106 protein-coding genes (2 of these 106 cut by a window edge) are annotated in these 114840 nt (G+C 70.5%); 57 read left to right on the forward strand and 49 right to left on the reverse strand.

Annotated elements, in window-relative coordinates; genetic code table 11:
• A protein-coding gene (locus NZH93_RS24725) for a neutral zinc metallopeptidase (RefSeq protein WP_259625569.1) crosses the window boundary here: on the reverse strand, window positions 1–1094 show its 5' portion. 343 nt of this gene lie to the left of the window's left edge; only the first 1094 of its 1437 coding nucleotides appear in the window; it begins with the start codon at window positions 1092–1094; its stop codon lies beyond the left edge, outside the window.
• 93 nt (window positions 1095–1187) lie between these two features.
• Complete coding sequence (locus NZH93_RS24730) at window positions 1188–2576, reverse strand: neutral zinc metallopeptidase (RefSeq protein ID WP_259625570.1); 1389 nt, start codon at window positions 2574–2576, stop codon at window positions 1188–1190.
• 86 nt (window positions 2577–2662) lie between these two features.
• Between NZH93_RS24730 and NZH93_RS24735 the strand changes: the two genes are divergently transcribed.
• Window positions 2663–3133: a GNAT family N-acetyltransferase gene (locus NZH93_RS24735; RefSeq protein WP_259625571.1), complete on the forward strand. Its 471-nt coding sequence runs from the start codon at window positions 2663–2665 to the stop codon at window positions 3131–3133.
• A 46-nt stretch (window positions 3134–3179) separates the two neighbouring features.
• Here the strand turns inward: NZH93_RS24735 and cas6e are convergent, their stop codons facing one another.
• Window positions 3180–3830, reverse strand: a complete 651-nt coding sequence (gene cas6e, locus NZH93_RS24740) for a type I-E CRISPR-associated protein Cas6/Cse3/CasE (RefSeq protein WP_259625572.1) — start codon at window positions 3828–3830, stop codon at window positions 3180–3182.
• Between the two features lie 399 nt (window positions 3831–4229).
• On the opposite strand from cas6e, the gene NZH93_RS24745 reads away from it, so the two are divergent.
• Window positions 4230–4598, forward strand: a complete 369-nt coding sequence (locus NZH93_RS24745; protein WP_259625573.1) for a hypothetical protein — start codon at window positions 4230–4232, stop codon at window positions 4596–4598.
• Between the two features lie 792 nt (window positions 4599–5390).
• Here the strand turns inward: NZH93_RS24745 and glgB are convergent.
• The 4 genes from glgB to NZH93_RS24765 form a co-directional block, all read right to left on the reverse strand.
• Window positions 5391–7604: a 1,4-alpha-glucan branching protein GlgB gene (glgB, locus tag NZH93_RS24750; protein WP_259625574.1), complete on the reverse strand. Its 2214-nt coding sequence runs from the start codon at window positions 7602–7604 to the stop codon at window positions 5391–5393.
• 7 nt (window positions 7605–7611) lie between these two features.
• Window positions 7612–8943 carry a maltokinase N-terminal cap-like domain-containing protein gene (locus NZH93_RS24755; protein WP_259625575.1) on the reverse strand — a complete coding sequence of 444 codons (1332 nt, stop codon included), beginning with the start codon at window positions 8941–8943 and terminating at the stop codon, window positions 7612–7614.
• A gap of 5 nt (window positions 8944–8948) precedes the next feature.
• Entirely contained in the window at window positions 8949–10757 is a 1809-nt protein-coding gene (gene treS, locus NZH93_RS24760; RefSeq protein ID WP_259625576.1) for a maltose alpha-D-glucosyltransferase, read from the reverse strand.
• A gap of 89 nt (window positions 10758–10846) precedes the next feature.
• A complete protein-coding gene (locus NZH93_RS24765) occupies window positions 10847–12823 on the reverse strand; it encodes a maltotransferase domain-containing protein (protein ID WP_259625577.1) in 1977 nt (658 codons plus the stop codon).
• Between the two features lie 645 nt (window positions 12824–13468).
• Here NZH93_RS24765 and glgP point away from each other — a divergent pair.
• Complete coding sequence (gene glgP, locus NZH93_RS24770; protein ID WP_259625578.1) at window positions 13469–16039, forward strand: alpha-glucan family phosphorylase; 2571 nt, start codon at window positions 13469–13471, stop codon at window positions 16037–16039.
• Window positions 16040–16333: 294 nt separating this feature from the next.
• Window positions 16334–16936, forward strand: a complete 603-nt coding sequence (locus NZH93_RS24775; RefSeq protein WP_259625579.1) for a hypothetical protein — start codon at window positions 16334–16336, stop codon at window positions 16934–16936.
• Window positions 16937–17003: 67 nt separating this feature from the next.
• Here NZH93_RS24775 and NZH93_RS24780 read toward each other — a convergent pair whose 3' ends face one another.
• From NZH93_RS24780 to glgX, 4 genes are all read right to left on the reverse strand, one after another.
• A complete protein-coding gene (locus NZH93_RS24780) occupies window positions 17004–18113 on the reverse strand; it encodes a hypothetical protein (protein WP_259625580.1) in 1110 nt (369 codons plus the stop codon).
• An 11-nt stretch (window positions 18114–18124) separates the two neighbouring features.
• A complete protein-coding gene (locus NZH93_RS24785; RefSeq protein WP_259625581.1) occupies window positions 18125–18520 on the reverse strand; it encodes a rhodanese-like domain-containing protein in 396 nt (131 codons plus the stop codon).
• Entirely contained in the window at window positions 18517–19095 is a 579-nt protein-coding gene (locus NZH93_RS24790) for a cysteine dioxygenase (RefSeq protein ID WP_259625582.1), read from the reverse strand. Before NZH93_RS24790 ends, NZH93_RS24785 begins: the two co-directional genes overlap by 4 nt.
• Window positions 19096–20389: 1294 nt before the next feature.
• Window positions 20390–22498 carry a glycogen debranching protein GlgX gene (gene glgX, locus NZH93_RS24800; protein WP_259625583.1) on the reverse strand — a complete coding sequence of 703 codons (2109 nt, stop codon included), beginning with the start codon at window positions 22496–22498 and terminating at the stop codon, window positions 20390–20392.
• A 217-nt stretch (window positions 22499–22715) separates the two neighbouring features.
• Between glgX and NZH93_RS24805 the strand changes: the two genes are divergently transcribed.
• The 5 genes from NZH93_RS24805 to NZH93_RS24825 are packed head-to-tail and all read left to right on the forward strand — an operon-like array spanning window position 22716 to window position 27232.
• Window positions 22716–23486: an ABC transporter ATP-binding protein gene (locus NZH93_RS24805; RefSeq protein WP_259625733.1), complete on the forward strand. Its 771-nt coding sequence runs from the start codon at window positions 22716–22718 to the stop codon at window positions 23484–23486.
• A 3-nt stretch (window positions 23487–23489) separates the two neighbouring features.
• Window positions 23490–24290 (forward strand): SAM-dependent methyltransferase, encoded by an 801-nt coding sequence (locus NZH93_RS24810; RefSeq protein ID WP_259625584.1) that lies wholly within the window; start codon window positions 23490–23492, stop codon window positions 24288–24290.
• Window positions 24291–24348: 58 nt separating this feature from the next.
• Complete coding sequence (locus NZH93_RS24815; protein ID WP_259625585.1) at window positions 24349–25128, forward strand: enoyl-CoA hydratase/isomerase family protein; 780 nt, start codon at window positions 24349–24351, stop codon at window positions 25126–25128.
• Between the two features lie 34 nt (window positions 25129–25162).
• Window positions 25163–26071, forward strand: coding sequence for a class I SAM-dependent methyltransferase (locus tag NZH93_RS24820; RefSeq protein WP_259625586.1), 909 nt, complete (start codon window positions 25163–25165; stop codon window positions 26069–26071).
• Window positions 26072–27232: a THUMP-like domain-containing protein gene (locus NZH93_RS24825; RefSeq protein ID WP_259625587.1), complete on the forward strand. Its 1161-nt coding sequence runs from the start codon at window positions 26072–26074 to the stop codon at window positions 27230–27232.
• Here the strand turns inward: NZH93_RS24825 and NZH93_RS24830 are convergent.
• The 3 genes from NZH93_RS24830 to aroB are packed head-to-tail and all read right to left on the reverse strand — an operon-like array spanning window position 27229 to window position 31324.
• Entirely contained in the window at window positions 27229–28302 is a 1074-nt protein-coding gene (locus NZH93_RS24830; RefSeq protein WP_259625588.1) for a sugar phosphate nucleotidyltransferase, read from the reverse strand. The genes NZH93_RS24825 and NZH93_RS24830 overlap by 4 nt on opposite strands.
• Window positions 28302–30179: a TIM barrel protein gene (locus NZH93_RS24835; RefSeq protein ID WP_259625589.1), complete on the reverse strand. Its 1878-nt coding sequence runs from the start codon at window positions 30177–30179 to the stop codon at window positions 28302–28304. Before NZH93_RS24835 ends, NZH93_RS24830 begins: the two co-directional genes overlap by 1 nt.
• Window positions 30176–31324 carry a 3-dehydroquinate synthase gene (aroB, locus tag NZH93_RS24840; protein WP_259625590.1) on the reverse strand — a complete coding sequence of 383 codons (1149 nt, stop codon included), beginning with the start codon at window positions 31322–31324 and terminating at the stop codon, window positions 30176–30178. Before aroB ends, NZH93_RS24835 begins: the two co-directional genes overlap by 4 nt.
• A gap of 120 nt (window positions 31325–31444) precedes the next feature.
• On the opposite strand from aroB, the gene NZH93_RS50795 reads away from it, so the two are divergent.
• The 6 genes from NZH93_RS50795 (at window position 31445) to NZH93_RS24870 (ending at window position 37809) form a co-directional block, all read left to right on the forward strand.
• A complete protein-coding gene (locus NZH93_RS50795; RefSeq protein WP_259625591.1) occupies window positions 31445–32620 on the forward strand; it encodes an MFS transporter in 1176 nt (391 codons plus the stop codon).
• Window positions 32617–33510, forward strand: coding sequence for an SDR family oxidoreductase (locus NZH93_RS24850; RefSeq protein WP_259625592.1), 894 nt, complete (start codon window positions 32617–32619; stop codon window positions 33508–33510). The genes NZH93_RS50795 and NZH93_RS24850 overlap by 4 nt, the downstream gene beginning before the upstream one ends.
• The gene (locus tag NZH93_RS24855) at window positions 33507–34931 is read left to right on the forward strand and encodes a trehalose-6-phosphate synthase (RefSeq protein WP_259625593.1); all 1425 of its coding nucleotides are present in this window, start codon (window positions 33507–33509) and stop codon (window positions 34929–34931) included. The genes NZH93_RS24850 and NZH93_RS24855 overlap by 4 nt, the downstream gene beginning before the upstream one ends.
• The gene (locus tag NZH93_RS24860) at window positions 34931–36220 is read left to right on the forward strand and encodes an aspartate aminotransferase family protein (RefSeq protein WP_259625594.1); all 1290 of its coding nucleotides are present in this window, start codon (window positions 34931–34933) and stop codon (window positions 36218–36220) included. The genes NZH93_RS24855 and NZH93_RS24860 overlap by 1 nt, the downstream gene beginning before the upstream one ends.
• Entirely contained in the window at window positions 36196–37170 is a 975-nt protein-coding gene (locus NZH93_RS24865) for an alcohol dehydrogenase catalytic domain-containing protein (RefSeq protein WP_259625595.1), read from the forward strand. The genes NZH93_RS24860 and NZH93_RS24865 overlap by 25 nt, the downstream gene beginning before the upstream one ends.
• A gap of 72 nt (window positions 37171–37242) precedes the next feature.
• Window positions 37243–37809, forward strand: coding sequence for a TetR/AcrR family transcriptional regulator (locus NZH93_RS24870; RefSeq protein WP_259625596.1), 567 nt, complete (start codon window positions 37243–37245; stop codon window positions 37807–37809).
• Here NZH93_RS24870 and NZH93_RS24875 read toward each other — a convergent pair.
• The 4 genes from NZH93_RS24875 to NZH93_RS24890 form a co-directional block, all read right to left on the reverse strand.
• The gene (locus NZH93_RS24875) at window positions 37806–38762 is read right to left on the reverse strand and encodes a prenyltransferase/squalene oxidase repeat-containing protein (protein ID WP_259625597.1); all 957 of its coding nucleotides are present in this window, start codon (window positions 38760–38762) and stop codon (window positions 37806–37808) included. The genes NZH93_RS24870 and NZH93_RS24875 overlap by 4 nt on opposite strands.
• 11 nt (window positions 38763–38773) lie before the next feature.
• The gene (locus NZH93_RS24880) at window positions 38774–39400 is read right to left on the reverse strand and encodes an HAD family hydrolase (protein ID WP_259625598.1); all 627 of its coding nucleotides are present in this window, start codon (window positions 39398–39400) and stop codon (window positions 38774–38776) included.
• A 102-nt stretch (window positions 39401–39502) separates the two neighbouring features.
• Window positions 39503–42793: a GH92 family glycosyl hydrolase gene (locus NZH93_RS24885; RefSeq protein WP_259625599.1), complete on the reverse strand. Its 3291-nt coding sequence runs from the start codon at window positions 42791–42793 to the stop codon at window positions 39503–39505.
• A 58-nt stretch (window positions 42794–42851) separates the two neighbouring features.
• Window positions 42852–43820, reverse strand: coding sequence for a pyridoxal-phosphate dependent enzyme (locus NZH93_RS24890; RefSeq protein ID WP_259625600.1), 969 nt, complete (start codon window positions 43818–43820; stop codon window positions 42852–42854).
• A 284-nt stretch (window positions 43821–44104) separates the two neighbouring features.
• Between NZH93_RS24890 and NZH93_RS24895 the strand changes: the two genes are divergently transcribed.
• A complete protein-coding gene (locus NZH93_RS24895; protein ID WP_259625601.1) occupies window positions 44105–44848 on the forward strand; it encodes an acyltransferase in 744 nt (247 codons plus the stop codon).
• Between the two features lie 228 nt (window positions 44849–45076).
• On the opposite strand, the gene NZH93_RS24900 is transcribed toward NZH93_RS24895, so the two are convergent.
• The 8 genes from NZH93_RS24900 to NZH93_RS24935 all read right to left on the reverse strand — a co-directional run bounded on the left by NZH93_RS24900 (window position 45077) and on the right by NZH93_RS24935 (window position 54134).
• Window positions 45077–46159 carry an ABC transporter ATP-binding protein gene (locus NZH93_RS24900; RefSeq protein ID WP_259625602.1) on the reverse strand — a complete coding sequence of 361 codons (1083 nt, stop codon included), beginning with the start codon at window positions 46157–46159 and terminating at the stop codon, window positions 45077–45079.
• A 4-nt stretch (window positions 46160–46163) separates the two neighbouring features.
• Complete coding sequence (locus NZH93_RS24905; protein ID WP_259625603.1) at window positions 46164–47888, reverse strand: ABC transporter permease; 1725 nt, start codon at window positions 47886–47888, stop codon at window positions 46164–46166.
• 13 nt (window positions 47889–47901) lie between these two features.
• Window positions 47902–48933, reverse strand: a complete 1032-nt coding sequence (locus NZH93_RS24910) for an ABC transporter substrate-binding protein (protein WP_259625604.1) — start codon at window positions 48931–48933, stop codon at window positions 47902–47904.
• 117 nt (window positions 48934–49050) lie between these two features.
• Window positions 49051–49746 (reverse strand): response regulator, encoded by a 696-nt coding sequence (locus tag NZH93_RS24915; protein ID WP_259625605.1) that lies wholly within the window; start codon window positions 49744–49746, stop codon window positions 49051–49053.
• Window positions 49743–50618, reverse strand: coding sequence for a sensor histidine kinase (locus NZH93_RS24920; protein ID WP_259625606.1), 876 nt, complete (start codon window positions 50616–50618; stop codon window positions 49743–49745). The genes NZH93_RS24915 and NZH93_RS24920 overlap by 4 nt, the downstream gene beginning before the upstream one ends.
• A gap of 38 nt (window positions 50619–50656) precedes the next feature.
• Complete coding sequence (locus NZH93_RS24925) at window positions 50657–51907, reverse strand: glycosyltransferase family 4 protein (RefSeq protein WP_259625607.1); 1251 nt, start codon at window positions 51905–51907, stop codon at window positions 50657–50659.
• Window positions 51895–53391 carry a 1,4-alpha-glucan branching protein domain-containing protein gene (locus tag NZH93_RS24930; RefSeq protein ID WP_259625608.1) on the reverse strand — a complete coding sequence of 499 codons (1497 nt, stop codon included), beginning with the start codon at window positions 53389–53391 and terminating at the stop codon, window positions 51895–51897. Before NZH93_RS24930 ends, NZH93_RS24925 begins: the two co-directional genes overlap by 13 nt.
• Window positions 53388–54134 carry a class I SAM-dependent methyltransferase gene (locus tag NZH93_RS24935; protein WP_259625609.1) on the reverse strand — a complete coding sequence of 249 codons (747 nt, stop codon included), beginning with the start codon at window positions 54132–54134 and terminating at the stop codon, window positions 53388–53390. Before NZH93_RS24935 ends, NZH93_RS24930 begins: the two co-directional genes overlap by 4 nt.
• 337 nt (window positions 54135–54471) lie before the next feature.
• Here NZH93_RS24935 and NZH93_RS24940 point away from each other — a divergent pair, with 337 nt between their 5' ends.
• Genes NZH93_RS24940 through NZH93_RS24950 form a run of 3 tightly spaced genes read left to right on the forward strand, consistent with a single transcriptional unit; the run spans window position 54472 to window position 56891 of the window.
• Complete coding sequence (locus NZH93_RS24940) at window positions 54472–55446, forward strand: coiled-coil domain-containing protein (RefSeq protein WP_259625610.1); 975 nt, start codon at window positions 54472–54474, stop codon at window positions 55444–55446.
• 17 nt (window positions 55447–55463) lie between these two features.
• Window positions 55464–56039, forward strand: a complete 576-nt coding sequence (locus NZH93_RS24945; RefSeq protein WP_259625611.1) for an OmpA family protein — start codon at window positions 55464–55466, stop codon at window positions 56037–56039.
• Window positions 56040–56048: 9 nt separating this feature from the next.
• A complete protein-coding gene (locus NZH93_RS24950) occupies window positions 56049–56891 on the forward strand; it encodes a hypothetical protein (RefSeq protein ID WP_259625612.1) in 843 nt (280 codons plus the stop codon).
• Window positions 56892–56906: 15 nt separating this feature from the next.
• Here NZH93_RS24950 and NZH93_RS24955 read toward each other — a convergent pair whose 3' ends face one another.
• Window positions 56907–57050, reverse strand: coding sequence for a hypothetical protein (locus NZH93_RS24955; RefSeq protein ID WP_259625613.1), 144 nt, complete (start codon window positions 57048–57050; stop codon window positions 56907–56909).
• 82 nt (window positions 57051–57132) lie between these two features.
• Window positions 57133–57975, reverse strand: coding sequence for a DegV family protein (locus NZH93_RS24960; protein WP_259625614.1), 843 nt, complete (start codon window positions 57973–57975; stop codon window positions 57133–57135).
• A 275-nt stretch (window positions 57976–58250) separates the two neighbouring features.
• On the opposite strand from NZH93_RS24960, the gene NZH93_RS24965 reads away from it, so the two are divergent.
• Together NZH93_RS24965 and NZH93_RS24970 are read left to right on the forward strand one after the other, a co-directional pair.
• Window positions 58251–59033, forward strand: coding sequence for an electron transfer flavoprotein subunit beta/FixA family protein (locus tag NZH93_RS24965; RefSeq protein WP_259625615.1), 783 nt, complete (start codon window positions 58251–58253; stop codon window positions 59031–59033).
• A gap of 14 nt (window positions 59034–59047) precedes the next feature.
• A complete protein-coding gene (locus tag NZH93_RS24970; RefSeq protein ID WP_259625616.1) occupies window positions 59048–60004 on the forward strand; it encodes an electron transfer flavoprotein subunit alpha/FixB family protein in 957 nt (318 codons plus the stop codon).
• A gap of 276 nt (window positions 60005–60280) precedes the next feature.
• Here NZH93_RS24970 and NZH93_RS50800 read toward each other — a convergent pair whose 3' ends face one another.
• Window positions 60281–61690, reverse strand: a complete 1410-nt coding sequence (locus tag NZH93_RS50800; RefSeq protein ID WP_259625617.1) for an SNIPE associated domain-containing protein — start codon at window positions 61688–61690, stop codon at window positions 60281–60283.
• Window positions 61691–61866: 176 nt separating this feature from the next.
• On the opposite strand from NZH93_RS50800, the gene NZH93_RS24980 reads away from it, so the two are divergent.
• The 6 genes from NZH93_RS24980 (at window position 61867) to NZH93_RS25005 (ending at window position 67721) form a co-directional block, all read left to right on the forward strand.
• Window positions 61867–62631: a GNAT family N-acetyltransferase gene (locus NZH93_RS24980; RefSeq protein ID WP_259625618.1), complete on the forward strand. Its 765-nt coding sequence runs from the start codon at window positions 61867–61869 to the stop codon at window positions 62629–62631.
• The gene (locus NZH93_RS24985) at window positions 62628–63482 is read left to right on the forward strand and encodes a lysophospholipid acyltransferase family protein (protein ID WP_259625619.1); all 855 of its coding nucleotides are present in this window, start codon (window positions 62628–62630) and stop codon (window positions 63480–63482) included. The genes NZH93_RS24980 and NZH93_RS24985 overlap by 4 nt, the downstream gene beginning before the upstream one ends.
• A gap of 4 nt (window positions 63483–63486) precedes the next feature.
• The gene (locus NZH93_RS24990) at window positions 63487–64851 is read left to right on the forward strand and encodes an MFS transporter (protein ID WP_259625620.1); all 1365 of its coding nucleotides are present in this window, start codon (window positions 63487–63489) and stop codon (window positions 64849–64851) included.
• Between the two features lie 21 nt (window positions 64852–64872).
• Window positions 64873–66075, forward strand: a complete 1203-nt coding sequence (locus NZH93_RS24995) for a cysteine desulfurase family protein (protein ID WP_259625621.1) — start codon at window positions 64873–64875, stop codon at window positions 66073–66075.
• 4 nt (window positions 66076–66079) lie between these two features.
• Complete coding sequence (mnmA, locus tag NZH93_RS25000; RefSeq protein ID WP_259625622.1) at window positions 66080–67168, forward strand: tRNA 2-thiouridine(34) synthase MnmA; 1089 nt, start codon at window positions 66080–66082, stop codon at window positions 67166–67168.
• A 127-nt stretch (window positions 67169–67295) separates the two neighbouring features.
• Window positions 67296–67721, forward strand: coding sequence for a DUF3052 domain-containing protein (locus NZH93_RS25005; RefSeq protein WP_259625623.1), 426 nt, complete (start codon window positions 67296–67298; stop codon window positions 67719–67721).
• Window positions 67722–67730: 9 nt separating this feature from the next.
• On the opposite strand, the gene NZH93_RS25010 is transcribed toward NZH93_RS25005, so the two are convergent.
• The 4 genes from NZH93_RS25010 to NZH93_RS25025 form a co-directional block, all read right to left on the reverse strand.
• The gene (locus tag NZH93_RS25010) at window positions 67731–68438 is read right to left on the reverse strand and encodes a hypothetical protein (protein WP_259625624.1); all 708 of its coding nucleotides are present in this window, start codon (window positions 68436–68438) and stop codon (window positions 67731–67733) included.
• A 93-nt stretch (window positions 68439–68531) separates the two neighbouring features.
• Entirely contained in the window at window positions 68532–68846 is a 315-nt protein-coding gene (locus NZH93_RS25015; protein WP_259625625.1) for a TfoX/Sxy family protein, read from the reverse strand.
• 23 nt (window positions 68847–68869) lie between these two features.
• Window positions 68870–69745, reverse strand: a complete 876-nt coding sequence (locus NZH93_RS25020; RefSeq protein WP_259625626.1) for a serine/threonine dehydratase — start codon at window positions 69743–69745, stop codon at window positions 68870–68872.
• The gene (locus NZH93_RS25025) at window positions 69742–70263 is read right to left on the reverse strand and encodes a DUF6584 family protein (RefSeq protein ID WP_308214237.1); all 522 of its coding nucleotides are present in this window, start codon (window positions 70261–70263) and stop codon (window positions 69742–69744) included. Before NZH93_RS25025 ends, NZH93_RS25020 begins: the two co-directional genes overlap by 4 nt.
• Before the next feature lie 55 nt (window positions 70264–70318).
• Between NZH93_RS25025 and NZH93_RS25030 the strand changes: the two genes are divergently transcribed.
• Window positions 70319–71518: a hypothetical protein gene (locus NZH93_RS25030; protein WP_259625628.1), complete on the forward strand. Its 1200-nt coding sequence runs from the start codon at window positions 70319–70321 to the stop codon at window positions 71516–71518.
• A 63-nt stretch (window positions 71519–71581) separates the two neighbouring features.
• Window positions 71582–71977 (forward strand): hypothetical protein, encoded by a 396-nt coding sequence (locus NZH93_RS25035; RefSeq protein ID WP_259625629.1) that lies wholly within the window; start codon window positions 71582–71584, stop codon window positions 71975–71977.
• On the opposite strand, the gene NZH93_RS25040 is transcribed toward NZH93_RS25035, so the two are convergent.
• The 3 genes from NZH93_RS25040 to paaI all read right to left on the reverse strand — a co-directional run bounded on the left by NZH93_RS25040 (window position 71922) and on the right by paaI (window position 73382).
• Window positions 71922–72092: a DUF397 domain-containing protein gene (locus NZH93_RS25040; protein ID WP_259625630.1), complete on the reverse strand. Its 171-nt coding sequence runs from the start codon at window positions 72090–72092 to the stop codon at window positions 71922–71924. The two genes, NZH93_RS25035 and NZH93_RS25040, sit on opposite strands and share 56 nt — an antisense overlap.
• A 12-nt stretch (window positions 72093–72104) precedes the next feature.
• Window positions 72105–72962, reverse strand: coding sequence for a helix-turn-helix domain-containing protein (locus NZH93_RS25045; protein WP_259625631.1), 858 nt, complete (start codon window positions 72960–72962; stop codon window positions 72105–72107).
• Window positions 72963–73025: 63 nt separating this feature from the next.
• Window positions 73026–73382, reverse strand: coding sequence for a hydroxyphenylacetyl-CoA thioesterase PaaI (gene paaI / locus NZH93_RS25050; RefSeq protein WP_259625632.1), 357 nt, complete (start codon window positions 73380–73382; stop codon window positions 73026–73028).
• A 208-nt stretch (window positions 73383–73590) separates the two neighbouring features.
• On the opposite strand from paaI, the gene NZH93_RS25055 reads away from it, so the two are divergent.
• From NZH93_RS25055 to NZH93_RS25070, 4 genes are all read left to right on the forward strand, one after another.
• The gene (locus NZH93_RS25055; RefSeq protein ID WP_259625633.1) at window positions 73591–74595 is read left to right on the forward strand and encodes an aldo/keto reductase; all 1005 of its coding nucleotides are present in this window, start codon (window positions 73591–73593) and stop codon (window positions 74593–74595) included.
• Between the two features lie 40 nt (window positions 74596–74635).
• On the forward strand, window positions 74636–75541 hold the full coding sequence (locus NZH93_RS25060) for an aminoglycoside phosphotransferase family protein (protein ID WP_259625634.1): 906 nt from the start codon (window positions 74636–74638) through the stop codon (window positions 75539–75541).
• Window positions 75538–76563 carry a uroporphyrinogen decarboxylase/cobalamine-independent methonine synthase family protein gene (locus NZH93_RS25065; protein WP_259625635.1) on the forward strand — a complete coding sequence of 342 codons (1026 nt, stop codon included), beginning with the start codon at window positions 75538–75540 and terminating at the stop codon, window positions 76561–76563. The genes NZH93_RS25060 and NZH93_RS25065 overlap by 4 nt, the downstream gene beginning before the upstream one ends.
• 89 nt (window positions 76564–76652) lie before the next feature.
• On the forward strand, window positions 76653–78512 hold the full coding sequence (locus NZH93_RS25070) for a glycoside hydrolase family 9 protein (RefSeq protein ID WP_259625636.1): 1860 nt from the start codon (window positions 76653–76655) through the stop codon (window positions 78510–78512).
• Between the two features lie 48 nt (window positions 78513–78560).
• Here the strand turns inward: NZH93_RS25070 and NZH93_RS25075 are convergent, their stop codons facing one another.
• From NZH93_RS25075 to NZH93_RS25085, 3 genes are all read right to left on the reverse strand, one after another.
• Window positions 78561–78959: a DUF5980 family protein gene (locus NZH93_RS25075; RefSeq protein WP_259625637.1), complete on the reverse strand. Its 399-nt coding sequence runs from the start codon at window positions 78957–78959 to the stop codon at window positions 78561–78563.
• Window positions 78960–79157: 198 nt separating this feature from the next.
• On the reverse strand, window positions 79158–79661 hold the full coding sequence (locus NZH93_RS25080; protein WP_259625638.1) for a GNAT family N-acetyltransferase: 504 nt from the start codon (window positions 79659–79661) through the stop codon (window positions 79158–79160).
• A gap of 46 nt (window positions 79662–79707) precedes the next feature.
• A complete protein-coding gene (locus NZH93_RS25085) occupies window positions 79708–80640 on the reverse strand; it encodes a LysR family transcriptional regulator (protein ID WP_259625639.1) in 933 nt (310 codons plus the stop codon).
• A gap of 72 nt (window positions 80641–80712) precedes the next feature.
• Here NZH93_RS25085 and NZH93_RS25090 point away from each other — a divergent pair, with 72 nt between their 5' ends.
• The 7 genes from NZH93_RS25090 to NZH93_RS25120 all read left to right on the forward strand — a co-directional run bounded on the left by NZH93_RS25090 (window position 80713) and on the right by NZH93_RS25120 (window position 88430).
• A complete protein-coding gene (locus NZH93_RS25090) occupies window positions 80713–81342 on the forward strand; it encodes a succinate dehydrogenase cytochrome b subunit (RefSeq protein WP_259625640.1) in 630 nt (209 codons plus the stop codon).
• Window positions 81342–83225: a fumarate reductase/succinate dehydrogenase flavoprotein subunit gene (locus NZH93_RS25095; protein WP_259625641.1), complete on the forward strand. Its 1884-nt coding sequence runs from the start codon at window positions 81342–81344 to the stop codon at window positions 83223–83225. The genes NZH93_RS25090 and NZH93_RS25095 overlap by 1 nt, the downstream gene beginning before the upstream one ends.
• On the forward strand, window positions 83222–83956 hold the full coding sequence (locus NZH93_RS25100) for a succinate dehydrogenase/fumarate reductase iron-sulfur subunit (RefSeq protein ID WP_259625642.1): 735 nt from the start codon (window positions 83222–83224) through the stop codon (window positions 83954–83956). The genes NZH93_RS25095 and NZH93_RS25100 overlap by 4 nt, the downstream gene beginning before the upstream one ends.
• 25 nt (window positions 83957–83981) lie before the next feature.
• Window positions 83982–84650 (forward strand): hypothetical protein, encoded by a 669-nt coding sequence (locus NZH93_RS25105; RefSeq protein ID WP_259625643.1) that lies wholly within the window; start codon window positions 83982–83984, stop codon window positions 84648–84650.
• Between the two features lie 36 nt (window positions 84651–84686).
• A complete protein-coding gene (gene ligA, locus NZH93_RS25110; RefSeq protein WP_259625644.1) occupies window positions 84687–86828 on the forward strand; it encodes an NAD-dependent DNA ligase LigA in 2142 nt (713 codons plus the stop codon).
• Window positions 86821–87315, forward strand: a complete 495-nt coding sequence (locus NZH93_RS25115) for a GNAT family N-acetyltransferase (protein WP_259625645.1) — start codon at window positions 86821–86823, stop codon at window positions 87313–87315. Before ligA ends, NZH93_RS25115 begins: the two co-directional genes overlap by 8 nt.
• A 317-nt stretch (window positions 87316–87632) precedes the next feature.
• Window positions 87633–88430 carry a hypothetical protein gene (locus NZH93_RS25120; RefSeq protein WP_259625646.1) on the forward strand — a complete coding sequence of 266 codons (798 nt, stop codon included), beginning with the start codon at window positions 87633–87635 and terminating at the stop codon, window positions 88428–88430.
• Here NZH93_RS25120 and NZH93_RS25125 read toward each other — a convergent pair.
• Together NZH93_RS25125 and NZH93_RS25130 are read right to left on the reverse strand one after the other, a co-directional pair.
• Window positions 88374–88829 (reverse strand): SWIM zinc finger family protein, encoded by a 456-nt coding sequence (locus NZH93_RS25125; RefSeq protein WP_259625647.1) that lies wholly within the window; start codon window positions 88827–88829, stop codon window positions 88374–88376. The genes NZH93_RS25120 and NZH93_RS25125 overlap by 57 nt on opposite strands.
• Window positions 88830–88930: 101 nt before the next feature.
• Complete coding sequence (locus NZH93_RS25130; RefSeq protein ID WP_259625648.1) at window positions 88931–89155, reverse strand: hypothetical protein; 225 nt, start codon at window positions 89153–89155, stop codon at window positions 88931–88933.
• A 132-nt stretch (window positions 89156–89287) separates the two neighbouring features.
• On the opposite strand from NZH93_RS25130, the gene NZH93_RS25135 reads away from it, so the two are divergent.
• A complete protein-coding gene (locus NZH93_RS25135) occupies window positions 89288–90016 on the forward strand; it encodes a 3-keto-5-aminohexanoate cleavage protein (RefSeq protein ID WP_259625649.1) in 729 nt (242 codons plus the stop codon).
• A 241-nt stretch (window positions 90017–90257) separates the two neighbouring features.
• On the opposite strand, the gene NZH93_RS25140 is transcribed toward NZH93_RS25135, so the two are convergent.
• Both NZH93_RS25140 and NZH93_RS25145 read right to left on the reverse strand, forming a co-directional pair.
• Window positions 90258–91124 carry a MerR family transcriptional regulator gene (locus NZH93_RS25140; RefSeq protein ID WP_259625650.1) on the reverse strand — a complete coding sequence of 289 codons (867 nt, stop codon included), beginning with the start codon at window positions 91122–91124 and terminating at the stop codon, window positions 90258–90260.
• 43 nt (window positions 91125–91167) lie between these two features.
• Window positions 91168–91821 carry an ACT domain-containing protein gene (locus NZH93_RS25145; protein WP_259625734.1) on the reverse strand — a complete coding sequence of 218 codons (654 nt, stop codon included), beginning with the start codon at window positions 91819–91821 and terminating at the stop codon, window positions 91168–91170.
• Between the two features lie 261 nt (window positions 91822–92082).
• Here NZH93_RS25145 and gatC point away from each other — a divergent pair, with 261 nt between their 5' ends.
• The 8 genes from gatC (at window position 92083) to NZH93_RS25185 (ending at window position 100474) form a co-directional block, all read left to right on the forward strand.
• A complete protein-coding gene (gene gatC / locus NZH93_RS25150) occupies window positions 92083–92382 on the forward strand; it encodes an Asp-tRNA(Asn)/Glu-tRNA(Gln) amidotransferase subunit GatC (RefSeq protein ID WP_106188149.1) in 300 nt (99 codons plus the stop codon).
• Complete coding sequence (gatA, locus tag NZH93_RS25155; protein WP_259625651.1) at window positions 92379–93890, forward strand: Asp-tRNA(Asn)/Glu-tRNA(Gln) amidotransferase subunit GatA; 1512 nt, start codon at window positions 92379–92381, stop codon at window positions 93888–93890. The genes gatC and gatA overlap by 4 nt, the downstream gene beginning before the upstream one ends.
• A gap of 2 nt (window positions 93891–93892) precedes the next feature.
• Complete coding sequence (locus NZH93_RS25160; RefSeq protein WP_259625652.1) at window positions 93893–94084, forward strand: hypothetical protein; 192 nt, start codon at window positions 93893–93895, stop codon at window positions 94082–94084.
• Window positions 94081–95583: an Asp-tRNA(Asn)/Glu-tRNA(Gln) amidotransferase subunit GatB gene (gatB, locus tag NZH93_RS25165; RefSeq protein WP_259625653.1), complete on the forward strand. Its 1503-nt coding sequence runs from the start codon at window positions 94081–94083 to the stop codon at window positions 95581–95583. Before NZH93_RS25160 ends, gatB begins: the two co-directional genes overlap by 4 nt.
• A gap of 297 nt (window positions 95584–95880) precedes the next feature.
• The gene (locus NZH93_RS25170) at window positions 95881–96096 is read left to right on the forward strand and encodes a hypothetical protein (protein ID WP_259625654.1); all 216 of its coding nucleotides are present in this window, start codon (window positions 95881–95883) and stop codon (window positions 96094–96096) included.
• Window positions 96097–96187: 91 nt separating this feature from the next.
• Entirely contained in the window at window positions 96188–98839 is a 2652-nt protein-coding gene (locus NZH93_RS50805; protein WP_372506791.1) for a CHAT domain-containing protein, read from the forward strand.
• Between the two features lie 55 nt (window positions 98840–98894).
• Entirely contained in the window at window positions 98895–99872 is a 978-nt protein-coding gene (locus tag NZH93_RS25180; protein WP_259625656.1) for an aldo/keto reductase, read from the forward strand.
• Between the two features lie 23 nt (window positions 99873–99895).
• Window positions 99896–100474: a TetR/AcrR family transcriptional regulator gene (locus NZH93_RS25185; RefSeq protein ID WP_259625657.1), complete on the forward strand. Its 579-nt coding sequence runs from the start codon at window positions 99896–99898 to the stop codon at window positions 100472–100474.
• On the opposite strand, the gene NZH93_RS25190 is transcribed toward NZH93_RS25185, so the two are convergent.
• Window positions 100471–101664, reverse strand: coding sequence for a PQQ-dependent sugar dehydrogenase (locus NZH93_RS25190; RefSeq protein WP_259625658.1), 1194 nt, complete (start codon window positions 101662–101664; stop codon window positions 100471–100473). The two genes, NZH93_RS25185 and NZH93_RS25190, sit on opposite strands and share 4 nt — an antisense overlap.
• 11 nt (window positions 101665–101675) lie before the next feature.
• Window positions 101676–102608 (reverse strand): alpha/beta fold hydrolase, encoded by a 933-nt coding sequence (locus tag NZH93_RS25195; protein WP_259625659.1) that lies wholly within the window; start codon window positions 102606–102608, stop codon window positions 101676–101678.
• Window positions 102609–102676: 68 nt separating this feature from the next.
• Between NZH93_RS25195 and NZH93_RS25200 the strand changes: the two genes are divergently transcribed.
• Both NZH93_RS25200 and NZH93_RS25205 read left to right on the forward strand, forming a co-directional pair.
• Entirely contained in the window at window positions 102677–103579 is a 903-nt protein-coding gene (locus NZH93_RS25200) for a 2-hydroxyacid dehydrogenase (protein WP_259625735.1), read from the forward strand.
• Window positions 103580–103662: 83 nt separating this feature from the next.
• Window positions 103663–104367 carry a DoxX family protein gene (locus tag NZH93_RS25205; protein ID WP_259625660.1) on the forward strand — a complete coding sequence of 235 codons (705 nt, stop codon included), beginning with the start codon at window positions 103663–103665 and terminating at the stop codon, window positions 104365–104367.
• Window positions 104368–104410: 43 nt separating this feature from the next.
• On the opposite strand, the gene ilvD is transcribed toward NZH93_RS25205, so the two are convergent.
• The 3 genes from ilvD to NZH93_RS25220 form a co-directional block, all read right to left on the reverse strand.
• Window positions 104411–106255: a dihydroxy-acid dehydratase gene (gene ilvD / locus NZH93_RS25210; RefSeq protein WP_259625661.1), complete on the reverse strand. Its 1845-nt coding sequence runs from the start codon at window positions 106253–106255 to the stop codon at window positions 104411–104413.
• Window positions 106256–106329: 74 nt separating this feature from the next.
• Complete coding sequence (locus NZH93_RS25215) at window positions 106330–106770, reverse strand: vitamin K epoxide reductase family protein (RefSeq protein WP_259625662.1); 441 nt, start codon at window positions 106768–106770, stop codon at window positions 106330–106332.
• 122 nt (window positions 106771–106892) lie between these two features.
• Window positions 106893–107447 carry a PH domain-containing protein gene (locus tag NZH93_RS25220; protein ID WP_259625663.1) on the reverse strand — a complete coding sequence of 185 codons (555 nt, stop codon included), beginning with the start codon at window positions 107445–107447 and terminating at the stop codon, window positions 106893–106895.
• 240 nt (window positions 107448–107687) lie between these two features.
• Between NZH93_RS25220 and NZH93_RS25225 the strand changes: the two genes are divergently transcribed.
• From NZH93_RS25225 to NZH93_RS25240, 4 genes are all read left to right on the forward strand, one after another.
• Window positions 107688–109520 (forward strand): acetolactate synthase large subunit, encoded by a 1833-nt coding sequence (locus NZH93_RS25225; RefSeq protein WP_259625664.1) that lies wholly within the window; start codon window positions 107688–107690, stop codon window positions 109518–109520.
• A complete protein-coding gene (gene ilvN, locus NZH93_RS25230; protein ID WP_106188137.1) occupies window positions 109520–110026 on the forward strand; it encodes an acetolactate synthase small subunit in 507 nt (168 codons plus the stop codon). The genes NZH93_RS25225 and ilvN overlap by 1 nt, the downstream gene beginning before the upstream one ends.
• A gap of 42 nt (window positions 110027–110068) precedes the next feature.
• The gene (ilvC, locus tag NZH93_RS25235; RefSeq protein ID WP_259625665.1) at window positions 110069–111082 is read left to right on the forward strand and encodes a ketol-acid reductoisomerase; all 1014 of its coding nucleotides are present in this window, start codon (window positions 110069–110071) and stop codon (window positions 111080–111082) included.
• A 66-nt stretch (window positions 111083–111148) separates the two neighbouring features.
• The gene (locus NZH93_RS25240) at window positions 111149–111418 is read left to right on the forward strand and encodes a DUF397 domain-containing protein (protein WP_259625666.1); all 270 of its coding nucleotides are present in this window, start codon (window positions 111149–111151) and stop codon (window positions 111416–111418) included.
• A gap of 27 nt (window positions 111419–111445) precedes the next feature.
• Here NZH93_RS25240 and NZH93_RS25245 read toward each other — a convergent pair whose 3' ends face one another.
• Window positions 111446–112039, reverse strand: a complete 594-nt coding sequence (locus NZH93_RS25245; protein WP_259625667.1) for a TetR/AcrR family transcriptional regulator — start codon at window positions 112037–112039, stop codon at window positions 111446–111448.
• A gap of 115 nt (window positions 112040–112154) precedes the next feature.
• Between NZH93_RS25245 and NZH93_RS25250 the strand changes: the two genes are divergently transcribed.
• Both NZH93_RS25250 and serA read left to right on the forward strand, forming a co-directional pair.
• Complete coding sequence (locus tag NZH93_RS25250; RefSeq protein WP_259625668.1) at window positions 112155–112532, forward strand: DUF4267 domain-containing protein; 378 nt, start codon at window positions 112155–112157, stop codon at window positions 112530–112532.
• A 1180-nt stretch (window positions 112533–113712) separates the two neighbouring features.
• Window positions 113713–114840, forward strand: the 5' portion of a protein-coding gene (serA, locus tag NZH93_RS25255) for a phosphoglycerate dehydrogenase (RefSeq protein ID WP_259625669.1). 468 nt of this gene lie beyond the right edge of the window; only the first 1128 of its 1596 coding nucleotides appear in the window; the start codon lies at window positions 113713–113715; its stop codon lies beyond the right edge, outside the window.

Here is a 114840-nt window from a genome sequence, read left to right on the forward strand (position 1 = left end):
TGGCCCCTCTTCGGCACAGCCCCGATCTTCGTCAGCTCCTCCAGGTTGAGCGACACCTGGTTGGTGCTGGGGCAGTAGGCGGCAGGTGACGTCGTCTTCGCGTCGGGGCAGGAGTCCGCGCCCTCCTTGAACGCGGGCGGCGCGGCCCCGGTCTGCTTGTACGCGTCCCGCAGGCTGCTCTCCAGCACGTCGAGGTTCTTCCGCTCGGCGACGGCGATCTGCCCCTTGTCCTGGTCGTCCGGGCTGAACGTCTGCTGGGTGATCCGCTCCTTGATCTCCGCCTCGTCGATCCGGGCGCACCGGGCCGGATCGGCCGAGAACCCGAACTGGAACGCCGCCACGCGGTCGAACGCGCTCCCGTGCGCGCCCTGCTTCTCCGCGCTCGTCCCGGCCGCGTCGCGGATGAAGAACATGGTCGCCAGCACCTGGTTCAGGCCCGGTCCGGTCGAGAGCCGGAAGTGCTCGGACTTGCCCTCGGCGATCCAGCGGAAGAAGTTCCCCGCGTAGCAGTCGGCCTGCTGCTCCTTGATGATCGTCGCCGTGCCCTGGGTGATGCCGCTCTCCGCGCCCAGCTTGTACTGCACCGCGTGCCCCGTCTCGTGCGCCAAGACGGTCACCACCGACATGGGGCCGAACGAGTCGTTGAGCATCGGCAGGAGGTCGCCGCGGTCCCACGCGATGCTGTCGTCCAGCGAGCAGTAGAACGCGTTGGCGACGCCCGCGGTGCTGGTGCGGCAGATCTGGACGCCCTCGCCGGTCGAGTCGTAGGAGACGAGGCGCTTCACCGGCTCGAACGGCTTGCCCTTGAAGTTCGCGGGCATCGCCTCGGTCCAGTACTTCTCGACGTCGGCGAGCGCGTTCAGCGCCAGCCGGTCCATCTCGCCGCCGTCACCGTTCTCCACGGGGAGGGTCGCGTCCGGCACACCGGGGATCGGGCCGCTCTCGCCGGTGGTGATGTCGAGGCCCGCGACCTTCGAGACGTCGGGGTGTTCGGCCTTCGGCGTGCCGCTGAGGGTGTTCGCGCAGCCCCCGAGCAGCCCCGCCACCGACACCGTCGCGACGAGCGCCGCACCTCGCCAAGCCCGCCGCGCCATCCCAGGGTCCCCATTCCGGTCCGCGTTCCGCCTGCTTCCGCGCACCCTACTTGGTCCATCCGAGTGAGATGCCGTGCCCGAAGTGTGAGCTGATCAGCGGATGCCGCAGGCCTTGTCGCCGTCGAACACGCCCGCGCGGAACACCTCGACCCGCTTGAACCCCGGCTCCAGGCCCGAACGGCCCTTCGCGTCGCGGGTCGGGAAGTTCGCCGCCAGCAGCACCTGGACGGCCTCGTCCATGTCGCCGGGGGAGAGCCCGAAACCCTCCTTGCGGTCCAGGACGACGCCCGTGTACGCGCCCGCCATGCACAGCGCGTTGCTGCCCGCGGCGGCCCCGTCGGTCTGCTTCCCGGCCTGCGCCAGCGCGGACAGCCCGTACCGGCTGGCCATCAGCAGACCGGTCGCGTAGTCGCCGATCTGCTCGTGCAGCTTTCGCAGGTCGCCCTCGACGTCGATCTCGACGGCCTTGTCGTCCTTGCAGAACGCCACCGGGCCCTGGTCGCCGGAGCAGTCCGGCTCCTGCCCGACCTTCGTCGACTTGGGCGGCACCCACGTCTTGCCGATCGACGTGAGCACACCCTGGTAGTAGGCGCTCAGGTCCGGCGTCAACTGGACGATCATGTCGTCGAACGGCAGGTTCCCGCCGCGGTCGCGGTCGGCGACGTTGGTGAACGTCGACTGCGTGAACACCCGGTTCTGCACGGTCATCGCGCCGCAGAACTTCGCGTCCTTCTGGAACCCGTCCTGGAACGCCGACACGCGGTCGAACGCGTTGCCGTGCGCCTGCTGGTCGGTCGGCGACGTCCCGACCGGGTCGCGGAACGTGATCAGCGCGCCGAGCGCGGAGTCCAGCGCGTCCTGCCCGATGTCCAGCGACTTCGACTTCCCGTCGGCGACCCACTTCGTGAACGACCCGGCGAAGCAGTCCGCCATCGCCTCGGTGAGGATCGTCGGGAACTTGCCGGGGTTGGCGCGCTCGGACTCGGGCGTGATGCCCATCCGCTTCTGCACCGCGTGGCCCATCTCGTGCGCCAGCACGATCACCACGGCCGCGTCGCCGAACTTGTCCTGGAGCACCGGCAGCAGCGCGGCGCGGTCGTACGCGACCGCGTCCGCCGACGGGCAGTAGAACGCGTTGCCCTCGACGTCCGACGCCTTCTCCGTACACGGCGGCGGCTTCGCCGACGCGTCCGCGGTGTCGACGGAAAAGATGCCGCCGCTCAACGGCGTCCACGGCTTGCCGAACGTGGCGGGGAACGCCTCGTCCCAGAACCGGTCGATGTCGGCCAGGGCCGTCCCGGCGAGCTGGTCGATCTGCCCGCCGTCGCTGCCCCGGATGACGCCGGTCGACGTCGTGTCGCGTTCCACGACCCGTGCCGCCTTGGGCTGGCCGCTGACCGCGACCGTGCACCCGCTGCCGACCGTCGCGACCGCCGTCACCAGCGCCGCGAGCCGGACCAGCCGTCCTGATCGGTGTCGCATCAGCCCATTGTGCCCGGCGAAACGACCGGACGGTGTCAAAGTGCTGATAGCGCGACGACCGCCACGTCCGCTTGTACCCTCCGCACATGCCGTGGCTGCCCGCTGACTTCACCCACCCGACCACCGTCCCGGTCGCGGAGGACCGCCACCTCCGCCCCATCAGGGCGACGGACGTCGACCTGGACTACCCACTGGTCATGGGCGCGCGGGAGCGGCTCTGGGCCGTCTACGGCGAGGCGTGGGGCTGGCCCCCGGCGACCATGACGCACGAGGAGGACCGCGTCGACCTCGCCCGCCACGAGCGCGAGGCGAACGAGCACAAGTCGTTCAACTACGCCTTGTTCAACACCGACGAGACGGAACTCTTCGGCTGCGTCTACGTCGACCCGCCGCAGAAGCAGGGCGGCGACGCCGAGATCTCCTGGTGGACGGTCGACGACACCGACCTGGACACCTTCGTCCCGACCTGGATCGCGAAGGCCTGGCCCTTCACCAACCCCTGCCACGTCGGCCGCGACCTGACGTGGACCGAGTGGATCGCGCTACCGGACCGCTAGACCGCTCGGTGCGCCGAGAACCGGGGATGTGGAAGGACTTCCGGACTCATGCGTCCGCCACCGGCTCCAGACTGATCAGTCCACACCCGTAGGCCTTCGCCCGCCCGATCCCCCCGACGACCGCCGACGTGAACGCCTCGGGATCCGTCACCACCAGGTGCCCGTCGAACCGCACGGCCTCAACGGTGATCTTCGTGGCCGCGTTCTTGCGCCCGACCAGCGTGGGGATGGGTGAGGGGGCCACATCAGGCTCCTCACCGGCCGACGGGATCACGAACCCGTGCTGCTTCCCCTTGCGCACCAACCACTCCACCTGCCGCTCGGGCTCCCGGTGCACCAACCGCTTCCGCGACCGGGCTTCACACCACGTCGGGTTGGCCACGATCCGAAACGCCAACCGCCGCCCAGGCACCACGGCGTCCAACACCGGCCGCAACGGCCGCACCTCGGCGGGCGCGGTCAGGTGCCCCTCCGGCAGCACCCCCCAGTCCGGCTCGGTACGGCTCTGCACGTACTGGACAAATCCGTCATTCGTGCTGTCCAACCGCCACAACACGGCATGCGCCTGCCGCGCGGGCGTGTCCTCGGTGATGTTCGGGAACGCCGACATCACGGTCCGGTGCATGTCGTGGATGTTGGCGTGGTCGCGGCGGAACTCCCGCGATCCGGTGTTGATTTCAAGCTTGGTGAGGAACACGGTTCATCCCGATTCGGTGAGCGGACGAATACGGTTCCGACAATTGCAGCAAGATCAAGACCGAGCCTCCTGCCTGCTGGTATACCCCAGACGCCCGGTCTCGACCGTGTGCGATTGTCGAGATCGGCTATGTAATCAGACCTCGTTCGAAACGTCTGCACATGAGCCGCGATATCGCCCTGAATGACGTTCTACTTCACCCGGTTGATGCAATAGGCAACGTTCGAACGAAAATTGGTCTAAAGGTGTTATCAAACTATTCCGCACTCTTGCGCACCACGGGCGGCCTGCTGCTACCCCATCGGGCAGGCGGTGTCGACGGGTTCCCGATGTTTGGGCGAGAAGTCGACAAATCCCTGTCAGGTGGTATTCGATGGGGGTCCACTCACGAAGACTTCGGTGGACAGATCGACCTCGCGGCCGGTGTACGCCCACGCCGACCAGCGCGAGTCCCCAACCGGAACGGGCTCCGCCGTGATGCTGACCCTAGGTCAACTGGCCCAGATCGGGCGCCTCCAGCACCTCTGCGAGGTGCGGGGGTGGCGGATGCAACTCAAGCGTTCGCAAGACCCACCACATGACGTCGACGAACTCGTGTACTTCAACGAGAACGGCTTGTGGCTGGACGTGTTGAGGGTCCGATCGGACACGGATGCTCAGGCGGCGAGACTGATCCGACAGTCCGTTGTGGAGAACAGGCCATGCGCGGTGTGGGAAGCGGAGGGCACGCTGGCAGAGGTGCTGGACCGCTTGATGGAACTCCGGTGAGCAAGCGGCACGGGGTCGGCGGGTAGTTCGACCACCGGTAGCAAGCGCACGCACCGGTGCCTCTTCACCTACAGGCCGACGCCAGCAGTAGCCGACCACCTGTGAAACCGGCGCCAGCGGTAGCCGACCACCCACGAAACCGGCGCCAGTAGTAGTTGACCACCCACGAAACCGGCGCCAGCAGCGGTTGACCGCTTACGAATCCGGACGCCGCCTACGCAGCGTGGCCGATTTTACTTGGGGGATTTGCCCCTTAAACTTGCGTCGGACGGCGGCTTCACCTCCCCGCCGTTTTGGTCCGACGAAGGGGCAAATCTAGGGGCCCCAAGTCAAATCGGCCACATCCTCGCTGGATCTCCGGTACGTCACCCGACCCGGCTGGAAGCCTGGGGTCATCTCAACCTACGGGCACCCGCGGTGGTTCCCCCGCCACCCCGCTCGCGCAATTATTTCGATGCCTCGTTTGCTTTGTCAAGGCGGGAAAGATGCCTTGACAAAGCAAACGAGGCACGAAGGGCGCTGGGGATGGGGGCGGCGGGGGAAGTGTGTGACGGGTCAGTTGCGTAGATCCACTCCCGTTCCGTAGAACTCCAGCCCCGCAAAGGAAAAACGGCCACCCCCACACCAGGGACAGCCGCTCTCCTACCTCAACCCAAGCCCTCAAGCCCGGCCTTCAACCCAAGCCCTCAAGCCCAAGCCCAAGCCCTCAAGCCCAGCCCTAAAGCCGAGCCCTCAAGCCCAGACCCTCAAGCCCAGCCCCAAAACCCAGCCCTCAAACCCAAACCCTCAACCTCAAATCGGATCCTCAACCCCAACGTGCTCCCCCTCCGGAGCAAGCCAAAGCACCCCAGCCGGCGGCAACTGAAGCACGGCGGACGCCTCCCTCCCATGCCAAGGATGCACCTCCGCCTCAACCGACCCCAGGTTCCCAACCCCAGACCCGCCATACACAGCCGAGTCGGTGTTCACCACTTCCCGCCACCGCCCAGCCACCGGCAACCCAACCCGATAATCGTGATGCGGCTGCCCGGAGAAGTTGGCCACGCACACCAGGTGCGACCCGTCCTCACCGATCCGCACGAACGACAGCACGTTCCCAGCCGAGTCGTTCGCGTCGATCCACGAGAACCCCTCAGGCTTGTTGTCCGCGCTGTACAGGGCTGGCGAGTCCCGGTAGACCCGGTTCAGGTCCCCGAGCAGCGTCCGAACGCCGCCGTGCAACTGCGTCTCCAGCAGGTGCCAGTCGAGGGACTTCGACTCCGACCACTCCTCGGGCTGGCCGAACTCGCCGCCCATGAACAGCAACTGCTTCCCCGGATGCGCCCACATGAAGGCGAGCAGCGACCGCAGGCCGGCAGCCTTGTTCCAGTCGTCCCCTGGCATCCGCTGCCACAGGGAACCCTTGCCGTGCACCACTTCGTCGTGCGACAGCGGGAGCACGAAGTTCTCGCTCCACGCGTACACCAGCGAGAACGTGATCTCGTTGTGGTGGAACGCGCGGTGGATGGGTTCGCGGCTCAGGTAGTGGAGCGTGTCGTGCATCCACCCCATGTTCCACTTGAACCCGAACCCCAGACCGCCTAGGTGGGTGGGGCGGGAGACGCCCGGCCACGCCGTCGACTCCTCGGCGATCATCATGACGCCGGGGTGCCGTCGGTAGACGGTCGCGTTCAACTCCTGGAGGAACCGGACCGCGTCGAGGTTCTCCCGGCCGCCGTACTGGTTGGGCAGCCACTGCCCTTCCTCGCGCGAGTAGTCGAGGTACAGCATCGAGGCCACGGCGTCGACCCGCAGGCCGTCCAGGTGGAACTCCTCGATCCAGTACAGGGCGTTCGCGACCAGGAAGTTGCGCACCTCGTTGCGGCCGAAGTCGAATACGAGCGTGCCCCAGTCCGGCTGCTCGCCGCGTCGGGGGTCGGCGTGCTCGTAGAGCGCCGTGCCGTCGAACTTCGCGAGTGCCCAACTGTCCTTCGGGAAGTGGGCGGGCACCCAGTCGACGATCACGCCGATGCCGCGCTGGTGCAGCGTGTCGACGAAGAACCGGAAGTCGTCGGGCGAGCCGAAGCGGGACGTCGGCGCGTAGTACGACGTGACCTGGTAGCCCCACGAGCCGCCGAACGGGTGCTCGGCGACCGGCAGGAGTTCGACGTGGGTGAAGCCGGTTTCGACGACGTAGTCGGCGAGCTGCACCGCCAGTTCGCGGTAGCTCAGGCCGGGGCGCCAGGAACCGAGGTGGACCTCGTAGGTGCTGACCGGCGCGTTGATCCACGTCGTGGCCTCGCGCTTGGTCTCCCACTCCGCGTCGGCCCACTCGTGGTTCGACACGGTCACGACGGACGCGGTCTGCGGCGGCACCTCGGTGCCGAACGCCATCGGGTCGGCCTTCTCGTGCCACGCGCCGTCCGCGCCGAGGATGCGGAACTTGTACTTGGTGCCGACCGGGATGCCGGGGATGAAGACCTCCCAGACACCGGACGACCCCAGCGAGCGCATCGGGTTCGCGCGGCCGTCCCAGCCGTCGAAGTCGCCGATCACGCGCACACCGCGCGCGGTCGGGGCCCAGACGGCGAACGAGGTGCCCTCGACGCGGCCGGACGGGGTGTCGTAGCCGCGGTGGTGGGCGCCCAGCACGTCCCACAGCCGTTCGTGCCTGCCCTCGCCGATCAGGTGCAGGTCCAGTTCGCCCACGGTCGGCAGCCAGCGGTACGGGTCGTCGACGGTGACGGTGTCGCTGTCGTAGTCGACCTCCAACCGGTAGTCGCCGGGGTGGCCGGGCAGCTTGCCCGCGAACAGGTTGTCGACGACGCGCGGGAGGTCCCACTTCTCGTCGCCCGCGACGACCGCGACGGACTTTGCGCCCGGTCGCAGCGCGCGGGCCACGACGGCGTCGCCGACGTGGTGCACACCCAGCACCGAGTGCGGATCGTGGTGCGCTCCGGCCAGCAGCCGGTCCACGTCGCTCGGCGGTGGTGCGGCGTCGGGAAGATCGGCCGGTTTGGCGTTCACGATTCCGTCACGCTCCTTCTCCGGTGATCCGGGCGATCGACGACAGGGGAACCGTCAACCACTCCGGCCTGTTCGCGTACTCATATGCGACCTCGTAGACCGCTTTGTCCAGCTCGAAGGCCCTCAGCAGCTCCCCGTGCCGCCGCGGGTCGCCGACCGCCTCCGCCGCCGCGTCCGCGTAACCCTCGCAGAAGGCCGCGCGGTTGCGCCGCGCCCACTCCAGCGCCCGTTCGGTGAGCAGGGGGTCCTCGTCCTGCCCGACGAGCATCTGGTGCGCCGCGTAGTCGAAGGATCGCAGCATTCCGGCCACGTCGCGCAGCGGCGACTTGAGCGCCGCCCGTTCGGCGGCGGGCGCGGCGGGCTCGCCCTCGAAGTCGATCAGCAGCCAGCCGTTCACGGTCCGCAGGACCTGGCCGAGGTGCAGGTCGCCGTGGATGTTCTGCACGACGATCGTGCTCCGGCCGTCGAGCGCCTTGTCGAACGCCTCGCGCAGCGCCGGGACGAACGGGCCGAGCGCGGGCACCATCTCGGCCACCCGGTCGAGCCTGCTCCCCATCGCCCGCACGGTCGCGGCGATGTCGTCGTCGTCCGCGTCCTGCTGCCCGAGCGCCCGCTCCAGGTCGGCGTGCACGGTCGCCACGGCCTGCCCGAGCCGGTTGGCCTCGGCGGCGAAGTCGCCGCCCGCCTGGTCGGCGTGCAGCGCCTCCGAGTCGGCCATCAGGTCGCGCACGCTCGTCGTCGCCATCGCCCAGCCGTCGACCGCGTCCGGCAGGAACTGCTGGAGCATGCCGATCGTGACCTGCTCGCCGTTCAGCTCGCCGGTGATCGAGCCGAGCGGCTGCGCGATGTGCTCGCAGCCGACCCCGCGCAGCGCCCGGTGCAGCACCAGGTCCGGGTTCGGCCCGTACGAGAGCTTCCGGAACAGCTTGAGGATGTACTGGCTGCCGAAGATGATCGACGTGTTGCTCTGCTCGGACGTGATGGGCCGACCGCGCAGCCCGTCCGTCAGCTCGGCGTCCGGCTCGTGCTCGAAGCTCAGGCCGTCGATCTCGCGGCCCTGCGCCATCAGGTCCAGCAGGTGCCCGGTCAGCTCACCGTCGCCGGTCGCCTCGTAGGACTCGTCCCGGTCGGTCACGAGTAGCTGGTACGCCTCGACCCGGTCGGCCTGCTCGACCTCGACGACCACGTGCAGCAGGCGCGGTTCCTCGAGCAGCACGGTCGTCCGGAGTGGACGGACCGAGCCCACCGGCCGGTCCTTGCCCGCGAACCAGCGCTGCGCGGGCAGCCAGCCCGGCAGCTCCGTCAGCAGTTTCTCGACCAGTTCCTGGGGTTCGGTCACGTCGCTCACCTCGATTCGCCGTCGTCGCCCACGGTGGCCAGTTGGAACCAGTAGAAGCCGTGGCCGGGCAGCGTGAGCAGGTACGGCAGTTCACCGACCTGCGGGAAGTGCACCCCGCCGGTCAGCTCCACCGGGGTGGTGCCCCGGTGCTCGGACAGGTCAAGTTCGACGGGCTGGGGGAACCGCGACAGGTTGTTGACGCACAGCACGATGTCCTCGTGCCCGTCCGGTCGCGTCCAGCGCCGCTTGTACGCGAGCACGCTCGGGTTCGACCCGCCGAGGTCGATGAACGTGCCCTCCGCCAGCGCGTGGTGCTGCTTGCGCACCTCGATCATCCGGCGCGTCCAGTTCAGCAGCGAGGAGGCGTTGTTGAGCTGCGCCTCCACGTTGAGCGCCTGGTAGCCGTGGATCGGGTCCATGATCACCGGCAGGTAGATCCGGCCGGGGTCGCAGCTCGAGAACCCGGCGTTGCGGTCCGGGGTCCACTGCATCGGCGTGCGGACCGCGTCGCGGTCGCCGAGCCAGATGTTGTCGCCCATGCCGATCTCGTCGCCGTAGTACAGGACGGGGGAGCCGGGCAGCGACAGCAGCATCGCCGTGAACAACTCCTGCTGGTTGCGGTCGTTCTCCAGCAGCGGGGCCAGCCGTCGGCGGATGCCGATGTTGGCCTTCATCCGCGGGTCCTTGGCGTACTCCGTGTACATGTAGTCGCGCTCTTCGTCCGTCACCATCTCGAGCGTCAGCTCGTCGTGGTTGCGCAGGAAGATGCCCCACTGCGTGCCCGTCGGGATCTCCGGCGTCTGCGCCAGGATCTCCGAGATCGGGAAGCGCGACTCGCGCCGCACCGCCATGAAGATGCGCGGCATCAGCGGGAAGTGGAACGCCATGTGGCACTCGTCGCCGCCGACCTCCGGGTCGCCGAAGTACTCGACCACGTCCGACGGCCACTGGTTCGCCTCGGCCAGCAGGATGCGGCCGGGGTACTCGTCGTCGACGACCTTGCGGCACCGCTTGAGGAAGTCGTGCGTGCGCGGCAGGTTCTCGCAGTTCGTGCCCTCCTCCTCGAAGAGGTAGGGCACCGCGTCGAGCCGGAAGCCGTCGATGCCGAGGTCCAGCCAGAACCGCAGCGTGTCCAGCATCGCTTCCTGGACGTCGTTGTTCTCGAAGTTCAGGTCGGGCTGGTGGGAGAAGAAGCGGTGCCAGTAGAACTGCCCGCGCACCGGGTCGTACGTCCAGTTCGACGTCTCGGTGTCCACGAAGATGATCCGGGCGTCGGCGTAGCGGGAGTCGTCGTCGCTCCACACGTAGTAGTCGCCGTACGGGCCGTCGGGATCCATGCGCGACTGCTGGAACCACGGGTGCGCGTCCGACGTGTGGTTGAGCACCAGGTCGGTGATCACCCGGATGCCGCGGCGGTGCGCCTCGTCGAGCAGGTACACGAAGTCCTCGATGTTGCCGAACTCCGGCAGCACCGCGCGGAAGTCGCTGATGTCGTAACCCCCGTCGCGCAACGGGGAGGCGTAGAAGGGCGGCAGCCACAGGCAGTCGATGCCGAGCCACTCCAGGTAGTCCAGCCTGCTGGCCAGGCCGCGCAGGTCGCCGGTGCCGTCACCGTTCGAGTCGGTGAAGGCGCGCACCAGCACCTCGTAGAACACCGCTCCCTTGAACCAGTCGGGGTTCTTCGGCGCCTGTTTCGCGTGCTGGAAGTCCTCGGCCTGGGGCTCCACGAGCAGCCCGTCTGCGGTGATCGCCTCGCCGGTGTGCGGCACGCCCTCCAGCCCCAGGGCTGCGTCCGGTCGGGAATCTTCCTGCATGATCTCCACCTCGTCCCACCTTCCAGCGGGTACGTCAACCATCCCCTGCGTACCTGGTGCACGCAGGGGTCCTCGAGTTCCTGATTGGTTCAGGAGAACCGGCGCTGCAGCCCCACGATGTGGGCGACCGCGCGCCACGGTTCCAGCCGGACGTAGTTCGCCTGGCCCCAGTCCCACGTCTCGCCGGTGACCTCGTCGTGAGCGATCAGCCGCTCGTGCCAGTCGAAGCCCAGCGAGGGCAGGTCGAGCCAGAGAGTGCCCGCCTGCGGGTCGTTCGGGTCCAAGCTCACCACAGTCACGACGGTGTCGCCGGTTGCCGGATCCTGTTTGGAGTAGGCGATGAGGGCGTCGTTGTCGATGTGGTGGAACCTGAGTGTGCGCATCTGCTGCAAGGCCGGGTGTGCCCGGCGGGCCGCGTTCAGCTTGCGCAGCCAGGGTTCCAGCGAGCGGCCCTCGGTCAGGGCGCCCGCGTAGTCGCGTGGCCGCAACTGGTACTTCTCGGAGTCGAGGTATTCCTCGCTGCCGGGCTTCACGGCCTCGTGCTCGAACAGCTCGTAACCCGAGTACACGCCCCACGTCGGCGCCAGCGTGGCGGCCAGCGCCGCGCGCAGCGCGAACATGCCGGGACCGCCGTGCTGGAGCGATTCGTGGAGGATGTCCGGGGTGTTGACGAACAGGTTCGGCCTGGCCTCGTCCCAGTGCGCGACCTGCTCGGCGCCGAACTCGGTCAGCTCCTGCTTGCTCGTGCGCCAGGTGAAGTAGGTGTAGGACTGGGTGAAGCCGAGCTTCGCCAGCCCGTAGAGCCGCGCGGGCCGGGTGAACGCCTCGGCCAGGAACAGCACGTCAGGGTGCTTGTCCTTCACGGCCCAGATGAGCCACGCCCAGAAGTCCGGTGGCTTGGTGTGCGGGTTGTCGACCCGGAAGATCCGCACCCCGTGGTCGACCCAGTGCAGGACGACGCGCAGGACCTCGTGGTAGATGCCCTTGGGGTCGTTGTCGAAGTTGACCGGGTAGATGTCCTGGTACTTCTTCGGCGGGTTCTCGGCGTACGCGATCGTGCCGTCCGGCCGGGTGGTGAACCACTCCGGGGCCTTGAGCACCCACGGGTGGTCCGGCGCGCACTGGAGCGCGAGGTCGAGGGCGACCTCGATGTTCAGCTCCTCGGCGCGCGCGACGAACCGGTCGAAGTCCTCGATCGTGCCGAGCTGCGGGGCGATGGCGTCGTGCCCGCCCTCGTCGGCGCCGATGGCCCACGGCGAGCCGACGTCGTTCTCATCGGCCACCAGGGTGTTGTTGGGGCCCTTGCGGTTGACCCGGCCGACCGGGTGGATCGGCGGCAGGTACGCGACGTCGAAGCCCATCGCGGCGACCCGGTCCAGCTCCTCGGTCGCGGTCGCGAACGTGCCGTGCACAGCGTTCCCGTGCTCGTCCCAGCCGCCGGTCGAGCGCGGGAAGAACTCGTACCAGGAGCCGAACGCGGCCTTCGTCCGGTCGACCCACAGCTTGTACGTCCGGCCCTTGGTGACCAGTTCCCGCACCGGGAACTCGGTCATGATCCGGTGCACGTCCGAGGCCAGCGCGGGCGCGACCCGTTCGGAGACGGGCCGGTTCTCGTCGCGCAGGGCCGCCGCGGCGTTCGCCAGCAGCGGCCGGTCCTTGCGCCGGTCGGGCCGCCGCGACACCCGGTCGAGCAGCAGCGCGCCGCTCTCCAGGTCGTTCGCCAGCTCGCCCGCTCCTTGCCCCGCGCCGATCTTGGCCTCGACGGCGTGCCGCCAGGTCGCCCACGGGTCGCTCCAGGCGTCGACGCGGAAGGTCCACGAGCCCTCGGCATCCGGGACGATCACGGTGGCGAACCGGTCCAGCCCGACGCCGTGCGGCACCATCCTGCTCTGCCGGGCGATGCGATCCTTCGGTCCGCGCCAGGCGACGGTGGCGGCGATGGCGTCGTGCCCCTCGCGCCACACCGTCGCTTCCACCGGAATGTGTTCCCCCGTCACGGCTTTGGCCGGATACCGCCCGCCGCTGACCTCAGGGGAAACATCATCGATGCCGAGTCGTCCACTCATCGGCTACGCCCTCTCGCCGTGTTTCGCGCGGCAGAACCGCGGGCCCGTTCAGTCTGCCTTGCTCGATTTGGCAGGTCATCACCGGGGACTACTACAACGTCCGTACCCATTCCGGTGGGCCCGCACACCCCGGCGCGTCCAACTCTGTGCCCGCGCGGGCGGTGTGTCCACGGCCATTCGACCTTCCATCGTGATCATCGGGGACGGATTCGCCCGAACGCCGCGCGCCACGCCGACCGTCGCGGTGATGAGACCTGATCTGGTTAACGCGCTGGTAACGCGGCGGCTTCGAGCGGATGGCCGTCACGGCATGATTCGGCGCGCGACGCCGGGTGCCGCGCGACCGGGAGGGGGCCGCGCCGAGCCCGTGTGGACCGTCGGAACTCGGATCGTGGCGTGGGACACGGTCCTCGCGGGCGGGCTCGTCGACGGACCGTCGAATTCGTGAGTACCACTCGACTTCAGCGGTCGAGCCTGGTGCGCTACTCCGAACGCGCCGATCTTGAACGGCCACCCGCGCGGCCCGGAACCGCAGGTGGCGCCCCCGGTCGCCTGGATCGATCCCGGTACCGATCCGGCAAACCCTTGCAGTCTGGGCGAGGAAGCTTGTCCTGTTCCGCCCACCGGGAGATAAGGTCCGTCGCCATGCGAGCACTTCGCCGGTTCACCGTCCGAGCCAGCCTCCCGGAGCCGTTGTCCTCCCTGGGCACGCTCGCCACCAACCTGCGCTGGACCTGGCACCCTCCGACGCAGGACCTCTTCGCGTCGGTCGACCCGCGGGTCTGGTCCGAGGTGGGTGGCGATCCGCTGCGCCTGTTGTCCGTCGTGTCGCCCGATCGGCTGGAACACCTGGCCCGCGACGAGCAGTTCCTGTCGCACGCCCAGGCGCTGGCCGACGACCTCGACCGCTACACGCAGGGGCCGCGGTGGTTCCAGCGGAGGCAGGAGGAGGTGCAGGTCCGGCGGGAGCACGGCAACTACGAGCTCACCCCCCTCCCGAATGCCATCGCGTACTTCTCCATGGAGTTCGGGGTCACCGAGGCGCTGCCCAACTACTCCGGCGGCCTCGGCGTGCTGGCGGGCGACCACCTGAAGGCGGCGTCGGACCTCGGTGTGCCGCTGATCGCGGTCGGCCTGCTCTACCGGTCCGGCTACTTCCGCCAGTCGCTGTCCCTGGACGGCTGGCAGATCGAGCACTACCCGGTGCTGGACCCCCGCGCCCTCCCGCTCGAGCTGCTGACCGAGCCGTCCGGCGCGCCGATCCTGGTGCACGTGGCGATGCCGGGTGACCGGGTGCTGCGCGCCAAGATCTGGAAGGCCCAGGTCGGCCGCATCCCGCTGCTCCTGCTCGACTCCGACGTCGAGGAGAACGACGAGGACCTGCGGGGCGTCACGGACCGGCTCTACGGCGGCGACCAGGACCACCGCATCCGCCAGGAGATCCTCGCGGGCATCGGCGGCGTCCGCGCCGTGCGGACGTACTGCGACCTGACCGGCCACGCGAAGCCCGAGGTGTTCCACACCAACGAGGGCCACGCCGGCTTCCTCGGCCTGGAGCGCATCCGCGAGCTGACGACCACCGAGGGCCTCGACTTCGACCAGGCGCTCGCCGCGGTCCGCGCGGGCACCGTGTTCACCACGCACACGCCCGTGCCCGCGGGCATCGACCGCTTCCCGGTCGACCTCGTGCAGCACTACTTCGGCTCCGAGACCCTGCTGCCGGGCGTGAGCACCCAGCGGGTCCTCGCGCTGGGCGCCGAGGACAACCCCGGCTTGTTCAACATGGCGCACATGGGCCTGCGGCTCGCGCAGCGCGCGAACGGCGTGTCCAAGCTGCACGGCGAGGTCAGCCGGGACATGTTCCGCGGCCTGTGGCCCGGCTTCGACACGACCGAGGTGCCGATCCGCTCGGTCACCAACGGCGTGCACGGGCCGACGTGGGCGGCGACCGAGATGTCCAAGCTGCTCGGCGAGACCGAGGAGTCCGGCATCGGGATGCGCTTCGAGCCCGTCACCGACACCCGGCTCTGGGAGCTGCGCACCGAGCTGCGCGGACGGCTGGTCGACGAGGTCCGCCGCCGCGTCCGCGCGTCGTGGCTCCAGCGCGGCGCGTCGGCGCTGGAACTGGGCTGGACCGACTCCGTGTTCGACCCGGACGTGCTGACCGTGGGCTTCGCCCGCCGCGTCCCGACGTACAAGCGGCTCACGCTGATGCTGCGCGACCCGGAGCGGCTGCGCGCGATGCTGCTGCACCCGGAGCGCCCGGTGCAGCTCGTCGTCGCGGGCAAGTCGCACCCGGCGGACGACGGCGGCAAGGCGCTGATCCAGCAGATCGTCCGCTACGCCGACGAGGCGGGCGTGCGGCACCGGATCGTGTTCCTGCCCGACTACGACATGTCGATGGCCCGCTACCTCTACTGGGGCTGCGACGTCTGGCTGAACAACCCGATGCGCCCGCTGGAGGCGTGCGGCACGTCCGGCATGAAGTCCGCGCTGAACGGCGGCCTCAACCTGTCCATCCGGGACGGTTGGTGGGACGAGCTGTACGACGGCAGCAACGGCTGGGCCATCCCGACCGCCGACGGCGTGCACGACCCGACCCGCCGCGACGACCTGGAGGCCACCGCTCTGTACGAGCTGCTCGGCAACCAGGTCGCGCCGCTGTTCTACGACCGCGGCGAGGACGGCACGCCGACCCGCTGGCTCGCGATGGTCCGGCACACGCTGGCCTCGCTCGGCCCGGCCGTGCAGGCGTCGCGGATGGTGCGCGAGTACGTGGAGGCGCTGTACGCGCCCGCCGCCGCCTCGGCTGAGTCGGTCGTGGGCGAGGGCTTCCGCGGCGCGAAGGAGCTGGCGGACTACCGGCAGCGGCTGCGCGAGGCGTGGCCGCGCGTGCGGGTGCTCGACTCGGAGCTGCACATCGACGGGCACCCGACGCCGGTGCTCGGCGCCCCGGTGACCGTGCGCGCGCGGGTCGAGCTGGCCGGGCTGGAGCCGTCCGAGGCGGACGTCCAGGTCGTGCTCGGCAAGGTCGGCGACGGCGACGAGCTGCACGACCTCGTCACGGCGCCGATGAACTACGCGGGCAACGGGAACTACGAGGTCGACGTGCCGCTGCCGCACGCGGGCACCCTCGGCTACACCGTGCGGATCCTGCCGCGGCACGACCTGCTCGCCTCGCCCGCCGAACTGGGCAAGGTCGTCCTCGCGGGCTGAGTCACCCTCTCGGGGTGCCCGATCGCCGTCGTCCACGGCGATCGGGCACCCCGATGTGGTTACCGGTTAATTGATTCGGCAACGCACTGTGATCCGCGTCACGCGCTCTCCATTCGGTGATCTTAACTCTTTCGCATGACCCTGGTTTAGTCGGGTGCAATTGCTGTTTCCGCTGGTAGAAGCCGGTTGGCGAGCTTAGGCTCCGCTTCGAGGAAATAGCCGTTGTTCGTTCCTGATCGACCTCGTCGGGAAATCGGGTCGGTGGGGAACGGGTTCAAGAGGGAGCAGGCCAACGTGAAGAAAATTGCGACCGTCATCCCGTTGATCACCGTGCTTTTCGCCGCGAGCGTCATTCCCGCCGCCGCGGTCCCGAGCCGCTCGCAAACCGTCGCCGACCCGCCCGCCGCCTGCCTCGACCTGGTCACCAAGCTGTCGGACACGGTCAAGAAGGCCATCGCCCCGCTGACAGCGCTCCCGCCCGACCCCGGCAAGGTCGCCGCGCCGCTCGGTGACTCCCTCGGCGTCCTGACACAGATGCAGAGCTCCAAGTGCCTGCCGACACCACCGGTCAGCGTGCCGACACCACCGATCGAGGTACCCGTTGTGCCGACAACGGGCTTCCAGGGGCCCGAGCAGTGCCTGTCCGCGGCCATGAACCTGTTCAGCATCGTCTTCGGCATCCTGAGCAAGGTCGTTCCCGGCGGGGGCGTCCCCGACGTCACGAAGCTGCTCGCCGAGGTCACCGGTCTCCTCAAGGCGCTGACCGACACCCTGGCAGCCTGCGGCCTGCCCGCCCCTCCCGGCGGGCTGCCGTCCGTGCCCAGCCTCCCGACGCTGCCCGCTCCGGGGCTCCCCATCCCCGCACCCGGTCTGCCAGGCCTGCCCGCCGCGGCCTGATCCCAGGGGGAGTCGGCGGTGGCGTCCACCTGGGAGAGTGGGCGCCACCGCCGTGTCCTGCCAGGACTCAGGAAACGTCGAGCCGGGCAGCGGTTCCCGCCACCCGCGGCAGCCAGGCCGCCAGTTCCGAGGCTTCGGCCAGCACGGCGCGGGCGGCGGCGTTGTCCCCGCCCGCCATCAGCCCGCGAGCCACCGTCGCCAGCGCGTCCGCCCGACCGAGGGCGTCCCCGGACCCGTCGGCGCTGTCCCGCCCCATCCGCACGGCTTCGGCGGCGTCACCCCGCAGCAGGGCCAACTGGGCCAACGTCCCCAGCAGCCGGTAGCGCGGCAGGCCGAACCCGATGGCCACGTCCACGGCGCGGGCGGCGGCGGGCACCCCGACCGACGCGGGCATCAGGCCCACCTCCGCCGCGGACGCGGTGGCGCCCGCCATCGACGCCATCAACAACGCCCGGTCCCGGTCCGCCAGGTCGTCCCGCCCGACGACCGCGCCGAGGACCTGCAACGCCTCCACGTACCGCCCGGCGGCCGTGTGCACGGCCGCCTGCGCCCCGGTGGTCATCACCAGGTCCGGATGAGCGGCCACCACGACGGCCAGCGCGGTGTCGGCGGCGGCGAGGTCCCCGACGTGCACCGCGTCCACCACCGCGCTCACCAGCGGGGTCGCCTCCATCTCGGCCGCTTCCCGCCCGGACACCCGCGGCAGCGAGAACACGTACCACCCCGGCGACGTCGTCGCGGCGCTCCGCCGCGGCCACAGCTCGTGCGCCAGGCACGCCGTCGCGCCCACCGCGACCCCGAACGGCCCCACCAGCCACGCGCCGACGACCACACCGACCGCCACCAGCGCCGACGTGAGCCCCGTCAACCACAGCCGCAGCCGTACGGGACTCCGCACCGACCGGGCCCCGACGCGGATCACGACGGGCAGCGCGCACAGCGCGATCCGCAGCCGCGGCGTCGACCAGGCGCGCAGCTCGCGACCGACCCCGAAGATCACGTACCGGACGCGCAACCGCCACAGCAGCACACCGAGCAACGTCCCCACCTGGAACGAGGCCAGCTCCAGCAGGAGCCCGCCGAGCGCGCCCACCAGCCCGCCGACCCCGTGCCCGCGGGCGATCACGACGACCACGACCGCGACCGTCAACAGCGGCCCGGATCTGAAGAACTTCACAGGTCCGGAACCTACGTGATCGCTTGCGTCCCACCTTCCCGAACGGGCAACCCCGCGGCGGCCCACGCGCGGAAGCCCCCGATGAGGTCGGTCGCCTTCGGCAGCCCGATCCGCTGGAGGTCGCGCGCGGCGAGACTCGACGAGTAGCCCTCGTTGCACAGCACGACCACGGTCGTCCCCGCCGTGAACCCCGGCAGCCGGTGGTCGCCCTCCGGGTCGAGCCGCCACTCCAGGACGATCCGCTCCACCGGGATCGAGTCCGGGATCTCCCCTTCGGCCAGCCGGTTGTGGATCGGCCGCGTGTCGATGATCAGCGTGTCACCGCCCTTGATCGCGCTCAACTCCTCCGGCGTCACCCGCCGCAGGTGCGCACGGGCTTCGGCCAGGTACGAGTCGACGGCGCTCACGGGCCCTCCAGGTCGGCCAGCTCGCGCAACCGCTCCAGCGGGAGCCGCAGCGCGGGCAGCGGTGGGATCTCGGTGGGGATGTCGGCCAGGCTCGCGTATTCGCGGGTGGGGATCAGCGGCGGCGAGTACGCGTGCACACTCGCCGCCCCGACGCTCCCCGCGTTCCGCACCTCGTGCGCCCGCCCCGACCCGAACCCGATCGACGCCCCAGTACTCCGCCGAGCCTCCCGAACGGGCCCGGCCGGATACCGGTAGTTCTCCTCCAGCTCACCGGTCAACACCGTGAACGACCCCGACGCCCCACCGTGGTCATGCGGCTCCGTGTGCTGCCCCGGCAACCACGACAACAACCACAACTCGACACCTTCGGTCAGCCCCAACCGAGCCCACCAGCGTTGAGCGGGATCGAAGTCGAGGATCCCCAGGAGCGGCGTGGTCAACTCACTGGCCACGAACGAGGTCAGATCACGGAGTTCCCGCGGGGACCACAGTTCCCGCTCGGGGTGGATGATGTCGCGGAGCAGCCGGACATCCAGTGCTGGGTGCAGGTCAGCATGAACAAAAGTCGCAGTCAACGCGCGCTCCTGAGGGCTACTGGTGTGAACGGGTAGCGGTCAAGACGCGACACGGACCTACCGGAGTCCGCGCCGCGTCCCGCTACAGCCGCACGACGCCACCAGCAGGAGGTCGATCGTGCGGTCGCACCAGGTCACCAGGGAGCGCTCCACGAGGTGATGTTGTCACGGACAAGGGCAGCGTGGCTCGTGTGTCTCAGGGGGTGATAATGGCTCTGGGGCCGAGGTATTGGGCTTGGGGTGCGGGCAGGGGTGATCGCTGGGGGTGGGGTGGGCGGCGGGGTAGGGCTGGGGTTGGGGCTCGGGTGACCGGTGGGGTTGGTCTTGGCTCTGGTGTTGCTTTGGTCGGGACTTTGGCTTGTCTCTAGCGTTGATTTTGGTTTTGTTTGAGACTTTGACTTGGCTGGGACGTGGGTTTGGTTGACCAGCGAGATGGCCTGCAAGGTGTCGTAGACCCAACCCCGGACCTGCTTGGGCCTACGTGCTTTCAAACAGCGAGCGCCACCTCCGGCATGACGTCTTCCGAGCAGTCCCCCTCCGTCGCCCCGATCCGAAGCGCCCTCCTCCCCGATCTTGGTTTGTCAAGGCATCTTTCCCGCCTTGACAAACCAAGATCGGGGATTGAGATAATTGCGCGAGCGGGGTGAGGGAGACCCACCGCGGGCATACCCGTGGGGCCGATCCTTGGCCACGGACCCGCAGCACCTGACCTCCCCCCGCTCGCGCAATTGTCTTCATGGCCGGACGCACCGTGTCAAGGCGGGAAAGATGCCTTGACACGGCACGGCCAGCCATGAGGGCGCTTCGGATCGGGGGCAGGGGGAGGGGCTGAGCTCAAAGACAAAGCACCCGACTGCGGCAACGTCGTGGGCCAGATCTACACGCCAGTAAGAAATGGGCTGGTCAGGGCAGGTCGGGCAGTTGTGGGCCAGGCTGCGCGCCAGTAGAAATGGGCGGGTCAGGGCAGAAATCGTGGGTCACGCTTGCGCGTCAGCCGGAGGTGGGCTGGTCAGGGCGGGTCGGGCAGTTGCGGGTCAGGCCGCACCAGCCGGAAGCGGGCTCACCAAACCAAGCCCACAACCCTCCACCAACCCCACCCTCCACCAACCCCACCCTCCACCAAAGCCCTCCAACCAAAGCCCTCCAACCAAAGCCCTCAACCAAAAGCCACCAACCCAAAGCCGTCCCAGCCAAAAGCCCCTAACCAAGGCTCCCCAACCAAAGCCCTGCAACCAAAGCTGCCCAACCAAGGCCGCCAACCAAGAGCCGCCCCAACCAAGAGCCCCCCAGCCCCCTAACTAGGCGCCCGCAGCAAAAGCAAGGAATGTCCCGCCAAAGTCACCCTCGACCCCGCCTGCACCAACCCCGGCGTTGCCGGAGCCCCATCCTCCGTCGTCGTATCCAACATAGGCTCGAACTCCGCCCCGTACTCCGCAGGCGGCAGCACCACCTCAATAGAATCCGCCCCGGCGTGCAACAACAACAACCAGGAATCGTCCGAAACCAACTCCCCCTCCCTTGACCGGGACAGCGAGTTCGACCCGTCGATCCACATCCCGAGCGTCCGCCGACCCTCGTCGAACCAGTCCGTCTCCGCCATCTCCTCCCCGTCGGGCCGCAGCCACACCAGGTCCGGTTCCCCGGACGCCGTGGTCCGCCCTTCGAAGAACTCCGGCTGCCTCAACGCCGGGCTCCCGGCTCGCAGGGTGATCACTCGACGGGCGAAGGCCAGCATCGACGAGGCGTCGTCCGACAGTTTCCAGTCCACCCAGGACGTCTCGTTGTCGATGCAGTAGGCGTTGTTGTTCCCGCCCTGCGTGCGCCACAGCTCGTCGCCCGCCACGAGCATCGGTGTCCCCGTGGACAGCAGCAGGGTCGCGAACAGGTTCCTGGCCTGCCTGGCTCGCAGGGTGAGGATGCCCGGTGCGTCGGTTTCGCCTTCGACGCCGCAGTTCCACGAGCGGTTGTCGTTCGTGCCGTCGCGGTTGTCCTCGCCGTTCGCCAGGTTGTGCTTCCCGTTGTACGACACCAGGTCCCGCAGCGTGAACCCGTCGTGGGCGGTGATGAAGTTGATCGACTGCCACGGGCGGCGCAGGTCGTCGGCGTACAGGTCGGACGAGCCGGAGAGGCGGTACGCGAGGTCGCGGACGCCGGTGGCGCTGCGCCAGAAGTCGCGGACGGTGTCGCGGTAGCGGCCGTTCCACTCGGCCCACTGGACGCCGAAGTCGCCGACGCGGTAGCCGTCGCCGGTGGCGTCCCACGGTTCGGCGATGAGCTTGCAGCGGGACAGGACCGGGTCGGTGGTGATGGCCGTCAGCAGCGCCGAGTTGCGGTTGAAGTAGCCGCCGCCGGGCCTGCCGAGCGTGCTGGCCAGGTCGAAGCGGAAGCCGTCCACGCCAAGTTCGGTCGCCCAGTAGCGGAGCGAGTCCGTCACCAGGCGCACGACCTGGGGGGACCCGGCCTCCAGGGTGTTGCCGCAGCCGGTGATGTCCAGGGTGCCGCCGCCCGCGACGTGCAGGTAGTAGCCGGGAGCGTCGAGGCCGCGGAACGACAGGGTCGGGCCGTCCGGGCCGCCCTCGCACGTGTGGTTGAAGACGACGTCGATCAGCACCTCGATGCCCGCCGCGTGCAGGGCGGCGACCATCGTCCTGAACTCCTCCACCTCGTGGCCCTGCTCGCTGGCGTAGGCGGGGTGGGGGGCGAAGTAGCCGAGCGGCGAGTAGCCCCAGTAGTTGTGCCTGCCCTCGCGCATCAGGGCGGGCTCGTCGATGAACGCGTGCACGGGCAGCAGTTCGACCGTCGTCACGCCCAGGCGCACGAGGTGCTCGACGACGGCCGGGTGGGCCAGGCCGAGGTAGGTGCCGCGCAGGTGCTCCGGCACGTCCGGGTGCTGGCGGGTGAAGCCGCGGACGTGCAGCTCGTAGATGACGGCTTCCTCGAACGGCACCTCGGGCTTCGTGCCGGTGTCCGGGCCGCCGGGGGACGTGACCACCGAGAGCGGCACGTGCCCGAGCGAGTCGACGACCGACGGCCTGCCCGTCATCGGGTCGTCGACGTAGCCGAGCGCGGCGTCCAGGTCGGTGAGCAGGCCGGAGATCCGCTTCGCGTACGGGTCGAGCAGCAGCTTGGCCGGGTTGCCGCGCAGGCCGCGCGACGGGTCGTACGGGCCGTGGACGCGGTAGCCGTAGCGCTGGCCGGGGGTCACGCCCGCCACCAGGCCGTGCCAGACGCCGAACGTCCGCTCGGTCAGCTCGATCCTGTTCTCCGTCCCGTCGTCGCTGATCAGGCACACCTCGACGGCGTCGGCGGACGGTGCGGACACGGCGAACCGGACACCCCCCGCTTCGGGGTGGGCGCCCAGGGGGAACGGTCGGCCCGCGAGCACGGGTGAGTCGGCTGCCATACCTAGATCCTGACAGGCCGGACCGACAATCGGCGTGCGAGTGAGCCCGACTCCGGCCTCGGTCGGGCAGGTTCACCCCTGTCGGCTGACGTGCGCAGCCACCCCGCCGCACCCCTGCCCAGGGGCGGTCGGAAACAATGGCCTCGTGACCGACCACGGGGCGAGGCAGGGCACTGTGCAGAGTTCGGATGTCGACGTGACCGATCTGGTCGTCCACATGGCCGGGGTCGCCGTGCGGCGTGGCAAGAACACGCTGGTGGGAGACGTCGACTGGAGCGTAGAGCTGGACGAGCGCTGGGTGGTGCTCGGGCCGAACGGCGCGGGCAAGACGACCCTGTTGCGCCTGGCCAGCGCGGAGCTGCACCCGACCAAGGGCAAGCTGCACCTGCTGGGCGAGCGGATCGGCAAGACCGACGTGCGCGAGCTGAAGCCGCGGATCGGCCTGTGCTCCGCGGCGCTCAACGGGCGGGTCCCGGCGGACGAGAAGGTCGTCGACGTCGTGGTCAGCGCGGGCTACGCGGTGCTCGGCCGGTGGCGCGAGGAGTACGACGTCACGGACACGACCCGCGCCAAGGAACTGCTGGGCACGCTCGGCATCGAGCACCTGTCCGACCGCACCTACGGCACGCTGTCGGAGGGCGAGCGGAAGCGGACCCTGATCGCCAGGGCGCTGATGACCGACCCCGAGATGCTGCTGCTGGACGAACCGGCCGCCGGGCTCGACCTGGGTGGCCGCGAGGACCTGGTGGCGCGGCTGTCCGAGCTGGCGATGGACCCGGACGCGCCCGCGATGGTGCTGGTCACGCACCACGTGGAGGAGATCCCGCCGGGCTTCACGCACGTGCTGCTGCTGCGCGAGGGCGGCGTCGTCGCGCAGGGGCTGCTGGACGACGTGCTGACCGAGGAGAACCTGTCGGCGACGTTCGCGCAGCCGCTGGAGCTCCAGCGGTCGGGTGACCGGTACTTCGCGCGCCGCAAGGTGGTGTGACCGGTGGTCGACCGCGAGGTAGAGCTGCCGCCGATCGTCGACCTGACCAAGCCGAACGACGCGCGGGTCTACGACTACCTGCTCGGGGGCGCGCACAACTTCGCCGTCGACCGCGAGCTGGCCAAGCAGGCGGTGGCCGCCATGCCGATCATCCGGCAGGTGGCGCTGTCGAACCGCGCGTTCATGCACCGGGTGGTGCGGGTGTGCGTGCAGGCGGGCGTCCGGCAGTTCCTCGACCTCGGGTCGGGCATCCCCGGTGTCGGCAACGTGCACGAGGTCGCGCAGGCCGTCGACCCCCGCTGCAAGGTCGCGTACGTGGACATCGACCCGGTGGTGCACGCGCACGGCCAGCTCATCCTCGCGGACACGCCGAACACGGCGCTGATCCACGCGGACATGCTGGACGCGCCCGCGGTGCTGCGGCACAGCGCGGTGCGGGGGCTGCTGGACTTCGACGAGCCGATCGCCGTGCTGGCGCTGCTGTCGCTGCACTTCGTGCCGGACGAGCGGGACCCGGAAGGCGCGCTGGCGACGTACCGGGACGCGCTGGCGGTCGGCAGCCTGCTCGGGCTGAGCCACCCGGCAGGAGACACGACGGCCGCGGGCGTCAGCGAGGCGATCGACGTGTTCTCGCAGGGGCACCTGGTGCCCGTGGCGCGCGACTGGCGGCGGTTGACCGGGTTCTTCGGGGGGTTCGAGCTGCTTGAACCGGGTGTCACGCGGGTGCCCCGCTGGCGGCCGGACCGGGAGGGCGCCGAGGACGCGCCCGTGAACGGCGGACTCGGAGTGAAGACGAGCCGGTGACTACCGGGCGGTAACCTGCTGTACGGCAGTGTGCTGGAGACCTGGTCGAGGAGGACCTGTGGCTGAGTTCGTCACGCTGGAAGTCGACGGCGGTATCGGCACGATCCGGTTGGCCCGTCCACCGATGAACGCGCTGAACAGGCAGGTCCAGGAGGAGATCCAGGCGGCCTCGCGGGAGGCGACCGAGCGCGCGGACGTGTACTCGGTGATCGTCTACGGCGGCGAGAAGGTGTTCGCCGCCGGCGCGGACGTCAAGGAGTTCGCGGGCATGACGCACGCGGAGATCACCACCCGCGCGTGGTCGCTGTCGTCGGCGCTGGGTTCGGTCGCGGACATCCCGAAGCCCACCGTCGCGGCCATCACCGGCTACGCGCTGGGCGGCGGTTTCGAGGTGGCGCTGGGCTGCGACCGGCGGATCGCGGGCGACAACGCGAAGCTCGGCCAGCCGGAGATCCTGCTCGGCATCATCCCCGGCGGTGGCGGCACGCAGCGCCTCGCGCGGTTGATCGGGCCGTCCAGGGCCAAGGACCTGCTCTACACCGGCCGGTTCGTCACGGCGCAGGAAGCACTCGCCATCGGCATGGTGGACGAGGTCGTCGCGCCGGACGACGTGTACTCCGCGGCCCAGCGGTGGGCGGGCCAGTTCGTCAACGGCCCCGTGCTCGCCTACGCCGCCGCGAAGGCCGCCGTCGACGGCGGCCTGGACACCGACCTCACCAGCGGACTGAAGCTGGAGAGCCACCTGTTCGCCGCGCTGTTCGCCACCGAGGACCGCGCGGTCGGCATGAAGTCGTTCATCGAGAACGGTCCCGGAAAGGCCAACTTCAGTGGCAAGTGACCCAGCACCCCAACCTCACGCGACCGTCGAGCAGATGGAGGCGGCGTGGAAGGACCCCAAGCTCGCCAACGTGCTCTACCACGACTGGGAGGCGGGCACGTACGACGAGAAGTGGTCCATCTCCTACGACGAGCGCTGCATCACCTACGCCACGGACCGCTTCCGCGCGGTCTCGGGTGGCGTCGGCCCGTACGAGCACGCGCTGGAACTGGGCTGCGGCACGGGTTTCTTCCTGCTCAACCTGATGCAGGGCGGGGTGATCAAGAAGGGTTCGGTGACGGACCTGTCGCCGGGCATGGTCGAGGTCGCGCTGCGCAACGCGGTCAACCTCGGCCTGCCGGTCGACGGCCGCGTGGCCGACGCCGAGCGGATCCCGTACGACGACAACTCGTTCGACCTCGTCATCGGGCACGCGGTGCTGCACCACATCCCGGACGTCGAGGCGGCGATGCGGGAGGTCCAGCGGGTCCTCAAGCCCGGCGGGCGCTTCGTGTTCGCGGGTGACCCGACGAACATCGGCAACTTCTACGCCCGCAAGCTGGGTCAGCTCACCTGGTGGCTGACCACGAACGTCACCAAGGCGCCCGTGCTCACCGAGTGGCGCCGCCCGCAGGAGGAGCTGGACGAGTCCTCCCGCGCCGCGGCGCTCGAAGCGGTGGTGGACCTGCACACGTTCGACCCCGGTGACCTGGAGCGCACGGCCCGCGCGGCGGGCGCCCGTGAGGTCAGGGCCGTCACGGAGGAGCTGTCGGCCGCGCTGTTCGGCTGGCCGGTCCGCACGTTCGAGGCCGCCGTGCCGAAGGGCAAGCTGGGCTTCGGCTGGGCGATGTTCGCCTACCGGAGCTGGCAGCGGCTGTCGTGGCTGGACGAGAACGTGCTCGCGAAGGTGCTGCCGCGCGAGGTGTTCTACAACGTCTCGATCACCGGTCGCAAGCCGCTCTAGGTGGGCTACGCGTTCTCCCTCGCCGACGTGGCGTACCTGCGTTCCGACGCCGGGTGCGCCGCGTCGGCCGAGGTGGCGGCACTGCCGCTGACCGACCGGCTGGCCGCCGTGACGGCCGCGCGCCGGATCGCGGGCGAGCGGTTCGCGGCGGTGCTGGAAACGGTGCTGCTGCGCCGGAAGGCCGAGGCCAAGGTCGAGGGGTCGGGCGGCTGGCTGTTCACCGACGACGCGCTCCAGCAGGCCACGGCGTCACCGGTCGGGCGGCACCGCGCGTCCCGGTTCGCGGGCCGGGTGGTGCACGACGTGACGTGCTCGGTCGGCGCGGACCTGGTCGAGCTGGCGCGCGTGGCCGACCGGTGCGTCGGGTCGGACCTGGACCCCGTGCGGCTGGCGATGGCCAGGAACAACTGCGGGCCCGACCAGCCGCTGGTGCGCTCGGACGCGCTGACCCGCGTGTCGCGGGCCACGGCCGTGACCGCCGACCCGGCTCGCCGGGACTCGGCCGGGCGGCGGACGTGGAAGCCGTCGGACTTCCTGCCACCGCTGGACGAACTCGCCGCCACCTACGCGGGGGTCGACCTCGCGGTGAAGTGCGCGCCGGGCATCGACTTCGCCGTCGCGCCGTGGGCGGACGAGGTCGAGCTGGTCTCGTTGGACGGCGGCGTGCGCGAGGCGTGCCTGTGGACGCGGGGGCTGGCGACGCCCGGCGTGACGCGGCGGGCGACCGTGCTGCGCTCGGGGAGTCCGGAGTGGACGATCACCGACGCCGAGCCGGACGACTGCCCGGTGCTGCCGCCCGGCGCGTGGATCGTCGACCCGGACGGCGCCGTCGTGCGGGCCGGGCTGGTCCGGCACTACGCCGCGCGGCACGGGCTCGGGCAGCTCGACGAGCGGATCGCCTACCTGACCGGGGACGAGCCGCCACCGGGCGTGCGGGCGTTCCGGGTCGTCGAACACGGGCACTACACGGAGAAAGCGCTCCGCGCGGTGCTGCGCAAGTACGACGTCGGGCGGCTGGAGATCCTGGTGCGCGGCCTCGACGTCGACCCGAACACGGTGCGGCGCAGGCTGAAGCTCGCGGGCTCGGCCGAGGCCACCGTCGTGCTGACGCGCATCGGCAGCGGCCCCGTCGCGATCCTCTGCCACGCCGAGCGGACCTAGGGTTCGAGTTCGCCGATCCCGCTCCTGGACGTGGTCAGGTGCTCGTCCGCCGCGACGACGGTGTCCAGCACCTCGACGCCCCGCGCCACCACGGCTCCCGGCAGCACGACCGACCTGTGCACCACCGCTCCCGGCTCGACCACGCAGCCGGGGAACAGCACGCTGCCCCGCACGTCCGCCCCCTCGGGCAGGTCGCCCGCCACGAGGTTGCCGTCGATCCGCCGGGGCGCCGGACCACCGAGGGTGTTGGGCGCCCGCAGCGCTTCCGGGCTGTCGATCAGGCCGAGCTGGCCGGAGTGGTAGCGCTCGACGGTGCCGATGTCGGCCCAGTAGCCGGTGATCGGGTGGGCGAGCACCTTGCGGCCGGTGGCGATCATCGCGGGCAGCACGTCGCGGCTGATGTCGTGCTGCCAGCCGTCCTCGCCCAGCGCGGACAGCTCGTCCAGCACCTTCACCAGGGTGTCGACGCGGAACAGGCAGAACGCGGTGAAGATCAGGTCCGACGTGGGGTCCGGCGGCTTCTCCACCAGCCGCCGCACGGTCAGGTCGTCGTTCACCTCGACCATGCCGAACAGCTTCACGTACCGGCGTTCGATGGCCTGCACGCCGATCGTCACGTCCGCGCCGCTCTCGCGGTGCGCGCGCAGCATCGGCCCGTAGTCGTAGGAGTAGACGTGGTCCGCGTGCTGCACCAGCAGGTCGCGGGCGCCGGGAGCGAACAGGTGCTCGGCGTTGGAGATCAGCGCGTCGGCCGTGCCGAGCTCCGGCGCCCGTTCCGGCAGGGGACCGGTGAACGACGGGTCCCGCACGAGGTCGTCGTGCGGTCCGAAGTGGACCTTCAGCGCGGTGCCGTCCCAGCTCCGCAGCAGGTGGTCGATCAGGTCCCGTTCGCGGTGCAGCGACATCAGCACGAGTTCGGGGATGCCGGAGCGCAGCGCGTTGTCGACGCTGAAGTCGACCAGCCTGCACGACGCCGCGTAGGGGACGAGCGGTTTGCAGGTCCGGGCGGTGAGCGTGCCCATGCGCTCACCGAGCCCGCCGGCCAGCAGAGCGGCCCTGACGTCGTCCATCACCACGTCCTCCCCTGCGGTTCGCGTTCCGGGAGCAGCGAGCGCAGCAGCCGCACCGAGTTCGCGACGCTCTGCTCCCTGGGCAGCAGCGCGTCCTCGTGCTCGACGTACAGCACGCCGCGGAAGCCCTCGTCCAGCAGCGCCGCGACCACGCCCGGCCACGGCAGGTCGCCTGCACCCAGCGAGCGGAACCGGATCGCCGGGCCGGGCCCGTAGCGGGACCAGCCCGCGCCGGGTGGCCGGTCGGTCCCGGTCCAGCGCTGGAGGTCCTTGGCGTGCGCGGCCCCGAGCCGGGTGCCCCAGCCGCGCACGACCCGCACCGGGTCGTACCCGACGGCGGCGAGGTTCGCGACGTCCAGGCACACGTCCACGTCGACCGCGTCCAGCACCGCCCGCGTGCTGTCCGGGTCGTAGGCCACCTGCTTCGGGTGCGGTTCGACGAGCACCCGCACCCCGTGCTCGGCGGCTAGGTCCAGCACCGGCGCGACGGCCTCGGCGAACGCCTCCACGTTGTCGGCCCAGGAAACCCCGCTGTGCCACCAGGACAGCCAGCGCGACAGGTCGGGGACGCCGAACATCAGCCGCACCCGCGGCGCGCCGAGGTCGGCGGCGATCCGGATCGCGTGCTCCGCGTGCCGCAGCGCGTGCGCCCGCTTCTCGTCCGGTGACCCGGCCAGCACGGGATCGGTGTGCGGACCGTGCGGCCCCAGCAGGAGCTGCGTGTCGCGGCTGTTGCTCACGCACGTCACGGCCAGGCCGCCGAGGGTGTCGCGGAGTTCGGACCGGTAGGCCGCGTCGGTCGCCCAGCGGTCGGCGTCCACCAGGCCCGACGTGGTGTCGGTCGGCAGGTCGACCGCGTCCACCCCGGTCGCGCGAGCCGCGTCCACCGCCTCGGGCAGGCTCCCGCCACCCCAGGCGGCGAGGCACAGCCCGAGCGCGATCGGACCGGTGGTCGTGGCAGGCCGGGCGGCCCCGCGCGGCGGATCGGCCAGGGTCAGCGTCCACGCGCAGTCGTTCAGCGCCCAGTCGGGCACCCCTTCCGCCAGCGCGGCCGCGATCGTCGCGTTGGGGTTGGTCACGGCGACGACCTCGCCCAGCACCTCGCCGCGGAACAGCTCCAGGAACTCGGGGCAGCCGAGGAAGACCCCGCCCCCCGCCGCCACGGTCCACTCACCCTCCAGGCCTGCGGCGGCCGCCGCGGCCCGGACACCGAGGCCGAGTTCGGCGATGGCCCCCGTTACCAGGTCGTGCGCCACGAGGTCGCCGTCCAGCCACGCCCGGCACACCACCGGTGCCAGCGCGGCCACGCCCGACTTCGGGTACGCCTGCCGCGCGAGGTCCCGCGCGGTCGCCACGCCGAAGTGCTTGGCCAGCACCGTGTCCGGCCCCCGGCCGTCCAGCGCGCGCACGGCGGCGCGCAGTCCGGACAGGCCGAGGTCGTACGCGCTGCCCTCGTCGCTGCCGAGGTACTCGCAGCTCCCGACCCGCACCGCGGCGGAACGGCCGTCACCCGCCAGGAAGCCGGACCCGGTGCCGCACACGACCGCGACACCCCGTCCGGCCAGCGGCGGGGCCACCAGCCACGGCAGGGCGTCGTTGGACACGACGACCCGCCCGCGCAGGCCCGCCCGTTCGGCGGTCCGGCGCAGGCGCTCCAGCTCCGACCCCGGATCGCGGGGGTCCATCGTGGCCGTGGCGATCCAGCCCTCGCCGGGCACGCCGCCCAGCGAGGCGGCCAGGTCGGTGAACACCGACCGCAGCACGGAGTCGGCGTCCGGGCTGGACGCGGGGTTGACCGAGCCGTACCTGCGCCTGCCACCGGGTCCGGTCACCGCTGTCCCGGTCCCGCCCGCATCGATGGTCCACCGTGGACTCACGATCTCTCCCTCGTCAGCGCCTCCCGCACCTCGGCGGAGGTGACGTCCTCCACGATGGCCGTGGTGCCCAGTTCCACCGGCAGCACGAACCGCAGGCTGCCGTCGCGGATCTGGCGGATCTTCGCCAACGCCCCGAGGACGTCGTCCACGTCGACCTCGACACCGAGGTCCGCCAGCGAGACGGGCAGCCCCAACCTCCTGATCAGCGCCACCACCCGGTCGGCCGTCGCCGGGTCCACGACCCCGCGGGACCTGGCCACGTCGACCGCGACCGCCATGCCGAACGCGACGGCCTCGCCGTGCAGCACCGGGCCGTAGTCCGTCACGGTCTCCACGGCGTGGCCGACGGTGTGGCCGAAGTTCAGCGGTCGGCGCAGGTCCACCTCGTACGGGTCCCTGCCGACCAGTTCGGTCTTGATCGCGCTGGCCGCGTGCACCAGCACGTCCACCGCGGGCGACCGGCACTCGACCAGGTCGTCCACGTTCCGCTCGATGTGCTCGAACAGCGCGGGCGAGGCGATCACCGCCTTCTTGACCACCTCGGCGAGCCCCGCCCTGGCCTGCCTGCGGTCCAGCGTGCCCAGGTACTCCAGGCAGGAGATGACCGCGCGCGGCTGGTAGAACGCGCCCACCAGGTTCTTCGCCTCGCTGTGGTCGACGGCGACCTTGCCGCCGATGCCCGCGTCGACCTGCCCCAGCAGCGTGGTCGGCATGTTCACGTACGGCACGCCGCGCATGTAAGCGCTTGCCACCCAGCCGACGGTGTCCGCTATGACGCCACCACCCAGTGCGACCACCACGTCGCGTCGGGCGAAACCCATCTGCGCCAACCAGTCCATCAGCTCGAACGCCGTGGTGGCGGTCTTGCTCTTCTCGCCGCTGGGCACCGACGTGGTGCCGAGCAACTGGTCGTTCTCCCGCAGCGCCTCGACGATCCGGCCGGAGTGCAGCTCCGCGACGACGTGGTCGGTGATCACGACGGCTCTTCGGCCGTCGAGCTCGGCCAGCAGGGCGGTGATCGCCGCGTCGACGTCGGGAACCACGTCGATCCGGTAGGAGTCTTCACGGGTCACCTCGACCTGCACGACGGAAGGCCCGTCCGGCAAGGGGATTCGATCGGTGACCAAGTAGTCGCGACTGTCCATCTGTCTCCTTTCGGGGATCACCCGATAGGCACTGGTTGGCAGCTCGTCCGTGTCGGCGTTACGTTGGGTTCACAAGCGCTGAACCCAACGTAACCCAATCAGTGAAGGGAGACAGTGTTGGTGAGTCCGCCGCCACCCCGTCCGAACACCAGCGGGTTGATCTTCGCCGCGACGAGTTGGGGACTGTTCTGGGGAGGCTGGGCCGGGCTCCTGCCCGAGGTCAAGGACCAGATCGGGGCCACCGACTCGGAGTTCGGCCTCGCGCTGTTCGGCATCCCGTTCGGCGCCCTCCCCGCCATGGTGGTCACCGGAAAACTCGTGTCTCGATTGCGCGAAAGGGCACTTCCGCTAGTACTTCTGGCCTTCGCCGTGGCGTGCGCGCTCCCCGGCTGGACGTACTCGCCGGTGGCGTTCGCGGCCTCCCTCGTCCTGGTCGGCGCGACGTCCGGGGCCATCGAGGTCGCCCTCAACGCGACCACCGCCGCGCACGAGGCGAGGGACGGTGCCCGGCTGTTCAACAAGGTCCACGCCGCCACGCCGCTGGCGATGGTCGTCGCCGCGCCGTCGGTCGGCCTGGCGCGGCAGTTCGGGGCCTCGTCGCGCGAGGTGCTGTTGGTCATCGCCGCGCTCGTGCTGGTGAGCGCCTACCTGGCCGTCGACCGGTCCGGCTGGCGAACGCAACCGTCCACTTCGGACCCCGCCACTCGCGTTCGGGTGATGACGCCGCTGCTGGTCTCTTTCGGCCTGGTCGCGGCAATCGTCCTGTTCATGGAGAACGCCGTGGAGCAGTGGGGCGCGATCCACCTGGAGCAGAACCTCGGTGCGGGACCGCTGCTCGGCAGCGCCGCTCCCGCCGCGTACATGATCGGCCTGGCAGGCGGGCGGATGCTCGCCCAGTGGAAGGGCGAGCGCTTCTCCGGCCTCACGGTCGTCGTGTTCGGCAGCGTCCTCGGCGCGGTCGGCCTGGTGCTGGCGGTGGTCACCGAACCCGTCGGGCTGCCCGCCGCGTTCGCGCTGGCCGGCTTCGCGCTGGCGGGCGTCGGCCTGGCGCCCGCGGTGCCGACGTTGCTGGGCATGGCGGGCAAATCTGCCGACGACGAGGGCAGGCCCGCCGCGATCACCACCGTCACCACGATCTCCTACCTGGGCTTTCTCGGCAGTCCGCCGGTCGTCGGCCTGATGGCGGCGGGCTGGGGCCTGTCCACCGCGTTCGCCGTGATCGCGGCGGGTGGCGTGGTGGTGGCCGTGGCGACGGCGCTGCTGCGCGTCCCGAAGCCGCAGGGCGTCGCCGGGTGAGGGCGCTGGTCGTCGGCAGCGGGTTCCTCGGCGCGGCGGTCGGCGCCCGGCTGCGGGCGCTCGACGTGGAACCCGTGGTGGCGTCCCGGCACCCGCCCGGCACGACCACGTCGTCCGGCCTGCCGTGGCGGGAACTGGACGTGCGCGATCCCGCGGCCTGCCGCGAGGTCGTGGCGGGCACTGACGCGCTGGTCGTCGTGCACGGCCCGTCGGACATCACCTGGTGCGAGCGGAACCCCGTCGACACCGCCGCCGCGCACGCCGGGGGAGCGGCGAACATCGCGGCCGCCGCGGACGGCCGCCCGGTGCTGCTGATCTCCACCGACAACGTCTTCGACGGCACCCGCCCCAGCAGCGCCGAGACCGACGAGGTGTCGCCCGCGAACGCCTACGGCAGGGCGAAGTTGGTGGCCGAGCGGACGCTGCTCGACACCGGCTCCGCGCTGGCGCTGCGGGTGAGCCTGGTCTACGGCTGGGAACCCGACGGCATCCGGCCGAACTTCTTCACCACGTGCGTCCGGTCGCTGCGCGACGGCAGCGGCGTGGACGTGCCGGATGACCACTGGAACACCCCGGTGCTGGTCGACGACGTGGCCGCGTGGACCGTCGCGCTGCTGCTCGCCGGGCGCACCGGGCTGCTGCACCTGGGCGGCCCGGAGCGGCTGACCCGGTACGCGTGGGCGCGGCGGATCGCGTCGGCCGTGGGCGCCGATCCCGCGCTGGTGCGCTCCCAACCGCGCGCCGAGGGCCACTACGCGAGCCGTCCCGTCAACGCCTGCCTGCACAGCACCAGAGCGCACGACCTTCCCGAGCTGAGCGCTCTCGCGCCGATGGGGGTGGATGCGGGAGCGGTCGCCCTGACCGAGAACGACGTCGTGGAGGACCGATGAGCAAGCACCTGTTCCTGGCCAGCAAGCGGGCCGTCGTCACGTACGCGCCCGACCCCGAGACCGGACTGCTCAAGGCGTGGCTGGCTCCCGGCGGCACCGGCAACGTCGTCGCCGAGCAGGCGGGTTACCTCGACGTGTCGTGGATCGTCAGCGCCGACACCGACGACGACCACCTGGCGTCCGAGCAGAACCCCGACGGCCTGGTCACCGAACTCCCGTCGGGCCGCGAGATCACCGTGCACCCGTTGCGGCACAACCGCGAGACGTTCCGGGTCGTGCAGGACTTCCTGACGGCCGAACTCATGTGGGCGGGCAACAACTACGGCTGGGACAGGTGGACGACGCCGACCTTCGGCGAGGAGACGCGCGCGGCGTGGCGGGCGTTCGACGAGTTCACCGAGGACTACGCCCGTGAACTGCTGGCGCGCTCCGCCGACGTGGCCGACCCGGTGTACCTGGTGCACGACTACCAGCTCGTCCGCGTGCCCGCCCGGATCAGGGAACAGCGGCCGGACGCGCCGATCCTGCACTTCGTGCACATCCCGTGGCCGTCGGCGGACTACTGGCGCATCCTGCCCAAGCCGATGCGCACCGGCATCATCGAGGGCATGCTCGCCTCCGACGTGATCGGCTTCTTCGCCGACCGCTGGTCGCGCAACTTCCTGGCCTGCGTGGAAGACCTGTTCCCGGACGCCGTGGTCGACCGCGCGGCGAGCACCGTCACGTGGCGCGGCCGGACCTGCCGGGTGAGCACGCAGGTGCTCGGCTACAGCCCGGAGACGCTGCACCGCAGGCGGTCCACCCTGCCCGACGGCATCGAGGAGTGGGCGGGCGACCACCGGCTGGTCGTCCACTCGGGACGGACGGACCCGATCAAGAACGGCTGGCGCGCGGTGCGGGCGTTCGTCCAGGCCGTCAAGGAGAACCCGGCCCTCGAAGGCACGCGGATGCTGGTGCGGATGAACCCCAACCGGCTCTACGTCGAGGCGAACTCCGACTACGTCCGGCGGGTCGAGGAGGAGGTGGCCGCCGCCAACGCCGAACTGGGGGCGGACACCGTGCGCACCCACTGCGACAACGAGGTCAACCACAGCTTCGGCTGCTTCGAGCGCGCCGACCTGCTCGTGTTCAACTCGACCGTGGACGGGCAGAACCTCAGCGTGTTCGAGGCGCCGCTGGTCAACCGGCGCGACGCCGACGTGATCATGTCGGAGATGCTCGGCGCGGCCGAGGTGCTGTCGGAGGTGTGCCGCTCGGTCAACCCGTTCGACGTGTCCGAGCAGGCCGAGGCCATCGCGGCGGCGCTGCTCGCGTCGCCGGAGGAGCGGGCCGCGTCGGCGTCGAAACGCCGTGAGGCGGCCGAACCGTGGACGTTGGAGCGCTGGGTCGACACCCAGCTCGCCAGCCTCGGACTGCGCTGATGCACCCCGTCACGGGGGTGAACCCGAAGGACGACGCCTACTACGAGCTGGGCGACGTGCGGCTGGTGCGCGGCGAGGGCGTGCGGATGTGGGACTCCGACGGCCGCGAGTACCTGGACTGCGTGTCCGGCACGTTCAACCTGGTGCTGGGCCACAACCACCCGGCCGTCGTCGCGGCGATCAAGGGCCAGGTCGACGACCTGGTGTTCGCCAGCTCGTCGTTCCAGACCGACCCGACGAACCGGGTCATGCGGCAGCTCGTCGAGCTGACGCCGGACAACCTCACCAGGGTCAACCTGCGCAGCTCCGGCGGGTCGACGGCGAACGAGGGCGCGATCAAGATCGCCCAGTGGCACACCGGCAGGAGGGATGTGATCGTCCCGTTCCGCGGTCACGTCGGGCAGACCGTCGCCGCCGCCGGGTGGAACGGCTCGGCGCGCATCCGAGCCCCGTTCCAGCAGCACATGCCTGGCGCGCTGCACGTGCCGGACCCGTACTGCCACCGCTGCTTCTACGCCCAGGACCCGGAGAGCTGCGGGAAGCTGTGCGTCGACCGGATCGACGACTTCATCACCTACGCGTCCACCGGCAGCGTCGCCGCGATGATCATCGAGCCGATCAGCGGTGTCGGCGGCAACGTCGTCCCGCCACCCGGCTACCTCCAGCGGCTCAAGGAGTTCTGCACCGAGCGGGAGATCGTGCTGATCTTCGACGAGAACCAGACGGGCCTCGGCCGGACGGGCTCGCTGTTCGCCGCCGACCACTTCGGCGTGGCCCCGAACATGATCACCGTGTCGAAGGGCCTCACCGGCAGCGGCCTGCCGCTCGCGGCGATCATCACCGAGGAGGAGCTGGTGGGGATGCCGCGCAACCTGCACGGCTTCACCTACGGCAGCCACACGCTGTCCGCCGCCGCGGCCGTCGTGACGCTGGACATCGTGAAGCAGCCCGAGTTCCTGGCCAACGTCCGCGCCACCGGCGGGATCATCCTCGACCGGCTCACGGCGTTGAAGGAGCGCTTCGACTTCCTCGACGACGTCCGCGGGGTCGGGCTGATGCTCGGTGTCGAACTGGCCGAACCCGACGGGTCGAAGTCCCCGCGACTGGCGACGGCGTTGAGCAAGGCGCTGGCCGACCTCGGGGTGATCACGCGGGTGTCGGAGCACGGCCTCGGCAACGTGATCGAGCTGCGGCCACCGCTGGTGCTGACGATCGCCGACGCGCACCTGATCGCCGACCGGTTCGCCGAAGCACTGGAGTCCGTGTGGACCAGCTCGCCGTCGCGCTGACCGCCGACGGTCCCCGCCTGACCCGCGAGCCGTTGGCGCGCAATGGGATGCCCGGTGTGCTGGTGCGCACCGAGCTGATGGGCGTGTGCCGGTCGGACCTCAAGGAGATCACCGGCGTGCGCGGCGGGCCGAGCCAGTTCGGCCACGAGCTGGTCGGCGTGGTCGAGGACGGCGTCCTGCCCGTAGGCACGCGCGTCTGCCTCGACCCGAACGTGCCGGTCCGCCGGGGCAGCGGGTTCGCCCGCGAACTCTGGCTGTCCGGCACCGAGGAGGACCTGGTCCGCGCCCTGCCGCTCGCCCCGGAGGGGATCGACGCCCGGACGCTGGTGTTCGCCGAGCCCGCCGCGTGCGCCGCGCACTGCGTGGCGATGGCCGAACGGCACGCGGGCGCGCTGCCGCGCGCCGTCACGGTGCTGGGTGCGGGCATGGCCGGGGTGCTGATCGCCGGACTCGCGGACCTCGCCGGGGCGGAGGTCGCCCTGCGCAACCGGGGCCGCGACCGGCTGGACTTCCTGGCCGAGCGCGGGGTGCTGCCCGCGGCGGTCGGCCGTGACGTGCCACCGGACAGCCAGGACGTCGTGGTGGTCGCGACCAGCTTCGTCTTCCCGGACCTGCTCCGCGACGCGCTGGACCTGGTCCGGCCGGGCGGGGTAGTGATGCTCTACGGCGGCACCGCGGCCGGTGACCGCCTGCCGGACCTGGACTGCGACCTGGACACCGTGCGGCGCCGGGAGTCCGCCTGGATGGCGGGTTGGCGCGGGAAGCCGGTCGTCGTGGGCGGCAGCTACGGCACCGGTCCGGCGGACTTCCCGCGTGCCCTGTCGGCGTTGTCGGGCGGCCTCGCCGTGGAGCCGCTGGTGACGGGTGAGGTGGCGCTGGCCGACCTCCCGGAGGAGCTGCGCAGGCTGACCGCCGAGCGTGTGCTGGGCAAGGTCCTGGTGCGCCCGTAGGCCGGGGAGCAGGGCGAACGGCCGGGTACGATGTGGCGGACCCCGTCACTTGGTCGGCACGGAGAGGACGCCATGCCCGAGCACCAGCGCGCCGACGCGCGGCGCAACTACTCGCGGATCCTCGCCGTGGCCGAGGAGGAGGTCGCCGCCCAGGGCGCGAACGCCTCCCTGGAGCAGATCGCCCGCACGGCCGGGGTCGGCTCGGCCACCGTGCGCAGGCACTTCCCGACCCGCCGCGCCCTGCTGGAGGCGGTGTCGCGGGAACGGATCGAGGCGCTGGTCGTCCGGGCCCAGGAGCTGACCGACCAGGGCGACAGCCGGGCCGCGCTGCTGGAGTGGCTGGGTGACCTCGTCGACTACTGCGTCGCCGCACGAGGGCTGGCGGCGGCACTGGCCTACGACGGCGACATGGCCGACCCGCTGCACCAGAACTCCTGCGCGGCGAAGCTGGAGGACTCGGCCGGTGCCCTGGTGCGCCGGGCCGAGCGGGACGGCGTGGTCGCGGCGGGCGTCACCGTCTCGGACCTGATCACGCTGGTCGTCGGCATCGTCCTGGCCACGGAGCACCACCCCGACGCCCCCGGCCAGGCGAACCGGTTGTTCGGGCTGGCCGTGGCGGGGCTGAGCCCGCAGAGCTAGGCGTCCCACCAGGCGAGCACGCGCGTCCCGTACAGGGTGAGCCACTTCGACGGTTCGCCCGCGGGCACGTCGACCTCGAACCACACCAGGCCGGGGTCGCGGCCGGACTGGAGCCAGGTGCCGTCCGGCTGCCTGGCCGCGCGGACCAGGTCGATCGCCTCGGCCAGCCGCGGGTCCGGTGCCGTGCCGTCGACCGAAGCGGCTTGGCGGAAGTAGTCGGACGCGTTGAGCACGTCGCAGAACCAGCGCATCGGGTAGGTGAACCGGCTGACCCGCTCCGCCACGGGTTCGCCCGTCGTGAGGCGGCGGAAGAGCCCGCGCCGCAGCAGGTACTCCTCACCGGACCGCCGGGCCTCCCGCGTCGCGTCCGTGCCGCCGGTCGCGACCTCGTGCGCGAGCAGGCCCTTGAGGGAGTTGAGCGTCGAGTGGATCGACGACCGCGTCGAGCCCTCGACCCACTCGCAGTTCCAGCCGCCGTCCGGCAGCCGGTGCTCGACGAACCAGTCGGCGATCCCCGCCACGTCCGCGCCGAGCCACACGCCGTTCGCGAGCGTCCAGGCGTTGATGCAGCAGTCGACCTCGCCGCCCCAGTACGGCAGGTCGTCGTACTCCCACCGGCTGTTCTCGGCGAGCAGTTCGGCGGTGCGCCGCTCGCGCAGCACGGCGGGGTCCAGGCCCCACTCCCGCAGCGAGTTGAGCGTCCACGTCGTCGCGGACCACGGCTGGCCCCCGCCACCTTGGAAGTCGTGGCCCGCGGGGAAGAACGCGCCGCCCGCCCACTGGCCGTCCGGGTCCTGGAGCGCGAGGAGCCGCGCGCCGAACCCCTCGGTCGCGACCTTCGCCCGCGTCGCCTCCCAGACCTCGGGCGGTTCGCCCACGAGGTCGCGCTCGACCTGCCAGCGCAGGGCGGGGTCCGAATCGAGGAGCCACGTGGTCAGGGCCTGGTCCGACATGGGGAGCGACCCTAGGCGAGGCGCAGGACCGCGTCCAGACCGCGGTCGTCGGCCGCGGAGCGCTCGGTGGGCAGCAGGTAGACCGGCATCCCGACCTTCACCGCCGCGCCGTCCTTGACCGGGTCGTCGCCGACGTACAGCACCGAGCCAGGTGCCAGCCCGAGCTTGTCGCAGGCCAGCGTGAACAGGGTCGGGTCAGGCTTCTCCACGCCGTGCTCGCACGACAGCACCACGGTGTCCAGCACGTCCAGCACGCCCGCGTCGGCGAGCGCGGGCCGGATGTCCCAGCCGATGTTGCTGAGCACGCCGATCCTCGTGCCGCGCTCGTGCAGCGCGGTGACCACCCGCGCGGTGTCGGGGTACGGCTTCCAGGCGGCCGGGTCGGTGAGCGCGCTGTAGATCGCCCCGACGACCTCCTTGCTGTACGGCCCGGCCTCGGCGATCAGGGCCGTCCACACGGCCCGGTGCCGCTCGTGGGACACGTCGCAGCCGCGCCGGGCCTCGATCCCCTCCGGGGAGTCCACGACGGACAGGACCCGCGTGATGGTGTCGTCGCCGACGGCCTCGCGGGCCGGGTCCAGCACGGACCTGTCGTCGAACAGGGTCCCCGAGAAGTCGAACAGCACTCCGTCGAACACGATGGCGGCCTCCACTCGGTTTACCGGTGGGCTGCCCCGAACACCACGGCCGCCAAACCGCCGGTGGAGGCGGACTTCCCCGCCCCCACCGGCCGGTCGCGCCTACGCGGAGGCGATGGCGAACACGTGCAGGCCGCCGTTCGTGGGCAGCTTGACGCTCTTGATCACCTTGCCGTCGGGCGCCGTGTACGTCTTGGTGGCGAAGATGTTCGTCACCACCTGCTCGCTGCCACCGCCGATCTGGTTGCGGTACGGCGTCTTGGCGACGACCACGTTCCCGTAGGCCGGGTTCTGCGAGCCGCCGCCGAGGGTCCAGTCGCTGAACCCGAGGTCGATCGGCGCGCTCGTGCCGTCGGTGAACGTCACCGTGCCCGCCGCCGTGCGGGCACCGCCTGCCGCCGCACCGAGGAACGACAGCTTCGTTCCGCTCACGTCGATGCTCTGACCTGCGGCGATCACGTTGTCGGCGCGGTCTTCCGGCGAGTTCGGCCAGGTGTACGCCAGGCCGTCCACGGTGCCCGTGCCGCCGGAGGTGAGCCCGGCCGCGGCGAGCGCCTGCCGCGAGTAGCTGTACCCGCCGCCGTCGAAGTCGGCCTCCTCGGAACCCTTGTCGTCGGACACGCCGATGTTGTTGACCGCCGCCAGCATGCTGCCCGGCGGGGCCACCTTCACCGTCAGCGGCAACACCACGGGCGCCGCCCCGGCGACGGTCACCGTGGCCGTCGCCGAGTAGAAGCCCTGCGGCGTCCCGGCTTCGGTGGAGATGGTGAACTTCGCACCGGTCTCGGTGATCGGCACCGTCCCGGTGGCGGGCGTGAAGACCAGCGCGCTGTCACCGGTGATCGCGTAGGTGACGGCCGGATCGCCGTCGTAGAGCCGCTTCGCCTGCACGGCCGCCTCGATCGACCCGCCGGGCGCCAGCGTCGGGCTGGTCGGCGACACGGTCAGGTAGAACGGCTGCGAGTGGTCGATCGGCTGCTCGCCGTCGCGGAACGACGGCGGCGCGTCGGCCGGGTTCGAGCCCCACGAGGTGTTCGCGGTCGTGCCGAGGACGTAGTCGAGCTTGCCGCCCTTCTGCACGAACGACTCCGGCAGCCACGGCTTGGTGGACGACTTGCCGTTCACCTTGAGGGACTGCACGTACGGCGCGTCGGCCGCGGCCCGCGGGGCGGTGATGGTGATGTCCCGGCCGCCGTCCCGGTCGACCTTGATCTTCGGGAACAGCGGGCTGCCCAGCACCAGTTCGGCGCGCGAGGACACCTGCGGGTACATGCCCATCGCGGCGAACACGTACCAGGACGACATGGCGCCGAGGTCGTCGTTGCCGGGGATGCCGCCGGTCTTGTCGCCCCACATGGTGTTCAGCACCTGGCGGATGGTCTGCTGCGCCTTGTGCGGCTGGCCCGTGTAGGAGTAGAGCCACGGCGAGTTGATCGACGGCTCGTTGTCCAGCGCCGCCTTGTCCGGGCCCGCGTTGCTCAGCGCCCAGCTCCCGTCGGCCTGGTGGAAGAAAGTGTCCAGGCGCTGGTTGAACCGGTCGCGGCCGCCCATCGACTCGACCAGCCCGGCCACGTTGTGCGGCACCATCCAGGTGTACTGCGCGGACGTGCCCTCGACGAACCCGTTCTCCGTGCCCGGCGCGAAGTCGCGGACCCACGTGCCGTCGGCGTTGCGGTTGCGGACGTACCCGCCGGTGCTGTGCGCGACCGGGTCGAAGTTGTTCTGCCACCACTGGGAGCGCTCGGCGAACACCTTCGCCGTCGCCGGGTCCTTCACGTCCTTCGCCAGCTCGGACAGGGCGAAGTCGGCGGTGGACATCTCCAGCGTCTCGGCCGCGCCGCCCCAGGCGTTCGACACCGACGGCATGTAGTGCTTGTCCAGGTACTTGTCCAGCGACGGGCGCTGGCCGACCGACATCACCGCCCAGCCGTCCCGGCTCAGGTCCAGCGCCGTCGGCACGGTCGCGGCCTTGACCAGGGAGTTCAGCGCGGACCGCACGTCGAAGTCGGTGCCGCCGAACGCGTGGATGCCCGCGAGCGCGGGAGCGGACGGGTCGCCGTTCATCACGTGCGTGCCACCGGAGGCGTGCGTCCAGCGGTCCCACACGCCGCCGTTCTGGTCGGCCTGGTTGAGCAGCGACTGGGCGATGTCCGAGCCGATGTCCGGTTCCAGCAGCGTGAGGAGCTGGACCTGCGACCGGTAGACGTCCCAGCCGGAGAAGGTGCCGTACTGGACGTCCTGCTTCCGGGAGACCTTGTGCGGCTTGCCGTCCATGCCCCAGTACTCGCCGTTGACGTCGCTGAAGACGTTGGGGTGCAGCAGGGAGTGGTAGAGCGCGGTGTAGAACGTGGTCCGCTGCTCGGCCGTGCCCCCGCCGACCTGGATGCGCTTGAGCTGCTTGTTCCACGCCTTGACCGCGCCGTCGCGGGTCTTCTCGAACGTCTGCTTCGGCGGGTTCTCGGCCTTCAGGTTCGCCTTGGCGTTGTCCAGGCTCACGTAGGAGATGCCGACCTTGACGTTAGTGGTCGGGCTCTTGGCCGTGTCGAACCCGAGGTAGGCGCCAGAGCCCTTGCCCACCAGCGGCCACCCGGCCGTGCCGTAGGTCGTGGCGCCGGTCGACGTGGTCGAGCCGGGCGTGACGACGTCGTCCTGCCACGTGCCGACCGACGTGAACGGCTGGTCGAACTGGGCCACGAAGTGCAGCGTGTAGTAGCTCCGCCTGCCGACCTGGTTGATGTAGCCGCAGAAGTTGCCGCTGGTCACGGAGCCGGTGACGGTGCGCGTCGCCGCGTCGACGGTCACGTCCGACGCGGTGCTGCCGACCTCGGAGTTGGCCGTGCGGATCAGCATCGTGCCGGGCTTGTCGGCCGGGAACGTGAACCGCCCGGAACCGGAGCGCTGCGTCGCGGTCAGCTCCGCCTTGGCGCCCGAGTCGAGGCCGACGGTGTAGTGCCCGGCCTTGGCGACCTCGTTCTCGTGCTTGAAGGTGCTGGAGTACACCGCGTCCGTGCCGTCGGCGGCGGGGGAGGTCGTCACCGCGCCGACGTGCGGGAAGAACGGGATGTCGCCGGAACCACCCGCGCAGCCGGTGCCCGACATGTGCGTCAGGCTGAACCCGCGCACCCTGTTGACGTCGTAGTGGTAACCGCCGGGCGCGGGCGCGCGCGTCGCGTTGCCCCGCGTGAGCTCGGGGCTCCACGCCAGCATGCCGAACGGCGCAACCGCGCCGGGGAAGGTGTTGCCGAGGTTCGTCGTGCCGATCAGGGGGTTGACGAGCGACGCCGGATCTTCGACCAGCGCCTCGGGTTCACCGAGCGCGGCGGGGGCCGAGCAGACGCCGAGCACGAGCGCGGCCGCGGCCAAAACGGTGGTCAGGACACCTCTTCGCTGCATGGACGCGGACCATACCCACGGTCACCGGTCAACTCCACACGGTGAAGAATTCTTGTCGTCAAGCAGACAAGGCGCGGGCGTAGGCGTCAGGATCGGACGCTCCCTCCGTCGCTACGCAGAGCACCGAACGACCGGGTGTGCCGTCCGCCCGCCACGCCGCCAGCGTCGCCGCACCGCACTCGCCGATCGTCAGACCCGCGTCCGCCAGGTCGCGCATCGCCTGTGCCGCTTGGGCATCCGTGACGGTGATCGTCCCGGACAGACCGCGCAGCAGCGTCGGCCACGCCACCGCGGACGGGGTCGCGCAGTCCATTCCGGCCATCGACGTGCCGGGGGTGTCCACGGCGGCCATCCGGCCTACGACGATCGACGCGGTCACGCACGCGGCGGTGGCGGGTTCGACCGCGACGACCGCCGTTCCCGGTCGTTCGTGCACGGCCCAGCGGACCGCCGCCGCGGCCAGCGACCCGACCCCGGTCGGCACCAGCAGCACGTCGGCTGGCACGTCGATCTCCCGGAACAGCGTCGAGTACCCGTCGATCACCCACTCCGGCGGGCCGTCGGCGGGCTCCAGCGCCGTGTCGGCCACGAGCGCCGCCCCGTCCTGCTCGGCCAGCGCGACGGCGGCGTTGTAGTCGCCCTCCACCCTCACCACGTCCGCGCCCTCGGCGGCGATCAGGTCCGCCCGGCCCGCGCTCGTCACGGCGGGCAGGTAGATCCGGCAGCCGAGGCCGCGCTGCGCCGCCACGCGGGCGACCGCCCGGCCGTGGTTGCCCGCGCTGGCCGCGACCAGCACCCGCGTCCCAGGGTGCGCGCGCACCGTGCGCTCGACCGCCCAGGAGGCGCCGAGCACCTTGAACGCGGGCAGGCCGAACCGGTCCGACTCGTCCTTCAGCAGCACGTCGTCGAAGGCGCGGACCGGTGAGGGCCGGTAGCCGGGCAGGGCGTGGTGGAACTCCTGCACCTCGGGGCCGGCGGGCGGTGGCACCAGCTCGGGGCGGAAGTGCGGGTTGGGCGTGAACGTCATCGGCGGAAGCCCTTCGCGGTCGCGACGAGCGTGCTCGACCGTCCCTTTGAGACCGACCTGCTCGACCTCGGCGTGCGCGCCCTCGTCGGGAGGTCCAGTGTGCCCGGTCTCGGCCGGGGGTGTTCACGCGCACGCTGCTGCATGGTCCGAATCCTGTGGTCGGGTGCGGGGGAGCGCAAGCGGCGGTGTGGTCGACGGGTCGGGAGGAGGGCGGTCGACGGGTCGGGAGGAGTGCGGTCGAGTGGTCGGGAGGAGGGCGGTCGCATCGGCTACGGTCCTGTGCTGTGACCAGCATGTGGGGCTCGCCCGTAGCCGCGAAGTGGAGTCGTTCCCGTCGTGACCCGGCCCAGGCCCGGTTCCTGACGATGGCGTCGTTGCGGTGGATGCTCCGGCATCGCGCCTACACGCCCTGGTACCTGGTCCGGTACTGGCGGCTGCTGAAGTTCCGGATCGCGAATCCGCACATCGTGCTGCGGGGGATGGTGTTCCTGGGGAAGAAGGTCGACATCCACTGCCGTCCGGGGTACGGGCGGTTGGAGATCGGCCGGTGGGTGCACATCGGGGACGGCAACGCGATCAGGTGCCACGAGGGGTCGCTGCGGATCGGTGACAAGGCCGTGTTCGGGAAGGACAACACGGTCAACTGCTACCTGGACATCGAGATCGGGGCGGCCACGTTGGTGGCCGACTGGGTGTACATCTGCGATTTCGACCACGTGACGGCTGATGTGACCCTGCCTATCAAGGATCAGGGGATTGTGAAGTCGCCTGTGCGGATCGGGCCGGATACGTGGTTGGGGACGAAGGTGACGATCACTCGGGGGAGTGTGGTCGGGCGGGGGTGTGTGGTGGGGGCGCATGCTGTGGTGCGGGGTGAGGTGGCGGATTACAAGATCGCGGTGGGGATTCCTGCGAGGGTGGTCCGGGATCGGCGTGAGGATTATGAGGCGGATGCGGTTCGGCGGGCCGCTGTGGAGGACATGGCTCGGAAGGCTGCTGAGGCTTTGGAGAAGGCTCGGGAAGGGTGAGGGATTAGGGCGGATCGGAGGGTGGTGTTTCGCCCCGGTGCGCAATTGTTTCGATGTCCCGCCTGCTTTGTCAAGGCGGGAAAGATGCCTTGACAAAGCAGGCGGGACACGAAGGCGCTTGGGATCGGGGCGGTGGGGGAGGTCTGGGCGAAAACCTTGCGGATAGGTGCCGGTTGGTGGGTGGTTGGGTAGGGAAAGCTCAGGTGGTGAGGTCCAGGTAGCTGGTGGTCAGGATCTAGGTAGTAGGTAGGCGCGGGTTGGGTCGAATTCGACGGCTACCTTGGTTCCTTCCTCCAGTAGTTGGTCCACGTTTGGGTCTGCTACTGAGGCCAGGACTGTGCCGTGGTCGGTTTCCACCTCGTAGTCGACGCCTGAGCCCAGGTAGACGACGCTGCGCACTATGCCGGTTCCGCCCTCGGAAGTCGGGGTTACCGAAACCGACTCGGGCCGGACCATCAACACACCTCCACTTCCCAACCCGGGGTGCGTGGCCACGGAGGCCTCCTGGCCGAATACCCGTACACACCCCCGCCCATCCCGCACCGCGACCTCGGGAACAGGCAAAAAAGTTGCCCGTCCGATGAAGTTGCCCACGAAGACCGAGGCCGGTCGGGTGTAGACCTCGGTGGGGGTGGCTACCTGTTCGATCTTTCCTGCGTTCATCACCACGATGCGGTCCGACAGGCTCATGGCCTCTGCCTGGTCGTGGGTGACGTAGAGGCTCGTGATGCCCATCCGTCGTTGCAGCAGGCGGATCTCGCGGCGCATCTGTTCGCGGAACTTGGCGTCCAGGTTGGACAGCGGTTCGTCGAACAGCAGTACCGACGGTTGCATCACCATGGCGCGGGCCAGTGCTACGCGTTGTTGTTGGCCGCCGGAGAGTTGGTGGGGGAAACGTTCGCCTAGGCCGGTGAGGTTCATGCTGGTCAGGGCGATTTCTACGGATTCTTCCAACCTGCCCCGCCTGGTGCGGTCTATGCGCAGTCCGTAGGCCACGTTCTCGAAGACCGACAGGTGTGGGAACAGTGCGTAGCTCTGGAAGACCATGGCCATGGGGCGTTTGTTGGGTGGTAGGCGGAGCATGTCCGCGCCGTCCAGTTCGATGGTTCCGGACGTGGGGGTCTCGAAGCCGGCGACCATGCGCAGGGTGGTGGTCTTGCCGCAGCCGGATGGGCCCAGGAGGGTGAGGAATTCGCCTGCGCGTACGTCCAGGCTGACGCCGCCGACGGCCGGTCTGGCGGTGGGGTCGGTGTTCTCGTAGCGCTTCACCAGGTCGGTGAGCACGACGTGGCCCACGTGGTGATCGGGCATGGTCCTACTCCTTCACGGCGCCGACCAGCACGGGCGCTTCTGGGGTTGGAACGGCTCGGGCGCGGGCTGGGCCACGGTCGCGGATGGCTAGGCGTACCAGGCCGATCAGCGTGAGCACGATCGTCATCAGGACGCAGCAGTAGGCGAACGCGTTGCCGAAACGGCCGGCGTCCACCTCGGCGAGGATCTGCGAAGCCATGATCTTGGTGTCGGGGGTGGTGAGGAAGACGATCGGGGACAGGGTCGTCATGGAGCGGGCGATGGCGAACGTCAGGCCCGCCAGCAGTGCGGGTTTGATCAGCGGGAGCGTGATGCGGCGGAACGTGGTCGAGTCGTCGGCACCGAGGCTTGCCGACGCCTCGTCGATCGACGGGTGGATCTGGTGCAGGGAGCTGACTCCTGCCCGCACCGCGGCGGGCATGCTGCGGATCAGCAGGACGACGATGATGCCGACCGAGCCGCCGAGCACGGCCGCGCCGCCTACCAGTGACGGGATCACCGTGACGCCGCCCACCAGGTTCTCCGAGCGGAACGCCAGCACGAAGCCGATCCCGAGGACGGTGCCGGGCACGGCCACGCCGAGCATGGCGACGAAGTCGAGGACCGGGCCGACGCGCGGCAGCTTGCGCACGACCAGGTAGGCGATCAGCACCCCGAGCAGGCCTGCCAGGGGAGCGGCGACCACGGCCATCACGGTGGTGTCGACCATGGCCTCCGAGCCGATGCCGAAGAGCACGAAGTCGAAGTGCGCCAACGTGAACGCGTTGTTCACGCCGGGTACGGCGGTGAAGGCACCGAAGAGGATGGTGGCGTTGATCAGCACGATCACCAGCGCCACCAGGACGGCCACCGCGTAGGCGCACAGCGCGACCGGGCCGCGGTACGTCTGGGGCCTGCCGCTGGGTTTCCCGGTGACGCTGAAGACCTTCCGCCGGTCGATCCAGTACCGCTGGAGCAGGAACACCAGCACGGCGGGGACCATCAGCGACAGCGAGAACACCGCGCCGGACGCCACGTCGTACTCGCCGGTGATCGCGATGTAGGCCCGCGACGACAGGACGGTGAAGTCGCCGCCGAGCACCAGCGGGTTGGCCAGGTCGGCGATGGACTCGACGAACAGCAGCAGGAACCCGCTGGCGAGGCCGGGCAGCAGCATCGGCAGCGTCACGGTGAGGAACACCTTGGCGCGTCCGGCGCCGAGGCTGGTCGCGGCCTCGTCCAGCGACGGGTCCAGGCGCTGCATCATGCCGACGAGGGTCAGGTACACGACGGGGAAGAACGACAGCGCGAGCGCGATCGTCAGCCCGTCCAGGCCGTAGATGTCGTACGGCACCCCGAAGACGCCCTGGCTGATCACGCCGTTGCGGCCGAACAGCACGACCAGCGCGGTGGCGAGCGCGAACGGCGGGCTCACCACCGGCACGATGGCGATCACGTGCAGGACGCGCTTGAACGGCACGTCCAAGCGCGTCCGCACGAAGGCGAACAGGAACGCGAGCACCGTGCCGACCGCCGCGACGGACAGGCCGAGCACGACCGTGTTGACGACGATGCCCCGGTTGACCGACGAGCCGAGCAGCGATCCCGCCGCGTCCAGTCCCTCGGGCGACAACGCCGTGAGCAGCACCTGGAACACCGGGAAGAGCAGGCCGACACCCAGCACGGCGGTGACGACGACGAGCGAGACGGCGAGCGCCGGCTTCGAGCGGACGCGGTGGAGCACCGACATGTCGTACCCCGTCCTAGTTCGCGGGCGCCGTGGCGACGCCGGACTCGAACCGCTCGATCAGGCCGTTCTTGGCCTTGCCCGCGGCGGCGATGTCGTAGTCGACGAGCTTCACCGCGACCGGGTCGAACGCCTGCGGCGCGGGCGTGGCGTCGGGTGAGGTCGGGCGCTGGTAGGACTTCACCGTCGGGCCGATCTCCTGCGCCGTCGCGCTCGCCGCGTAGTCCACGTACGCCTTGGCGGCGTCGAGGTTCCGCGCGTTGGCGAGGACCCCGACCGCGCCGACCTCGTACCCCGTCCCCTCCTTCGGGAACGTGACGACCAACGACGTCGAGCCCTCCTCCTGGTACTTGACGCAGTCGTGCGAGAACACGACGCCGGTCGCGACCTCGCCGCGCCCGGCCATCTGCCCCGGAGCGCTGCCGCTCTTGCTGTACTGGAGGACGGACCTGCCGAAGTCCTGGAAGTACCGCAGTCCGGCCTCCTCACCGCCCTTCACCCGGACGAGCGTGTAGAGCGCGGTGTACGCGGTGCCGGACGTCGCCGGGTGCGCGATGGCGACCTGCTTCGCGAACCCCGGCGCCAGCAGGTCGTCCCACGACGTCGGCGCCTCCAGCCCGGCCTTGGCGAGCACGTCGCGGTTGGAGCAGAAGCCGAGCGCCCCGATGTACACGCCGGTCCAGTACCCGGCCGGGTCGCGGTACTTCGCCGGGATATTGCCGGTGGCGGCGGACGTGTAGGGCTGGAGCAGGCCCTGCTCCTTCGCGGCCTCGTAGCCGTCGGCCGGGCCGCCGTGCCAGACGTCGAACTCCGGGCTGTCCTTCGAGGCGCCGAACCTGGCGACGGCCTCGCCGCTGGACAGCCGGACGTAGTTGGCGGGGATGCCGGTCTTGGCGGTGAAGCCTGCGGTCATCTTCTGGCACCAGTCCTCGGCCGCGCCGCACGCGACGACGACCTCCTTGCCGGGACCGGACGCCTCGGGGGCGCGTTGGGAGCACGCGGTGGTGGTGAGCGCTAGAGCCGCGAGCACGGCCATCGTCTTGCGCATCGGAATCTCCCTGTCGAGATCTCCCCGGACTGCGTTGTCGGGGTTGATCGGAACGGTAGGGACCGGCGGCGGCCGGTGGCGTCACCGCGAGGTGATGCTTGGTGATGCCGCGGTTACCTACGAAGTCCAGGGCAGGATCCGGTAGCCCGCTCCGCGCACGGTCTCGATGTAGCGGGGGTGCGCGGACTCGTCGTGCAGCCTCAGCCGCAGCCGGTAGATCGCCGCCTTCACCATGTCGCGCCCACCCAGCCACTCGTCGGCCTCCCACACCTCCGCGAGCAGCTTCCGCCACGACACGACCTCGCCTGGCCGGGCGGCCAGCGCGGTGAGCAGCCGCCACTCCCGGTCGGTCAGCGCCACGGACCGGCCTCCCGCCGTGACGACCCGCGTCCGGGCGTCGAACCGCAGGTCGCCGACGGTCAGCGGTCCGGTCGCACGGGCCGACGTGCGGCGCAGCAGCGCGTTCACCCGCAGCGCCAGCACGCGCGGCTTGAACGGCTTCGCGACGTAGTCGTCCGCCCCCGCCTCCAGGCCCTCGATCATCTCGTCGTCGTCGGACCGGGAGGTCAGGATGAGCACCGGCAGCGACCCCGCCGCCCGGATCTCCCGGCACAGCGACATCCCGTCCAGGCCCGGCAGCCCGACGTCCAGCACCGCGATGTCGACACCGCCCGCCAGCCACGCCTCGCGGGCGCGCAGGCCGTCGTGGACGGTGAGGACCCGCAGGCCCTCCGTCTCCAGGATGAACGCCACCATGTCGGCCATCTGCGGCTCGTCCTCGGCGACCAGCGCGAGCGGGGCTTCGTCGGTCACGGGTTCCTCCTGTGCGGCAGCCGCAGCATGATCGTGGTCCCGCGCCGCGGCGTCGTGTCGACCAGCAGCCTGCCGCCGTGCAGCAGCGCGATCTGGCGGGTCAGCACCAGCCCGAGACCGGTGCCGTCGGCCAGCGGCGAGCCGGACACGAACGGCCGGAACAGCTTCTCCCGCGCCTCCGGCGTCATGCCCGCGCCGTCGTCGGTGACGCTGATGACCGCCGAGTCGTCGTTGCTGATCACCCGCAGCACGACCATGCCGCCGTTCGCGGTGAACCGCATCGCGTTCGTGCTCAGGTTGACGATGGCGCGGGTGATCAGCCGCTCGTCGGCGGTGACCACCGGCGGGAGCCGCGGCAGGTCGACGGTGATCCGCTGGTCGCGCTGCTCCGCCAGCGGCCGGAGCCCGCGGACCGCGTCCGCGACGACCCGGTTCAGGTCCACCGCCGCGAGCCGCGCGGTGAACGCCCCGGCCTCGATCCTGGCCTGCACCAGCAGGTCCTCGGCGATGGCGATGGTCTGGTCGGTCTGGTCGGAGATCGTCGTGAGGAACCGCCGCTGCCGGTCGTTGACCTCGCCGGGGGTGCCCTGGAGCAGCAGGTCGGCCGCGACCTTCACCATGGCCAGCGGGGTGCGCACGTCGTGGCTCACGGCCGCGACCAGGTCGGCGCGCGCGGTGGCCGTGCGACGGGCCTCGCCCAGTTCGGCGGACAGCGCCGCGAACCGGCGGTCGGACTCCCGGACGGCCAGCGCTGCCACGCCCGTCGGCAGCAGCACCGTCAACGCCGCCCAGACCGGGCCGACCAGGTCGACGAGCAGCGGTCCGGACAGCGCGGCGCACCCTACGGCTGCCAGCCACGGCCACTTGTTCACCGGGCCATCATGGATGCGCGGGCGGGGCTTTGGAGCGGTTAGACGAACATGTTGCCGGTCGCGATCTTCGGTCGTCCCAGCACCACCGGGGCACCCACGACGGCCGCCCGGTACACGTCCACCGTCCCGGCGGCGATCTTCGTCCAGTCGAAGTCCGTCGCCAGCCGCGCTTTCGCCGCGCGGGCCCGCCGCACCGCGCCGGGCCGGTCCGCCAGCACCGAGCGCACGGCCGTCCCGATCCCGTCGACGTCACCGGGGGTGAACGACAGCCCGGTGTCGCCGTCCCGCACGACCTCGCCGAGCCCGCCCGCCGTGGACGCGACCAGCGGCGTCCCCGCCGCGGCGGCCTCCAGTGCCACGATCCCGAACGGCTCGTACTTGCTCGGCAGCACCACGGCGTCGGCCGCGGCCAGCACCGCCGTCAGCTCCCGGTCGGACAGGTGGCCCACGAAGTCCACCGCTCGCCGCACCTTGTGCTTGCGCGACTGCTCGACGAGCCAGTCCGCGTGGCTGCCCTCGCCCGCGACGACCAGCCGGGTCCCGCGGTGGGTCCGCCGGATGCGGGGGAGCGCGGCCAGCAGGTCCTGCACGCCCTTCTCCCACTCCAGGCGGCCGAAGAACAGCAGCAGCGGGTCGCCGTGCGGGCTGTACCTCTTCCGCGCCGCGGCCACCTCGGCGGGCTTGACCTTCCAGCGTCGGGGCTCGATCCCGTTGTGCAGCACGGTGATCCCGCCCCGGTCGACGTCGAACAGGTGCGCCACCTCGGTGCGCATCGCGGCCGAGCAGGTGATCAGCGAGTCGGCCCGGTTCGCCAGCCACCACTCGACGGAGTGCACCTGCTGGTTCAACGTCTGCGACAGCCACCCGCTGTGCCGCCCGGCTTCCGTGGCGTGCACGGTCGCGACCAGCGGCACCTCGGCCGCCTCGGCGAGCGCGACGGCGGGGTGCGTCACCAGCCAGTCGTGCGCGTGCACCACGTCGGGCCGCCACTCCCGCAGCAGCGCCAGGCCCGCGCGGGTCATCGCGTGGCCCATGGCCAGCGTCCACGCCACCAGGTCGCGCTCGAACACCAGGTGCGCGGGGTCTTCGGCGACCCGGATCAGCCGCACCCCCTCGGACACCTCGTCCGTGGTGGGGTGGGTGATCGCGTCGCTGCCGGACGGCTGGCGGCACAGCACCACGACGTCGTGGCCCTGCGAGCCGAGCTGGGTCGCGACCGCGTGGACGTGCCTGCCGAGACCGCCGACGACGACCGGCGGGTATTCCCAGGACAACATCAACACGCGCATGAGACATCCTCGCACTTCGTGCACTTCGCCAGTCCCCTGGCGTCGAGGTGGCCGAACGGGCCGTCGAGCAGGCGCAGTTCGGCCGCCCGCGCGCCGTCCCGGCGTCGGGTGACCAGTTCGCGGAACCGCTCCGCGTGCACCTTCGCGCGGTAGCGGGCGTAGTCGGCCGCGGAGTTCTTGGTGATCATGAACGCCCAGTCGCTGGACAGCGCCAGCAGCGCTTCCCGCACGGCCTGGTCCAGCACGGGGTCCCGCACCGCGCCGTCGAAGTCGAGCGCCAGCAGTTCGCGCTGCACCTCGGCGTTGCCGTGGACGACGTCGGACACCTGCGGTCCGGCCCACGTGCCCCAGTCCTTGCCCGCGCCCCACGACGACGGCGGCAGGTCGACGCGCCCGCCGAGGTGCCCGGCCTCCAGCGCGCCGCGCAACGTCGTCACGCGCACCCCGGCGAGCGGCAGCGCCCGCAGCACGGCCTCCAGCCACGCCGGACCCTCGTGCCACCAGTGCCCGTACAGCTCGGTGTCGTACGCGGCCACGACGAGGCTCGGCCGTCCGTGCCGCTCCTTCAGGTCCCGCAGCCGTCGCACGACGGCGTCGACGAAGTCCGCCGCGTGCCGCTGCACCACGAGGGCCGCCGCGGCGGGCTCGTACGGCTCCTTGTCCTCGGGGGCCACGTCGACGCCCGTCACCCGCGACGGCTTGAGCCCGGTCGGGTGGTCGAAGGTGTGGAAGTCGCGGTACGCCGGGTCGCCGGGGTAGCCGACCTTCGGCGACCACACCCGGTACGACACCTCCAGGTCGCGGCCGAAGCAGACGACGTCCGAGTCGCCGACGGTCCGCGCGGCCGACGTGTCGCCGTCCAGCGACGGGCCGTCGACCATGAACCGCCGCACGCCCGCCGCCGCGTACCCCGTCTCCATGCCGGGCGCGTAACCGCACTCCGGTGCCCAGATGCCCTCCGGCGTGGAGCCGATCCGCAGCGCCGTGTCCTCCAGCCCGGTGCGCAGCGAGAAGGCGCGCAGCCGGGGGTCGAGCAGCGGCTGGAACGGGTGCGCGGCCGGGCCGCCGAGCAGTTCGACGGTGCCGGAGTCGACCAGCGGGCGCAGCAGCGGCGAGAACCCGTGCCGCCAGCGGGTCTCGAACCTCTCCAGCGCCCACGCGGACTGCCGGTGCTCGTAGGTGCTCAGGTCCGCCAGCCGCCGCCCGGCGTACTGGGCGCGGAGCTGCCAGTTGCCCAGCCAGTCGTGGACGCCGCGCAGGCTGTACGGGTCGTCGAGCTGCGCGGCCAGCACGGGGGTGACGCCGAGCGTGAGCACGTCCCGGCGGCCCTCGGCGGCGAACCGCTCCAGCAGGTCCACCACGGGCAGGTACGAGTGCGCCCACGCCTGGTACAGCCACTCCTCGCCGACCGGCCACCCGCCCTGGTGCGCGAGCCACGGCAGGTGGCTGTGCAGCACGAGGCAGAACGTGCCCTCGTCGGTCATGCGCGGACCGCCACGGCCACCAGGTCGAGGCTGGTGTCGAGGTCGGCGGGGGTGATGTCGAAGTCCTCGCCGCGCACGGACGTCACGGCGGCCAGCAGTTCGGGGGACCACTCGCCGCCGGACAGCACCACGTCCACCTGCGCGTCGATGATCGACCCGCCGAGCGCGGCGTCCAGCTCCAGCAGCCTCGGCCCGTGCCGCAGCCCGGTCAGCGACTCGATCCGCAGGCCCGGCACGTCCAGCAGCTCGTGCAGCTCGTCGGGCGCGAGTTCCCTGGTGTGGAACGGGTTGTGCGGTTTGTCGAGGCCCGGCGAGAACGTCAGCCGGTTCGGCGTGGTCATCAGCAGCCTGCCGCCGGGGCGCAGCACCCGCACGCACTCGGCGACGAACTCCTCCTGGTTCCACAGGTGTTCGATCACCTGGAGGTTCGCCACCACGTCCACGGCGCCCGTGCGCAGCGGCAGCGAGGCCAGGTTCCCGCGCACCACGGCGAGTTCGGGGTAGGCGGCGCCGACGTGCGCCGCGGTGAACGCGTCGTAGTCCAGCGCGACGACCCGCGCGGCCCGCTCGGCGATCAGCTTCGCGCCGTAGCCCTCGCCGCAGCCCGCTTCGAGCACGACGGCGTCCGCGCAGTGGCGCAGCAGGTCGAGGTAGGCCGCCTCGTGTCTGCGGAACCAGTAGTTCTCGACGTCGATACCGGGCACGGTCCGCTCACCGGTGAGAGGCAGGGGCGCTGGCGTCACCCGGCCAGAGTAGTGGCTCGTTACTCGCTGGTAGCAAGTCAGGTGCAGGTGACCCGGTGTATTCGCGATTAACTCGAATGAGATCCGCATTCCGTGCGATATCGGTCCAATTAACTACCCGCTGATGGCTCAGTGGTCCGAAAACTCTCCGTTAAATAGACACAATCGGGTGACCTGTCGCTGCCGGGTTTTGATCTTACGGAGCAGTGTTTACCCTGGTCGTCGGGTATGTGAGATCGGTTCGGCTCGGCGGGAACGGGCTCGAAGAGGCTGGTTGGTGGTAGGCCTCATCGGTACTCTCGGCCAATCTTCAACTAGGCGGGATGAGTGGTCAGCCATGGGTGCAAAAGAGCAGGAAGTTGTTCCGCTGCACGCGGGTTTCGACGTCGTGTACCGGGGTTTCCACCGACGCCAGGTGATCGAGCACATCGACAACCTGGAAGACCAGCTTCGCTACACCAGCATCGATCGCACCGAAGCCATGGCTCAAGCCGCTGACCTGCGCAAACTGCTGGAGATGACGCGCCAGGACCTGGAGGAGTCGCGCACGCGGGTCGAACGGCTGGAGATGTCGCCGTCCACGACCGCGGGCGCGACCGAGCGCCTGCACCGGATGCTGATGCTCGCCGAGGACGAGTCGGCCGAGCTGCGCATCAGGGCCGACCGCGAGGTCACGTCGCTGCGGCAGCGGACCGAGGTCGAACTGGCCGAGCTGCGCGCAGAGGTCGAGCGCGAGCTGGCCGAGCGGCGCGCGGAGGTCGAGGAGCAGTCGCGGCTGGCCCGCGAAGCCGCGGCCCGCCGCACCGCCGAGCTGGACCAGCGCGAGGTCGACCTGGAGCGCCGCGCCGCCGAGCAGGAGGCGCACCACGTCAAGCGCGCCGCCCAGGTCGAAGCCGAGTGCGTCGCCGCGATGGAGCAGGCCCAGCTCGACGCGGACATCCTGCTGGAGGAGACGGCCGAGCAGTGCAACAAGCTCGAAGCCGAGTCCGAGCAACGTCGGGAGAAGGCGCAGACGTTCTTCGACCTCACGATGACCCGCCGCCGCAACGAGTCCGCCCAGCACCTCGCCGAGCAGGAGTCCATGGCGAAGGCCAGGGGCGAGTTCGTCGTCAAGGTCGCCAGCCGGGAGGCGCAGCGGCGGATCGCGGAGATCCAGCAGCACGCGGAGGAGCTCCAGGAGCTGCGCCGCACCGTGGTCACCCAGCTCACCGCCGCCCGCAGCGCCCTCGCCGCCGCGGCCGACCGGGTGCCGGGGCTGATCCCGGAGCAGGTGTCCAGCAGTGAGAACGGCGCGCTCGCGTTGCGCGCCTGAACTCGGGAGTCCTCTACATGACCAGGAAACCGCGCTGGCTGCCGTTGGCGCTGGCGGCGCTCCTCGTGCCCGCGAGCGCGACGGCGTTCGCGTTCTCCGTGTACGGCGAGGAGCTGACGGAGGTGCTCCCGTTCTCCTCCCCGGCCCCCACGCCGGAGGTCGTGGCACCGCCGCCCACCATGGTCCTCATCCGCGTCCCCGTGCCCCCGCTGCCGCTCCCGCCCGCACCGCCGACGCCGGAAGCGGTGCAGTACCAGGTGAGCACGCTGTTCACGTCGAACGGCGTCAAGGGCATCACCTTCACGCCGGGCACCGCCGAGTTCACCGGTCCCGGCGAGGAGGTCCAGACGGGTGTGGGGAACCTGCTGTGGCGCACCGGGGGCGCGGCGATCACCCTCGTCTCCCACGCGTGGAACGGCGAGACGGCCTCGCACCGCTGCGACGTCCTCGCCATGGAGCGGGCGCAACTCGTGCGCGACTTCCTGATCAGCCGAGGCGTGCCCGTCGACGCCATCGAGACCAAGGTCATCGTCGATCCGGTGTGGGGGCCGCCCTCCGACGGCGGTCCCGCCGTCGACGTCCAGGTGAGTTGAGGGGCGGTCATGGCAGGCGCTGTCGCGTTCGTGTTCGGTCTGTGCGCGTTGTCGTTCGCCGCGGGCTGCGTGGTGACCGCCGTGATGCTGCGCAACCCGGACCCGGAGGAGGCCGCGCCGGAACCACCCGCACCACCGGAACCCGTCCCCGTCCCCGTTCCGCCGCTCCGGCTCCTCCTGCCCCCGGACGCCTTCGCCGAGAAACCGATCCACCGCAACCCCGTGGTCGGCCTCCCCGCGCTGGTCAAGCTGGACCACGACACCCCGACCCCGGACCCCACCTTCACCGGCGTCTTCGACCCACCACCCGCCCGCTTGCCGGTACCGGCGGACGAGGTGGCCGACCAGTCCCCGCCACCCGTCGAGGAGATGTCCTTCACCGCACTGCCGAACAACGGCCGCGCGAACTGGAGCCGAGTGGACCCGTGGACCGGCCGCTCGCTGTACGACGACCAAGCCCTCCTACTGGAAGCGGCCTGCACGCGTCAGCCAACGACAGAACCGCTCACCGACCCACCACCCGTCAGCGCGCCACCACTCCCGACCGCCCGCAACGGGGAACAGCGACCGATCACCGCGAACCTGGTCGCCCAACCCGAGTTATCGCCCACGACCGAGCCGGAACCCGAATTGGCGCCTCAAGCAGCGGAACCGGAGCCGGACACCATGTTCGTGTCGTGCTCCGGCCTGGTGACAGACCCCGAGCTCACCGCGGAAGCCGAACCGGTCGTGCCGGAACAAGGCGCGAACGCGCCCCTGGTCGTCCCGAAGCAGCACGTCGTCCCCAACGACGAGTTCCGCAAGCGCTACCTGCGCACCTTCGAAGCGGCCCGGCGCAGGTCGAACCACTAGCCCACCACCACCGAGTCACCGCTTGCGGAACTTGCGGAACATCTGCTGGGCCTGAGCGCGCTTGCGCGGGTCCTTCGCCATCTGCTTGGCCTGCTCGGTCACCCGCCGCCCCTGCGGGCTGCGCACGAACGCGGCGATCTTGCTGAACAGCGAAGCCATGGGATCCTCCAAAGGGGGTTTGTCCTACTGTGTCCCCTTTGCCGACGACCGCCAAACCTCTTGCGCCACCCGAGCACGTCACCTAGTACGGCGAGATGCTCACCCCGAGCGCACCGGGCCCGACGTGCGCGCCGATGGCGGAACTGACCTGGGTCACCATGTACTTCCGGGCGCCGGGGATCTTCTTCCGCAGTCGCCGCATGAGGTCGTGGGCGCGGTCCTCCGCGGCGAAGTGCTCGACCGCCACGTCGACCCTCTCCTCGCCCGCCTTCTTCGTCGCGATCTCCACCATCCGCTTGAGCGCCCGCTCGGTCCCCAGCACCTTGTCCAACGGCGTGATCTGCCCGTCGGTCATCGTGAGCAGCGGTTTCATCGACAGCGCGGTGCCGAGCATCGCCACGGCGGGACTGATCCGGCCGCCGCGCTTGAGGTATTCGAGCGTGTCCACGTAGATCAGCTCCGTGCCGCGCCGGAAGCTGTGCATCGCGGCCCCGATCACCTTCCGCGCGTCCCCGCCCCGCGCGGCGGCCTCGGCGGCGGCCAGCACGGCGTACCCGAGGCTCATCCCGCACGTCCCCGTGTCCACGACGTGGACGGGCACCCGGACCTGCTTGGCCGCGTTGCACGCGGTGTCGACGGTCCCCGACAGCCTGGACGACACGTGGATCGACACCACGGCCTCGGCCCCCGCGGCGCCCGCGTCCGCGTACGCCCAGTAGAAGGCCCCCGGATCGGGCGGGACGGTGGTGACCGAGAGTTCGCCGCGCATGGCGTTGACCATCGTCGAAACCGGGATGCGGGACTCGTCGTCGAGCTGGTCGCCGATGCGCACCTGGATCTGCGCGACGGTGATGCCCAGCTCGTCGGTCAACGCGGCCGGGAGGCACGCTGTCGAGTCCGTGACTATGGCGACACGCCGGTTCATGTAATCGGACCCTAGCCGCCGCGCCGGAGCAGCGGTTGGAGTCCGGATCTTAACCGATCAAGAGCCTTGCTGGCAGCACCGTGAGTACCGTCACGCTTGCAAGGTGCTTGCGGGCGTTTGCACCGCTGCTACTCACGGGTAACATAAAGGTGGTCGACACCACCATGCCAATGCGGCGAGGACATGGCAGGGTCGCGTTAATCCGGCGACCAGCGCGCCTCCCAGCAGTCGCCTAGTCACGTCGCCGCCCGTCCGCAGGAGGTCGAAGAGGACCTATGAACATTGTCGTCCTGGTCAAGCAGGTGCCTGACACCTGGTCCGAGCGCAAGCTCTCCGATGCCGACCACACCCTTGACCGCGAATCCGCGGACGCCGTCCTCGACGAGATCAACGAACGCGCGGTCGAAGAGGCACTGCTGCTCAAGGAAGCCCACGGCGGCGAGGTGACCGTCATCGCGATGGGTCCCGACCGCGCCACCGACGCGATCCGCAAGGCGCTCTCCATGGGCGCCGACAAGGCGGTGCACGTCAACGACGCGGCGCTGCACGGTTCGGACGTCTTCGGCACCGCCAAGGTGCTCGCGAAGGCGATCGGCACCGTCGAGGGCTTCGACCTCGTCATCGCGGGCAACGAGGCCACCGACGGCCGCATGGGCGCCGTGCCGGCGATCCTGGCCGAGTACCTCGGCCTGCCGCAGGTCACGCAGCTCCGCAAGCTGACCGTCGAGGGCACCACCGTCAAGGGCGAGCGCGAGACCGAGGAAGGTGTCGCGCACCTCGAGGCGACGCTGCCCGCGGTCGTGAGCGTCACCGAGAAGATCAACGAACCGCGGTACCCGTCCTTCAAGGGCATCATGGCCGCGAAGAAGAAGCCCGTCACCACGCTCACCGTCGCCGACCTCGGCGTCGACGCGGGCGAGGTGGGCTTGGGCGGAGCCTGGTCCGGTGTGATCGAGGCGTCCCCGAAGCCCCCGCGCACCGCGGGTCAGCGCATCGATGACGAGGGTGTCGGCGGCTCGAAGATCGCCGAGTACCTGGTCGGCCAGAAGCTCATCTGAAGGCGAGGAATCACATGTCCGAGGTACTAGTCCTCGTCGACCACGTCGACGGCGACGTCAAGAAGGTCACCTATGAGCTCCTCTCCGCCGCTCGCCGCCTGGGCGAGCCGTCGGCGGTGGTGGTAGCCGCCCCCGGCACCGCGGCCAAGGTCCGGGAATCCCTGGGCCGCTACGGCGCCGCCAAGGTCTACGCGGTCGAATCCGACGACGCGGTCAACTACCTGGTCACCCCGAAGGTCGACGCCCTGGCCACCATCGCGGGCACGGCCTCACCCGCCGCCATCCTCATCTCGGCCACCATCGAGGGCAAGGAAGTAGCAGGCAGGCTAGCCGCCCGCCTGGGCTCCGGCCTCCTGGTGGACGTGGTCGACATCGACGAGGACGGCACCGGCACCCAGTCAATCTTCGGCGGCGCCTTCGTGGTCAAGTCGAAGGTCAACACCGGCACCCCGATCATCACCGTCCGCCCCGGCGGCGTGGAGGCGACGGAAGCCGAGGGCGCGGCAGCGGAAGAGTCCGTGGAAATCTCGGTGGACACCGCAAAGGCCACCAAGGTCACCGGCCGCGAACAAATCGTGGGCGGCGACCGCCCAGAACTGACGGAAGCCTCGGTAGTAGTCTCAGGCGGCCGCGGCGTAGGCAGCGCCGAAAGCTTCGACGTAGTGGAAAAACTAGCGGACAGCCTAGGCGCAGCAGTAGGCGCCTCCCGCGCAGCGGTGGACTCCGGCTACTACCCCCACCAGTTCCAGGTGGGCCAAACCGGCAAAACGGTCTCCCCACAGCTCTACATCGCCCTGGGCATCTCCGGCGCCATCCAACACCGCGCAGGCATGCAAACCTCGAAGACCATCATCGCGGTCAACAAGGACAACGAAGCCCCCATCTTCGAAATCGCAGATTTCGGCGTAGTAGGCGACCTCTTCAACGTAGCCCCCCAGCTAACCGAAGAAGTAGCCAAGCGCAAGGGCTAAACACAAAGCACAACCGCACCACCACAGAACCGCCCAGCCCCCCCACCAAGGGAGCTGGGCGGTTCTCATGTCTTCCCTTGCCCAAAAAACCCAACCCCCCACAAACCGCACGCCGCCCACCAAACCGTGGCCGATTTTACTTGGGGGATTTGCCCCTTAAACTTGCGTCGGACGGCAGCTTCACCTCTGCCCTTTATTGTCCGACGAAGGGGCAAATCTAGGGGCCCCAAGTCAAATCGGCCACCCCACCTACAAAATCCGGCACCCACCCGACCCCTAAGGCGTACTAGCCCGCCACTCAGGCGCCTCAGGCCTCTCCACGAACTCCACCACCTCAACCCCCTCCATCCCCCTCAAAACCTCCAAAACCTCCCCCACCCCCACCCGAAAAAACTCCCGCCGCACATTGACCAAATTCACCCGCCGCCCAGCAAACCGCTCATGCAGCGCCTTCTCCAACCCCACTGCATCCTGACTGGGCAACATCACATGCACATCAAACCGAAACGGCACAGAAGCATCCCCCAACTCCCGCACCCGGTCATAGGGATCAAGCCGCCGAGTCATCCCGATCCCCACCACCCCATCCCCGAACGCCCCGATGTTGCTGATCACGTACACGTGCCCGGCACGAGCGTTCCCCGCCATCCCCTCGACGACCCCCCGCCCGGCCTCGACCTCCTCCAACCGCGACCGCAACGACAGCGCGGCCACCGACTCCCCGTCCCCCCGCCGCTCCAACGCGGCCAGGGAACTCTCCACGTGGGCCTTCTCCTTCTCCCACTTGGCCCGCGCCCGCTCGTAGTCCCGAGCCGCCGCGGCCTGCTCCTTCATGTCCAGCCGGAGGGCGAGCGCCTCTTCCTTCTCCGCCTCCACCTTCGCGCGGTAGTCGGCGGTCATCACGATCTCCGCGCACCTCAACCGGTGGTACCGCTCGTCGATCCGGATCTCCATCGACGACCCCAGCCGCGCGATCGTCTCGGAGATCTTCGTCAGCCTCTCCACCGAGTTCTGCCGGGACTGCGGTTTCACCGTCCGCACGCAGTTCTCGGCCTCCGTGTTGTACGCCCGCAGCAACAGCTTGGAGAAGTCGTCGACCATCTTCTTGCCCTCGATCGTCGACCCGTTGACCTGCCAGTTGGTCGTCGCCTGCACGGCGTTGCCGGTGCGCACGAACGCCTTCGTGTCCTCCTTGATCGCGGCGATCCGCTCCTTGTAGCCGACGGCGTTGTCCAACGGGTGCGCGTAGGCGTACACGCCCGCCGCCTGGAGCAGCGCCGTGTCGGAGGCGTTGATCAGCTCGTCGCGCACGGTCGCCAGTTCGGCACGGGCGCGCGACACCTGCGCCAGCACGTCCTGGAGCTGCGCCTCCATCATCCGAATCCGCTCGACCCGCGCCGAGTCGTCCACGATCCCGGCGACCGCCAGCGCTTCGCGCAACTGCGCGTTCTCGGCTTCGAGCGCCTTGCGGCGGCTGCCGAAGCCGTTCGGCGCCGGGGGCGGGATGACGGGCACCTTGATCCGGGGAACGGGAGCGGTCAGGTGCGCCTGGGCGACGGGACCCCAGAACTGCCAGCCCGCCGGGGCGGGGGGCCAGGAGGGGTCCGGGGCCCAGCCAGGGGGAGGCACCCAGCCCTGGGGTGGCCGAGGCCATCCCGGTGGTGGGCGGAACCGCCTGACCTCCACGTGGATTCTCCTTGCGTGTTCGGGTGGTGGACTCATCGAGGCCCGCTGAGCGGGTGTTACCCCATTAGCAGGCCTTCCTGAGCGGAGCCTGAGAACCGGCCATTCATCGAGATGGCACGTACGCGTCATCGCTTCGACCTGCCGCCGGTACCCGTCAGGTCGGTAAACCTTGAGCCATGACGCAGCCGCAACTGCTTGTCAGCACCGCAAGGCCCGCGACCGGCACGCCAGGGTACTCCCTCCTGGTGGCGCGTGACAGCGCGGAAGTCGTTGCCGCGCAACGGCTCCGCTTCCAGGTGTTCGCCGAAGAGGTGGGTGCCTCGCTGCACACCTCCGTACCAGGGCACGACGTCGACCGGTTCGACGAGTTCTGCGACCACCTGGTGGTCCGGGACGACACGTCCGGCGAGATCGTAGGCACCTACCGGATGCTGCCGCCGGAGCGGGCCCGCGAGGCGGGCGGCCTGTACTCGGAAACCGAGTTCGACCTGCGGAATCTCGCTCACCTGCGGCACACCCTGGTGGAGACCGGTCGGTCTTGCGTCCACCCCGATCACCGCAGCGGCGCCGTCGTGAGTCTCGTCTGGGCTGGAATCGCGCGGTACATGCTGCTGTCCGGCCACACCTGGCTCGCGGGCTGCGCGTCGGTGTCCCTCGCGGACGGGGGTGAGCACGCCTCCGGCGTGTGGGAGACCGTGCGCGCCAAGCACTACGCGCCCGAGGAGTTCCGGGTGGCGCCGCTGAACCCCTGGACGCCACGGGAATCGCCCGCGAAGGCCGTGCTGCCGCCGCTGCTCAGGGGCTACCTGCGGATGGGCGCGCTGGTGTGCGGCCCGCCCGCGCTGGACGTCGACTTCGGCGTCGCCGACCTCTTCGTCCTGATGAACCCGTCGAAGATGGACAAGCGGTACCTCAAGTTCTTCCTCGGGGAGGAACCGTGACGCACGCCTGGATGCCGCACTCCCCGTGCGGTGACGGCTGCCTGGACCGGTCCGCCCCGACCGTCGGCGCGCTGCGGGCCTCGTTCCGGCTGGTGGCCGCGGCCACCGTCCTCCTCTGCGGCCTCCTCGTGCTGCTGCTGCGGGGCGCCGCTCGCGAAACCGTGCTGCGGCAGTGGTTCCGCGTGCTGCTGCGGGCGTTCGGCGCCCGGATCGACGTGCACGGCCCGGACCGGTTCCAGGAGACGCCGGGCCGAGGGGTGCTGGTGGTCAGCAACCACGTGTCCTGGCTGGACGAGCTGGCGATCGACGGCGTGCAGCCGATCCGCATGGTCGCCAAGCGCGACATCCGCGACTGGCCGGTGCTGGGCCGGGTGATCACCGCGGCGCGCACGGTCTACCTGGACCGCGAACGCCTGTCGCTGCTGCCCGGCACGGTCGCCGAACTCGCGGGCGCGCTGCGGGACGGCGCGGCCGTGGGCATCCACGCCGAGGGCACGACGTGGTGCGGTCTCGCGTCCGGCGGCTACCGGCCCGCGCTGTTCCAGTCCGCGCTGGACGCGGGCGTCCCGGTGCGCCCGGTCGTGCTGCGCTACCGGCTCGCCGACGGCACGTCCACGACGAGCCCCGCGTTCGTCGGCACGGACGCGCTGTTCGACTCGATCCGCCGCGTCGTCCGGCTGCGCGGGCTGGTCGTCGAGGTGCACGTGCTGGACGAGATCGCCCCCGGCCGCGCCGGAACCCGTCGTGAACTGGCCGCGCTCGTGCAGCGGGAAGCCGAGCGGGTGGCGCACGGCACGACCTCCCGAGTCCATATCGCCTTGACCTCCACCCCGGTCGAGGTTGAACGATAGGGGTGTGACCACCACCGAGAGCGCCGAGAAGAGCAGGCTGTGGTCCCCGGACCGCCGGGGACCGACCGCCGGGATCATCCTCCTGGTGACGCTGCTGGCGTTCGAGGCGATGGGCGTCAGCACGGCGATGCCGCGGATGGTCTCCGAGCTGCGGGGCGACGAGCTGTACGCGTGGCCGTTCGTCGCGTTCCTCGCCTCCAGCGTGGTCGCGACGGTCCTGTCCGGCCGGTTCTGCGACCTGCGCGGCCCCAAGCCCGTGCTGCTGACCGGCCCGCTGGTGTTCCTCGCCGGGCTGCTGGTCGCCGGGTTCGCCCAGGAGATGGGGCTGCTGCTCGCGGGCCGCGTCCTCCAGGGCTTCGGCGCGGGCATGCAGATCGTCGCCATCTACGTCGTGATCGGCCTCGTCTACCCGGAGCGCGACCGCCCCGCCGTGTTCGGCGCGCTGGCCGCCGCCTGGGTCGTGCCGTCGCTGGTCGGCCCCGCGCTGGCGGGCTTCTTCACCGAGCACCTGACGTGGCGGCTGGTGTTCCTCGCGCTGGCCCCGCTGGTGCTGATCGGCTTCCTGCTGCTCGTCCCGGTGCTGCGGACGCTGCCGAAGCACGTCGACGGCGTGGTCCCGGCCCGTCGGGGCCTGCTGCTCGCGGCCGTCGGCGGCGGCGTGGGCGTCTCGGCGCTGAGCTGGGCCGCGCAGCACCCGCGCGGCCTGAACCTGCTGCTCGGCCTGGTCGGGCTGGTGGTCCTCGTGCCGTCGCTGCGGATCCTGCTGCCCAGGGGCACCCTCACCGCCCGTCGCGGCCTGCCGGTCGTCGTGCTGGCCAGGGGGATGCTCGCGGGCTCGTTCTTCGCGACCGAGGCGTTCATCCCGCTCACCCTCACCTCCGTGCACGGCTACTCGCCGCTGGAGTCCGGCATCCCGCTCACGCTCAGCGCGCTGGGCTGGTCCGCCGCCTCGATGTGGCAGTCCCGCAGGCCGGACATCCCGCGCGGCACGCTGGTCCGCTGGGGTTTTGTGCTCAACGCCACGGGCATCCTCGGCGTGACGCTGATCGCCCCGGAGTGGGGGCCCGCGTGGGCGACGGCGCCGCTGTGGGCCATCGCGGGCTCGGGCATGGGGCTGGCGATGTCCAGCGTGAGCGTGCTCGTGCTGGCCGCGTCGACGGACGCCGACCGCGGCTTCAACTCCTCTTCGGTGCAGATCAGCGACATGCTGGGCTCGGCGTTCCTGGTCGGCCTCGGCGGTGTGGTGGTCGCGACGTTCGCCTCGACGGCGGCTCCGACGGCCGCGATCATCCCGTTCGACCTCGCGATGGCGGCGTTGGCGGTGCTCGGCGCGTTCCTCACGGGTCCGCGCACCAAGCCCGCCGCCTGAACGGGCTACCCTGGGAGCGCGATGGCCTACCTCGATCATGCCGCCACCACGCCGATGCACCCCGATGCGATCACGGCGATGACTCAGGCGTTGTCCACCCTGGGCAACGCCTCCTCGCTGCACACCTCCGGCAGGCGCGCGCGCCGGGCCGTTGAGGAGTCGCGCGAGGACATCGCCGACGCGCTGGGCGCCCGGCCGTCGGAGATCATCTTCACCGGCGGTGGCACCGAGAGCGACAACCTGGCCGTCAAGGGGATCTTCTGGGCCCGCAGGGCCGCCGACCCGAGGCGCAGGCGCGTCCTGGCGTCCGCCGTCGAGCACCACGCCGTGCTGGACGCGGTGCAGTGGCTCGCGGACCAGGACGGCGCCGAGGTGACGTGGCTGGAGACGGACCCGCACGGCCGCGTGCACCCCGACGTGCTGCGCGAGGCGCTCCAGGGCGACGACGTGGCCCTGGTGACGGCGATGTGGGCGAACAACGAGGTCGGCACGATCAACCCGGTCGCCGAGCTGGCCGCCGTGGCCGCCGCGCACGGCGTGCCGTTCCACACGGATGCCGTCCAGGCCGTCGGTGCCGTGCCGGTCGACTTCACGGCGAGCGGCGCGAACGCGCTGACGATGACCGGCCACAAGGTCGGCGGCCCGTACGGCGTCGGCGTGCTGCTGCTGGGCCGGGACGTGCGGTGCACGCCGCTGCTGCACGGCGGCGGCCAGGAGCGCGACGTGCGCTCCGGCACCCTGGACGTGCCCGCGATCGTGGGCCTCGCCGCCGCCGTGCGGCGGGCCGTGGAGGACCAGCCCGCCAACGCCGTTGCCGTCGCCGCGCTGCGCGACGAGCTGGTCGCGTCGGTGCGCCGGGTCGTGCCGGACGCGATCGTCAACGGCGACCCCGGTGAGCAGCGGCTGCCCGGCAACGCCCACCTCACGTTCCCCGGCTGCGAGGGCGACAGCCTGCTGATGCTGCTCGACGCCAAGGGCATCGAGTGCTCGACCGGCTCGGCGTGCACGGCGGGTGTCGCGCAGCCCAGCCACGTGCTGCTCGCGATGGACGTCGAACCCGCGCTGGCGCGGGGCTCCCTGCGGTTCTCGCTGGGGCACACGTCGACCGAGCAGGACGTGCGCGACCTGGCCGAGGCGATCGGCCCGGTCGTGGAACGCGCGCGCAGCGCCGGTCTGGCGGGCCTGAAGCGGTCTCGGGGCAAGAACATCAAGGCGGAGGTGTAGCGGGATGCGGGTGCTCGCGGCGATGAGCGGTGGGGTCGACTCCGCGGTGGCGGCCGCTCGCGCGGTCGAAGCCGGGCACGACGTGACCGGCGTGCACCTCGCGCTGTCCGCCAAGCCCGGCACGCTGCGCACGGGTGCGCGGGGCTGCTGCACGATCGAGGACGCGCACGACGCCCGTCGCGCCGCGGACCTGATGGGCATCCCGTTCTACGTGTGGGACTTCGCCGAGCGCTTCACCGAGGACGTCGTGGACGACTTCGTCGCGGAGTACGCGGCCGGTCGCACGCCGAACCCGTGCCTGCGCTGCAACGAGCGGATCAAGTTCGAGGCGCTGCTGGACAAGGCCATCGCGCTCGGCTTCGACGCCGTGTGCACCGGCCACTACGCCCGGCTGTCCACTGAGGACGGTCTGGTCGAGCTGCGCCGCAGCGCGGACGACGGCAAGGACCAGTCGTACGTGCTCGCCTCGCTGACCCGCGAGCAGCTCTCGCACGCCATGTTCCCGCTGGGGGACAGCACGAAGGCCGCCGTCCGCGAGGAGGCCGCCGCGCGCGGCCTCGGCGTGGCGGAGAAGCCGGACAGCCACGACATCTGCTTCATCCCGGACGGCGACACGCAGAAGTTCCTCGGCAACCGGATCGGCCAGTCGCCGGGTCTGCTGATCGACGACGAGACCGGGGCCGTCCTCGGGCGGCACGCGGGCGTGCACGAGTTCACCGTCGGCCAGCGCAAGGGCCTCGGCATCGACGCCCCCGCGCCGGACGGCCGTCCCCGGTACGTGCTCTCGCTGGAGCCGGTGTCGGGCAACGTCCGCGTCGGCGCGGCGGAGAAGCTGGCCGTGACGGAGATCGTGGCCGTCCGCGCGTCGTGGCCGAACGGCGTCCCGCTCGACGGTCCCGTCGAGTGCGTCGCCCAGGTCCGCGCGCACGGCGGCACGGCTCCGGCCGTGGCCGAACTGGTGGGCGCTGAGCTCCAGGTGCACCTGCGCGAGCCGCTGACGGGCGTGGCGCCCGGCCAGGCCGTGGCGCTGTACCGCCCGGACGCCTCCGGCGACCTGGTGCTGGCGAGCGCCACCATCGACTCCACCGCCTGAGAACCGCTCGCGAACCGCCCGCGCCCGCCTGGGACTGGCTCAGCGTGACCTCTGTTCACCCGATGGGTCCGAACGCGCCCCTTTCGGAGTCTTCGTCGTCGCGTTCGGGCGTGGCACGCTCCACCGCATGACGCAGAGCCAGACGAGGACGGCCGCCGACCGGATGGAGCTGGAGGCGGGCCAGTTCGTCAAGGAGATCGGCGAGGCCGGTGACGACGAGGTCCGCGACGCCGTCGAGGACGCGATCGAGGAGTCGCTGGCCCCCGCGGACCGCGAGGCGACGGCGGACGCCGTGCTGCTGTGGTTCGAGGAGGGCGACGACGACCTCGCGGACACCCTGGTGGACGCCACGGCGGAGCTGAACGAGACCGGGGTGATCTGGGTGCTGACCCCCAAGGTCGGCCGTCCGGGGTACGTCGAGTTCGCCGACATCAGCGAGGCGGCGTCCGTGGCCGGGTTGGCGAGCACGTCCGGCAACCCGATCGCGCCGGACTGGACGGCGACCCGCCTCGTGGTGCCGAAGACCGACCGGCGGAACTCCACCTTCGACTGACGGCCGCGCCTACCCCAGCGAGTACCAGGTCGCGGCGCCGATCAGCGCCACGTACGCCACCGACGTCCACGCGACGACCCGCGTCCGCCCCCGTTCGTCGAGCGTCGTGAACGTCAGCAGCCACGCCAGCAGCGGCAGCAGCAGGACGCCGTGCATCGCGACCCCGTGCGCGGGCTTGAAGATCCCGGCGGTGCCGTAGGCCTCGGTGAGGCCTGCGGTCCGCGCCAGCACGGAGCCGCGGGCGATCATCAGCGCGCCGAACGCCATCGCGCCGAGGAACGTCGCTGCCCCGACGCGGACGGCCAGCAGCATGCTCGGCGTGAGGTGCCGGGCCCGCCAGGCCGTGACGAGCAGCCACACCACCGAGAAGATGATCACGCCGCCGCCGAGCGCGAGCCCGATCGTGACGGCGGTGTCGAACGGCGTCTCGTTGTTGAAGTGCGACGGCACCTCCCGCCACGCCTGGACGGTGATCCCGAGGACCTCGTAGACCGACGCCGCGGTGAACAGCGCCACGACGAACGGCCTGAGCCGCACGAGCGCCCCGACCCAGGCGAACGTGGCCAGCGTGAGCCCGAACGACAGCCCGAACGTCACGGGTTTCCGCCACGACACCGGCCCCTCCCACGGGCCGCCGTCGACGGCGAACACCAGGAGGTGGAACAGGCCGCTCGCGAACAGCACGACGCTGACCCGGTAGGCGATGCGCGTTGTCATGCCACCGAATCGTGCCCACGTCGACGCGGGAAGGCGTCAGCCGGGGAGCGGCACCGGGGAGTACGTCAGCGGGCGTAGGTCAGTGGGCTCAGGTCAGTGCGGAACGGACATCGCGGCCGACGCGAACTCCGCCCACCGCGAGGCGTGCGCGGCGGGCAGGCTCACCCAGTCGCGCATCGGACGGCCGGTGCCGGACGGGTCGAACAGGTGCGCGTCGCCCATCTCCAGCGCTTCGGCGTGGGCCCGCGTGCCCTGCCCGAGCCTGCACGCGAGTTCACCCTCGTGCAGGCACGCGAAGGCCTTGCCCTCGACGTCCTTGAGCGCGGGCTTGCCGAACAACTTCGACGCGCGGACCCCGTAGGGGCCGAGCTGGGTGACGAGCCCGTCGAGCACGTCGGTGTCTGCCACCCGTCCAGAGTCCCACCGGACGGTCAGGGGGTCCAGTCGGTGTTCGCACCGCACAGGACCACGCACGGCAGGGCGCCGGGCACGGTGCCCGCCAGGAACGCCGCGAACGGCACCGCCGCCGCGGGCTCCACGGCCAGCCGGAACTCCTCCCACAGCCGGTCGCGGGCGGCCAGCAGTTCGGCGTCGGTGACGAGCAGCGACGTGACGGGCGTGGAGGTGAGGACCTCGAACGGCAGCGCGCCGAGCCGGGTGGCGCCCAGCGCGGACGCGGCGACGGACTCCACCGGGCCGTCCACCGGCGCGCCCGCCGCGAGGGCGTTGTGCAGCGCCGAGCAGTTCACCGGCTCGACCCCGACGGTCAGCCGACCGTCGACCGCCGACGCGATCCCGGCGACCAGCCCGCCACCGCCGACCGCGACGGCCACGGCGTCCACCTCGGGGAGGTCCGCCACGATCTCCAGGCCCACCGTTCCCTGCCCGGACACGGTCAGCGGGTCGTCGTAGGCCTCGACGTACACGCCGGGGAACTCCCGCGCCGCCTCGGCGGCCTCCGCGTACGACGCCCCGTGCCGGATCAGCTTCGCCCCGGCGGCCTCGATGCGCCGCACCTTCCCCTCGGGCGCGGACAGGGGCACGAACACCGTGGCGGCCATCCCGAGCAGGTGCGCGGCCGTCGCGACCCCCAGGCCGTGGTTGCCGCCGGACGCCGTCACCACGTGGTCCGGCGTGCCCTTCGCGATCAGCGTGTTCACCGCCCCGCGGATCTTGAACGACCCCGTGAGCTGGAGGTGCTCCAGCTTCAGCGCCAGCGGGCGGCCGTCCACCTCGACCCGCCACAGCGGTGTCCGGCGGACGTGCGGGCGGATGCGTCCGGCGGCGGCTACGACGTCGATGGTCATGAGAACAGGATGCGGTACCCGTACCCCACGGCGGTAACGGCCCCGACCACGACGAGCACGGCCAGCACCGCCAGCCCCAGCGCGATCAGCGCGCAGGTGAGCCACGACCGGGCGGGCTGCTCCGCCTCCGCCACGACCAGCTCGTCCTGGATCTGCTCCGTGGCCGCCCGGTGCAGCAGCATCAGCCGGGTGCGGGCCGTCTCGGTCTCGGCGGCGTCCTCACCGCCGGTCCAGTTCAACGCGGTCAGCCGCGCGACCGGTGTCTTGTACGCGTGTTCGAACGCGAGGACCTCCACATCGTCCCGAACTTCGGACAGGTAGCTCCACCGACCGGCTTGCGCGGTGTTCCCGAGCACCCGGTAGACGGCAGCCAACTTGTCCCGCAGGTCCAACCGGTTGGGGTAGGTGCCGACCAGTCCTGCCACCCTCTGGCGGGCACGGAGAACACTCGCTAAATCGCCGCGGGTGAGTTCTTCGGCCGCGCGGTGCAACGTCACCTCGACAGGCATGGCCCACATGCTCTCAAGCCGCGCAATGGGCTGCCGATTGTTCGCCCGATCGTAGGATTGTCAGGTGCTTTCGGTAACAGTGGTGTCGTTCGGTTTCGCCTGGTGGCTGGGCCTCTACCTGCTTGTGCGAGATCCGGGAAAGCCGCTGCTCCGCCGAACGGCCGCTGGACTGCTCGTTTTCGCGGTGGTACTGGCTTTCGACCCGGTCCCGCAGGTGGTGCTCGCCGTGCCCGCGGTGGCCTGGACGGGTGCCATCGCGTGCTGGCTGCCCGCGCGGTTCGAGATCTGGTGGCGCTTCTCGATCGTCCCGGTCCTCGTCGCGGCGGTGTTCTTCCCGTTCGTCGCGGTGGTTCCGCTCGCGGTGGCCTTCGGCCTGTTCCTGCGCCACCGCCCGGCCCGCGTCGGCGCGGTGCTGGTGGTCGCGACGCTCATGTTCGGCATCGGCACCGCACTGGTCGGTTCCGGCCTGCTGCCGAAACCGCTGCTGCTCGGCGCGCTCGCCGTGGACCTCGTGGTGTTCGGCGTCGCGGTCGCCGTGGCCGACGCGTTCGACGAGGGCGAAGCCGTCCGCGCCGACATGGTCCGCTCGCTGGTGGTCTCGTTCGGCGCGGCGGTGCTGTTCGGGGCTCAGGTCGTGGTCTTCCTGGTCCTCACCGACGCGCGGTTGGAGCCGCTGCTGTTCGGCACGGTCGCCGCCGCCATCGCCGTCCAGGTCTTCGCGAGCCCCCTGTCGGCGGCGGCCGACCGCTTGGTCCTGCCCGGCCTCGCGAAGGACCGCGCCGAACTCCGCGAGGTCATCGACGCCCTGCCCCGCCGCGACCCGACGGCCGATGTGGAGTTCACCAAGCAGACGCGGCGCGCGCTCAGCCACTACGGCGACCTCGGCAAGCTGGTCGCCAGCCCGTTGACCACCCTCCCGGTGATCGCGGAGAGGCTTTCCGCCAGGGGAGCGACCGACCAGCCGGTGGAGCGCGCGGTGGAGCTGAAGGCGTTGCTGCTGGAGTGCATCACCCGCTTGAAGCCGCGGGACGGCGACTTCGGCACCAGCGACGAGTGGCGCCACTACAACGCCCTGTACTTCTACTACGTCGCGGGCATCCGCCCGTACAGCGTGCGCACGAAGCGCGAGGACCTGGACCCGTTGTCCAAGAAGGCGTTGGCGTGGTTCGTCAGCCAGGTCCCCGAGCGCACCCTGCACAACTGGCAGAACGCCGGCGCCAAACTCGTGGCCGCCGACCTGTTCTCCCAGGTCGAGCAGCGCTGACTGGCAGTCGTTGGCAGCGTTGGACGTGGTTCTGGCAGTGCTCCCGGGACGACTGTTCTCGGCATGACGAACAACGACCGACTGCTCCGCTTCGCACTCAAGCTGGACGGCATCGCCTCAGCCGCGATCGGCGCCCTCGCCATCCCGTTCAGCACCGAACTGGGCCTGCCGACGATCCCGCTGGGCGTCTTCCTGCTCGCCTACGGCGCGGGCGTCTTCTTCCTGGGAACCCGCCCCAACACCACGCTGGTGAAGGTCGTCATCCTCGGCAACCTGCTGTGGGTGGTCGACAGCGTGCTCACCGCCGAACTCGGCTGGTTCGGCATCACCACGCTCGGAACGTGGCTGACGCTCGCCCAAGCGGCGGGGGTCGCCGGGTTCGTGGTGCTCCAGGTGCTGGGCCTCAACGCCGCTTCGCGGCAGCCACGAACGACTCCAACGCAGCCCGCGACACGATGAGCACCGGCCCCTCGGGATTCTTGGAGTCCCGCACGGCCCCGCAGTAGGCCAGTTCGACGCAGGCGCCACCATCACCGTTGCTGTAGCTGGACTTCCGCCACTCGATGCCCGACATCGCCACTCCCCTCTAGAAGGTGCTGGCCACCTCGGCGATCAGCTCCAGCGACTCATCGGGGCCAAGTGCTCGCTCCTGCGCGCCGGCGAACTTCACCTTATACGGTTCGAGGTCCTCGGGAGCCTCTTCATAGCGGCCATAGGTGACGTTCTCGGTGTACACGACATCGTCGTGGAGTTCATGGCTGAAGGACAGGATGTCGTAGGTCGACCCGATGCCCGGATAAGCCCCACGTCGGAACGGCATGACCTGAACTGTCACGTTCGGCAGCTCGCTCAACTCCATCAGGTGCAACAACTGGTCCTTCATCGCTCGGTTCCCACCGATCGCGGTTCGCAGGGCCGCCTCACCCAACACCATCTTCACCACCAGTGGATGCGGTCCGAACAGCCGCTTTTTCCTCTCGGTCCACAAAGTGACCCGCTGCACGGCGATCACCTGGCCGCGCAGCGGGTCACTCGTCCGCGCGAGGGTCTCGGTGTAAGCGCTGGTCTGGAACATCCCCGGCAGCAGCTCGTTCTTCAAGCTCCGCAACACCGCCGCCTCGAACTCCAGCTCGATGTAATCGCGGGTGATGTCGAAAAGCACATCCTTCTTCACATTCGCCAGCGCCCGCTGCTGCTCCGCCCGCTGGGCCTCCCGGTACAACCGGTGCCTGTCCGGCTGGTCGATTCCGTAGATCAGCGCCAGCGCCAGCAGATCATCAGCGTTGACCGCCTGCAACGCGTTCTCGATCTTGCTCAGCTTCGCGTTGGAGAACCCCACCCGGTGCCCCACCTCGACCAGGGACATCCCACTCGCCTCACGCCACTCGTGCAGCCGTCGACCGATCGATCGCTCAAGCGTGGTGGGACGGAACTTTTCGGCCATGTGATCAAGCTTAAAGCCGATTCCACGCCGTGAAAGTAATCCCATTGTGTGGGGATAACTGTTTCAGCGAATCGTCCGGCTCCGCCCGCGGAATTCCGCCACGACCTCGTCCCCGCGCGTCACGGTGATGTCGTAGATGCCGCTGCGGCCGAACGTCACCCGTTCCACCGCCTCCGCCACCAACTCGTCCCCGAGCCGGACCGCCGCGATGAAGTCGATCTCCGCCGACGCGGCGACCGTGACCGATCCGGGGCTGTTGCAGGCGATGGCGAACGCGCTGTCGGCGAGGAGGAAGACGTAGCCGCCGTGGCCGGTGCCGTGGACGTTGAGCATGGTTTCGGTGATCGTCATCGCGAGTCGCGCGGTGCCTTCGCCGACGTGCAGTTCCTCGATGCCGATGGCGGTCTCCGCTGGTCCCATTCCGGGCACTCAACCACAGCGCGGAGTGTGGTGCGGGAGCACGGGGCGCGACGTGCCCCCGCACCACGATCCGGGGACGCCCACCACGGTGAGCGCCGACGCCGTGACCGTATGTGGTGTAGACCATCTGCGTCAATGGGTCTAGACCTTTTAACACTTCCCCGGACCTCGTGGTCGTGCGGGAACGTGAATCGGCGAGACTGTTTCGATGGTCGACCAGAACTCCACGCCCCTCGGCAAGCGCCCCCTCGGCAGCCAGGGGCTCCTCGTCTCCACCCAGGGCCTCGGCTGCATGGGCATGAGCGCCTACTACGCGGGCCGCGACGACGCCGAGTCGACCGCGACGATCCACCGCGCACTCGACCTCGGGGTCACGTTCTTCGACACCGCCGAGTCCTACGGCCCGTTCACGAACGAGGTCCTGGTCGGCAAGGCGCTCAAGAGCCGCCGCGAGGACGTGCAGATCGCGACGAAGTTCGCGATGGAGTTCGACGACGACGGCAACGCCCTCGGCTTCAACGGGTCCCCGCGCTACGCGAACAAGGCCGTCAACCGGTCGTTGAAGCACCTCGACACCGACTACATCGACCTGTACTACCTGCACCGCGTCGACCCCGAGGTCCCGATCGAGGACACGATGGACGCGCTGGCCGACCTGTTCATGGCGGGCAAGATCCGCTACATCGGCCTGTCCGAGGTGACGCCGGAGACGATCCGGCGCGCGCACCTCATCCACCCGATCACGGCCGTGCAGTCCGAGTACTCGCTGTTCGCCAGGGACCCGGAGAAGGACGGCGTGCTGGCCACGTGCCGCGAACTCGGGATCGGTTTCGTCCCGTACTCGCCGCTGGGGCGCGGCGTGCTCACCGGTGGCATCACGAAGGTCGACGACCTGGCGGCCGACGACCACCGCCGGAACCTGCCGTGGTTCAAGCCGGAGAACCTCGACGAGAACGTGGCGGTCGTCGACACCCTCAGGGAGTTGGCGGCGCAGAAGGAGGTCACGCCCGGCCAGTTGGCGCTGGCGTGGGTGCTCGCCCAGGACACCACCCCGATCCCCGGCACCAAGCAGCGCCGGTGGCTGGAGCAGAACGTCGCCGCCTCCGGCATCAAGTTCACCACCGCGGAGATGGCCGCGATCAACGCCGCGTCCCCGCACGGCGTGACGGCGGGCGAGCGCAACAACCCCGGCGTGCTCGCGACCAACCGATAACCGGTCGACCGGGGTCCGGCCGATCCTCGATCATCGGCACGTGATCGAGGTGCCGGACCTGGTCCGCCGGAAGGCGGAGAGCCTGGGTGAACCGGGGGAGCGCTGGCTGGCCGCGCTGCCCGTGCTGGTCGCCGCCGCCGTGGAGGAGTGGGCGCTCACGCTCGGACCCCCGTTCACCGGCGGCAGCGCCTCCTACTGCGCCAGTGCCCGCACGGCCGACGGCGAGGCCGTGGTCCTCAAGCTCGTGGCACCCGGCCACGACGTCGAGGGCCAGGTCCGCACCCTCGCCGCCGCGAACGGCCGCGGCTACGTCCACCTGCTGGCCAGGTCGGGCGACGCCCTCCTCCTGGAAGCGCTGGGCCCGCCGTTGTCCCTGCCACCCGAGCGGGCGATCGGCGTGCTCGCCCGCCTCCTGCGGCGGGCGTGGCTGCCGCCGGACGAACCGGCGACGTCGAAGGCCGAGGACCTGGCCGTCCTCGTGGACGACCTGTGGCGCAAGCACGACCGCGCGTGCTCCCCGCGGGCGTACGGCCTGGCCATGCGCTGCGCGGAACGCCGAGCGGCCCCGTGCGCCGAGGTCCGGGTGCACGGCGATCCCCACCACGCCAACACGCTCGGCGTTCCGACGCCCCGGCCGGGAGCGGAGGAGGGGTACGTCTTCATCGACCCGGAGGGCTTCGTCGCCGACCCCGCCTACGACCTCGGTGTCGTCCTGCGCGACTGGTGCGCCGAACTCCTCGCCACCCCCGACCCCCTGGGCCTCGCCCGCCGCTACTGCGCCCTGCTGGCGGACGGCAGCGGCCTGTCCGCGACGGCGATCTGGGAGTGGGGCTTCCTCGAACGGGTCTCGTCCGGCCTGTACCTGCTGGACTTCGCGGGCCCCGCCGAGGCCGCCCCCTTCCTGCGGACGGCGGACCTGCTGGCCGGTGCCACACTGTCGACGTGAACACGACCCCTTGGAAACCCGGCTCCGCCACCGGCATCGGCTCACTGCCCGGCACGGATCCGCGCGAGGCGTCACGCATCGTCCTGGGTGAACTCCCGACGCTGCCGCACCTGCCGGAACTCCCCGACCGGGGTGTGGGGGCCGACATCGTCGGCCGCACCGCGGGTCTGCTCGTGGACATCCCCGTCGAGGTCGTCCCGTCGGGCTACCGCGTGACCGCGCACCCCGGCCGCGACCACCGCCGGGCCACCGACCTGATGAACTACGACCTCGACGCGTTCGAGGAGGCGGTCCAGACCGTCAACCTCCGCCCGGAGGTCGTGAAGATCCAGATCGCGGGCCCGTGGACGCTGATGTCGAACGTCGAACTCGTGCGCGGCCACCGCGTCCTGACCGATCCGGGCGCGGTGAAGGAGTTCACCGAATCCCTCGCCGAAGGCCTCAAGCAGCACATCGCCGAGGTGCGCAAGAGGACCGGCGCGCAGGTCGTCGTGCAGCTCGACGAGCCGGGCGTCCCGGCGGTGCTCGGAGGGCTCCTGCCGACGCCGTCGAAGCTGGGCACCGTCCGCGCCGTGCCGGAACCGGACGCGCGGGACGTGCTCGCCACGATCATCGACGTGGCCGGGCCCGGCACGATCGTGCACTGCTGCGCGCCCAAGCCGCCCGTGACGCTCTTCCGCGAGGCGGGCGCGTCCGCCGTGGCGCTCGACGTCTCGTTGCTGCGCGGAGCGGGCAAGGCCGTGGCGGACGAGCTGGGGGAGGCCTGGCAGGCGGGCACCTCGCTGTGGCTCGGGCTCGTGCCGAGCACCGATCCGGGCACGAAGGTCGAACTGCGCGACCTCGCCAGGCCCGCGCTGGAGCTGGCGGACCGCCTCGGCTTCCCGCGTTCGGTGCTCACGGACCTGGCGCTGCCCACTCCCACCTGCGGGATGGCGGGCGCGTCCGAGAAGTGGGTCCGCCGCGCCCTCTCGCTGACCCGAGACCTGGGCAAGGCGTTCTCGGAGCCGCCCGAGGACTGGTGACCGCGGCGACCGGCGGCTAGTCTTCCCGACTAATTAGGCAACCTTCTTAACCATAGGACCACCGCCGCCGGTCCGGGCAAGGAGCCCCCATGCGTTTCGCGCACGCCCTCGTCGCGGCGGCGGCGGTCACCGGGTTGGTCGCGGTGCCCGCCCAGGCCGCCCCGTCCGGGCAGGTCCGGCTGGACCAGGTCGGCTACGGCACCACCGAGGGCAAGCAGGCGTACTTCCTCGCGCCCACCGCTTCGTCCGCCACGTTCTCCGTCCTCGACGACCGGGGCAGGTCCGTGCTGACCGGCCGGGTCGGCGCGTCGCTCGGCGGCTGGAACACCGGCTTCACCGCCGTGCACCCGATCGACTTCACCGGGGTGACCAGGAAGGGCACGTACCGGATCAAGGTCGGCGGGGTCACCTCGCCCACGTTCAAGGTCGACACCGTGCGGAAGCTGTACGCCCCGCTGGCGGCCGACAACGTCGAGTTCTTCCAGGCCCAGCGCGACGGCGCCGACGTCGTTCCCGGCAGGCTCAAGCGCAAGCCGTCCCACCTGGCCGACCGCGAGGCCTTCGTCTACGACCACCCGGTGTTCAAGGGCGAGGGCGGCGACGAGGTCGCCGAACCCCTCAAGCGCGTCGGCGGCCCGGTCGACGTCGAGGGCGGCTGGTTCGACGCGGGCGACTTCGTCAAGTTCACCCACGCCACCTCGTACTCGCTGGCGGAACTCCTGTACGCGCAGCGGGTCGCCCCCAACCCCGCGCTCGACGCCGAGACGAAGTTCGGCCTCAGGTGGCTCGACAAGGTGTGGGACAGCAGGTCCAAGACCCTCATCGCGCAGGTCGGCATCGGCACCGGCAGCGAGGAGCACGGTTTCGTCGGCGACCACGACGTGTGGCGACTGCCCGAGGCCGACGACAAGCTCAGCGTGGAGCCGGGTGACCTGGAGTACTTCATCAAGCACCGCCCCGTCTTCCGCGCGGCGGCCCCCGGCGAGAAGATCAGCCCCAACCTCGCGGGCCGGGTCTCGGCCGCCTTCGCCCTGGCCGCCCAGGTCGAGGCCAAGCGCGACCCCGCGCTGGCGTGCCGATACCTGGAGGAGGCCGCCTCCGTCTTCGCCCAGGCCAAGACCACCGACGTCGGCGAACTCGTGACCGCGTTCCCGCACGCGTACTACCCCGAGGACTCCTGGGCCGACGACATGGAGTTCGGCGCCACCCAGTTGGCGCTGGCGGGCAAGGCGCTCGGCGACCGCCGCGCCGCGGGCTGGGCCACCGCCGCCACCCACTGGGCGAAGGAGTACCTGGCGAGCGGCGACACCGACACGCTGAACCTGTACAACACCAGCGCTTTGGCGCACACCGACCTCGTCCGCGTCCTGCGCTCGGGCGGTGTGCGCAACGCCGAGGTCACCGAGGCGCAGCTCGTCGGCGACCTCAGGCGCCAGCTCCAGCAGGGCGTCGACGCCTCCGCGTCGAGCCCGTTCCGCACGGCCGTCGACGTCACCCAGTTCGACGCCGCCCCGCGCAGCTTCGGCTACGTGGCCACCGCCAAGCTCTACCGCAGTCTGACCGGCGACCGGACGTTCGACGACTTCGGCACGCGGCAGCGCGACTTCACGCTGGGCGCCAACGCCTGGGGCACGACGCTCGTGATCGGCGTCGGCACCACGTTCCCGAACTGCCCGCAGCACCAGGCGGCGAACCTCTCCGGCGACCTCAACGGCGGTCGCAAGGTACTGGTCGGCGCGGTCGTCAACGGCCCCAACGGCGCGGACCTGTTCGGCGACCTCGGCGAGATGCCTGCGGGCTCCGCCCCGTGCACCAAGGACTACACGAAGCGGTACGACTCGGCCACGTCCGTCTTCGCCGACGACCTCCGCTCCTGGCCCAGTTCCGAACCGGCCATCGACTTCACCTCGATGGCGGCCCTCGCGTTCACCCTGACCGCGCAGGGCTGACGTGCCCACCTGTCGGGCCTGTCCTCGCACAGGCCCGACAGGCCCCGGTCAGCAGCGGTCCTGGACGTGGATCGTCACCGGCACGGCCTGGGTGACCACGCCGTCGGACGCCCAGACCTCAGGCGTGTACACGCCGACCGGGGTGGGCGCGATGGAGACCAGGACGAACGCGATGATCGTGTTGCCGTGGTTGGAACCGGGAGGGAGCGGGGTGCCGTCCTCGCCGGTCGAACCGGCGGGCAGGTCCCGGATCCCCGACTTGATCGGCGTCGACCAGGTGCCGAAGACCGGGACGAAGAAGTACGTGCCGCTGTGGCCGGATCCCGAGTTGACGCACATCCGCTGCCCGATGTCGCGCAGCGTCCACGTCGGGTTCGCGCCGTCGGCGATGGCCGACGGCGCGTTGCCGAGCAGCGCCAACGCCAGCGCGGCCAGTACTGCGAGCAACGGCTTGACGGTATGACGGGTGGATCTCATAGGTGTCCTCCAGGAGAAGCACACGTGGACGGAAGTCGAGGCCCCACAACGAATCCTAGTGAAGTTGATCTTGTTCGCAGCAGGGCCGAACAGCCGACTCCGCCTGTCGAAGCCGACAGGTTCGCCCTGCCGCGAGCACGGGCCAGGAGCGGACCGGCGCCCGTCCGGTCACAGCCGGTCGAACGGCTCCGAGTAGCGGAACGCCCCCCGCAGCCCCTCGTCGTACGCGCTCAACGCCCGAGCCTGGAAGTGCGGCGCCCACTCGGCCACCGGTGGCGTGATCCCGAACGACGCGGCCAGCCGGAAACCGAAGCGCGAGTAGTAGTCCGGGCTGCCGAGCAGCACCACCAGCGGCTCGTCCAGCGCGTCCGCGGCCCCCAGCACCGTGTGCACCAACGCCTTCCCGACCCCCGACCGCTGGTGCGACGGCAGCACGCTCAACGGCCCCAGGCCCAGCGCCGGAGCGTCGTCCACGGTGGCCCGCGTGCACACCACGTGCCCCACGACGGCGTCGTCCACGACCGCCACCAGCGACAACGCCGGAATCCACCCCTCGTCGGCCCGCAGCCAGTCCACCAGCAGGTGTTCACCGGCGGGTCGAGCGGCGAAGGCCGCCTCGGTCACCGATCGGATGACGTCCACGTCACCGGGCACTTCGCGTCGAATCAGCATCCGGCCAACCCTAGGCATCCGGCCGGGGAGCACCACCGAATATCCGTCACCCGAGCAACGCGCCCCGGCCGCGGGCGACCCGGTCGGCCGCGCGCACCCCGGACGGCAGTTCCGCGCCGCGCAGGAAGCTCAGCAGCACCGAGCGGAACGCGCGCGCCGCACCCGTCGGCGCGACGTCCGTGCGGTGCGCCAGCGCGATGGTCCGCCTGATACCAGGTGCCGTCAGCGGGGTCCCGTGCAGCAGCGGCCGGGTCGCCAGCACCATCGACGGCACCAGCGCGACCCCCAGCCCGGCCTCCACGAACCGCAGCACCGCGTCCATCTCCCCGCCCTCCACCGAGAACCGCGGCTCGAACCCGGCCGCGTGGCAGGCGGCGACGGTGGTCTCCCGCAGGTCGTAGCCCTCGCGGAACATGACCATCGGCTCGTCCCGCAGGTCGCTCAACCGCACCCGCTCGCGCCCCAGCGGCCGGGCGGAGGCGACCACCAGTTCCTCCGACAGCACCGGTACGGAGGTCAGGGACAGCCCCGGCGACGCGATCACCAGCGCCAGGTCCAGCGCGCCCGCGGTCAGATCCCGCTCCAGGTCACGGGATCCGCTCTCGGTCACCAGCAGCCTGATCCCCGGATACGCGTCGTGGTAGCGCTTCAGCACGTCCGCGAACAGGCTGGCGCACAGGCTCGGCGGCGCGCCGACCCGGACCCGGCCGCTGCGCAGCCCGACCAGTTCGGCGACTTCTAGGTGCGCGGTGTCCACATCGGACAGGATGCGCAGCGCGATCGGCAGCAGCGCCTCGCCGGCGGGCGTGAGCGCCACGTTCCCGCGCGCCCGGCTGAACAGCTCGGCCCCCAGCTCCTTCTCCAGCGCCTGGACCTGCTTGCTGAGTGAGGGCTGCGCCACGTGCGACTCCTCGGCGGCCCGCGTGAAGTGCCGCGTCCTGGCCACGGCCAGGAAGTACGCGAGCTGCTGGAGCGTCATAGCGCCAGGCTATCGAAATCAGGCCATCGATGTATTGGACGACTCGTCGAAGTCGCGCTTACCGTCGCTGACGTGCAAACACTCCGCCTGTACCGGTCGACGGTCGGCAAGAAGGCCGTCATGGCCGTGACCGGCGTCGGGATGCTGCTGTTCGTCGTCGGGCACATGATCGGCAACCTGTCGGTGTTCTCCGGACCCGCCGCCATCGACGGCTACGCGCGCTGGCTGCGCGAGATCGGCGTCGTCTGGCCGCTGCGCTTCGGGCTGCTGCTGTGCGTCGGCCTGCACATGGTCGCGGCGGTCCAGTTGGCCCGCCGCGCCAGGAAGGCCCGACCTCAGGGGTACGAGCACGGCCGCCGTCCGCAGAGCTACGCGGCGCGCACGATGCGCTGGGGCGGCGTGATCATCACCCTGTTCGTGGTCTACCACCTGCTCGACCTCACGGCCGGCGTCGCGAACCCCCACGGCGTCCAGGGCGAGGTCTACAACAACCTCGTCGCGGACTTCCAGCTCTGGTACGTCGTCCTGGCCTACACGGTCGCCGTCCTGGCCCTGGGCCTGCACATCCGCCACGGCGCGTGGAGCGCGTTGCAGAGCCTCGGCGTCACGGCCCCGCGCGGCATCGCCCTGGTGGTCGCGGGCGTGATCTGCGCCGGTTACCTGTCCGTTCCCGCAGCAGTCGTCCTCGGAGTGGTGAGCTGATGTACACCGAAGGCACGCCCATCGCCGACACCAGGGCCCCCGGCGGCCCCGTCGAGAACCGCTGGGAGCAGCGGCGGCTCAACGCCCGGCTGGTCAACCCGGCCAACAAGCGCAAGCTGTCCGTGATCGTCGTCGGCACCGGTCTGGCAGGCGCGTCGGCCGCGGCGTCGCTCGGCGAACTCGGCTACCGCGTCACGTCGTTCTGCTACCAGGACAGCCCGCGCCGGGCGCACAGCATCGCCGCGCAGGGCGGGATCAACGCGGCCAAGAACTACCGCAACGACGGCGACAGCGTGCGGCGGCTGTTCCAGGACACGGTGAAGGGCGGCGACTTCCGGTCGCGCGAGTCGAACGTGCACCGGCTGGCCGAGCTGAGCGTGCGGATCATCGACCAGTGCGTGGCGCAGGGCGTGCCGTTCGCCCGCGAGTACGGCGGGCTGCTGGACACGCGGTCGTTCGGCGGCGCGCAGGTGTCCCGCACGTTCTACGCCCGCGGCCAGACCGGCCAGCAACTGCTGCTCGGCGCGTACCAGGCGATGGCGAGGCAGATCGCCGCCGGGACCGTGACCTCGTTCCCCCGCACGGAGATGCTGGACCTGGTCGTGCACGAGGGCCGCGCCCGCGGTGTCGTGGTGCGCGACCTGGTGACCGGCGAGGTCTCCGCGCACACCGCCGACGCCGTCGTCCTCGCGACCGGCGGCTACGGCAACGTGTTCCACCTCTCCACCAACGCCAAGGGCTGCAACACCACGGCGATCTGGCGGGCCCACCGGCGCGGCGCGCTGTTCGCGAACCCGTGCTTCACCCAGATCCACCCGACGTGCATCCCGATCTCCGGCGACCACCAGTCGAAGCTGACGCTGATGAGCGAGTCGCTGCGCAACGACGGCCGCGTGTGGGTGCCGTCGCGCAAGGACGACCCCCGCCCGCCGAACGACATCCCGGAGGCCGAGCGCGACTACTACCTGGAGCGGATGTACCCGAGCTTCGGCAACCTCGTGCCGCGCGACATCGCCTCGCGGGCCGCCAAGAACATCTCCGACGAGCGCAAGGGCGTCTACCTGGACTTCGCCGACGCCATCACCCGCCTCGGCCGCGACACCGTGGAAGCCCGCTACGGCAACCTCTTCGAGATGTACCAGCGGATCACCGGCGAGGACCCGTACACCGCGCCGATGCGGATCTACCCGGCCGTGCACTACACGATGGGCGGCCTGTGGGTCGACTACGACCTGCGCAGCACCATCCCCGGCCTGTTCGTCGTCGGCGAGGCCAACTTCTCCGACCACGGCGCGAACCGGCTCGGCGCCAGCGCGCTGATGCAGGGCCTCGCGGACGGCTACTTCGTGCTGCCCACCACGATCGGCGACTACCTGGCCGACGGCCCGTTCGGCCCGTGCACGCCCGACGTGAGCGAGGTCCGGGACCGCGTGGCGGCCCTGCTGGCGGTGGACGGCGACCGCACCGCCGAGTCGTTCCACCGCGAACTGGGCAGGCTCATGTGGGACGAGTGCGGCATGGAGCGCGACGAGGCGGGCCTGCGCAAGGCGCTGGACCGCATCCCGGAGCTGCGGGCCGAGTTCTGGCGGCGGATCAAGGTTCCCGGCTCGGGGGAGGCCCTCAACCAGGAGCTGGAGAAGGCCGGACGGGTCGCGGACTTCCTCGAACTGGCCGAGCTGATGTGCGTCGACGCGCTGCACCGCACCGAGTCGTGCGGCGGCCACTTCCGGTCCGAGAGCCAGACGCCGGACGGCGAGGCGCTGCGCGACGACGAGGCGTTCGGCTACGTGGCCGCGTGGGAGTACACCGGCGGCGAACCCGTGCTGCACAAGGAAACACTGGACTTCGAACACGTGCGCCCCAGCACGAGGAGCTACAAGTGAAGCTGACCCTGCGGATCTGGCGCCAGTCCGGCCCGACCGGAGCCCTCGTCACCTACCCGCTGGACGACCTGTCGCCCGACATGTCGTTCCTGGAGATGCTTGACGTCCTCAACGAGTCCCTGGTGGTGCGCGGCGAGGAGCCCGTGGCGTTCGACCACGACTGCCGCGAAGGCATCTGCGGCATGTGCGGCCTGATGATCAACGGCGTCGCGCACGGCCCGGAGAAGGCCACCACGGCGTGCCAGTTGCACCTGCGGCACTTCTCCGACGGCGACACGATCACCGTGGAACCCTGGCGCGCCAAGCCGTTCCCCGTCCTGCGCGACCTCGTCGTCGACCGCTCCGCGCTGGACCGGATCGTCGAATCGGGCGGCTACATCAGCGTCCCCACCGGCAGCGCGCCCGACGCGCACGCCACCCCCGTGCCCAAGGAGTCCGCCGACGCCGCCTTCACCTCCGCCGCGTGCATCGGCTGCGGCGCCTGCGTGGCCGCCTGCCCCAACGGTTCCGCGATGCTGTTCACTGCAGCCAAGGCCACCCACCTCGGCTCGCTCCCGCAGGGCCAGCCGGAACGCTGGAGCCGCGCCCAGGACATGGTCCAGACGCACGACGACCTGGGCTTCGGCGGCTGCACCAACGCGGGCGAGTGCACCCCGGCGTGCCCCAAGGGCATCCCGCTGACCACGATCGCCCAGCTCAACCGCGACCTGCTGCGTTCACACCTCCGCTGACGGGCCGTGGGGGTTGAATGGGGGCATGAGCTGGTTCCGCCGACGCCGCCCCGACCCGTCACCCCCGGTGCACCTGCCGAACCCCCACGAGGCGGCGGTGGTGTTCTGGCAGGGCTGGTACGAGCTGCTGCCGACGGTCAGCGCGGCCATCGGCGACGGTGAGCCGCACCGGGTCGAGAACGAACTGTGCGAGCTGGTCGCGGCCATCCACCCGGACCTGCACTTCTCCCTCGAACGCGGGCAGCGGGCCATCTACGCGCTGGTGGTGAGCGGCCAGGAGGACCCGCGGCTGCGGCCGTACACGGACGCGTGGATCGAGGCCGCGCCGCCGGAGGACATGATCTGGGAGTACCACGACTCGGTGCCGCCGGTGCCGGACCCGACCGAGGTCACGGTGAACCTCGCGGGCCACCGGCTCCGCCTCGGCGACTTCCGGGTCGTGGCGCAGGTGACGGACGGCGCGGTCGACGTGGCCGTCTACCACCCGGAGCTGGCCGAGTTGGAGGAGGAAGCCCGCAGGGCGATGACGTTCCTCCCGCTGGACGTCACCCTGGGTGAGCGCCTGGCGGGGGAGTGGCTCGGACGGGTGGAAACGGCCGCGCAGGAACCCGAGGGCACGATCGACCTCCTGGAGCTGCGGGAACTGGTCCACTCACTGGCCCGTGTGGACGAACCACCCACCCACGGGTCGTAGTCGAGAATTGTCGGACCCCCTCGTTACGCTCCACCCGTGACCAGCAACGAGGACCTGAACCCCACCTCACTGACCGCCGAGGGCGTCGAGGACGTGCCCACCGGGGTCCGTGAGCGCCACGCCGCCCTCGCGGAGGAGCTGCTGGGCCACCAGTTCCGCTACTACGTGCTCGACTCGCCGACGGTGACCGACGGCGAGTTCGACACCCAGCTCAAGGAACTGGAGGCCCTGGAGGCCGCGCACCCCTCGCTGGTCACGCCCGAGTCGCCGTCGCAGCGCGTCGGCGGCACGTTCTCCACCGAGTTCACCGCCGTCGACCACCTCGAACGCATGCTCAGCCTCGACAACGTGTTCGACCTTGAGGAGCTGCGGGGCTGGTTCGAGCGGATCGAGAAGGCGTTCAGCGGCGAGACGCACTACCTGTGCGAGCTGAAGATCGACGGCCTCGCCATCAACCTGCTCTACCAGGACGGCAAGCTCGTCCGCGCCCTGACCAGGGGTGATGGCCGCACCGGCGAGGACGTGACGCTGAACGTCCGCACGATGGCCAGCGTCCCGCAACGGCTGACGGGCACCGCCGAGTACCCCGTGCCCGCGCTGGTGGAGGTGCGCGGCGAGGTGTTCATGCCGGTCGAGGGGTTCGTCGAGCTGAACGCGAAGCTGGTCGAGGCGGGCAAACCGCCGTACGCGAACCCGCGCAACACCGCCGCGGGCTCGTTGCGGCAGAAGGACCCCAAGATCACCGCGAGCAGGCCGCTGCTGCTCATCTGCCACGGCATCGGCAAGCGCGAGGGCTTCGAACCGACCCGCCAGTCCGAGTCGTACGAGGCGCTCCGCGCGTGGGGCCTGCCGGTGTCGACCCACACGAAGGTGCTCGCCTCGTTCGCCGAGGTGGCCGAGCACGTCGAGCACTGGGGCACCCACCGCCACGACGCCGAGCACGAGATCGACGGCATCGTCGTCAAGGTCGACGAGGTGTCCCTGCAACGCCGCCTCGGCACCACCTCCCGCGCCCCGCGCTGGGCCATCGCCTTCAAGTACCCGCCGGAGGAGGCGACGACGACGCTGCTGGACATCAAGGTCCAGGTCGGCCGCACCGGCCGCGTCACCCCGTACGCCGTGATGGAGCCGGTGAAGGTCGCGGGCTCGACGGTCGCCAGGGCCACCCTGCACAACGCCAGCGAGGTCGAGCGCAAGGGCGTCTGGATCGGCGACCGCATCGTCATCCGCAAGGCGGGCGACGTCATCCCCGAGGTCCTCGGCCCGGTCATCGACATCCGCCCGGCAGACGCTCACCCGTTCGTCATGCCCCTGGCGTGCCCCGAGTGCGGCTGGCAGCTCCGCCCCATGAAGGAGGGCGACGTCGACATCCGCTGCCCCAACGCCCAGGCCTGCCCTGGCCAACTACGGGAACGCCTGGCCTACCTGGGCAGCCGCTCAGCCCTCGACATCGAGGTCCTGGGCTACGAGGCCGCCGTGGCCCTGGCCGACTCGGACGCCTACACCGACGAGGGCGACCTGTTCACGCTGGACGCGGACAAGCTGCTGGAGGTGGAACTCTTCCGCACCATGCAGGGCGTCCTCAACGCCAACGCGCAAAAGCTGCTGGACAACCTGGAAGCAGCCAAGAGCCGTCCACTGTGGAGAATCATCGTCTCCCTCTCCATCCGCCACGTAGGCCCCACCGCCTCCCGCGCACTGGCACGCGAGTTCGGCTCCATCGACCGCATCGCCACCGCGTCGGAAGAAGAACTGGCCTCCGCCGAGGGCGTAGGCCCCACCATCGCACTAGCCGTCCGCGAATGGGCGGAAACCCAGTGGCGCCAAGACATCGTGGAAAAGTGGCGAGCCGCAGGCGTCCGCACCGAAGAGACCAGGGACACCAGCGTCCCCCGCAACCTGGAGGGCCTCTCCATCGTCGTCACCGGCTCCCTGGAAACCTTCTCCAGGGACGAGGCGAAGGAAGCCATCCTCTCCAGAGGCGGCAAAGCAGCGGGCGCGGTCTCCAAGAAAACCGCCTTCGTAGTAGTAGGCGAAGCCCCAGGCTCAAAACACGACAAGGCCCTCCAACTCAAGGTCCCAGTCCTGGACGAGGCAGGCTTCCGCACCCTCCTCAACGAGGGCCCAGAAGCCGCCACCGAGGTAGCCACCACAGGCACCGAGGAAACAGATGAATGACATCACCATCCGCCCAGCCCACCCGGACGAGTGGGCAGCGGCAGGCGAAATCACGGTAGCCGCCTACCTGGCGGACAACCACATCGACTCCCACACAGGCGGCTACGCAGACCAGTTGGCAAACGCCACAGCAAGAGCAAAAGAAGCAGAACTACTGGTAGCGATAACCGCGGACGAAGTAGTGGGCACAGTAACAATAGTCCACCCCAACACTCAATGGTCAGAAGTCTCCCGCGAAGGCGAACTGGAATTCCGCATGCTGGCGGTAGCTCCCAAAGCACGTGGCCGGGGCATAGGTGAACTACTAGTGCAAGCAGCAATCAGTAGAGCCCAAGAACAAGGCGCCCACCACCTAGTGCTGAGCAGCTCGGAACACATGGAAACAGCCCACCGCCTCTACACCCGCCAAGGCTTCACCCGCCTACCAGACCGAGACTGGCATCCTCTACCAGGCCTAACAGCAAAAGCATTCATCCTCAAGCTCTAAAAAACGCCAACCACCCACAAACGCAACGCGCCCACCCAACCGTGGCCGATTTTACTTGGGGGATTTGCCCCTTAAACTTGCGTCGGACGGCAGCTTCACCTCTGCCCTTTATTGTCCGACGAAGGGGCAAATCTAGGGGCCCCAAGTCAAATCGGCCACACTCCCCACCAACCCGCGTCCACAACTAGACCCCGACGCAACCCACACGCACCACGCGACCCCCAACGGAACCGCAGCTTCCAACCCCTCCCCCGTAGATCGATCAGTCCCCATTTTCCTTGCAGGGACACCACATCCCCCCTCCCTATGATCCCCTCGTGATCTCCTTCGAGACTGACCAACTGGCTGGTCTGCACCGCTACGCCTACCTCCCTGGCGAAGACCTCCCACTGGACGACCCCTGGCCAGGTCTCTTCGAGGAGTGGACCGACAACGGCGTCCTCCTCACCCGCACCCCCATGACCGAGTACGCCATCAACAACATCAACTGCGAAGAGATAGCCGTCTACCTAGGCCTGCTCTGGCGCCTGACCGAAGGCGGCAACAGATTCGCCATCCCCACCTACTACCGCGACAAGGCCACCGAACTCCTGGGCCGTGACCCGGAGTTCATCAACTGGGAGTACAGCGTCGAAGCGGGCGCCCCGGACGTGGTCGCCAGGGACCAGGGCTTCACCCCCGCCAGGGCCTGCGTGCCCTTCCGCCCGGAACCCACCCCGTGGCAACAGGAACACGCCACCCACGCCGGCCTCTTCGCCCTCCACGCCCCGAGCGACCTCGTGGCGCTGCTCCGGGCCACCATCGCCGACGCCGCTGCCGAGGTCACCGTCTTCGCGGTCCAGGACCACGAACGCCTCCTGGCCGGGCTCAGGAGCGGCGGCAGACCCGAACTGACCGACCTGCTGCAACCGGGTGACGTGTTCGCCGACCTGACGATCGGCGTGGACGAGCCCTACTCCGACTCCCTGATCATCGCCGCCCACGAGGACCTGACCGCCAGGGTCACCGAGGTCGTGGTGCACGCCCAGCGCCGGATCGCCGAGTACGACCCGGCCCAGCTAGCGGACATGTCCGCGTTCCTCGACGCCATGGGCAGGCTCAGCGGGTTCGCCTGACCCGTGGATCAGGTCGTACAGCGACCGGTCGCGCCCGGCCTGGTGGTACAGCAGCTCCACCAACTCCTCGTGGCTGAGCGTCCGCAGGTGCGACCGCAGCTCGACGTCCTCCGCGTCGGCGGGCGGCACCTCGTGACCGCGGTCCAGCAGCACCAGCCCGACCGCCACGAGGTGCTTGCAGAAGAACCCCTGCTCCCCGTACGGGCACGAGCACTCGCCCGCGAGCTGCTCGTCCCGCCAGGCCAGCTCCACCGCGTACGAGCCCGCTCCTTCGACCCGCGCGGCGACGTGCCTGCGCAGCACCCGCAACTCGATCACCGAGTCCCGATAGCCGAGCCCGCGCCAGAACGACTTGGCGCCAGCTTTGTGCTGAAGCATCTCGGTGGTGAGCGTCGGCATGATCGTATTCAACTACGAGCCGAGAATTCACCCGCAAGGATGGTGTTCCCAACCCGTCCGGCGGGGCACCGGCGCCACGCACCGGTGCCGCCACCCGCACCTCAGCCCGAGTTCTTCTCCAGGTCCAACAACGTCACCGCGGCCCGGAAGTACTTGTTCGTCCCCAGGTCCCGCACCGTCTTGATGTTGAACGCCGCCTTCAACTTCTCCGCGTCACCGTCGCTGACCCCGGACAACGCCGCTACCGGCGCGTCGAGGATGTCGGTGAGGGGCATGTTCTCGTACGCCTTGTCCAACAGCGAGTCGAGGTTGACCGAAACAGCCATGATCGCGTCCTCCTGGTACCCGAAGATCACCGTGCGGCCCGATTCTCACCGCCCCACCCCGAACGCGCAGCGCGTGGCGAAGCACTCGCTTGCGAATGGAACCTCCGACCGGCCTGTGGTTACGTGGATCGCGTGCTGCAAGCCTGCCTCAACGGCGCTCGCCCGCTCGGGAGCCACCCGGCCCTGCCGACCTCACCCGCCCAGCTCGCCGCGGACGCCGCCGCCGTCGCGGCGCTCGGTGTCACGTCGCTGCACCTGCACCCGCGGGACCTGGTCGGTCTGGAGGTGCTGGCGGGTCCGGAGGTGGCGACGACGGTCGCGGTGGTCCGGGCCGCCGTGCCCGGTGTCGAGATCGGGGTGACCACGGGCGGGTGGATCCAGCCCGACCCGGTCCGGCGGGCCGAGCTGGTGGCGGGCTGGGCGGGGCTGGCGGCGGGGCGGCCGGACGTCGCCTCGGTCAACGTCCACGAGGACGGCTGGACCGAGGTGTGCGCCGCGCTGCACCGGGCGGGCATCGGGATCGAGCTGGGCGTCTTCCACGTCGAGGCCGCGCGGGCACTGGTCGCGAGCGGGCCACCGCCGGGGACCAGGCGGGTCCTGGCCGAGGTCCAGCCCGGCACCGACCCGATCCCCACGGCGGAAGCGCTGCTGGCGGAACTGGAACCGCTGGGCCTGCCGCTCCTGCTGCACGGCGAGGACGACACCGCGTGGCCGGTGCTCTGCCACGCGGCCCGCCTCGAACTCGACACCCGCGCCGGCCTGGAGGACACCCTCCACCTACCGGACGGCACCCCCGCCCCGGACAACGCGACCCTGATCACCCTGGCCCACCGCACCCTGCACAACCTGGGCCCCCGCTGACCTGATCAGGCCCGCTCGCGAAGTCAGGACCAGGACCGGCACTCGCCACCCGCGACCGAGCCCAGCACCAGACCGATGGGTTCCCGAACCTTCATGCCCGGCCCGGCAACTAGCCCCAGCACTAGGCCGACCAATCCTGGCGCTAGGCCGATCAACCCCGCCCGGCAACCAACCCCGGCGCTAGGCCGACCAACCCCGGCCCGGCAACCAACCCCGGCGCTTGGCCGGACCAACCTCGGCGCTAGGCCGGACCGATCGGTTCCTGGAGCTCCGTCACCCACAGCGCCTTGTCCTCCGGGCACTCCAGGTACAGCTCACGCGACGGCCCCAGCGTGCGGTAACCGTTGTCGTCGATCCACCGCGCCAACGCCTGGACGTCGGGCATCACCTCGTCCATCGACCCGCGGTGCAGGATCGTCGCCACCCGCTCGTACGCCGGCAGGTCGACGACGTCGAAGTCACGACCCGGCACCGACGCGCCTACCCCAACACCAGCGCCCACCCCGACACCAGCGCCCACCTCGACGTCCGCTCCCACCTCGATGCCCGCGTGCACTTCGACCCCGTCCGGCAGGTCCACGTAGTACGCCAGCCCCATCCCGGTCGGCGTCACGCCCGCGGCCCCCAGCCTGCGCATCAGCTCCTCGTACAGCGGCTGGATCACCGGGCTGATGTGCTCCGGGTCGAACCCGCCCGCCACCGCGCTCAACTCGGCCACCCGCACGGCCGGAACGCTCTTCACCACGACGTCATCCGAAGGCATGAGCCCCTCATCCTCAATCGTCCGGAGCCTCGCCTCGACCCTGACCAGCCTGGCCCGGTCGGCGGTGATCGCCGCCGTCAGCTCGACCTGCCGCAACCGCAGCATCCCGCGCAGCTCCTCGACGCTCACCTTCTCGTCGAGGATCCCGCCGACCTGGACGAGCGTGAACCCGAGGTCCTTGAGCGCGATGATCCGGTTGAGCCTGGCCAACTGCGAACCCTCGTACGCGCGGTACCCGGTGAACGGGTCGACGCGCGCGGGTCTGAGCAGGCCGATCTCGTCGTAGTGGCGCAGCATTCGCACCGACACACGACCGTGCTTGGCGAAGTCCCCGATGCCGAACATGTCGCCTCCGAGTCAACGGCCTCACACGGTGTCAGGGTCAACCTCAGTCCGGCAGGACGACCGCGACGATCCCGGCCAGGTGGGCGAGCCGGGCGACCTCGGCGGCGCGGAACATCGGTCCGCCGGGACGGCCGACGAGCAGCACGCGGTCCGGCTTGCCCAACGGCGTGGCGGCCAGCTCGGTGCCCAGTTCCTGCCAGGTCTCGGGGACCCAGTCCTCCTCGCCGTCCAGCACGGTCGCGCGCTGGAGCGGGAACCACGGCGGGTTCGTCATGCGGGTCTCCGGGGCCGCCGAGCTGGCGGTGATCCGGTGGACGCCCTTGGCGTCGTGGCCGAGCACGACGGCCCAGCCCGCGCGGATGATCTTCGGGACGCCCTCGGTGAAGACGGCGAGGCCCTTCGCGGGCTCCTCGGCGACCTCCTCCACCAGCTCCAGCTCGCGGTGCGTGTCCAGCACGCCCGCGTACGGGCGCACCGCGTCGACCTCGACACCCTCGATGGACTCGGCCGCGGTGATGAGCACGTCGGGGAGGCGTCCGGAGGGCAGTTCGACCACGAGGTCGTCGATCGCCACACCGCCGCCGCGTTCCACCACGTCCACGCTGAGGATGTCAGCCCCGATCTCGCCGAGCGCCGAAGCGACCGCGCCGAGCGTGCCGGGACGGTCCGGGAGTTGAACCCGGATCAGGAAGGACACGGTGAACGCCTCCATGCTCATGCGCGGGAGAAGATCACCCGAGCGGTTCGGTGAGCGGTACGCGCCACGTGCCGTTACCGCCGACCGGTGATTCTCGCAGACGAACTATCGCTTTCCGACTCTCCTCCGACAGTTGCGCTCCGGTAAAATCGCGCAACGCCCGTTCAGCGGCCCTCGGTAACCCGGTCGGAGCGTGTGCTGACCTCGCCATAGACTCGTGTAGTCCAAAAATCCGACTACCGACCCACGGGGGTTGACGAGGTGCCCAGCATCTCCCGCGACGAGGTCGCGCACCTGGCCAGGCTGGCCAGGCTGGCCGTCACCGACGACGAGCTCGACCTGTTCGCCGGTCAGCTCGACGTCATCCTTCAGTCGGTGTCGGCGGTGGGCGACATCGCCACCGCCGACATCCCGCCGACGTCGCACGCCGTTCCGCTGACCAACGTGTTCCGCGAGGACGTGGTGCGCCCGAGCCTCGGCCAGGCCAAGACGCTCGCGGGCGCCCCCGCCGCCGAGGACGGTCGCTTCCGCGTGCCCCGAATCCTGGGTGAGGAAGCATGAGCCTGATCCGCAGCACGGCCGCCGAGCTGGCGGCCAAGATCCACGGCGGCGAGGTCTCGGCCGTCGAGGTCGCCCAGGCGCACCTCGACCGCATCTCGTCCGTCGACAAGGGGATCAACGCGTTCCTGCACGTCGACACCGAGGGCGCGCTCGCCGCCGCCAAGCAGGTCGACGACGACGTCGCCGCCGGTCGTCCGGTGGCGTCACCGCTGGCGGGCGTCCCGCTGGCGCTCAAGGACGTGCTCGTCGCCGAGGGCATGCCGACCACGTGCGGGTCGAAGATCCTCGAGGGCTGGCACTCGCCGTACGACGCGACGGTGACGCGCAGGCTCCGCGAAGCGGGCGTCGTCATCCTCGGCAAGACCAACATGGACGAGTTCGCCATGGGCTCCTCCACGGAGAACTCCGCGTACGGCCCGACCCACAACCCGTGGGACCTGGACCGCATCCCCGGCGGCTCCGGCGGTGGCTCCTCCGCGGCGCTGGCCGCGTTCGAGGCGCCACTGGCCATCGGCACGGACACCGGCGGCTCCATCCGCCAGCCCGGCGCCGTGACCGGCACGGTCGGCGTGAAGCCGACCTACGGCTCGGTGTCCCGTTACGGTCTGGTTGCGTTCTCGTCCTCGCTGGACCAGGCCGGGCCGTGCGCCCGCACCGTCCTCGACGCGGCCCTGCTGCACGAGGTCATCGCGGGCTACGACGACCGGGACTCCACGTCCATCAACGCCCCGGTGCCGCCGGTCGTGGCCGCCGCCCGCGAAGGCGCGTCCGGCGACCTGTCCGGCGTCCGCGTCGGCGTCGTCACGCAGTTCAGCGGCGAGGGCTACCAGCCCGGCGTGCTGGCGTCGTTCGAGGCGGCCGTCGAGCAGCTCCGGCAGCTCGGCGCGGAGGTCGTCCAGGTCTCCTGCCCCAGCTTCGACTACGCGCTGCCCGCGTACTACCTGATCGCGCCCAGCGAGGCCTCGTCCAACCTGGCCCGCTTCGACGCCATGCGGTACGGCCTGCGCGTCGGCGACGACGGCTCGCACGGCGCCGAGGAGGTCATGTCGCTGACCCGCGAGGCCGGTTTCGGCGCCGAGGTCAAGCGCCGCATCATGATCGGCACGTACGCGCTGTCGTCCGGCTACTACGACGCGTACTACGGCTCGGCGCAGAAGGTCCGCACGCTCATCTCGCGGGACTTCGACGCCGCGTTCGCGACCGTGGACGTGCTGGTCTCGCCGACCACGCCGACCACGGCGTTCAAGATCGGCGAGCGCTCCGGCGACCCGATGGCGATGTACAAGGCCGACCTCTGCACCATCCCGTCGAACCTGGCGGGCAACGCGGCGATGAACGTCCCGAGTGGACTGTCCGCCGACGACGGTCTCCCCGTCGGTCTCCAGATCATGGCTCCGCCGCTCCAGGACCACCGCATGTACCGGGTCGCCGCCGCCTACGAGGTCGCCCGCGACGCGGCCCAGGGCGGTCCGCTCATCCAGCGCGTCCCGCAGTTGGAAGGGATCTGACGATGAGGAAAGCCCGAGGGATCATGGGCCTGCTCGGCGCGGTGGCAGCCGCCGCGAGCGCGTTCTCCACCCTGCGCACCGCCAGGGGTGACAAGGACAAGCTGGCGCTCGCGAACGCGGTCGCCAGCATCGCCGTGGCCGTCACCGGCGCGGCGCTGGCCGTGCGCGGGTTCCGGAAGGACGGGAAGGCGTGACGAGCGTGGCTGACCTGATGGACTACGACGAGGTCGTCGAGCGCTTCGACCCGATGCTGGGCTTGGAGGTGCACGTCGAGCTGCACACCAAGACCAAGATGTTCTGCGGCTGCGCCAACGAGTTCGGCGGCGAGCCGAACACGCACGTGTGCCCGGTCTGCCTGGCCGCGCCCGGCGCGCTGCCGGTCGTGAACGGCATCGCGGTCGAGTCGGCGATCAAGATCGGTCTCGCGCTCAACTGCGAGATCGCGGAGTGGTGCCGCTTCGCGCGGAAGAACTACTTCTACCCGGACATGCCGAAGAACTTCCAGACGTCCCAGTACGACGAGCCGATCGCGTTCAACGGCTACCTCGACGTGACGCTGGACGACGGCGAGGTCTTCCGCGTGGAGATCGAGCGCGCGCACATGGAGGAGGACACCGGCAAGTCGCTGCACGTCGGCGGCACGGCCGGTCGGATCCACGGCGCCGAGCACTCGCTGCTCGACTACAACCGCGCCGGTGTGCCGCTGATCGAGATCGTCACGAAGATGATCCCCGGCACGGCCGAGCGGGCGCCCGAGGTGGCCCGCGCGTACGTCAGCGCGCTGCGCGACCTGCTCAAGGCGCTCGACGTGTCCGACGTCCGGATGGACCAGGGCTCGCTGCGCTGCGACGCCAACGTCTCCTTGAGCCCCAAGGAGACCGGCGTGCTCGGCACGCGCACCGAGACGAAGAACGTCAACTCGCTGCGCAGCGTCGAGCGGGCCGTGCGGTTCGAGATGACCCGCCAGGCGGCGATCCTCGCCGAGGGCGGCGAGATCGTGCAGGAGACGCGGCACTTCGAGGAGGCCTCCGGCACGACCCGCGCGGGTCGTCGCAAGGAGACCGCCGAGGACTACCGGTACTTCCCGGAGCCCGACCTCGTGCCGATCGCGCCGTCGCGCGAGTGGGTCGAGGAACTGCGCCTCACGCTGCCGGAGATGCCCGCGCAGCGCCGCAAGCGCGTCCAGGCCGAGTGGAAGCTCACCGACGCCGAGCTGCGCGACCTGGTCAACGCGGACGCGGTCGACCTCGTCGCGGCCACCGTCGAGGCGGGCGCGACGTCCGTCGAGGCGCGGTCGTGGTGGGTGTCGTACCTGATGCAGCAGGCCAACACCCGCGGTGTGGAGCTCGGTGCGCTGCCGATCACCCCCGCGCAGGTGGCGAAGGTCGTCGCGCTCGTCAACGAGGGCGCGCTGACCAACAAGCTCGCCCGCGAGGTCGTCATCGGCGTCCTCGACGGCGAGGGCGAGCCGGAGCAGGTCGTCGAGGCCCGCGGGCTCAAGGTCGTCTCGGACGACTCGGCCCTGGAGAAGGCCGTCGACGAGGCGCTGGCGGCGCAGCCGGACGTGGCGGACAAGATCCGCGACGGCAAGGTCGCCGCGGCGGGCGCGATCGTCGGCGCGGTCATGAAGGCCACGAAGGGCCAGGCGGACGCGAAGCGGGTTCGTGAACTCGTGATCTCCCGCTGCTCCTAGTTATTCCACGTCGGAGGCGTTGTCCAGTCCGCTTTATGCGGTCCGGACAACGCCTCCGTTGTGTTAGCGGCTTGCTCCGAACGGGTGGTGCAGACCGCTCGGGACACGTCGTAAACGCTGGTCAGGCATGACCTGAGTCTTATTTCTGGTCGCTATGGGTGAAATTGCTCATCGAAGATGCGTCCATCTGTGTAAGGCTTACCCCGTTCACCAAGCCGGGGGGCTTGGGAATGATCTTGACAAACCGGATCAGGTATCGACCCGGACGGGTCGCCTGTTGTTAGGGGAGAACAACTCATGGCTGCTGAAACCGACCCCAAGTCGACCAACGACATCGTTGTCCTGGACGGCGAGCCCGAGCCCACCGAGCCCGGCACCGGCGGTGAGGAGACCAACGGCGGGCCGTACCAGACCCACGAGGACCCGGTGCCCACCCCTGGTGGCGGTGGCGGCGGCGCCGTGCCGAACGGCGGCCCGTACCAGACCCACTCGGAGCCGGTTCCCGCGAACTAGGTCGACCCCGCGTGACGCTCATCGGGTACTGGCTGCCGAACGGTTCCGCACCGACTGGCAGTCAGTACCCGATTATCGTTTGTGCTCTTATATGTTAGTGCCTGCGTCATCGTCGAGGACCCCGCCGCGAGGCGTCTCCCGTTCCGCGGATCCCGAAGAGATCGTCCGCCGCGCGCGGGAGTTCCACCGCACCGGCAAGGCGACCACGGTCGCGGGCAAGCACCTGAAGGCCGCCGCGATCCTCCGCCGCGGCCTGGCGCTGCTCGACCACCACAGCGTGGACGACGTCACCCGCGTCGAGGTCCGCACCAGGCTCCTGGTCACCCTTTCCTGGTGCCTGGCCGAGACCAGCCACGTCGACGACGGGCTCACCCTCCTGGCAGGCGCGCGGGAAGACCTGGCGCTGTTCCCGGACTTCCCGGAACGCGACGAGCTGCTCGGCCTGCTGGACGGCAACCGCGGCGTCCTGCTCTTCCGCGTCGGACGGCTCGAAGAGGGCATCACCCACGTCGACTCGGACGTCGACTACCACGAACGCCAACTGGCCGAAGGCGACGGCGACGTGGCCGAGGTCGTCAAGGCCCTGGTCATCGCGTTGACCAACCGCGGCAACGCCTACGGCGAACTGCACCGCATCACCCAGGCGACGCGCGACCTCAACCGCGTCGTCGACCTCGCCGCCGAGCACGACATGCCGTTCAGCGGCGCCATCGCCACCCACGCGCTCGGCAACGTGCTGCAACGGGCGGGCGACCTGCCGTCGGCGTTGCGCCGCTACGAGGACGCGAACCGCGCGTACCAGGAGCTGGAGCCGGGGATGCTGCTCCGGCTGCGCATCGACCAGGCCGAAGCCATGATCAGCGTCGGCCTCGCCGACGAGGCGGGGCGGCACCTGGACGAGGTCCTGCCGGAACTGCGCAGGCAGCGCGTCGGCCAGGACATCGCCGAGGCCGAACTGTTCCGCGCCGCCGCCGCGCTGCTGGACGGGGAACTCGTCACCGCCAAGCGGATGGCGAACGCCGCGCAGCGCAAGCTCGTCCAGCGCGGCAGCCCGGCGTGGGCCGCGGTCGCGGGGCTGATCGCGCTGCGCGTGGACGTGCTGCGGGCGTTGGAGAGCAAGCGCCCGTCCAAGCGCGTGGTCGACCGCGCGCTGGAACTGGCCGACCGGCTCACCGCCCAGAAGCTCGGCGACCAAGCCGCCGTGGCGCACGCCCTCGCCGTGCGCGTGGAAGTGCGGCGCGGCAACACCGACCGGGCCGCCGAACTGCTGCGCGACGTGCCCCGCACCCGCCGCACCAGTCCGATCGACCAGCGGATGCTCGTCCGCCTGGCCCGTGCCGAACTCGCGCTGGCGACCGGCAACCGCCGGGTCGCGCTGGCGCAGGCGAAGGCCGGGTTGGCGGAACTGGGCCGGATGCGCGACCAGATGGGTGGTCTGGAGCTGGTGTCCGGCACCGCGCTGCACGGTCGTGAACTGGGCGAGCTGGCGGTGCGGCTGGTGCTGGACGGCACCGACACCGCGGCGGCGGCCAAGCGGCTGTTCACCTGGCTGGAGCGCACCCGCGCCCAGATGTACCGCTACGAGCCCGTCGAGTCCACGATGGACTCCGAGCTGGTCGAGAGCATCGCCGAAGTCCGCCAGCTCAGCCGCGCCCTGCTCCGCGCCCGCCTCGACGGCCACCCGACCTCCACCCTGGAGGTCCGCTACGCCACGAGCCAGCGCGACGCCATGCGCCTCGGCTGGAGCGCCAGCCCGTGGGGCAAGGCCCGCCCGGTCGCCGACCTCAAGGAGGTCCAGGCGGAGCTGGACGACCGGGCGATGGTCAGCTTCGCCTCGTCCGGTGACGCCATGGTGGCCGTGGTCGTGGTGGCCGGACGGGTCCGCATGGTCCGCCTCGGTTCCGCGTCCGCCGCCACCGAGGCCGCGCTCCGCCTGCACGCCGACCTCAACGCCCTGGCCCCGGACTACCTCCCGGCCCCGCTGGCCGAGGTCATCGCCACGTCCGCCCGCCGCCAGGCGGACCTCCTCGACCGCCAGCTCCTCCAGCCCCTCGCGGACCTGCTCGGCGACCGTGAGCTGATCATCGTCCCCACGGGCGCGCTGTACGTGGTCCCGTGGGGCGTCCTCGCGCTGTGCAAGTCCAGGCCCACCACCGTGGTCCCGTCGGCCACCGCGTGGCTCGCCACCGTCCAGGCGGCGGAGGACGCGGCGGCGGGTGTGCTGCTCGTCCGCGGTCCCGGTCTCCAGGCCGCCGAGGGCGAGATCGACAAGCTCGCCGGCTACCACGTCGACGCCACCTCGCTCGGTGGCGAGGAGGCCAGGGTCGGCACGGTCCTCGAAGCCCTCGACGGCGTCACCCTCGCCCACATCGCCGCGCACGGCGAGCACGAACCGGAGAACGCCCTGTTCTCCCGCCTGGAACTGGCCGACGGCGCCCTCTTCGCGCACGAGGTGGGCCGGGTCAGGCGCCCGCCGAAGCAGGTCGTGCTCGCCGCGTGCGAACTGGCCCTCAACCGCATCCGACCGGGTGACGAGGCGCTCGGGTTCGCCGGGGCGATGCTGGCCAGCGGCGCGCAGACCGTGATCGCGGCCAGCAGCCGGGTCGGTGACGAGCCCGCGGCGGCCGCCATGGGCGACTACCACCGCGGCCTCGCCTCGGGCTCCTCACCGGCCGTGGCGCTCGCCGACGCCATCGCGATCGACCCGCTCCGCCGCCCGTTCGTGTGCCTGGGCTCGGGGTGAGTGGTTACAAGTTTCAAAACTTGTAATCTGTAACTCCCGGCGCTACGGTCGCCGGGTGGAGAAGAGACGACTCGGAACCGAAGGCCCCCTCGTGCCGTCGATCGGACTCGGCTGCGGCCCGATGTCCGCGGGCACCCCCGACCCCGCTCGGGACGAGAACGGCGTGGCCACGATCCGCGCGGCGATCGACGCGGGCATCACCCTGGTCGACACCGGCGACTTCTACGGCAACGGCCACAACGAGTGGCTGATCCGCCGAGCCCTGCGCGACGGCGACCGCGACCGCGTGGTGATCAGCGACAAGTTCGGCGGGCTGCGCGACCCCGCGGGCCGCTTCCTCGGGATCGACGCGCGCCCGGCGCACGTGAAGAGCGCGCTCGCGTACTCGTTGCAGCGCTTGGGCGTCGACCACGTCGACGTCTACCGCCCGGCCCGGCTCGACCCCGCCGTCCCGATCGAGGACACCGTCGGCGCGGTCGCGGAGATGGTCGAGGCGGGGTGGGTGCGCCACATCGGCCTGTCCGAGGTCGGCGCGGACACCCTCCGGCGGGCCAACGCCGTGCACCCGATCGCCGACCTGCAAATCGAGTACTCGCTGTTCAGCCGCGGTGTCGAGCGGTCGATCCTGGCCACCTGCCGCGAACTCGGGGTCGGCGTCACGGCGTACGGCGTCCTCGCGCAGGGCCTGCTCACCGGCGCGTACGCGGGCGGCGGCGAGGTCGGCCACCTGCCGCGCCACGGCGAGCACCTCGCCGCCAACCTGGCGCTGGTCGACCGCCTGCGCGCGGTCGCGGACGCCCGCGGCGCGACGGTGGCGCAACTCGCCGTCGCGTGGGTGCTGGCCCAGGGCGACGACGTCGTCGCGCTCGTGGGCGCCAGCCGCCCCGGTCGCGTCGCCGACGCGGTGGCGGCCGCCGACCTCGTCCTGACCGACGCCGACCTGGCCGCGATCGAGGAAGCCGTGCCCGCGGGCGCGGTGGCGGGGGAGCGCTACGCCGCGCCGCTGATGGCGATGCTGGACAGCGAGCGCTGACGTGACGGCGCTAAGGTCGCGCGATGGCCGCCCTGGACGCTGAGACGATCATGCTCGCCACCGAGGACGTCCTCCGGCGGCACGGCTCGTCCAAGGCGACCGTGGTGGACGTCGCCAGGGCGCTGGGCGTCAGCCACGCGGCCGTGTACCGGCACTTCCCGTCGAAGGCGGCCCTCCGCGAGGCGGTGACCCGCCGCTGGCTGGCGCAGGTGCACGACGTCCTGGCCGCGGCGGACGACCCGCGCCTGCCCCCGCCGGAGCGGCTGCGGGACTGGCTGGTCGCGCTGCACCTGGCCAAGCGCCGCAGGGCGGCCGACGAGCCCGAGCTGTTCGAGACGTACCGCGTCCTCGTGCTGGAGACCGGGACGGTGGCCCGCGAGCACGTCTCGGACCTGCTGCGCCAACTGGAGGCGATCATCGTCGACGGCGTCGGGTCCGGTGCGTTCGCGGCCACCGACCCCGCGACCGCGGCCCTGGCGGTGTTCGAGGCGACCGCCGCCTTCCACCACCCGGCCCACGTGGGCGAGTGGAGCCTGCCCGGCCGCGACGAGGTGCTCGCCGACGTGTGCGCCCTCGTCGTGGACGGCCTCCGGCCGCACTAGTCCTTGCTGCCGCCGCTCGAGCTGTCCCGCACCACGATCACCACGCGGTCGTCGCTGGAGACCGGCGCCCCACCCGGAGCCTTGTTCACCGTGCCCACCAGCGCCGTGTTGTCGTCCAGCGCCACCAGCGGTCCGATGCGGCCGAAGCCGTTCTCCTTGTCCAGGAACGGTTCCGGCTTACCGGTGAAGCTGCCCTCGGCGTTCATGGAGATCATCTGCGTGCCGGGCGCGTTCGACGTGGCGACCCACATCATGTTCGACAGCGACGCGCACCCGCCGACACCCGGCTTGTCCGGCCACGACCACGCGGGCGCGCCGAGCGGCTTGCCGAACGCGATCTTGTAGAGCACGTCCGCGGAGGCCGTGGAGTCCGTGACCCACGTCTTGGTGCCGTCGGCCGACACGCACACGCCGCCGGGGGAGCGGAAGCCGCTGGCGACCACGGCGGAGCCGGTCGTGGGGTTGCCCGTGGCGGGCTGGCCCGCGGCGTCGATGCGCAGCAGCTTGCCCGCGAGGGAGGCCGGGTCGGCGGCCAGAGCGGGGTTGCCCGCGTCACCGGTCGCGACGAGCAGGGCGCCCTCGTGGTCGTAGCCCAGCACGCCGCGGTTGCCGGTCGCACCCTTCGGGATGCCGGTCAGCACTGGCTTCGGCGTGTCGCCGGGGGCGAGCCGCATGACCCGGTTGTCCGTGTCCGTGGTCAGGTAGACGTAGACGAGCTGGTCCTCGCCGTACGTCGGCGAGAGGGTGAGGCCGGTCAGGCCGCCGTCACCGGTGGCGTCGACGGCGAAGGTCGCCACCTCGACCGGGTCGACGTCCTTGCTGACCTTGAGCAGCTTGCCGGTGGAGCGCTCGGTGGCCAGCGCCGTCACGACGCCGGTCGACTGGTTCACGTCCATCAGAGCCACCCCGGAGACGGGGTTCAGGCAGGTCGCCACGACGGCGGGGTTGAAGTCCTTGCAGCCCTCCGGCGGTGGCACGGACGTCGGCGGCTGGCCACCCTGCTGCTGGCCGCCGCCCTGCGGCAGCCCGCCCGGCATCTCGGGCGTCGGGCCCGCCTGCGGCGTGAGCTGCGGCTGGGCGCTCCACCCCGCGGCCGACGGCTGCTCCGGGAAGTCCGCGCAGCCCGCGGCGAGCAGGCCGATGGCCGTGCTGGCGAGCACTGCGCGGAGCAACCGCTGAGGACGTGGCACGGGAAGTGACCCTAGGCGCGAGGCCGTGAACACGGGGTGAGCGGCGACGGCGGGTCCAGGTCGCACAGCGCCCGGTGCACGGCGTCGACCCGGTCGACCAGGAGCAGCAGCTCGTCGGCGAGCACGTCCGGCGCGTCCAGCGGGAGGAAGTGGCTGGTCGGCAGCACCCTGACCCGAGCCTGGGGCAGCGCCCCGGCGGGCCCGGCCATGCTCTCCGGCGACGCCAGCACGTCGTACCGGCCCGCCAGCACCGTTGTGGGGCACGTCACGCCCGTGAGGTCCTGCCGGGGCGTCCGACCCAGCGCGAGCGCCAACGTGAAGTACCAGCCCCAGTCGTGCAGCAGGAACCGCTTCATCGAGCCGGCGACGGCCTCCGACGCGCTCGACGACATCATCAGCCCGCTGTGCCGGAGCAGGAACGTCGTCACCTGGTTGACCGGCAGCCGGTGCAGCACCAGGTCCAGCAGCGGACCCGCGGCGCGCAGCGCCTTCACACCGGTCAGGCCGATGAGCCTGCGCACGTCCGACGGCAGGCCGGACATGCCGAGCATGCTCTCGAACGAGTCACCCGGCGCGCCCGCGACCAGCATCAACCCGGACACGCGGTCCGGGTGCCGCAGCGCCAGTTCGGCCGCGACCGTCACGCCCATCGACCAGCCGAGCACCACGCACGACTCGACGCCCGCGTCGTCCAGGACGGCGAGCGCGTCGGCCACGTGGTCGGCGAGCCCGATCCGCGACTCGTCCTCCGGCCGCTCCGACCCCATCGTGCCGCGGTGGTACCAGCTCACCACCCGCACACCGGCCGACGGCAGGACCAGCGCGGGCCACGTCTCGGGTGTGGTGCCCAAGCCGGGGCACAGCAGGACGGTGGGGCCCTCCGACGAGGTCCGCCACACCCGGATCCGCGTGCCGTCCCCGCTCTTGACGTCGTGCTCCTGCATGGCGAGCAGTGTGCCGTAGGTTTACCGGTGTGGCGCTACCCACCGGTGGAACCGGAAATCACGTGCTGGTGCTGGTCCCCGATGACTACGGCGTGTCGGTGCTGTCCTCCGTGGACGGTGTCAGCGCGATCCGCTACCGGCCGGGCGAACCCCTGCCGCCGGAGGCCGCCGAGGCGCGGGTGTTCGTGCCCAGGTTCCTCCAGGGCACGAGTCCGAACGAGGTCTACGCCCAGCTCCCGAAGCTCGAACTGGTGCAGTTGCTCAGCGCCGGCGCGGAGCGGTTCGTCGGCCAGGTCCCGGAGGGCGTGCTGCTCTCCACGTGCCGGGGCGCGCACGGGGGCAGCACCGCGGAGTGGGCGATCGGCGCGCTGCTCGCGATCTACCGCGAGTTCCCGGCGTTCGAGGTCGCCCGCCGGGAACGCCGGTGGGACTACCACGTCACCGACACCCTCCAGGACAAGCGCGTCCTCGTCGTCGGAGCCGGTGATCTCGGCGAGCAGTTCCGCCGCAGGCTCGAACCGTTCGACGCGACCGCCACTCTCGTCGGCCGCACGGCCCGCGACGGCGTCCACGGGATGGACGAGCTGCCCGCGCTGCTGCCCGAGCACGACGCCGTGCTGATCGTCGTCCCGCTGACCGACGAGACCACGGGCATGGTCGACGCCGACTTCCTCGCCGCCATGCCCGACGGCGCGATCCTGGTCAACGGCGCCCGCGGCCCCGTGGTCGACACCGACGCCCTGCTCGCCGAGCTGACCAGCGGTCGGCTGCGCGCCGCGCTGGACGTGACCGAGCCGGAGCCGCTGCCCGCCGAACATCCACTGTGGACCGCCCCCGGCCTGTTCCTCACCCCTCACGTGGCGGGTAGCTGCACGGGGTCCGAACGCCGCTCGTACGCCGTCGTCGCCTCCGAGGTGGCCAGGTTCGCGGCCGGTGAGCAGCCCGCCAACCTGGTGAAAGGCGACTACTGAGCCGCTGGGTCGGCATCCGCGCCTAGGGGTCTGGCGGAATGGGCTCTCGCCAACGCCGCCGGAGTCTCCTATCGTGCCGGTTCGTGGCTACTCACGACGATCGCTCGGCGAGCTCCGGCGGTTACCCCGACGACGGCTTCTACCCGGCGAGCGGTTCCAGCGGAGGCGTGCACCACTTCGACGACGGGACGCAGGCGTTCGACGCGTCCACGAAGTCCTACGACAACACCGGCTACACCCCTCTCGACCCGGTGGCGTCGCACTACGAGGACGACGACGACCGGCGGGTCTTCGGGTGGAACGGCGGCACCGACCTCGGCCTGTTCGTGCTGCGGGTCGGCCTCGGCGCCGCGTTCATCGTGCACGGCCTCCAGAAGGTGTTCGGCCTGTTCGGCGGCCCCGGCATCGACGGTTTCGCGAAGTTCCTGGAGACCTCCGGCTTCCGCGAGGCCCGCATCCTGTCGTGGGTCACCGGCATCACCGAGCTGGGCGGCGGCATCCTGCTGGTCTTCGGCCTGTTCACGCCGCTGGCCGCCGCGGGGCTCCTCGGCGTGATGGTCAACGCCATCGTGGTGAAGTGGGGCGGCGGCTTCTTCGGCGCGCCCGGCGTGGAGCAGGAGGCGTCCTTCGCCGTCATGGCCTTCGCGCTGCTGTTCACCGGCCCCGGCCGGGCCGCGCTCGACTACGGCCGCTCCTGGTTCCGCCGACCCCTGTTCAGCGGCTTCATCTTCCTGATCATCTCCGCCGCGGCCGTCGCGACGACCCTGTACGTGTTCCGCTCGGTGTAGGAGCGCCCGAGGGCCCGCCGCGGCGGGCCCTCGGACTCCCGGCCTACCGCGAGGGGTCGCGCACGGCCCCGGTCGACGCGTCCGTGGTGAGGCGCGCGTACGCCCGCAGCGCCGCGGTCACCGGGCGCACCCGGTCCACCGGCTGCCACGGCCGTTCGGCCGCCTCCATCTTCGCCCGGCGCTCGGCCAGCACGTCGTCGGCCACCAGCAGTTCGAGCCTGCGCTCGTGCACGTCGATGAGGATCCGGTCGCCGTCCTGGACGAGCCCGATCGCGCCGCCGCCCGCCGCCTCCGGCGAGACGTGCCCGATCGACAGCCCCGACGACCCGCCGGAAAACCGCCCGTCGGTGATCAGCGCGCACTTCTTGCCGAGCCCGGAGCCCTTGAGGAACGCGGTCGGGTGCAGCATCTCCTGCATGCCCGGCCCGCCCGCGGGACCCTCGTAGCGGACCACCAGCACGTCACCGGCCTGGATCTCCTTCTTGAGGATCACCGAAACGGCCTCCTCCTGGCTCTCCACGACTCGTGCCGGGCCCTCGAAGTGCCACAGCTCCTCGTCGATGCCCGCGGCCTTGATGACCGCGCCGCGCTCGGCCAGGTTGCCGCGCAGCACCGCCAGGCCGCCGTCCTTGGTGAAGGCGTGCTCCACGTCGTGGATGCAGCCCCCGGCCGCGTCGGTGTCCAAAGAGGACCAGCGGTTGGACGTGGAGAACGCTTCGGTGGTCCGAACCCCTCCGGGGGCGGCGTGGAACAGCTCCACGGCCCGCTCGGACGGGCCCGCGCCGCGCACGTCCCACTCGGTCAGCCACTGCTCCAGCGACGGGCTGTGCACCGAGTGCACGTCCCGGTGCAGCAGGCCACCGCGGTCCAGCTCACCGAGCAGCGCGGGGATGCCGCCCGCCCGGTGCACGTCCTCCATGTGGTAGTCCGAGTTCGGCGACACCTTCGACAGGCACGGCACCCGACGGCTGATGTCGTCGATGTCCTGGAGGGTGAAGTCGATCTCGCCCTCCTGCGCGGCGGCGAGGATGTGCAGCACCGTGTTGGTCGATCCGCCCATCGCCATGTCCAGCGCCATCGCGTTCTCGAACGCCTTGCGGTTCGCGATCGTCCGCGGCAGCGCCGTCTCGTCGTCCTGCTCGTACCAGCGGCGGCACAGCTCGACGACGGTCTTGCCCGCCTCGACGAACAGCTCCCGGCGCGCGGCGTGCGTCGCCAGCGTCGAACCGTTGCCCGGCAGCGCCAACCCGAGCGCCTCGGTCAGGCAGTTCATCGAGTTCGCGGTGAACATGCCGGAGCACGACCCGCACGTCGGGCACGCCGACCGCTCGACCTCGTCCAGACCGGCCTGGTCGACGTTCGAGTTCGCCGACGCGGAGATCGTCGTGATCAGGTCGGACGAGGGGATCGCCACCCCGTCCACGATGACGGCCTTGCCAGCCTCCATCGGCCCGCCCGACACGAACACCACCGGGATGTTCAGCCGCAGCGCGGCGTTCAGCATGCCCGGCGTGATCTTGTCGCAGTTCGAGATGCAGACGATCGCGTCGGCCTGGTGCGCGTTCACCATGTACTCGACGGCGTCCGCGATCACCTCGCGCGAGGGCAGCGAGTACAGCATCCCGCTGTGCCCCATGGCGATGCCGTCGTCCACCGCGATCGTGTGGAACTCGCGCGGCACCCCGCCCGCCTCGCGGATGCCCTCGGCGACGATGTCACCGAGGTCGCGCAGGTGCACGTGACCGGGCACGAACTGCGTGTAGGAGTTCGCGATGGCGATGATCGGCTTGCCGAAGTCGGAATCCGTCATGCCGGTCGCCCGCCAGAGCGAACGGGCGCCTGCGGCGTTGCGGCCATGAGTGGTGGTGCGGGACCGGAGCGGGGGCACGGCTCCTCCAGAATCTGGGAACAGCGAGATGATCAGACGCCTGGTGGGCGTGACGAGCGGGTGGGGCCGGTGCCTCAGACGTTACTCGTGCGCAGCTCAGCGGTTACCAGTAGAGCGGCCAGTGCGAGCGTGATCACGTGCACGACGGTGCACCACAGGCAGATCTTGCCGATCAGGAACACCTCGGCCGCGATGAGGTAGACGACCATCAGGACGCCGACGCCCACCGACCCGAGCCGCGCCCAGCCGATCCACGGGTTCCGGCTGCGCCAGGCCTGGGGGAGGCAGAGCAGGGTCAGGAAGGCATAGAACGCGGTGCCCAGGTCGGCGACCGGGATGCCGAACAGCCTGGACTGGTCGCTGCTGGTGACGGAGGCGCAGTCGACGAGGCTGTTCTCCGCGCAGACCAGCAGGTCGGTCGTGCTGTAGTGCGCGACGGTGAGGTAGATCGACACGGCCAGTCCCGCCAGCGCCAGCAGGAGGCTGGCCAGAGGGACGCGGGAAGTCTTGAGCACCCGTCGACTGTACGGAGGGCGTGGGTTGGGCTGGTGTGAACCGCGGTGTCGTGCTACCTGATCGAGTGATCTTCCGGCAGGGGCCGGTCCGGTGCGGGACACCGAACCGCCGCCGCGGGTCGTCAGGGGCGTTCGGCGCGTTCGCGGTCGGCGTCGTCCGTGGCGACGGCCTCCTCGACGGGCTCGACAGGGGCGTCGACCGGCTCGACGGCGGCCACCGGCTCCTCGTCGTCGGCGGGCTCCTCGGCCTTGGCCGTCGGGACGGTGATCCGGCCACCGCTGACCGCCGACAGCGCGGGCAGGTGCATCATCCGCACGGCGGGGAGCTTGACCAGCTTGTCGTCGGTGAGCACCACGCTCAACCAGGACTTCTCCGACAGCTTGACGGCCTTGACGTCGTCCCAGGCCACCGTCCTGCTGCCGAACAGCCCGCGCGCGACGATCCGCTCCGCGGTCACCGTCGTCCTGAGCCGCACCACCCACACGGCGAACGCCAGCGGCAGCGCGTAGAGCACCTGGAGGCCGGGCACCGCGAACGCCACCGGCGTCACGCAGATCAACCCCACCCCGGAGGCGAGGAGGGCGACGGCGGGGATTCGGAAGACCAGCTTGTCCACGTCCGCCATGGTCGCACCGGTCAGCCGAGCGGGTGACTCCGGGCCGGATACGTGCAGCACGTCACGTCCACGATCCGGGATTTCGATCCCGCCCAGTTGACGATGTCGCGGATTCACCGTTAACGTCACCGACATGCAGCGCACGCTCGTTCTCGTACTTCCCAGGCGCGTCGACGCCTAGGCAGTAGAAGCTGCGTCGACGCGCGACCCTCGTACGACCCGTTCGGGTTGTCGAGGGTTTTTTCGTGCCCGGACCCCTAGGTGGGCCCACCACCGCATCCGACACCACGAGGCAGACAGATGACTAGCGCAACCTCGCGACAGGCCCCAGGCGAGTCGCCCCGCCCCGGTCCGCGGCCCAAACCGGCCCCGCCGAGCGGAGCCCCGATCCGCGTAACCGGTGCCCAGTCGCTCGTCCGTTCACTCGAAGCCGTCGGCTGCGAAATCGTCTTCGGCATCCCCGGCGGGACGATCCTGCCCGCGTACGACCCGCTGCTCGACTCGACCAAGGTCCGGCACGTCCTCGTGCGCCACGAGCAGGGCGCGGGCCACGCCGCGACCGGCTACGCGCAGGCCACCGGCAAGGTCGGCGTGTGCATGGCGACCTCGGGTCCCGGCGCGACGAACCTGGTCACCCCCCTCGCGGACGCGAACATGGACTCCGTCCCCGTCGTCGCGATCACCGGGCAGCAGAGCCGCCCGCTGATCGGCACGGACGCGTTCCAAGAGGCCGACATCTGCGGCATCACGATGCCGATCACGAAGCACAACGTCCTCGTGACCGACCCGGCGGAGATCCCGCGGGCGATCGCCGAGGCGTTCCACCTGGCGTCGACGGGCCGACCCGGCCCCGTGCTGGTGGACATCCCCAAGGACGTGCTCCAGGAGATGACGACGTTCTCCTGGCCGCCGGAGCTGCGCCTGCCGGGCTACCGCCCGACGACGAGGCCGCACGGGAAGCAGGTGCGGGAGGCCGCGAAGCTGATCGCGGCGGCGAAGAAGCCGGTGCTCTACGTCGGCGGCGGCGTCATCAAGGCCAACGCCAACGCGGAACTGCTGGCGCTCGCCGAGTCCACCGGCATCCCGGTCGTCACGACCCTGATGGCGAAGGGCGCGTTCCCGGACTCGCACCCGCAGCACATGGGCATGCCCGGCATGCACGGCTCGGTCGGCGCGGTCGCCGCGATGCAGCAGGCGGACCTCCTGGTCGCGCTCGGCGCGCGGTTCGACGACCGGGTCACCGGCCAGCTCTCGTCGTTCGCGCCGAACGCGCAGGTCGTGCACGCGGACATCGACCCGGCGGAGATCTCCAAGAACCGCCGCGCGGACGTGCCGATCGTCGGTGACTGCAAGGAGATCATCACCGAGCTGGTCGACGCCATCAAGGTCGAGGTCGAGCACTCCGGCAAGACCGTCGACCTGGCGCCGTGGTGGGGCTACCTCAACGGCCTCAAGGAGACCTACCCGCTCGGCTACGACGAGCCGGTCGACGGGACGCTGTCGCCGCAGTACGTGATCGAGCGCATCGGCCAGCTCGTCGGTCCGGACGCGCTCTACACCGCGGGCGTCGGCCAGCACCAGATGTGGGCGGCGCAGTTCATCAAGTACGAGAACCCGCGCACGTGGATCAACTCCGGCGGTCTCGGCACCATGGGCTACGCGGTCCCCGCGGCCATGGGCGCCAAGGCGGGCGCGCCGGACAAGCAGGTGTGGGCCATCGACGGCGACGGCTGCTTCCAGATGACCAACCAGGAACTGGCCACCTGCGCCATCGAGGGCCTGCCGATCAAGGTCGCCGTCATCAACAACGGCAACCTGGGCATGGTCCGCCAGTGGCAGAACCTGTTCTACGAGGGCCGCTACTCGCAGACCGACCTCGGCACGCACAAGCACCGCATCCCGGACTTCAAGCTGCTCGGCGAGGCCATGGGCTGCGCCGGACTGCGCGCGGAGTCCCGCGAAGAGGTCGACGCGGTCATCAGGCAGGCCATGGAGATCAACGACCGGCCGGTCGTCATCGACTTCGTGGTCGGCAAGGACGCCCAGGTGTGGCCGATGGTCGCGGCGGGCACCGGCAACTCCGAGATCATGGCCGCACGCGGCATCCGCCCACTGTTCGATGAGGACCTGTGATGACCCGGCACACCCTGAGCGTTCTGGTCGAGGACAAGCCCGGTGTGCTCGCGCGCGTCGCGGGCCTGTTCTCCCGGCGGGGGTTCAACATCGAATCCCTCGCCGTCGGCCGCACCGAGTACCCCGACATCTCCCGGATGACCATCGTCGTCTCGGTCGACGAACTGCCACTGGAACAGGTCACCAAGCAGCTCAACAAGCTGATCAACGTGATCAAGATCGTGGAGCTGGAGCCGACCGCTTCGGTTCAGCGACAACTGCTGCTCGTGAAGGTCAGGGCCGACGCGACCGTGCGCAGCCAGGTGCTCGAAACCGTGCAGCTCTTCCGCGCCAAGGTCGTCGACGTGTCACCGGAGGCCGTCACCGTCGAGGCCACGGGCACGTCTGACAAGCTCGACGCGCTGCTCCGAATGCTGGAGCCGTACGGGCTCCGCGAGATCGTGCAGTCCGGCATGGTCGCGATCGGCCGCGGCGCTCGCTCGATCACCGCTACCGCGGTGCGCTAGCCACCCCCAGTTTTCCGTTGTAGGGAAGGAAGAAGTACAACCATGAGCGTCGAGATCTTCTATGACGACGATGCGGACCTGAGCATCATCCAGGGCCGCAAGGTCGCCGTGATCGGCTACGGCAGCCAGGGCCACGCGCACGCGCTGAGCCTGCGCGACTCCGGCGTCGACGTGCGGATCGGTCTCCTGGAGACCTCGAAGTCGCGGGCCAAGGCCGAGGAAGAGGGCCTCCGCGTGCTCACGCCCGCCGAGGCGTCCGCCGAAGCCGACCTGATCATGATCCTGGCGCCGGACACCGCCCAGCGGCACATCTACGCCAAGGACATCGCGCCGAACCTCAAGGACGGCGACGCGATCTTCTTCGGCCACGGCTTCAACATCCGCTACGGCCTCATCGAGGCTCCGTCCGGTGTGGACGTCGCCATGGTGGCCCCCAAGGGCCCCGGCCACCTCGTGCGCCGCCAGTTCGTCGACGGCAAGGGCGTTCCCGCGCTCATCGCCATCCACCAGGACGCGACCGGCGGCGCGCAGGCGCTGGCGCTCTCGTACGCGGCGGGCATCGGCGGCACGCGCGCCGGCGTCATCAAGACCACGTTCAAGGAAGAGACCGAGACCGACCTCTTCGGCGAGCAGGCCGTGCTCTGCGGCGGCGCGTCCGCGCTCGTGCAGACCGGTTTCGAGGTGCTGACCGAAGCCGGTTACGCCCCCGAGATCGCGTACTTCGAGGTCCTCCACGAGCTCAAGCTCATCGTCGACCTCATGTACGAGGGCGGCATCGCCCGCATGCGCTACTCCATCTCCGACACCGCCGAGTACGGCGACCTCACCCGCGGCCCGCGCGTCGTGAACGCCGCGGTCAAGGAGGAGATGAAGAAGATCCTGGGCGAGATCCAGGACGGCACCTTCGCGAACGAGTGGGTCGCGGAGGACGAGGCGGGCCGCAACAACTACAAGAAGTTGCAGGCCGAGGGCGAACAGCACCCGATCGAGGAGGTCGGCAAGAAGCTGCGCGGCCTGATGTCCTGGGTCGACCGCCCGCTGACCGACACGGTCTGACCAGCGCTTTTCGGTACCGGAGCCCGCGATGCCCTCGGCGTCGCGGGCTCCGGTATACCTAGGGACATGACCGAGAGCGCGCCGATCTACGACGACAAGGCTCACGTACGCGGCAACCTCGACCTGACGAAGGCCGAGTGGCAGCGAGGCGGAGACGACTCCGACCCGGACGGCGAACACGTGGAGATCGCTTTCGTCGAGCACACGGACGACGTCACCTACGTGGCGATGCGAAACTCGGCCCACCCGGAGGGCCCGGTCCTGGTATTCACGCCCGCCGAGTGGGACGCGTTCATCCTGGGGGCGAAGGACGGCGAGTTCGACGAGCCGTGGTGAGGTCGGTGCCCGCTGGAACCGCTCCTTCTACGGCGTGGTCGGCTCGTTGGGCGTGTCGACGATCCTGGTGATGAGGAAGTCCAGGCGTTCTTCTTGGCCGGCTTGGGGGATGCGGCCGCTGTCGGACAGGACGGCCAGGCCGTGCACCGCGCTCCAGGTGACTTCGGCGAACAGTTCGCGCCTGGTGTTCGTCGGGGGGAAGCAGTCGACGAACTCGGTGAACGCTGCCCGTAGTGGGGGCGGGGTTTCGGTGCTCGCGAACTTCAGGTTGGTGGGTAGGACGAACATGGCCTGGTAGAGGGCCGGTCGTTCGGTCGCGAACTCCAGGTAGGCGCGGCAGACGGCGCGCAGGGGTTGCTCGGGGTGCGTGGCGGTTTGCCGCGCGCGGCGCAGGTGGGTGGCGAGTTCGTCGAAGCCGTCCAGCGCGACGGCGCTGACGATGGCTTCCTTGCCGTTGAAGTGGCTGTACAACACCGGCTGGCTGTACTCGACGCGCTCGGCCAGCCGTCGCGTCGTCACCGCCTCCCAGCCTTCGGTCTCCGCCAACTCGCGCGCGGCCGTGATGATCAGTTGGTGACGGTTGGCGCGTTCGCGCTCGCGGCGTTCGTGGATGGCGGACATGGGTGGATTCTAGCAGTGCTAGACATCCTGTCGAGGCTTGGTCTATCGTCGATACTGTTGCTAGCGCCGCTAGGGCGGTGGTCGGTGGTCGGTTTCGTCGGGAGGGGAGCGGGTCGTGCTCGTCAACGTTGCTTATGTGCTTGCCGGGTTGGTCGGGGTGGGTATCTTCGTGATCGGGGTGCGTGCTTTTTGGGTGCCGCAGGCTGCGGTTGGGTTTGGAATCCCGGATACGCCTGTTGAGGATCGGAACTTCCAGGCTTGGTTGTCGGTGAAGTCTGTTCGGGATGTTGTTTCTGGGATTTTTATCTTTGTCTTGATGGTTGGGGCGCCGGTTCATCTGTTGGGGTGGTTCATGTTGGCTGCTGCGGCGATTCCTGTGGGGGATGGGTTGATCGTGCTGCGTAGTGGTGGGTCTAAGGCTGCGGCTTATGGGATTCACGGGGCTACGGCTTTGGTGATTCTGGTGAGCAGTGTGATTTTGCTCGTTGCTTGAGTGTGGTCTTTAGAACTTGACCCTCGTGGTGACTGGCGCTTTGGCGGTCTTTTGGGCCCCCGGCCGCAACTCGACCCCGTGTGAACGTTCGTTTGGCTGTCCTTTTAACCCCTCCCCCCGGCCCCACCCCGATTCTTGGCGCACGTCGTGCCCGGTTTGGTTTGTCAAGGCATCTTTCCCGCCTTGACAAACCAAACCGGGCATCGAGATAATTGCGCGATCGGGGTGTGTCCGGGTGGGCTAGGATCTTGTGAACGTTCCTGTTTTAGGGAGACGGTCTGGGTGGTTCTCTGACTCTGAGGTGGTCCTCGAGGGAGGCCAACGGCCCGGTCATTGCGACCACACCCCGGTCGCGCAATTGTGTCCATGTCGCTTTTGTCTTGTCAAGGCGGGAAAGATGCCTTGACAAGACAAAAGCGACATGACATGCGCTAAAAACCGGGGTGCGGCCGGGGGAAGGGTTTGAAAGGGAAGTCAGGGAGGGTTGGTCAAGGGGTTGAGTTGGGGCCGGGGGCCGGTGAGGGCTGGTTGGTCACGGGGCGGGATGGGGCCGGGGGCCGAGTTGGGATGCGGGGCAGGATGGGGCCGGGGGCCGGTAAGGCTGGGTTGGGGTGCGGGGCAGGTTGAGGCCGGGGGCCAGTGAGGGCTAGTTGGTCACGGGGCGGGATGGGGCCGAGGGCCGCCGAGTTGGGTGCGGGGCGGTTGGGGGCTGTGGGTGCGAGTTGGTTGTGGGTCGGGGACCGTGAGGTCCAGTTGAGGGCGGGTGGGCTGGAATAGCGCCAGAGATTGGCGTGTGGGGTCCGGCCGGTGGGCTGACTAGTGGCCCGTACTGCCAACTGGGCCGTTCGTCTGTCGGTGTGCTCCTGCTGATGGCTTACCCCGGTCGTGGTGTCCCTCATCGAAGGTGTCCTGGACGCGACACGAAGGTGTTCTTGCCTTCGGGGCGCCGAAGGGGTCTTGGGGGTCCCAAACCGTGAGACCGCAGGTCAGCGGGACGGTTGTACGGTTGAATCCGCTGGTGAGGTGGGACACCCGGCGGTGGTAGGTGAGACCTCGCTGACTAGACTCGTTAACAGTCCGGACACATTGCCGTGGCCGGTCGGCGCGGCTGCCGACGGCGCCATTCCGGCCGCGGCCCGCGCTCCCCCATCTGATCCCCGATGCCCTGGGAGCAACGTCCGTGAGCACGAGCCGACCTGTTGTCCTGATCGCCGAGAAGCTGGCCCCCTCGGTGCTCGACGTTTTCGGTGACGGGATCGAGGTGCGCCACGTGGACGGCACCGACCGTCCCGCGCTGCTCGAAGCCGTTGCCGACGCCGACGCGCTGCTCGTCCGCTCCGCCACGAAGGTGAACGCCGAGGTGTTGGCCGCGAGCACGCGGCTGAAGGTCGTCGCGCGTGCCGGTGTGGGGCTCGACAACGTCGAGGTGCCCGCCGCGACCGAGCGCGGTGTCATGGTGGTGAACGCGCCCACGTCGAACATCGTGTCGGCCGCCGAGCACGCCGTGGCGCTGCTGCTGTCGGTCGCGCGCCAGGTGCCCGCGGCCCACGCGACGCTCCAGGCGGGCACGTGGAAGCGCAGCTCCTTCAACGGCATCGAGCTCAACGGCAAGACCGTCGGCGTCGTCGGCCTCGGCAAGATCGGGCAGCTCTTCGCGGCCCGCGTCGCCGCGTTCGGCGTCACGCTGATCGCGTACGACCCGTACGTCTCGGCCGCGCGCGCGGCGCAGCTCGGCATCGAGCTCGTGACGCTCGAAGAGCTGCTGGAGCGCTCGGACGCGATCTCCATCCACCTTCCGAAGACGCCCGAGACCAAGGGCCTGATCGGTGCCGACCAGCTCGCGAAGGCGAAGCGCGGCGTGATCATCGTCAACGCCGCGCGCGGCGGTCTGGTCGACGAGCAGGCGCTGGCCGACGCGGTCCGCGAAGGCCAGGTCGGCGGTGCGGGCATCGACGTGTTCTCAACCGAGCCGACGACGGAGAGCCCGCTGTTCGGCGTTCCCGGCATCGTCGTGACGCCGCACCTCGGCGCGTCGACGACCGAGGCGCAGGACCGCGCGGGCACGGACGTCGCGCGTTCGGTGCTGCTCGCGCTCGCAGGCGACTTCGTGCCGGACGCGGTGAACGTGCAGGGCGGCGGCGTGGTGGGCGAAGAGGTCCGCCCGTACCTGCCGCTGGTGCAGAAGCTCGGCACCGTACTGGCCGCGCTGTCGACCAAGGCGCCGACGTCGGTCACCGTCGAGGTGCGCGGCGAGCTGTCCAACGAGGACGTCGCGGTGCTGCCGTTGGCCGCGCTGCGCGGCGTGTTC

Origin of the sequence: Umezawaea endophytica, assembly GCF_025061645.1 — a bacterium.
GTDB lineage: Bacteria > Actinomycetota > Actinomycetes > Mycobacteriales > Pseudonocardiaceae > Umezawaea > Umezawaea endophytica.

What these genes read in the sequence shown, in the direction of transcription:
- NZH93_RS24730 (WP_259625570.1), bottom strand. Translation starts at nt 2,576, where the DNA reads ATGCGACACCGATCAGGACGGCTGGTCCGGCTCGCGGCGCTGGTGACG.
- NZH93_RS24735 (WP_259625571.1), top strand. Translation starts at nt 2,663, where the DNA reads ATGCCGTGGCTGCCCGCTGACTTCACCCACCCGACCACCGTCCCGGTC.
- treS (WP_259625576.1), bottom strand. Translation starts at nt 10,757, where the DNA reads ATGCAGGAAGATTCCCGACCGGACGCAGCCCTGGGGCTGGAGGGCGTG.
- NZH93_RS24765 (WP_259625577.1), bottom strand. Translation starts at nt 12,823, where the DNA reads ATGAGTGGACGACTCGGCATCGATGATGTTTCCCCTGAGGTCAGCGGC.
- glgP (WP_259625578.1), top strand. Translation starts at nt 13,469, where the DNA reads ATGCGAGCACTTCGCCGGTTCACCGTCCGAGCCAGCCTCCCGGAGCCG.
- glgX (WP_259625583.1), bottom strand. Translation starts at nt 22,498, where the DNA reads ATGGCAGCCGACTCACCCGTGCTCGCGGGCCGACCGTTCCCCCTGGGC.
- NZH93_RS24805 (WP_259625733.1), top strand. Translation starts at nt 22,716, where the DNA reads ATGGCCGGGGTCGCCGTGCGGCGTGGCAAGAACACGCTGGTGGGAGAC.
- NZH93_RS24820 (WP_259625586.1), top strand. Translation starts at nt 25,163, where the DNA reads ATGGAGGCGGCGTGGAAGGACCCCAAGCTCGCCAACGTGCTCTACCAC.
- NZH93_RS24830 (WP_259625588.1), bottom strand. Translation starts at nt 28,302, where the DNA reads ATGGACGACGTCAGGGCCGCTCTGCTGGCCGGCGGGCTCGGTGAGCGC.
- aroB (WP_259625590.1), bottom strand. Translation starts at nt 31,324, where the DNA reads ATGGACAGTCGCGACTACTTGGTCACCGATCGAATCCCCTTGCCGGAC.
- NZH93_RS24855 (WP_259625593.1), top strand. Translation starts at nt 33,507, where the DNA reads ATGAGCAAGCACCTGTTCCTGGCCAGCAAGCGGGCCGTCGTCACGTAC.
- NZH93_RS24860 (WP_259625594.1), top strand. Translation starts at nt 34,931, where the DNA reads ATGCACCCCGTCACGGGGGTGAACCCGAAGGACGACGCCTACTACGAG.
- NZH93_RS24870 (WP_259625596.1), top strand. Translation starts at nt 37,243, where the DNA reads ATGCCCGAGCACCAGCGCGCCGACGCGCGGCGCAACTACTCGCGGATC.
- NZH93_RS24875 (WP_259625597.1), bottom strand. Translation starts at nt 38,762, where the DNA reads ATGTCGGACCAGGCCCTGACCACGTGGCTCCTCGATTCGGACCCCGCC.
- NZH93_RS24885 (WP_259625599.1), bottom strand. Translation starts at nt 42,793, where the DNA reads ATGCAGCGAAGAGGTGTCCTGACCACCGTTTTGGCCGCGGCCGCGCTC.
- NZH93_RS24890 (WP_259625600.1), bottom strand. Translation starts at nt 43,820, where the DNA reads ATGACGTTCACGCCCAACCCGCACTTCCGCCCCGAGCTGGTGCCACCG.
- NZH93_RS24900 (WP_259625602.1), bottom strand. Translation starts at nt 46,159, where the DNA reads ATGCCCGATCACCACGTGGGCCACGTCGTGCTCACCGACCTGGTGAAG.
- NZH93_RS24905 (WP_259625603.1), bottom strand. Translation starts at nt 47,888, where the DNA reads ATGTCGGTGCTCCACCGCGTCCGCTCGAAGCCGGCGCTCGCCGTCTCG.
- NZH93_RS24910 (WP_259625604.1), bottom strand. Translation starts at nt 48,933, where the DNA reads ATGCGCAAGACGATGGCCGTGCTCGCGGCTCTAGCGCTCACCACCACC.
- NZH93_RS24925 (WP_259625607.1), bottom strand. Translation starts at nt 51,907, where the DNA reads ATGCGCGTGTTGATGTTGTCCTGGGAATACCCGCCGGTCGTCGTCGGC.
- NZH93_RS24930 (WP_259625608.1), bottom strand. Translation starts at nt 53,391, where the DNA reads ATGACCGACGAGGGCACGTTCTGCCTCGTGCTGCACAGCCACCTGCCG.
- NZH93_RS24940 (WP_259625610.1), top strand. Translation starts at nt 54,472, where the DNA reads ATGGGTGCAAAAGAGCAGGAAGTTGTTCCGCTGCACGCGGGTTTCGAC.
- NZH93_RS24945 (WP_259625611.1), top strand. Translation starts at nt 55,464, where the DNA reads ATGACCAGGAAACCGCGCTGGCTGCCGTTGGCGCTGGCGGCGCTCCTC.
- NZH93_RS24950 (WP_259625612.1), top strand. Translation starts at nt 56,049, where the DNA reads ATGGCAGGCGCTGTCGCGTTCGTGTTCGGTCTGTGCGCGTTGTCGTTC.
- NZH93_RS24955 (WP_259625613.1), bottom strand. Translation starts at nt 57,050, where the DNA reads ATGGCTTCGCTGTTCAGCAAGATCGCCGCGTTCGTGCGCAGCCCGCAG.
- NZH93_RS24960 (WP_259625614.1), bottom strand. Translation starts at nt 57,975, where the DNA reads ATGAACCGGCGTGTCGCCATAGTCACGGACTCGACAGCGTGCCTCCCG.
- NZH93_RS24965 (WP_259625615.1), top strand. Translation starts at nt 58,251, where the DNA reads ATGAACATTGTCGTCCTGGTCAAGCAGGTGCCTGACACCTGGTCCGAG.
- NZH93_RS24970 (WP_259625616.1), top strand. Translation starts at nt 59,048, where the DNA reads ATGTCCGAGGTACTAGTCCTCGTCGACCACGTCGACGGCGACGTCAAG.
- NZH93_RS24980 (WP_259625618.1), top strand. Translation starts at nt 61,867, where the DNA reads ATGACGCAGCCGCAACTGCTTGTCAGCACCGCAAGGCCCGCGACCGGC.
- NZH93_RS24995 (WP_259625621.1), top strand. Translation starts at nt 64,873, where the DNA reads ATGGCCTACCTCGATCATGCCGCCACCACGCCGATGCACCCCGATGCG.
- mnmA (WP_259625622.1), top strand. Translation starts at nt 66,080, where the DNA reads ATGCGGGTGCTCGCGGCGATGAGCGGTGGGGTCGACTCCGCGGTGGCG.
- NZH93_RS25005 (WP_259625623.1), top strand. Translation starts at nt 67,296, where the DNA reads ATGACGCAGAGCCAGACGAGGACGGCCGCCGACCGGATGGAGCTGGAG.
- NZH93_RS25010 (WP_259625624.1), bottom strand. Translation starts at nt 68,438, where the DNA reads ATGACAACGCGCATCGCCTACCGGGTCAGCGTCGTGCTGTTCGCGAGC.
- NZH93_RS25020 (WP_259625626.1), bottom strand. Translation starts at nt 69,745, where the DNA reads ATGACCATCGACGTCGTAGCCGCCGCCGGACGCATCCGCCCGCACGTC.
- NZH93_RS25025 (WP_308214237.1), bottom strand. Translation starts at nt 70,263, where the DNA reads ATGTGGGCCATGCCTGTCGAGGTGACGTTGCACCGCGCGGCCGAAGAA.
- NZH93_RS25035 (WP_259625629.1), top strand. Translation starts at nt 71,582, where the DNA reads ATGACGAACAACGACCGACTGCTCCGCTTCGCACTCAAGCTGGACGGC.
- NZH93_RS25040 (WP_259625630.1), bottom strand. Translation starts at nt 72,092, where the DNA reads ATGTCGGGCATCGAGTGGCGGAAGTCCAGCTACAGCAACGGTGATGGT.
- NZH93_RS25045 (WP_259625631.1), bottom strand. Translation starts at nt 72,962, where the DNA reads ATGGCCGAAAAGTTCCGTCCCACCACGCTTGAGCGATCGATCGGTCGA.
- paaI (WP_259625632.1), bottom strand. Translation starts at nt 73,382, where the DNA reads ATGGGACCAGCGGAGACCGCCATCGGCATCGAGGAACTGCACGTCGGC.
- NZH93_RS25055 (WP_259625633.1), top strand. Translation starts at nt 73,591, where the DNA reads ATGGTCGACCAGAACTCCACGCCCCTCGGCAAGCGCCCCCTCGGCAGC.
- NZH93_RS25070 (WP_259625636.1), top strand. Translation starts at nt 76,653, where the DNA reads ATGCGTTTCGCGCACGCCCTCGTCGCGGCGGCGGCGGTCACCGGGTTG.
- NZH93_RS25080 (WP_259625638.1), bottom strand. Translation starts at nt 79,661, where the DNA reads ATGCTGATTCGACGCGAAGTGCCCGGTGACGTGGACGTCATCCGATCG.
- NZH93_RS25085 (WP_259625639.1), bottom strand. Translation starts at nt 80,640, where the DNA reads ATGACGCTCCAGCAGCTCGCGTACTTCCTGGCCGTGGCCAGGACGCGG.
- NZH93_RS25095 (WP_259625641.1), top strand. Translation starts at nt 81,342, where the DNA reads ATGTACACCGAAGGCACGCCCATCGCCGACACCAGGGCCCCCGGCGGC.
- NZH93_RS25105 (WP_259625643.1), top strand. Translation starts at nt 83,982, where the DNA reads ATGAGCTGGTTCCGCCGACGCCGCCCCGACCCGTCACCCCCGGTGCAC.
- NZH93_RS25115 (WP_259625645.1), top strand. Translation starts at nt 86,821, where the DNA reads ATGAATGACATCACCATCCGCCCAGCCCACCCGGACGAGTGGGCAGCG.
- NZH93_RS25125 (WP_259625647.1), bottom strand. Translation starts at nt 88,829, where the DNA reads ATGCCGACGCTCACCACCGAGATGCTTCAGCACAAAGCTGGCGCCAAG.
- NZH93_RS25130 (WP_259625648.1), bottom strand. Translation starts at nt 89,155, where the DNA reads ATGGCTGTTTCGGTCAACCTCGACTCGCTGTTGGACAAGGCGTACGAG.
- NZH93_RS25140 (WP_259625650.1), bottom strand. Translation starts at nt 91,124, where the DNA reads ATGTTCGGCATCGGGGACTTCGCCAAGCACGGTCGTGTGTCGGTGCGA.
- gatA (WP_259625651.1), top strand. Translation starts at nt 92,379, where the DNA reads ATGAGCCTGATCCGCAGCACGGCCGCCGAGCTGGCGGCCAAGATCCAC.
- NZH93_RS25160 (WP_259625652.1), top strand. Translation starts at nt 93,893, where the DNA reads ATGAGGAAAGCCCGAGGGATCATGGGCCTGCTCGGCGCGGTGGCAGCC.
- NZH93_RS25170 (WP_259625654.1), top strand. Translation starts at nt 95,881, where the DNA reads ATGGCTGCTGAAACCGACCCCAAGTCGACCAACGACATCGTTGTCCTG.
- NZH93_RS50805 (WP_372506791.1), top strand. Translation starts at nt 96,188, where the DNA reads ATGTTAGTGCCTGCGTCATCGTCGAGGACCCCGCCGCGAGGCGTCTCC.
- NZH93_RS25185 (WP_259625657.1), top strand. Translation starts at nt 99,896, where the DNA reads ATGGCCGCCCTGGACGCTGAGACGATCATGCTCGCCACCGAGGACGTC.
- NZH93_RS25195 (WP_259625659.1), bottom strand. Translation starts at nt 102,608, where the DNA reads ATGCAGGAGCACGACGTCAAGAGCGGGGACGGCACGCGGATCCGGGTG.
- NZH93_RS25225 (WP_259625664.1), top strand. Translation starts at nt 107,688, where the DNA reads ATGACTAGCGCAACCTCGCGACAGGCCCCAGGCGAGTCGCCCCGCCCC.
- ilvN (WP_106188137.1), top strand. Translation starts at nt 109,520, where the DNA reads ATGACCCGGCACACCCTGAGCGTTCTGGTCGAGGACAAGCCCGGTGTG.
- ilvC (WP_259625665.1), top strand. Translation starts at nt 110,069, where the DNA reads ATGAGCGTCGAGATCTTCTATGACGACGATGCGGACCTGAGCATCATC.
- NZH93_RS25240 (WP_259625666.1), top strand. Translation starts at nt 111,149, where the DNA reads ATGACCGAGAGCGCGCCGATCTACGACGACAAGGCTCACGTACGCGGC.
- NZH93_RS25245 (WP_259625667.1), bottom strand. Translation starts at nt 112,039, where the DNA reads ATGTCCGCCATCCACGAACGCCGCGAGCGCGAACGCGCCAACCGTCAC.